107 protein-coding genes and 4 tRNA genes (1 of these 111 only partly in view) are annotated in these 113,774 nt (G+C 67.5%); 64 read left to right on the top strand and 47 right to left on the bottom strand.

Going from position 1 to position 113,774, the window contains the following annotated elements; genetic code table 11:
* Positions 1-1,623: the 3' portion of an RICIN domain-containing protein gene (locus AB0N89_RS06580; protein ID WP_364200855.1), read on the top strand. 153 nt of this gene lie to the left of the window's left edge; 1,623 of the gene's 1,776 nt are visible here — the last part of the coding sequence; its start codon lies off the left edge, out of view; its stop codon occupies positions 1,621-1,623.
* A gap of 57 nt (positions 1,624-1,680) precedes the next feature.
* Here AB0N89_RS06580 and AB0N89_RS06575 read toward each other — a convergent pair.
* The 3 genes from AB0N89_RS06575 to AB0N89_RS06565 form a co-directional block, all read right to left on the bottom strand.
* Positions 1,681-1,769 (bottom strand) — tRNA-Ser (locus tag AB0N89_RS06575).
* Positions 1,770-1,813: 44 nt separating this feature from the next.
* A complete protein-coding gene (locus tag AB0N89_RS06570; RefSeq protein ID WP_364200853.1) occupies positions 1,814-2,182 on the bottom strand; it encodes a DUF4190 domain-containing protein in 369 nt (122 codons plus the stop codon).
* A 27-nt stretch (positions 2,183-2,209) separates the two neighbouring features.
* Entirely contained in the window at positions 2,210-2,488 is a 279-nt protein-coding gene (locus AB0N89_RS06565; protein ID WP_020632931.1) for a DUF2277 domain-containing protein, read from the bottom strand.
* Positions 2,489-2,601: 113 nt separating this feature from the next.
* On the opposite strand from AB0N89_RS06565, the gene AB0N89_RS06560 reads away from it, so the two are divergent.
* Positions 2,602-3,546, top strand: a complete 945-nt coding sequence (locus tag AB0N89_RS06560) for an Ldh family oxidoreductase (protein WP_364200851.1) — start codon at positions 2,602-2,604, stop codon at positions 3,544-3,546.
* Here the strand turns inward: AB0N89_RS06560 and AB0N89_RS06555 are convergent.
* Together AB0N89_RS06555 and AB0N89_RS06550 are read right to left on the bottom strand one after the other, a co-directional pair.
* Positions 3,543-3,761, bottom strand: coding sequence for an RNA-binding S4 domain-containing protein (locus AB0N89_RS06555; protein ID WP_005149665.1), 219 nt, complete (start codon positions 3,759-3,761; stop codon positions 3,543-3,545). The two genes, AB0N89_RS06560 and AB0N89_RS06555, sit on opposite strands and share 4 nt — an antisense overlap.
* Before the next feature lie 7 nt (positions 3,762-3,768).
* On the bottom strand, positions 3,769-4,533 hold the full coding sequence (locus tag AB0N89_RS06550; RefSeq protein ID WP_364200849.1) for a trypsin-like serine protease: 765 nt from the start codon (positions 4,531-4,533) through the stop codon (positions 3,769-3,771).
* Positions 4,534-4,677: 144 nt separating this feature from the next.
* Here AB0N89_RS06550 and AB0N89_RS06545 point away from each other — a divergent pair, with 144 nt between their 5' ends.
* The 4 genes from AB0N89_RS06545 (at position 4,678) to AB0N89_RS06530 (ending at position 9,104) form a co-directional block, all read left to right on the top strand.
* On the top strand, positions 4,678-5,502 hold the full coding sequence (locus AB0N89_RS06545; protein WP_364200847.1) for an SDR family NAD(P)-dependent oxidoreductase: 825 nt from the start codon (positions 4,678-4,680) through the stop codon (positions 5,500-5,502).
* A gap of 139 nt (positions 5,503-5,641) precedes the next feature.
* Positions 5,642-6,304 carry a hypothetical protein gene (locus AB0N89_RS06540; protein WP_364200845.1) on the top strand — a complete coding sequence of 221 codons (663 nt, stop codon included), beginning with the start codon at positions 5,642-5,644 and terminating at the stop codon, positions 6,302-6,304.
* Positions 6,305-6,410: 106 nt separating this feature from the next.
* Positions 6,411-7,673, top strand: coding sequence for an MFS transporter (locus AB0N89_RS06535; protein WP_364200843.1), 1,263 nt, complete (start codon positions 6,411-6,413; stop codon positions 7,671-7,673).
* Between the two features lie 294 nt (positions 7,674-7,967).
* On the top strand, positions 7,968-9,104 hold the full coding sequence (locus AB0N89_RS06530) for a GGDEF domain-containing protein (protein WP_364200841.1): 1,137 nt from the start codon (positions 7,968-7,970) through the stop codon (positions 9,102-9,104).
* A 61-nt stretch (positions 9,105-9,165) separates the two neighbouring features.
* On the opposite strand, the gene AB0N89_RS06525 is transcribed toward AB0N89_RS06530, so the two are convergent.
* The 7 genes from AB0N89_RS06525 to AB0N89_RS06495 all read right to left on the bottom strand — a co-directional run bounded on the left by AB0N89_RS06525 (position 9,166) and on the right by AB0N89_RS06495 (position 21,553).
* Complete coding sequence (locus AB0N89_RS06525; protein WP_364200839.1) at positions 9,166-14,142, bottom strand: RHS repeat-associated core domain-containing protein; 4,977 nt, start codon at positions 14,140-14,142, stop codon at positions 9,166-9,168.
* A 33-nt stretch (positions 14,143-14,175) separates the two neighbouring features.
* On the bottom strand, positions 14,176-14,688 hold the full coding sequence (locus AB0N89_RS06520; protein WP_364200837.1) for a YbaB/EbfC family nucleoid-associated protein: 513 nt from the start codon (positions 14,686-14,688) through the stop codon (positions 14,176-14,178).
* Positions 14,685-15,014: a type VII secretion target gene (locus AB0N89_RS06515; protein ID WP_364200835.1), complete on the bottom strand. Its 330-nt coding sequence runs from the start codon at positions 15,012-15,014 to the stop codon at positions 14,685-14,687. Before AB0N89_RS06515 ends, AB0N89_RS06520 begins: the two co-directional genes overlap by 4 nt.
* Entirely contained in the window at positions 15,011-17,047 is a 2,037-nt protein-coding gene (locus AB0N89_RS06510) for a hypothetical protein (RefSeq protein ID WP_364200833.1), read from the bottom strand. Before AB0N89_RS06510 ends, AB0N89_RS06515 begins: the two co-directional genes overlap by 4 nt.
* Positions 17,048-17,057: 10 nt before the next feature.
* Complete coding sequence (locus AB0N89_RS06505; RefSeq protein ID WP_364200831.1) at positions 17,058-17,501, bottom strand: hypothetical protein; 444 nt, start codon at positions 17,499-17,501, stop codon at positions 17,058-17,060.
* Positions 17,502-17,531: 30 nt separating this feature from the next.
* Positions 17,532-18,383: an ESX secretion-associated protein EspG gene (locus AB0N89_RS06500; protein WP_093931770.1), complete on the bottom strand. Its 852-nt coding sequence runs from the start codon at positions 18,381-18,383 to the stop codon at positions 17,532-17,534.
* Between the two features lie 212 nt (positions 18,384-18,595).
* A complete protein-coding gene (locus AB0N89_RS06495) occupies positions 18,596-21,553 on the bottom strand; it encodes an AAA family ATPase (protein ID WP_364200886.1) in 2,958 nt (985 codons plus the stop codon).
* A gap of 474 nt (positions 21,554-22,027) precedes the next feature.
* On the opposite strand from AB0N89_RS06495, the gene AB0N89_RS06490 reads away from it, so the two are divergent.
* Positions 22,028-23,131 (top strand): S1 family peptidase, encoded by a 1,104-nt coding sequence (locus tag AB0N89_RS06490; protein ID WP_364200829.1) that lies wholly within the window; start codon positions 22,028-22,030, stop codon positions 23,129-23,131.
* A gap of 116 nt (positions 23,132-23,247) precedes the next feature.
* Here AB0N89_RS06490 and AB0N89_RS06485 read toward each other — a convergent pair whose 3' ends face one another.
* The gene (locus AB0N89_RS06485) at positions 23,248-23,652 is read right to left on the bottom strand and encodes an SsgA family sporulation/cell division regulator (protein ID WP_364200827.1); all 405 of its coding nucleotides are present in this window, start codon (positions 23,650-23,652) and stop codon (positions 23,248-23,250) included.
* Positions 23,653-23,860: 208 nt separating this feature from the next.
* Complete coding sequence (locus tag AB0N89_RS06480) at positions 23,861-24,334, bottom strand: Lrp/AsnC family transcriptional regulator (RefSeq protein WP_364200825.1); 474 nt, start codon at positions 24,332-24,334, stop codon at positions 23,861-23,863.
* Between the two features lie 192 nt (positions 24,335-24,526).
* Here AB0N89_RS06480 and AB0N89_RS06475 point away from each other — a divergent pair, with 192 nt between their 5' ends.
* Positions 24,527-25,525, top strand: a complete 999-nt coding sequence (locus AB0N89_RS06475) for a beta-ketoacyl-ACP synthase III (protein WP_364200823.1) — start codon at positions 24,527-24,529, stop codon at positions 25,523-25,525.
* Here AB0N89_RS06475 and AB0N89_RS06470 read toward each other — a convergent pair.
* Positions 25,512-26,996 (bottom strand): adenylate/guanylate cyclase domain-containing protein, encoded by a 1,485-nt coding sequence (locus AB0N89_RS06470; protein WP_364200884.1) that lies wholly within the window; start codon positions 26,994-26,996, stop codon positions 25,512-25,514. The two genes, AB0N89_RS06475 and AB0N89_RS06470, sit on opposite strands and share 14 nt — an antisense overlap.
* Before the next feature lie 84 nt (positions 26,997-27,080).
* On the opposite strand from AB0N89_RS06470, the gene AB0N89_RS06465 reads away from it, so the two are divergent.
* Positions 27,081-27,581: an FBP domain-containing protein gene (locus AB0N89_RS06465; protein WP_364200821.1), complete on the top strand. Its 501-nt coding sequence runs from the start codon at positions 27,081-27,083 to the stop codon at positions 27,579-27,581.
* Between the two features lie 242 nt (positions 27,582-27,823).
* Here AB0N89_RS06465 and AB0N89_RS06460 read toward each other — a convergent pair whose 3' ends face one another.
* Positions 27,824-28,639 (bottom strand): class I SAM-dependent methyltransferase, encoded by an 816-nt coding sequence (locus AB0N89_RS06460; RefSeq protein ID WP_364200819.1) that lies wholly within the window; start codon positions 28,637-28,639, stop codon positions 27,824-27,826.
* A 77-nt stretch (positions 28,640-28,716) separates the two neighbouring features.
* Positions 28,717-29,409, bottom strand: a complete 693-nt coding sequence (locus AB0N89_RS06455) for a FadR/GntR family transcriptional regulator (RefSeq protein WP_364200817.1) — start codon at positions 29,407-29,409, stop codon at positions 28,717-28,719.
* A 74-nt stretch (positions 29,410-29,483) separates the two neighbouring features.
* Here AB0N89_RS06455 and AB0N89_RS06450 point away from each other — a divergent pair, with 74 nt between their 5' ends.
* A complete protein-coding gene (locus tag AB0N89_RS06450; protein ID WP_364200882.1) occupies positions 29,484-30,113 on the top strand; it encodes a GNAT family N-acetyltransferase in 630 nt (209 codons plus the stop codon).
* A gap of 158 nt (positions 30,114-30,271) precedes the next feature.
* On the top strand, positions 30,272-31,033 hold the full coding sequence (locus AB0N89_RS06445) for a sulfite exporter TauE/SafE family protein (RefSeq protein ID WP_364200815.1): 762 nt from the start codon (positions 30,272-30,274) through the stop codon (positions 31,031-31,033).
* A 48-nt stretch (positions 31,034-31,081) separates the two neighbouring features.
* Here the strand turns inward: AB0N89_RS06445 and hisC are convergent, their stop codons facing one another.
* Positions 31,082-32,137 (bottom strand): histidinol-phosphate transaminase, encoded by a 1,056-nt coding sequence (hisC, locus tag AB0N89_RS06440; protein WP_364200814.1) that lies wholly within the window; start codon positions 32,135-32,137, stop codon positions 31,082-31,084.
* 97 nt (positions 32,138-32,234) lie between these two features.
* On the opposite strand from hisC, the gene AB0N89_RS06435 reads away from it, so the two are divergent.
* The 9 genes from AB0N89_RS06435 (at position 32,235) to AB0N89_RS06395 (ending at position 40,396) form a co-directional block, all read left to right on the top strand.
* Positions 32,235-32,867 (top strand): dienelactone hydrolase family protein, encoded by a 633-nt coding sequence (locus tag AB0N89_RS06435; RefSeq protein WP_364200812.1) that lies wholly within the window; start codon positions 32,235-32,237, stop codon positions 32,865-32,867.
* 47 nt (positions 32,868-32,914) lie between these two features.
* Entirely contained in the window at positions 32,915-33,394 is a 480-nt protein-coding gene (locus tag AB0N89_RS06430) for a hypothetical protein (protein WP_364200810.1), read from the top strand.
* Entirely contained in the window at positions 33,394-34,536 is a 1,143-nt protein-coding gene (locus tag AB0N89_RS06425; RefSeq protein ID WP_364200808.1) for a PPE domain-containing protein, read from the top strand. The genes AB0N89_RS06430 and AB0N89_RS06425 overlap by 1 nt, the downstream gene beginning before the upstream one ends.
* Positions 34,536-35,297, top strand: coding sequence for an ESX secretion-associated protein EspG (locus AB0N89_RS06420; protein WP_364200807.1), 762 nt, complete (start codon positions 34,536-34,538; stop codon positions 35,295-35,297). Before AB0N89_RS06425 ends, AB0N89_RS06420 begins: the two co-directional genes overlap by 1 nt.
* A 19-nt stretch (positions 35,298-35,316) precedes the next feature.
* Positions 35,317-37,293, top strand: a complete 1,977-nt coding sequence (locus AB0N89_RS06415) for an acetoacetate--CoA ligase (RefSeq protein WP_364200805.1) — start codon at positions 35,317-35,319, stop codon at positions 37,291-37,293.
* 31 nt (positions 37,294-37,324) lie between these two features.
* Positions 37,325-38,980: a phosphatidylglycerol lysyltransferase domain-containing protein gene (locus AB0N89_RS06410; RefSeq protein ID WP_364200880.1), complete on the top strand. Its 1,656-nt coding sequence runs from the start codon at positions 37,325-37,327 to the stop codon at positions 38,978-38,980.
* A 65-nt stretch (positions 38,981-39,045) separates the two neighbouring features.
* Positions 39,046-39,135, top strand: a tRNA-Ser gene (locus tag AB0N89_RS06405).
* 42 nt (positions 39,136-39,177) lie between these two features.
* Positions 39,178-39,251 (top strand) — tRNA-Arg (locus AB0N89_RS06400).
* A gap of 194 nt (positions 39,252-39,445) precedes the next feature.
* Complete coding sequence (locus tag AB0N89_RS06395; RefSeq protein WP_364200878.1) at positions 39,446-40,396, top strand: NaeI family type II restriction endonuclease; 951 nt, start codon at positions 39,446-39,448, stop codon at positions 40,394-40,396.
* Positions 40,397-41,007: 611 nt separating this feature from the next.
* On the opposite strand, the gene AB0N89_RS06390 is transcribed toward AB0N89_RS06395, so the two are convergent.
* Complete coding sequence (locus AB0N89_RS06390; protein WP_364200803.1) at positions 41,008-41,670, bottom strand: hypothetical protein; 663 nt, start codon at positions 41,668-41,670, stop codon at positions 41,008-41,010.
* A 1,159-nt stretch (positions 41,671-42,829) separates the two neighbouring features.
* Between AB0N89_RS06390 and AB0N89_RS06385 the strand changes: the two genes are divergently transcribed.
* Together AB0N89_RS06385 and AB0N89_RS06380 are read left to right on the top strand one after the other, a co-directional pair.
* Positions 42,830-44,248 (top strand): transcriptional regulator, encoded by a 1,419-nt coding sequence (locus AB0N89_RS06385; protein WP_364200801.1) that lies wholly within the window; start codon positions 42,830-42,832, stop codon positions 44,246-44,248.
* Positions 44,249-44,310: 62 nt separating this feature from the next.
* Complete coding sequence (locus AB0N89_RS06380) at positions 44,311-46,071, top strand: DEAD/DEAH box helicase (protein WP_364200799.1); 1,761 nt, start codon at positions 44,311-44,313, stop codon at positions 46,069-46,071.
* A gap of 8 nt (positions 46,072-46,079) precedes the next feature.
* Here AB0N89_RS06380 and dcm read toward each other — a convergent pair whose 3' ends face one another.
* On the bottom strand, positions 46,080-47,348 hold the full coding sequence (gene dcm / locus AB0N89_RS06375) for a DNA (cytosine-5-)-methyltransferase (RefSeq protein WP_364200797.1): 1,269 nt from the start codon (positions 47,346-47,348) through the stop codon (positions 46,080-46,082).
* A 94-nt stretch (positions 47,349-47,442) separates the two neighbouring features.
* Between dcm and AB0N89_RS06370 the strand changes: the two genes are divergently transcribed.
* The gene (locus AB0N89_RS06370) at positions 47,443-47,946 is read left to right on the top strand and encodes a very short patch repair endonuclease (RefSeq protein WP_364200795.1); all 504 of its coding nucleotides are present in this window, start codon (positions 47,443-47,445) and stop codon (positions 47,944-47,946) included.
* Between the two features lie 40 nt (positions 47,947-47,986).
* Here AB0N89_RS06370 and AB0N89_RS06365 read toward each other — a convergent pair whose 3' ends face one another.
* The gene (locus tag AB0N89_RS06365; RefSeq protein WP_364200793.1) at positions 47,987-48,550 is read right to left on the bottom strand and encodes a TetR family transcriptional regulator; all 564 of its coding nucleotides are present in this window, start codon (positions 48,548-48,550) and stop codon (positions 47,987-47,989) included.
* 51 nt (positions 48,551-48,601) lie between these two features.
* Between AB0N89_RS06365 and AB0N89_RS06360 the strand changes: the two genes are divergently transcribed.
* Entirely contained in the window at positions 48,602-49,255 is a 654-nt protein-coding gene (locus AB0N89_RS06360) for an SDR family oxidoreductase (RefSeq protein ID WP_364200791.1), read from the top strand.
* 4 nt (positions 49,256-49,259) lie between these two features.
* Entirely contained in the window at positions 49,260-50,153 is an 894-nt protein-coding gene (locus AB0N89_RS06355; protein ID WP_364200789.1) for an SWIM zinc finger family protein, read from the top strand.
* On the opposite strand, the gene AB0N89_RS06350 is transcribed toward AB0N89_RS06355, so the two are convergent.
* Positions 50,150-51,157 carry a tetratricopeptide repeat protein gene (locus tag AB0N89_RS06350; RefSeq protein ID WP_364200787.1) on the bottom strand — a complete coding sequence of 336 codons (1,008 nt, stop codon included), beginning with the start codon at positions 51,155-51,157 and terminating at the stop codon, positions 50,150-50,152. The genes AB0N89_RS06355 and AB0N89_RS06350 overlap by 4 nt on opposite strands.
* Before the next feature lie 157 nt (positions 51,158-51,314).
* Between AB0N89_RS06350 and AB0N89_RS06345 the strand changes: the two genes are divergently transcribed.
* Complete coding sequence (locus tag AB0N89_RS06345) at positions 51,315-51,992, top strand: HNH endonuclease family protein (protein WP_364200785.1); 678 nt, start codon at positions 51,315-51,317, stop codon at positions 51,990-51,992.
* Positions 51,993-52,020: 28 nt separating this feature from the next.
* On the top strand, positions 52,021-52,671 hold the full coding sequence (locus AB0N89_RS06340; RefSeq protein WP_364200783.1) for an alpha/beta hydrolase: 651 nt from the start codon (positions 52,021-52,023) through the stop codon (positions 52,669-52,671).
* A gap of 114 nt (positions 52,672-52,785) precedes the next feature.
* On the opposite strand, the gene AB0N89_RS06335 is transcribed toward AB0N89_RS06340, so the two are convergent.
* Positions 52,786-53,421: a nitroreductase family protein gene (locus AB0N89_RS06335; protein ID WP_364200781.1), complete on the bottom strand. Its 636-nt coding sequence runs from the start codon at positions 53,419-53,421 to the stop codon at positions 52,786-52,788.
* 55 nt (positions 53,422-53,476) lie between these two features.
* On the opposite strand from AB0N89_RS06335, the gene AB0N89_RS06330 reads away from it, so the two are divergent.
* Positions 53,477-53,953: a MarR family transcriptional regulator gene (locus tag AB0N89_RS06330; RefSeq protein ID WP_364200877.1), complete on the top strand. Its 477-nt coding sequence runs from the start codon at positions 53,477-53,479 to the stop codon at positions 53,951-53,953.
* Here the strand turns inward: AB0N89_RS06330 and AB0N89_RS06325 are convergent.
* The 3 genes from AB0N89_RS06325 to AB0N89_RS06315 form a co-directional block, all read right to left on the bottom strand.
* Entirely contained in the window at positions 53,922-54,347 is a 426-nt protein-coding gene (locus AB0N89_RS06325; protein ID WP_364200779.1) for an ATP-binding protein, read from the bottom strand. The genes AB0N89_RS06330 and AB0N89_RS06325 overlap by 32 nt on opposite strands.
* A gap of 79 nt (positions 54,348-54,426) precedes the next feature.
* The gene (locus AB0N89_RS06320) at positions 54,427-55,200 is read right to left on the bottom strand and encodes a SigB/SigF/SigG family RNA polymerase sigma factor (protein ID WP_364200777.1); all 774 of its coding nucleotides are present in this window, start codon (positions 55,198-55,200) and stop codon (positions 54,427-54,429) included.
* Positions 55,197-55,613: a Serine-protein kinase RsbW gene (locus tag AB0N89_RS06315; RefSeq protein WP_005149761.1), complete on the bottom strand. Its 417-nt coding sequence runs from the start codon at positions 55,611-55,613 to the stop codon at positions 55,197-55,199. Before AB0N89_RS06315 ends, AB0N89_RS06320 begins: the two co-directional genes overlap by 4 nt.
* 136 nt (positions 55,614-55,749) lie before the next feature.
* Between AB0N89_RS06315 and AB0N89_RS06310 the strand changes: the two genes are divergently transcribed.
* The 6 genes from AB0N89_RS06310 (at position 55,750) to AB0N89_RS06285 (ending at position 58,902) form a co-directional block, all read left to right on the top strand.
* Entirely contained in the window at positions 55,750-56,058 is a 309-nt protein-coding gene (locus tag AB0N89_RS06310; RefSeq protein ID WP_101611864.1) for a WhiB family transcriptional regulator, read from the top strand.
* A 214-nt stretch (positions 56,059-56,272) separates the two neighbouring features.
* Positions 56,273-56,626, top strand: a complete 354-nt coding sequence (locus AB0N89_RS06305) for an STAS domain-containing protein (RefSeq protein ID WP_005149764.1) — start codon at positions 56,273-56,275, stop codon at positions 56,624-56,626.
* Between the two features lie 57 nt (positions 56,627-56,683).
* Complete coding sequence (locus tag AB0N89_RS06300) at positions 56,684-57,469, top strand: metal-dependent hydrolase (RefSeq protein ID WP_364200774.1); 786 nt, start codon at positions 56,684-56,686, stop codon at positions 57,467-57,469.
* Between the two features lie 49 nt (positions 57,470-57,518).
* Entirely contained in the window at positions 57,519-58,094 is a 576-nt protein-coding gene (locus AB0N89_RS06295) for a TetR/AcrR family transcriptional regulator (protein ID WP_364200772.1), read from the top strand.
* A gap of 53 nt (positions 58,095-58,147) precedes the next feature.
* Positions 58,148-58,471, top strand: coding sequence for a hypothetical protein (locus AB0N89_RS06290; RefSeq protein WP_364200770.1), 324 nt, complete (start codon positions 58,148-58,150; stop codon positions 58,469-58,471).
* Positions 58,471-58,902, top strand: a complete 432-nt coding sequence (locus AB0N89_RS06285; protein WP_364200768.1) for a hypothetical protein — start codon at positions 58,471-58,473, stop codon at positions 58,900-58,902. Before AB0N89_RS06290 ends, AB0N89_RS06285 begins: the two co-directional genes overlap by 1 nt.
* Positions 58,903-58,946: 44 nt before the next feature.
* Here the strand turns inward: AB0N89_RS06285 and AB0N89_RS06280 are convergent, their stop codons facing one another.
* Both AB0N89_RS06280 and AB0N89_RS06275 read right to left on the bottom strand, forming a co-directional pair.
* Positions 58,947-60,584: an ABC transporter permease gene (locus AB0N89_RS06280; RefSeq protein WP_364200766.1), complete on the bottom strand. Its 1,638-nt coding sequence runs from the start codon at positions 60,582-60,584 to the stop codon at positions 58,947-58,949.
* Positions 60,581-61,477, bottom strand: a complete 897-nt coding sequence (locus tag AB0N89_RS06275; RefSeq protein WP_364200764.1) for an ABC transporter ATP-binding protein — start codon at positions 61,475-61,477, stop codon at positions 60,581-60,583. The genes AB0N89_RS06280 and AB0N89_RS06275 overlap by 4 nt, the downstream gene beginning before the upstream one ends.
* Positions 61,478-61,571: 94 nt before the next feature.
* Between AB0N89_RS06275 and AB0N89_RS06270 the strand changes: the two genes are divergently transcribed.
* The 7 genes from AB0N89_RS06270 to AB0N89_RS06240 all read left to right on the top strand — a co-directional run bounded on the left by AB0N89_RS06270 (position 61,572) and on the right by AB0N89_RS06240 (position 67,475).
* Positions 61,572-62,075 carry a MarR family transcriptional regulator gene (locus tag AB0N89_RS06270; protein ID WP_364200763.1) on the top strand — a complete coding sequence of 168 codons (504 nt, stop codon included), beginning with the start codon at positions 61,572-61,574 and terminating at the stop codon, positions 62,073-62,075.
* A gap of 25 nt (positions 62,076-62,100) precedes the next feature.
* Positions 62,101-62,319 carry a hypothetical protein gene (locus tag AB0N89_RS06265; RefSeq protein ID WP_364200761.1) on the top strand — a complete coding sequence of 73 codons (219 nt, stop codon included), beginning with the start codon at positions 62,101-62,103 and terminating at the stop codon, positions 62,317-62,319.
* A gap of 83 nt (positions 62,320-62,402) precedes the next feature.
* Positions 62,403-63,128 carry an SGNH/GDSL hydrolase family protein gene (locus tag AB0N89_RS06260; RefSeq protein ID WP_364200759.1) on the top strand — a complete coding sequence of 242 codons (726 nt, stop codon included), beginning with the start codon at positions 62,403-62,405 and terminating at the stop codon, positions 63,126-63,128.
* A 115-nt stretch (positions 63,129-63,243) separates the two neighbouring features.
* Positions 63,244-63,420, top strand: coding sequence for a hypothetical protein (locus AB0N89_RS06255; protein WP_364200757.1), 177 nt, complete (start codon positions 63,244-63,246; stop codon positions 63,418-63,420).
* A gap of 330 nt (positions 63,421-63,750) precedes the next feature.
* Positions 63,751-64,356: a sigma-70 family RNA polymerase sigma factor gene (locus AB0N89_RS06250; protein WP_101611873.1), complete on the top strand. Its 606-nt coding sequence runs from the start codon at positions 63,751-63,753 to the stop codon at positions 64,354-64,356.
* Entirely contained in the window at positions 64,353-64,832 is a 480-nt protein-coding gene (locus AB0N89_RS06245) for a carboxypeptidase regulatory-like domain-containing protein (RefSeq protein WP_125780735.1), read from the top strand. The genes AB0N89_RS06250 and AB0N89_RS06245 overlap by 4 nt, the downstream gene beginning before the upstream one ends.
* A gap of 114 nt (positions 64,833-64,946) precedes the next feature.
* Positions 64,947-67,475, top strand: coding sequence for a CHAT domain-containing protein (locus AB0N89_RS06240; protein ID WP_364200754.1), 2,529 nt, complete (start codon positions 64,947-64,949; stop codon positions 67,473-67,475).
* A gap of 168 nt (positions 67,476-67,643) precedes the next feature.
* Here the strand turns inward: AB0N89_RS06240 and AB0N89_RS06235 are convergent, their stop codons facing one another.
* Complete coding sequence (locus AB0N89_RS06235) at positions 67,644-68,084, bottom strand: SRPBCC family protein (RefSeq protein WP_364200752.1); 441 nt, start codon at positions 68,082-68,084, stop codon at positions 67,644-67,646.
* A gap of 49 nt (positions 68,085-68,133) precedes the next feature.
* Here AB0N89_RS06235 and AB0N89_RS06230 point away from each other — a divergent pair, with 49 nt between their 5' ends.
* The 4 genes from AB0N89_RS06230 to AB0N89_RS06215 are packed head-to-tail and all read left to right on the top strand — an operon-like array spanning position 68,134 to position 72,207.
* Complete coding sequence (locus AB0N89_RS06230) at positions 68,134-70,098, top strand: FUSC family protein (RefSeq protein ID WP_364200750.1); 1,965 nt, start codon at positions 68,134-68,136, stop codon at positions 70,096-70,098.
* 38 nt (positions 70,099-70,136) lie between these two features.
* Positions 70,137-70,823, top strand: a complete 687-nt coding sequence (locus AB0N89_RS06225; protein ID WP_364200748.1) for a HEAT repeat domain-containing protein — start codon at positions 70,137-70,139, stop codon at positions 70,821-70,823.
* A complete protein-coding gene (locus AB0N89_RS06220) occupies positions 70,810-71,823 on the top strand; it encodes a HEAT repeat domain-containing protein (protein WP_364200746.1) in 1,014 nt (337 codons plus the stop codon). The genes AB0N89_RS06225 and AB0N89_RS06220 overlap by 14 nt, the downstream gene beginning before the upstream one ends.
* A 45-nt stretch (positions 71,824-71,868) precedes the next feature.
* Positions 71,869-72,207, top strand: a complete 339-nt coding sequence (locus AB0N89_RS06215) for a hypothetical protein (RefSeq protein ID WP_364200744.1) — start codon at positions 71,869-71,871, stop codon at positions 72,205-72,207.
* On the opposite strand, the gene AB0N89_RS06210 is transcribed toward AB0N89_RS06215, so the two are convergent.
* The 4 genes from AB0N89_RS06210 to AB0N89_RS06195 all read right to left on the bottom strand — a co-directional run bounded on the left by AB0N89_RS06210 (position 72,204) and on the right by AB0N89_RS06195 (position 74,816).
* Positions 72,204-73,082 (bottom strand): SAM-dependent methyltransferase, encoded by an 879-nt coding sequence (locus tag AB0N89_RS06210; protein WP_364200742.1) that lies wholly within the window; start codon positions 73,080-73,082, stop codon positions 72,204-72,206. The two genes, AB0N89_RS06215 and AB0N89_RS06210, sit on opposite strands and share 4 nt — an antisense overlap.
* 90 nt (positions 73,083-73,172) lie before the next feature.
* Positions 73,173-74,042: a helix-turn-helix transcriptional regulator gene (locus AB0N89_RS06205; protein ID WP_364200740.1), complete on the bottom strand. Its 870-nt coding sequence runs from the start codon at positions 74,040-74,042 to the stop codon at positions 73,173-73,175.
* Between the two features lie 43 nt (positions 74,043-74,085).
* The gene (locus AB0N89_RS06200) at positions 74,086-74,313 is read right to left on the bottom strand and encodes a DUF397 domain-containing protein (RefSeq protein WP_364200738.1); all 228 of its coding nucleotides are present in this window, start codon (positions 74,311-74,313) and stop codon (positions 74,086-74,088) included.
* Positions 74,314-74,489: 176 nt separating this feature from the next.
* The gene (locus tag AB0N89_RS06195) at positions 74,490-74,816 is read right to left on the bottom strand and encodes a hypothetical protein (RefSeq protein ID WP_364200736.1); all 327 of its coding nucleotides are present in this window, start codon (positions 74,814-74,816) and stop codon (positions 74,490-74,492) included.
* A 705-nt stretch (positions 74,817-75,521) separates the two neighbouring features.
* Between AB0N89_RS06195 and AB0N89_RS06190 the strand changes: the two genes are divergently transcribed.
* Positions 75,522-76,454: a TauD/TfdA family dioxygenase gene (locus AB0N89_RS06190; protein ID WP_364200734.1), complete on the top strand. Its 933-nt coding sequence runs from the start codon at positions 75,522-75,524 to the stop codon at positions 76,452-76,454.
* A 61-nt stretch (positions 76,455-76,515) separates the two neighbouring features.
* Positions 76,516-76,734: an antitoxin gene (locus AB0N89_RS06185; protein WP_364200732.1), complete on the top strand. Its 219-nt coding sequence runs from the start codon at positions 76,516-76,518 to the stop codon at positions 76,732-76,734.
* A gap of 113 nt (positions 76,735-76,847) precedes the next feature.
* On the opposite strand, the gene AB0N89_RS06180 is transcribed toward AB0N89_RS06185, so the two are convergent.
* From AB0N89_RS06180 to AB0N89_RS06160, 5 genes are all read right to left on the bottom strand, one after another.
* Complete coding sequence (locus tag AB0N89_RS06180) at positions 76,848-77,801, bottom strand: prephenate dehydrogenase (RefSeq protein WP_364200730.1); 954 nt, start codon at positions 77,799-77,801, stop codon at positions 76,848-76,850.
* 48 nt (positions 77,802-77,849) lie between these two features.
* Positions 77,850-79,868 carry an NADPH-dependent 2,4-dienoyl-CoA reductase gene (locus tag AB0N89_RS06175; protein WP_364200728.1) on the bottom strand — a complete coding sequence of 673 codons (2,019 nt, stop codon included), beginning with the start codon at positions 79,866-79,868 and terminating at the stop codon, positions 77,850-77,852.
* Between the two features lie 9 nt (positions 79,869-79,877).
* Positions 79,878-80,414: a PadR family transcriptional regulator gene (locus AB0N89_RS06170; RefSeq protein WP_364200726.1), complete on the bottom strand. Its 537-nt coding sequence runs from the start codon at positions 80,412-80,414 to the stop codon at positions 79,878-79,880.
* 115 nt (positions 80,415-80,529) lie between these two features.
* Complete coding sequence (locus tag AB0N89_RS06165; RefSeq protein WP_364200724.1) at positions 80,530-81,378, bottom strand: SAM-dependent methyltransferase; 849 nt, start codon at positions 81,376-81,378, stop codon at positions 80,530-80,532.
* A 27-nt stretch (positions 81,379-81,405) separates the two neighbouring features.
* Positions 81,406-81,873, bottom strand: coding sequence for a MarR family transcriptional regulator (locus tag AB0N89_RS06160; RefSeq protein WP_364200722.1), 468 nt, complete (start codon positions 81,871-81,873; stop codon positions 81,406-81,408).
* 146 nt (positions 81,874-82,019) lie between these two features.
* Here AB0N89_RS06160 and AB0N89_RS06155 point away from each other — a divergent pair, with 146 nt between their 5' ends.
* Positions 82,020-82,967 (top strand): alpha/beta hydrolase, encoded by a 948-nt coding sequence (locus tag AB0N89_RS06155; RefSeq protein WP_364200720.1) that lies wholly within the window; start codon positions 82,020-82,022, stop codon positions 82,965-82,967.
* A gap of 136 nt (positions 82,968-83,103) precedes the next feature.
* Positions 83,104-84,321: an alpha/beta hydrolase-fold protein gene (locus AB0N89_RS06150; protein WP_364200718.1), complete on the top strand. Its 1,218-nt coding sequence runs from the start codon at positions 83,104-83,106 to the stop codon at positions 84,319-84,321.
* Here AB0N89_RS06150 and AB0N89_RS06145 read toward each other — a convergent pair whose 3' ends face one another.
* Positions 84,322-85,161, bottom strand: coding sequence for an oxygenase MpaB family protein (locus AB0N89_RS06145; RefSeq protein ID WP_364200716.1), 840 nt, complete (start codon positions 85,159-85,161; stop codon positions 84,322-84,324).
* A 67-nt stretch (positions 85,162-85,228) separates the two neighbouring features.
* On the bottom strand, positions 85,229-86,143 hold the full coding sequence (locus AB0N89_RS06140; RefSeq protein ID WP_364200714.1) for a serine hydrolase: 915 nt from the start codon (positions 86,141-86,143) through the stop codon (positions 85,229-85,231).
* A 206-nt stretch (positions 86,144-86,349) separates the two neighbouring features.
* On the opposite strand from AB0N89_RS06140, the gene AB0N89_RS06135 reads away from it, so the two are divergent.
* The gene (locus tag AB0N89_RS06135) at positions 86,350-86,946 is read left to right on the top strand and encodes a DUF4383 domain-containing protein (protein WP_364200712.1); all 597 of its coding nucleotides are present in this window, start codon (positions 86,350-86,352) and stop codon (positions 86,944-86,946) included.
* Between the two features lie 12 nt (positions 86,947-86,958).
* On the opposite strand, the gene AB0N89_RS06130 is transcribed toward AB0N89_RS06135, so the two are convergent.
* From AB0N89_RS06130 to AB0N89_RS06120, 3 genes are all read right to left on the bottom strand, one after another.
* Entirely contained in the window at positions 86,959-87,960 is a 1,002-nt protein-coding gene (locus AB0N89_RS06130) for a hypothetical protein (protein ID WP_364200710.1), read from the bottom strand.
* A gap of 91 nt (positions 87,961-88,051) precedes the next feature.
* A complete protein-coding gene (locus AB0N89_RS06125) occupies positions 88,052-89,416 on the bottom strand; it encodes a lyase family protein (RefSeq protein WP_364200708.1) in 1,365 nt (454 codons plus the stop codon).
* Between the two features lie 25 nt (positions 89,417-89,441).
* Positions 89,442-89,981, bottom strand: a complete 540-nt coding sequence (locus AB0N89_RS06120) for a DinB family protein (RefSeq protein ID WP_364200706.1) — start codon at positions 89,979-89,981, stop codon at positions 89,442-89,444.
* Positions 89,982-90,080: 99 nt separating this feature from the next.
* On the opposite strand from AB0N89_RS06120, the gene AB0N89_RS06115 reads away from it, so the two are divergent.
* Positions 90,081-90,153: transfer RNA gene (locus AB0N89_RS06115), tRNA-Lys, on the top strand.
* Between the two features lie 420 nt (positions 90,154-90,573).
* Here the strand turns inward: AB0N89_RS06115 and AB0N89_RS06110 are convergent.
* On the bottom strand, positions 90,574-91,917 hold the full coding sequence (locus AB0N89_RS06110; protein WP_364200705.1) for a tyrosine-type recombinase/integrase: 1,344 nt from the start codon (positions 91,915-91,917) through the stop codon (positions 90,574-90,576).
* Between the two features lie 676 nt (positions 91,918-92,593).
* Positions 92,594-93,673 carry a hypothetical protein gene (locus tag AB0N89_RS06105; protein ID WP_364200704.1) on the bottom strand — a complete coding sequence of 360 codons (1,080 nt, stop codon included), beginning with the start codon at positions 93,671-93,673 and terminating at the stop codon, positions 92,594-92,596.
* 970 nt (positions 93,674-94,643) lie between these two features.
* On the opposite strand from AB0N89_RS06105, the gene AB0N89_RS06100 reads away from it, so the two are divergent.
* Both AB0N89_RS06100 and AB0N89_RS06095 read left to right on the top strand, forming a co-directional pair.
* Positions 94,644-95,912 (top strand): DUF4041 domain-containing protein, encoded by a 1,269-nt coding sequence (locus AB0N89_RS06100; protein ID WP_364200702.1) that lies wholly within the window; start codon positions 94,644-94,646, stop codon positions 95,910-95,912.
* A gap of 157 nt (positions 95,913-96,069) precedes the next feature.
* A complete protein-coding gene (locus AB0N89_RS06095; RefSeq protein ID WP_364200700.1) occupies positions 96,070-97,053 on the top strand; it encodes an ATP-binding protein in 984 nt (327 codons plus the stop codon).
* Positions 97,054-97,130: 77 nt separating this feature from the next.
* Here AB0N89_RS06095 and AB0N89_RS06090 read toward each other — a convergent pair whose 3' ends face one another.
* A complete protein-coding gene (locus AB0N89_RS06090) occupies positions 97,131-97,460 on the bottom strand; it encodes a hypothetical protein (protein WP_364200698.1) in 330 nt (109 codons plus the stop codon).
* Here AB0N89_RS06090 and AB0N89_RS06085 point away from each other — a divergent pair.
* The 6 genes from AB0N89_RS06085 to AB0N89_RS06060 all read left to right on the top strand — a co-directional run bounded on the left by AB0N89_RS06085 (position 97,431) and on the right by AB0N89_RS06060 (position 109,079).
* Entirely contained in the window at positions 97,431-99,635 is a 2,205-nt protein-coding gene (locus AB0N89_RS06085; protein ID WP_364200696.1) for a S8 family peptidase, read from the top strand. The two genes, AB0N89_RS06090 and AB0N89_RS06085, sit on opposite strands and share 30 nt — an antisense overlap.
* A 355-nt stretch (positions 99,636-99,990) precedes the next feature.
* Positions 99,991-101,739 carry a class I SAM-dependent DNA methyltransferase gene (locus tag AB0N89_RS06080; RefSeq protein WP_364200694.1) on the top strand — a complete coding sequence of 583 codons (1,749 nt, stop codon included), beginning with the start codon at positions 99,991-99,993 and terminating at the stop codon, positions 101,737-101,739.
* A complete protein-coding gene (locus AB0N89_RS06075) occupies positions 101,736-103,022 on the top strand; it encodes a restriction endonuclease subunit S (RefSeq protein ID WP_364200692.1) in 1,287 nt (428 codons plus the stop codon). The genes AB0N89_RS06080 and AB0N89_RS06075 overlap by 4 nt, the downstream gene beginning before the upstream one ends.
* Positions 103,022-106,159, top strand: coding sequence for a DEAD/DEAH box helicase family protein (locus AB0N89_RS06070; protein ID WP_364200690.1), 3,138 nt, complete (start codon positions 103,022-103,024; stop codon positions 106,157-106,159). The genes AB0N89_RS06075 and AB0N89_RS06070 overlap by 1 nt, the downstream gene beginning before the upstream one ends.
* Before the next feature lie 643 nt (positions 106,160-106,802).
* The gene (locus AB0N89_RS06065; RefSeq protein WP_364200688.1) at positions 106,803-107,360 is read left to right on the top strand and encodes a hypothetical protein; all 558 of its coding nucleotides are present in this window, start codon (positions 106,803-106,805) and stop codon (positions 107,358-107,360) included.
* Between the two features lie 615 nt (positions 107,361-107,975).
* Positions 107,976-109,079, top strand: a complete 1,104-nt coding sequence (locus AB0N89_RS06060; RefSeq protein WP_364200686.1) for a hypothetical protein — start codon at positions 107,976-107,978, stop codon at positions 109,077-109,079.
* Here the strand turns inward: AB0N89_RS06060 and AB0N89_RS06055 are convergent.
* Positions 109,063-109,731, bottom strand: a complete 669-nt coding sequence (locus AB0N89_RS06055; protein ID WP_364200684.1) for a hypothetical protein — start codon at positions 109,729-109,731, stop codon at positions 109,063-109,065. The two genes, AB0N89_RS06060 and AB0N89_RS06055, sit on opposite strands and share 17 nt — an antisense overlap.
* Positions 109,732-109,804: 73 nt before the next feature.
* On the opposite strand from AB0N89_RS06055, the gene AB0N89_RS06050 reads away from it, so the two are divergent.
* From AB0N89_RS06050 to AB0N89_RS06030, 5 genes are all read left to right on the top strand, one after another.
* Complete coding sequence (locus AB0N89_RS06050; RefSeq protein ID WP_364200682.1) at positions 109,805-110,791, top strand: hypothetical protein; 987 nt, start codon at positions 109,805-109,807, stop codon at positions 110,789-110,791.
* Between the two features lie 282 nt (positions 110,792-111,073).
* Entirely contained in the window at positions 111,074-111,394 is a 321-nt protein-coding gene (locus tag AB0N89_RS06045; protein WP_364200680.1) for an SseB family protein, read from the top strand.
* Between the two features lie 95 nt (positions 111,395-111,489).
* Positions 111,490-111,777 (top strand): hypothetical protein, encoded by a 288-nt coding sequence (locus tag AB0N89_RS06040; RefSeq protein ID WP_364200678.1) that lies wholly within the window; start codon positions 111,490-111,492, stop codon positions 111,775-111,777.
* Complete coding sequence (locus AB0N89_RS06035; protein ID WP_364200676.1) at positions 111,774-113,009, top strand: putative T7SS-secreted protein; 1,236 nt, start codon at positions 111,774-111,776, stop codon at positions 113,007-113,009. The genes AB0N89_RS06040 and AB0N89_RS06035 overlap by 4 nt, the downstream gene beginning before the upstream one ends.
* Positions 113,006-113,548: a hypothetical protein gene (locus tag AB0N89_RS06030; RefSeq protein ID WP_364200674.1), complete on the top strand. Its 543-nt coding sequence runs from the start codon at positions 113,006-113,008 to the stop codon at positions 113,546-113,548. The genes AB0N89_RS06035 and AB0N89_RS06030 overlap by 4 nt, the downstream gene beginning before the upstream one ends.
* The last annotated feature ends 226 nt before the right edge of the window (positions 113,549-113,774 follow it).

Raw genomic sequence — 113,774 nt, 5'->3', positions numbered from 1 at the left:
CCGCTCGCTCCCGCCGTCGCCCAAGCGGAGATCGCCGCCAATCCGGTGGTCTGCGAAGGTGACGGGGTTTCCGGCAAACGCATCGAGCTCGTCTACGTCCGGGAAGCCGGTCAGCCGGACCGGTACACGACCGTCGCGCCGTCCCTGCGCGCCTACGCGTCCGGGATGGACGACGGGTTCAACGACAGTGCCGCGATCACGGGCGGCAGCAGGCACATCCGGTACGTGACGACGGCGGGCGCGGGCTGCCACGTCGCCGTCGCCACTCTCGTGGTGCCCGACGGCACGTACCAGACCGGCGCGATCCGCGACCGCGCCATCCAGGCGGGCTTCCACAACGCCGACCGCGACTACATCCTGTTCTCCGACAACCCGCTCACCTGCGCCGGTACCTGGGGTGACAACGACGACCAGCCCGGACCCGCGAACGCCTTCAACAACGGCAGGCACTACACGGAGATCGCCGTGCCCTGCTGGGGCGCCAACGCCGCCGGTCACGAACTCGGCCACATGCTCGGCGCGGTCCTGCCCGGGGCCCCGCACTACCAGGGCGGCGGGCACTGCTCCCAGGAATGGGACCTGATGTGTTACGGCGACACCCAGTCCTTCGACTGCACGCAGCGCGATTACGACCGGCTGCTGGACTGCGGCAACGACGACTACTTCAGCACCAACCCTGTCCCGGGAAGCTGGCTCGCCACGCACTGGAACGTCGCGAACAGCGCCTTCCTGATCAAGAAGGACACCCCGGACAACGGCGACGGCCACGCCCAGGGCGGGAAGACCTACGTCATCACCGGGGCGAACGGTGACGCCATCGACGTCATCGGGTCCTCGACCGGCGGGCTCGTCAACCTCAGCAAGCGGGCCCGGACCGACTCCACGAGCCAGAAGTGGGTCCTCGGCTACAACACCGGCCTGCAGCTCGTGAACGCCAACAGCCAGCTGTGCGCCGACAGCGCGCAGAGCGGGACGGCGCCCGGGACGCAGATCCTCCAGTACAACTGCAACGGCCAGAACGGCATGCGGTGGGTGTTCCAGCCGCTCGGCAACGGCAAGGTGGCGATCTTCAACTACCTGACGGGCTTCGCGATCACCGACGGCGGCGCGTACCCGGCGCCGCTGGTCCAGCAGCCTTACACCGGGGCGGCCAACCAGCAGTGGACCCTCAACACCATCGCCGACCCCGGCCCGCAGACGGGCAAGAAGTACTACCTGTCCGTCGCCACCAACGGCAACAGCGCGGCCGTGGTCGACGGTTCGTCGTCCGCCGGCGCCAAGATCACCCACGTGCCCAGGCAGAACGACAACGGCCAGAAGTGGAATCTCACCGACGCGGGCGGCGGGTACTGGAAGATCGTCAACGAGCGGAGCGGTCAGTGCCTGCGGCCGGTGTCCGGCAGCACCGCGGACGGCGCGCTCCTCGAACAGACGCACTGCGGCTCGGCCACGAACCAGCAGTGGAAGCTGGCCCGCAGCGCCGACACGCGCTACGGGCTGGTGAACCGGGCCAGCTCGCTGGCGGTCCGGCAGGTCAACAACGGCACTGCTTCGCTCCTGGAGCAGCGCCCCTTCGCGGGCGGCCGTAGCGACGAGACGGTCTGGGCACTCGTGCCCGCTTGATCCGGAAACGAAAGCGCCCCGGGTCCGCGGACCCGGGGCGCTTTCGCCGGTCAAGACTGGCGGTAGCGGTGGGATTCGAACCCACGGAGGACAGAGCCCTCGCATGTTTTCAAGACATGTTCCTTCGGCCGCTCGGACACGCTACCGCTGTCGAGGGTATCCGACGGGCCTTTGCCGGAACGCTTCGGATCTAGTCGAAGTCCCAGTCGGTCGCGATGCCGATGATGACGAACAGCAGCGCGAGACCGACGACGATCGCGATGCCGATGTAGCCGATGATGATCGCCGCGAGCGCCATGCCCTGGCCGCCGGCCTCGCCGCGTTTGGCCTTCGAATGCGCGATGTGTCCCATGATCACGCCGATGACCGACAGCAGCCCGGTGCACACGACCAGGCTGGCGATCGACACGACGAGCGCCGCGATCGCCAGGCCCTGCTCCTGCGGCGGCTGCGGCGGGCCGTAGCCGTATCCGTAACCCGGCTGCGGGTACGGCTGGCCGTACGGGGGTGGCTGGCCGTAGGGCTGCTGCTGACCGTAGGGGTCTTGCGGGTAAGTCACCGGCTCACCGTAACCGCCGGGCTTGGTTCAGGACGCCTGGCTCTTCGCGGCGATCCGCGCCTGGACCTCGGGACGGCGCAACGGTGGCACCGTCGTCGGCGGCTGACGGCGGGCGGGCAGTTCGGTCAGCAGCCGCCTGGTGATCTCGGTGATCTCGGCGACGGCGGCCTCGAACGGCTCGCGGGTGGCGTCGGAGAGGCTCTGCACCCCGGACACCTTGCGGACGTATTGGCGGGCGGCGGCCTCGATCTCGTCCGGCGTCGCCGCCGGTTCCAGGCCTCGAAGCGTGGTGATGTTCCGGCACATGCCCCGATGGTACGTCCGCCCACCGACGCTTCCGGGCGCTTCGATCACACTGTCGGTTAGAAGCTGCCCTGGCCCGTTGACGTCCGAAAACCCGCGAAGGCACCCTCGGCGGAGTGCCCCTCAGACCCCGCTCTCTTCGCCGTGCGCCCGTCGAGCCGATCCCCGAACCGGCCGAGCCTTCCCCGATCCCGGAACAGGTCTGGCAGCGCGTCCCGATCGACGCCCTGATCGACCTCGTCACCGAAGTCTTCACCGCGCACGACCTGTCGTGGTCCCGTGCCCGCATGGCCGCCGAGGCGCTGTGCCACGGCGACCTCACCGGAACCCCGGAATCGGGCGTCGCCGAACTGACCCGGCTGCATCTGCCGATGCTGGTCAACGGCCTGGTGCGGCCGCGGGCCGAACCGCTGATGATCGCCGACCGCGGCGCCGCCGCCCTGATCGACTACCGCCGCGCGCCGGGGCTCTGGGCCGTCGGTGACGCGATGGACCGGGCGGTGTCCCGGGCCGGCCGGTACGGCGTCGGGCTGATGTCGGTCCGCGGCGTCGGGCCGTTCGGCCGCGCCGGGCACCATGCCGCGAGGGCGCTGCCGCACACCATGATCGGGCTGGTCATGGCGGCGGGCGGGGAACGCGGGATCGCCGCGAACCCGCTCGGCATGGCCGCCCCCGCCGGCGCGTACCCCGAATTCGTCCTCGACATGGACACCCTCGCGGATGTCGACAGCGCCGCCGTCGCGGGCTTCGCGTTGCTGGTCGAGATCTTCGCCGGGGTGCTGTCGGGCGTCGGCGACCACGATCACGACACCGGGCTCATGGTGATGGCCATCGCGCCGACGACGCTGCGCAGCGCCGACGGGTTCTACAAGGCCGCGAGCGCGTTGTTCGGCAGCCTGCTCGGCTGGGAGGGCGGGACCCCGGTCCGCTACCCCGGCTGGCGCGAGGCGCAGTACCTCGAACAGTGCCAGGCACTGGGCGTCCCGCTGAGCGAGCCGGTGCACCGCGAACTCGAAGACCTCGCGAAGGCGCTTCGCCTGGCCCCGTTGCAGGGCCGCTAGGCGAGAACGACGCGGCCGCCTTCGCCGCCGACCTCCACGACGTCGCCGTTCGTCAGCTGACGTCCGCGCCGGACCTCCACCTCGCCGTTGACCGTGACCTCTTCGGCGTCGAGGAGGTCTTTGGCGTGCGAACCGTCTTCGGCCAGGTTGGCCAGTTTGAGGAACTGGCCGAGGCGGATCGGCTCGCCGGTGATCGGGACGTCGTGGATGCTCATGGGGAGATCATCCCCGGGCGTCCATCTTCCGGTACAAGGTGGCGACGTCGGTGTCGAAGTAGCTGCTGTAGGACGTGTCCGGATCGTCCCCGCCGTACAGGTAGCCGCCGATCACGCCGACGACGGTGCCGAGTTCGGTGTCCGGGTCGGGGTCGACCACCCACGGGCCGCCGCTGGTGCCGGTCGTGAAACCGGGACAGCCGACGCGCATCTGGTAGGTGTCGGCCTGGGCGCTGGTGCCGTGGCAGACGACCGGCGCCTCCCGCTCGTCGGGATACCCGGTCAGGGTGATCGGGTGCTCGAACCCGCCGCCGGTCAGCAGCGTGTTCGCGCCGGTGACACTTTCGAGGGTTTTCGTGTTGCCCGCCTGGCGGGCCGTCGCGAACCCGACGTCCAGGTCCGGGTCGGACGAACTGGCCCAGCCGTCGGGAACCTGCGGATCGGAGACGTCCCAGTAGCCGTAGGGCGCGACGCCGTCGTGATAGCCGGGGGCGAACGAGATGCCCGTCGCGTACTCGCCGCCTTCGCCGTCGTGAAGGCAGTGCGCCGCGGTGAGCAGCAGGTCTCCCGGGCCGCTGTGGACGACGCTGGCCGTGCAGAAATGCGTCCCGTCGAGGAAGAGCGCGCCGATCGCCGGGTTGGTCCGCGGCGCGGCGGGGGTGACCGCCACCGTCGCGGCGGTCTCTGCTCCGGGCTCGGTTTCGACAGGTTCGGACGCGGCGGAACAACCGGTCAGAACGACACAGACCACGAGCAACAGGGCGCGGCGCATCGCCATCCTTCCGGTCGTCCACGGCTGTCCTGGTTACAGATCACCATAAGCGGTCCATGAACACAGCCCGAATCGATCAACGCACAGCAAGCTCACAGCCGTAGTATGTGTTACCTCCGGTAACAGTCGAACTTGGGAGCGGGTATGAAGTCGTTCACGGACAAGGTCGCGGTGATCACGGGCGCGGGCTCGGGCATCGGCAGGGCGCTCGCGATCGAGCTCGCGGGACGCGGGGCGAGGCTGGCGCTTTCCGACGTCGACGCCGTCCGTGCGGCGGACACCGCCGCGTTGTGCGAGAAAGCGGGCGCGACCGCGAAAGCCTACGCGCTGGACGTCGCCGATCGTGACGCCGTTCTCGCGCACGCCGAGGAGGTCGCCGTCGATTTCGGGGGCGCCGCCCTCGTGGTGAACAACGCCGGGGTCGCGCTCGGCGCGACGGTCGAGGAAATGACCTGGGACGACTACGACTGGCTGATGGGGATCAATCTCGGCGGCGTGGTCAACGGCACGAAAGCCTTTCTGCCGCAGGTGATCGCGTCTGGCGACGGGCACATCGTCAACCTTTCGAGTGTGTTCGGCTTCATCGGCGTGCCCACGCAGAGCGCCTACAACGCGGCGAAGTTCGCGGTGCGCGGCTTCACCGAGGCGCTGCGGCAGGAAATGCTGATCGCCCGGTATCCGGTCGGGGTCAGCTGCGTGCATCCCGGCGGCATCAAGACGAATATCGCCCGCGACGCGCGGGGCGGCGTCGAGCGGGACATCGACAAAGCCGCGGAAGGATTCGAAAAGATCGCGAGGACCACGCCGGAGAAGGCCGCTCAGACCATCGTGCGTGGTATCGAACGGGGGACCGCGCGCATCCTGATCGGACCGGACGCGTATGCCATCGACGCGATTCCCCGGGTGCTCGGATCCTTTTACCAGCGGCCGCTCGCGCTGCTCGGGCGCCTGGGAATGAAGCGCCTCTGAGGGAATCGGAAGCCACTGAACGGAGTAACCCTCCGTGGTCCGGACGGCTCGGGATAACTCGATCGGGGTGCATTACTTACGGCGGCGTCGGAAATGCACCACAATGCTCAAGTTCGTGATTCCGCTTCCGGAGGTCCCCATGCCGCGCGCCGCCCAGCGCCGTACGCCGACCGATGCCGCGCTCAGTGCGAGCGCGCCCATCGAGACAGTCGAGTTGCTGGACCGGACGGGGATCATCGCGGCGAGCCTGCCGAAACGGCGGCGCAGCCCGGAGAACGAGATCGAGCCCGAGCCGATGCCGGTCCGGGCCCCGGTCTGCGAACCGGTCGTCGACAAGGACCTGCGGCCCAAGGCCGTCGTCATCCACCGCCGGGCCAGGTCCTGGCTGGTCGGTGGCGCCGGGGTGGCGCTGCTCGCGATCGGCTGGTTCGCCGGCACGTTCACCCTGCAGCCGGTCGACGACACGGCCCTGCCCGAGCGGCCGCTGCCCACCGTGGCGACCCAGCAGGTCACGCCGCCGGTGGTCCAGGCCACGCCGCCCCCGCAGGCCGCCCCGGTGACCGTCTACGTCCCGGTCACCGTGAAACAGCAAGTGCCCGCGACGACGAAGAAGAAGCCCGCCAAGGAGCAGGCCGTCGCGCTGCCGCCTCCCGAGACCCGGCCGACCGAGGAGCCGCGTTCGGACATCTCCGCGCAGAACAAGGCCACCCGGGATATCCGGAGCATGATGGACCCCGTCGTGGCGAGTTCGCTGGCGATGGAAATGGCGCAGGGGATGATGGGATACGGCACGGGCCGCTGACCCCCGCGGGCCGTCTCTCCACAATGGACAGTACCGGACGTCCTGGGCCGGATGGCCGCTGACAGTGCGGAAGTGATCCATTACCGTGAGCCAGCGGGAGGGGCTCATGGAAAAGGGGGATTCCGCACGGGGCACCGGGTTCAAGGCCGCCTTCGCGGTCGGTGAGTTCCGTGCGCTGTGGGCGGCCGAGGCGCTGTCGCAGGCCGGTGACCAGCTGGCCAGGATCGCGTTGTCGGTGCTGGTCTGGGAAAGAACGGCGTCGGCGGGGCTGACCGGCCTCACCTACGGGCTGACGTACCTGCCGACGCTGATCGGCGGCACCCTGTTCGCCGGGCTGGCCGACCGCTATCCAAGGCGGACGGTGATGATCGTCTGCGACCTGGTGCGCGCGGTGCTCGCGCTGCTGATGGCCGTGCCGGGGGCGCCGTTGCCGGTGCTGGCCGGACTGCTGGTGGTCCTGACGATGGCGGGCGGACCCTTCCGGGCGGCGCAACTCGCGTTGCTCCCGGACGTGCTCGAAGGCGAGCGGTACGTCGCCGGGCTCGCGGTCCGCACGATCACCATCCAAACGGCACAGCTGGCCGGATTCGGCGGCGGCGGACTGGTGATCGGGCTCGTGACGCCCTACTGGGGACTGGTGATCGACGCGGTGACCTTTGTCGTCTCCGCGCTGCTCGTGTCCACAGGGGTGCGTCGCCGGACGCCCGCCGTCACGGAATCATCGGTGAAAAGCCGGGTGGCACGGGCTTTCAGTGGTGAAGGTGCCAGAGAACTGTGGCGCGGCAAGGGAATCCGCGTGCTGTTCGGGTTGAAGATGCTCGCCGGGTTCGCCATCGCGCCGGAAGGGCTCGCGGCGCCGCTCGCCCATGGACTCGGGGCGGGGAGTTTCGCGGTCGGACTCATTCTCGCGGCGGATCCGGTGGGTTCGGTAATAGGATCGTGGATCTTCACGAAATGGGTTCCGGCACGACGGAAAACGCGAATGGTCGGCATTCTCGCCATCGCATCCGTCGTTCCTCTGCTTTTTGTCTTCTTTCGCCCCTCGTTGCCGGTCTGTCTCGCGCTGGTCGGGCTCAGCGGGGCCTTCGCGGCGCCGTACCACCTGCAGGCCGTCGCGTTGATGGCCCGCGCGGTGCCGGACGGCGTCCGGGCGCAGGTGATGGGCCTGACCTCGACGAGTTTGGTCACGGTGCAGGGAATCGGGATCATGCTCGCGGGCGGTCTCGCCCAGCTGACCGGTCCGTTCGTGGCCGTCGGGGTGGCCGCCGCGGTCGCCGTCGCCGCCGCGGGCCCGATGGTGATGGCGTGGAAACGCGCCGTCGCCACCGGGCCCGAGGTATGGCTCCCGGCCGGAAGCCCGGCCGGGTGAATTGAGTGGGATCAGTCCTCGCGACCGTTCATGATGGTCCTCCTCCCCACTGCTCCATCTGTGTGTTCCGGAAATGACTCGGACCACCCTCAGTACTACCTCGGATACATTGAATTGTGTACGGAAGGGGGACCGGTGACGATGATTATGGGGGAAGTGGAACTCGCCGGAGAAGGGGCCGGTACACGGCTGAGAGCCTGGGTCCGAAACTGGGAGTTGTGGTCCGGACCACGTGGCGTTCCTGCGATTTTTCTTGTGGTGGAAGGACTTGCGGCTACAGTCGCCGTAATCGCCTTGCTCCGATCGACCTACGACACTACGGAATTCGTCCGATTCGGATCACTGCTCGGCCTCGCTTTCCTGCAGGCCGAGCTTTCGCGTTCGGTGGAACGGTTGCGGCGCACGCTTTGTGACCGGCCCCACATCAACATGACTTCGGTGTGGACTTTCGCGGGGGTGCTCGTCCTGCCGCCGGGGCTCGCGTTGGCCCTCGGACTGCTCATCTACCTGCATCTTTGGCTCCGGGTGTGGCGGGGGATGAGCCACCGCCCGGCGTACCGCGTCGTGTACTGCGCGGCGGCCATCGTGATCTCGTGCCTGGCCTCGGGAGCGGTCGTGGCCGGCTGGAACGGACTGCCGGTCGGGTTCGCCGGTTCGCTGCGGATCGTCGAGGCGGCGGCCGTGTTCACCGCGGCCAACGCGTTCATCGTGGCCTTCTCGGTCTACCTGCACACCGGGGCCCGGTCGCCGCGTGCGCTGTTCGGCACCGGCGACGACAACCTGCTGGAGGTCACTACGCTGGTGCTGGGGACCTCGACCGCGCTCGGGCTCGTGTACGCGCCCGCGCTGGTCCCGTTCGTCCTGCTGCCCGTGCTGGTGCTGCACCGCAGCGTGCTGGTGCGGCAGCTGGAGATCGCGGCGAACATCGACGGCAAGACCGGCGTGCTGAACGCGCACGCGTGGCACGTGCTGAGCGAGCGGGAGCTTTCGTCGGCGGCCAGGGCGAAGAGCAAACTCGCGGTGCTGATGCTCGACCTCGACCACTTCAAGCAGGTCAACGACGTCTACGGGCATCTCGCGGGCGACGCCGTGCTCAAGGTCGTCGCGACGACGATCTCCGAGCACGTACGCGACTACGACTCCGTCGGGCGCTTCGGCGGCGAGGAGTTCGTCGTGCTGCTGCCCGGCGCGACGGAGACCGAGGTGATCCCCGTGGCCGAACGGGTCCGGCAGGCCGTGATGGGGATCGAGGTCGAGGTCGCGACGGCGTCGGGGACGCGGACCGTACGAGGGCTTTCGGTGTCGATCGGCGCCGCGGTCTATCCGTCCGGCGGGACCGTGCTGGAACGGCTGCTGCACGTCGCCGACTCCGCGCTCTACCAGGCGAAGAGGAGCGGGCGGAACCGCGTCGTCTCACTCGCCGCCGCCTGACCCGCCCCGCGTTTCGTCCTCTGGGCGCGATAAAGCGTCCAGAGGACGAAACGCGACGAGATCAGTCGGTGTCCATCGCGTTGGGGTCCTTCTTGCCGGTGTCGAGCGGCCCGAAGCCACCGGCCTCCAGCTTGTCCCAATCGGCCTTGGTCGGCGTCTTGTACGTCTCGTCGTGGATCCGCGAGACCTCGTCCTCGTAGCTCTCGCGGTTCTGCCGCTTCATCTCTTCGGGCCAGTCCCCGTCCCGGATGGTGTCCCGGGTCATGTGCAGTTCCTTGACGTCGTGGCTGGACAGCGGCGGGGTGGTCGCGGTCGTCCCGGGACCGGTCGAGTAGGTGAGGCCCTTGCCGCTGGCGTGCGCGTCGTCGATCATCTTGTGGTACGAGTCGTCCGCCATCTTGCCGTCGAGGCTGTTGTCGGTGTTCTTGAACCCGTCCCGGAACGCGTAGTCGAGCTGGTTGAGCTGGATCGCGGTGTTCGGGTCGCCGCCTTCCAGCGCGTTGCGCTCCGCGTCGCGGTACTCCTGGCTGTTCTTGAAGCCGCTCGGCTTCGCCGAACCCTCCGTCAGGTCCTGGTCGCCCTTGTTACCGGTACCGATATGCGACGAGTGCGCGGGTTTGGCCTCCTGGTAGGCCCAGGCGTGGTTCTCCAGGTCCTTCTGGTCGTGGCTCGAACCCCGCGAGCCGCCACTGCCGCGGCCGATCGCCTCGTAGGGGACCGGGTGCTCGGACTCGTGGGACTGCCCGGAGACCTTGTCCCGGCCGTCGGCCTTGAGCTCGTTGTCGTACTTCCCCGTGAGCCGGTTCTGCTCGCGCTTCTTCGCGCCGTGCGTGCCGTCGGCGTAGCTCTGCGGCGGACGCCGCGGTTTCTTCGGCCCTGGCGTCGGCTTCGGCTTGGAGACCCGGTTGCCCGACGACTTCGTCTTGCCGCCGCCCCCGCGGGAACCCTTGCCGCAGGTGCCCTTCGTCGGTTTCGTCGGGGCGAGACCGAGCGGGTCGATCATGTCCGTCGGGTTGCCGACGTAGGCCAGCGAGTCCGACGCCGGTTCGAGACCGAGCGGGTCGTGCGAGAGGTACCGTCCGGTGTCCGGGTCGTAGTAGCGCTTGAAGTTGTAGTGCAGCCCGGTTTCCGGGTCGTGGTACTGGCCGGGGAAACGCAACGGCGTGTACGCCTGCCCCGGCGGCGAAAGCACCTTGCCCCACAAGGACGTGTGCAGATGCCAGGCGACGTTGCCCGACTCGTCGAGCAGTTCGCTCGGCGAGCCGACGAGGTCGGTGACGATGGTGTGGAAGCGGGCGTCCTGCCCGGGGACGTGCTCGGTCTGGGTGATCGGCCGTTCCGTGCCCGGTTCCCAGTCCCAGACGATGGCGACGCCGCCCCGGATCTCTTCGGCGAGGTTCGCCCCGTCCCAGACGAAGTCGATCTGTTCGAGGATCCGGCCGTGGACGTCGAGATGCTGTTTGGCGATCCGCCGCCCGAGGGCGTCGTAGTGGTAGAGCCAGCGTTCGCCGTCGGGGGTGACGACGCCGGTCAGGCGGTCGTCGGAGTTCCACTGGTAGGTCCAGTCGCGGCCGAGTTTGCGCCGGGCGATCGTGCGGCCCTCGGTGTCGTGCAGGTACGACGTCGAACCGGCGCCGGTCAGCAGCGTGCCCTGGTAACGCCGCGGTCCGACGGCGGGATCCGCGCCGGGCCAGCCCGCCTGGGTGATCGCGCCGGCGAGGTTGTAGCCGTAGCTCTCCCGCCAGCCCTGGCCCTGGACGTCGACGACGCGGCCCGCGCGGTCCACCCGCAGCGAACGCGGCCCCGAGATCAGATCCGAGATCGACGTGACGAGTCCGTCCCGCAGGTAGCCGTACTCGCGGTGCTGAACGACGCCCCGGCCGCTGGAAACGGTCTGGGAGGTCAGCCTGTCCGCGGTGTCCCAGCCCTGGCGCAGCTCGACCGGCGTGCCTTCCAGCCGTCGCGACACTTCACGGCCGGAGGGGTCGTACTCGAAGCGCAAGGTGCGGCCGGCGGTGCGCAGTGCGACCGGACGGCTCGCGGCGTCGTAGGCGAAGAACGACTCGGCGCCCGACGGGGTACGGCGGGCGACGCGGCGGCCGGCGGCGTCGTACTCGGAGCGGACCGCCCTGCCGTTGAGGGATTCCGCGACGATCCGGCCCAGCGCGTCGTAGGCGATGGTGACTTCGGAATGCGCGTTGCGCGCCGAGGTCATCCGGTCGGCCGCGTCGTAGGTGAACGTGGCGACGTCGTCGCCGGCCCGGCGGCTGACGACCCGGCCGAGCGCGTCGCGTTCGATGGCGACCGTCTGGCCGAGACCGTTGGCGCGCGACACCAGCTGCCCCGCCGCGTCGTAGCCGTAGCGGGCGGTGCGGCCGTTGAAGTCGGTCTCGCTGATCAGGTTCCCGGCGGCGTCGTAGTCGTAGCGCCAGGAGAGACCGTGTTCGTTGGTGACCGAAACCAGCCGCAGCTCGGTGTCGTAGGTGTAGGACAGCCGATCGCCGTCCGGGCCGACCTCGGCGGTGGGCAGGTCGAACTGCGAGTACTCGGTGCGCACCGCGAGCCCGCGGGCGTCGACGGCTTCGTCCGCGGAGCCTTCGGTGGTGCGGTTCCAGCGCCACACCGCGCCGTCGGGGTCGATCTGTTCGGCGATTTCGCCGAAGGCGTCCCACTTCGTCCTGGTGACGCCGCCGAGCGGGTCGGTGACCGACGTGGTCTGCCCGAACTCGTCGTAGGTGTACCGCGTGACCCCGCCGAGCGGATCGGTGACCGAGACCGGCAGGCCCGCCGCGTTGGACTCGATCAGCGTGACCCCGCCGAGCTCGTCGGTCACCGTCGACACGTTGCCCGCGTCGTCGTAGCCGTAGGTGGTGGCGGCGCCGGTGGGATCCGTGGCGCGGACGAGCTTCCCGCGTCCGTCGTACTCGCGGCGCCAGCGGGCGCCGTCCGGTCCGGTCATGCTGGTCCACCGGTTCAGCGCGCTGTACTCGGCGAGCGCGCGGCCGCCGTCCGGCTGGATCACGGTGACGACGTTGCCCTCGTCGTCCATCTCCCACCGGGTCGTGCGGCCCAGCGCGTCGGTGCGGGCGAGCACCTTGCCGAAGCGGTCGAGTTCGTAGCGCGTGGTGTTGCCCAGCGGATCGGTCTCCGCGACGACCCGGTGCAGTTCGTCGAGCTGGTAGCGGGTGACGTGCCCGAGCGAGTTCGTGACCGACGTGACCAGGTTCTCCCGGTCGTAGTCGATGTCGACGTCGAGGAAGCCGCCGGTGCCCTGCGCGCGGACGACGCGGCCTTCGGAGTCGAAGCCGTACCCGTACCAGCGTCCGTTGACGTCCTCCCAGCGCACGATGCGGCCCGCGGCGTCATAGGTGAACCGCACGGGCGAGCCGCCGGCGTCGACGATCTCGACCAGGCGGCGCCGCTGGTCGTACCGGTAGCTCTGCAGCGCGGTTTCCGCGCCGGGCAGGCGAAGCGCGGTGACGAGGCCGTCCTTCGACTCGACGAGCAGGCGGTATCCCGCGGAGTGCAGCAGTTCGCGGGGGACGCCGTTCTCGTCGTGGCGCAGGAAGATCCGGTGCCCGTCGCCGACCGCGATGCCGCGCAGCGGAAGGGTGTCCCCGTGGCCGGAGAAGAGCAGCATCCCGTCCGGGGTGGACACGGTGTATCCGTCTTCCACTTTGGACAGTGGGAGCCGCTGGCCGAAGGCAGGGTAGACGGGGGCGTCGGAAACCGGGACCGGGTAGGTCAGCAGCGAACCGTCGGCGAGCGCGAGATGCAGGCCGTCTTCCTCGACCTCGATCCGCTGGTCCAAAGTGGACGCCCACGACGAGCCGAAGAACCGGCCGACCGTGTACGACGACAGATGCGTCCGCGAGACGGTCAGCGGCAGGACGCCGGCGAACACGACGTCGTCCTGCGTCAGCATCATCGAGCCGGTCGCGACGTCGACCGGGTCACCGCAGTCGTTGCGGTTCTTCGGCGGGACCCCGTTGCCCGGATCGTTGTTGTTGTTCTTGATCCGGTTGTCCGGCTCCGGTTTGGGGGCGCCGCGGTCCCTGGGCGGCGGCGGTGGCGGCGAGCCCGACGGCGTGGTCGATCCGTCCGGGGTCTCGTTCTTCGGCGGAGGTGGCGGGTCGTTCTTCGGCGGGGGCGGAGGCGGTGACGGGTCGTTCTTCGGCGGCGCGCCGGACGGCGTCGTGCCGCCGCCCTTGTCCCCGTCGGGGCTGCCCTTGGGTGTCGTGCCCTCGTCCAGCTTGTTCGGCTTGGGACCGGGCGCGCCCTTGCCGGGCTGCAGCTTCTTCAACGCCTTGGCCGCGTCGGCGAACAGGTCGTCCGCCCGCTTCAGCAGCGGCATCAGCGCCTTGAGCGCCTTGACGGTCTTCTTCGTCAGGTTCGCGATCTTGCTCGCGGTCTTCGCCACGGCGTTGACCACCTGCGGGACCACCCAGGTCAGCCCGATGCCCAGGGTGAACAGCACCTGCAGCGCCCAGCTGATCATGTGCCCGATCAGTTCGGCGATGATGTCGCGCACGAGCGCGCGCACGGCGGCGACGACCTCACCCGCCGTCTTCACCCCGCTGGAGGCGCCTTCGCAGCCGTTCTTCGCCGCGTCCAGCAAGGTGGCCGTGTCCTTGGCCCGCTCACGGTAGGTGTCGGCCGAGATCCCGGTCCAGCTCTGCAGATCGGCGGAGACCATCCCCGCCAGATCCTCGCCGACCGCGCCGAGTTCGCCCGCGATGTTCTTCCAGGTCTCGGCGTTCGCGCTGATCTCGTCGGCGTTGCCGGTGAGCGCGTCGAGCGCCTCCTTGAGCGGGCCGACGTGCTCCATCAGCCAGCCGACCCCGTTCGCGAGGATCGCCCCGAACGGGTCCATCGCCATCGAGAGGGCGTCGAGCGCGGTCCCGACCGCGCCCAGGGCCACCGAAGCCCAGTCGCCACTTTCGATGGCCGATTTCAGGTCGAACGCCGACTCCAGCAGAGAGGAGCCGGTGTACGCCTTCGTCGAGTCCTGTACGTCAGCGACCAGCGGGTTGCCCACAAAAACCTTCTTCGATGTTCAGGAACGACGAACTCACCAGGGTGAGTTGCCCTCGTCGTCCGGTGCTTCATGGCGCCTCTCGCGAGGCGCCTGCGGGGTGTCGGCGGAAGGCGCCGGGGGAGTGTCCTCCGCCGCGGGCTCTTCCTCTTCGACCTCGGGGAATCGGCTGCGCAGGGTGCCGATCATCAGCTCCCTGGTCTCTTGGTCCTCGTCGCCGAGCGACTCCTGCATGACTTCGGCGACCTGCGTGGCGATCCCGCTCTGTGCCTGGTGCATGGTCGCGAGGATCTGCCGGGACAGCTCTTCCAGCGGATACGTCCTGGCCTTGTTCCCGAAGTCGATGGCCGTCATGCCGCCGTCCGCTCCGACGGTCACCTTGACGGCGCCGTCGGAGCTGGTGGCGGTCAGCCGCAGCTGCTCGGTCCGCTCCTGGGCGGCCGCGTAGCGCTGGGCCTTCTGCTCCAGGCCCGCGGCCCACTGGTCCATTTTCCGCTCGGCCTCGTCAGGATCGAGCATGAGCTCGCCGAGCTCGTTCGGCCTGGTCACTTCTTCCCTCCGATGTCCAAGGCCTTGAAGTCGGCCTTGAACGGCTCCGCGTTGGTCGTGTCTCCGTCCACATAGGACTTGGCGGCGGTGCGGACGTTGTCCGCCGTCGCCTGGACCCCTTCGCCCGCCGCCTTGATCGCCTCCGCCGCGCGTTCGCCCGTCGGGTTGACGATCGGCGGCAGGAACGCGCACAGCAAGCCGTACGCGTCCGGCGACATCGCCGAATCCGTCGCGCCGTGCGCGGTGTTCAGCCGGTCCACGAGCCCGTCGAGATGGCTCGCGTGCGCTGTCAGGTCGTCCGGGTCGACCTCGAACGAAGCCGTCACTTCCAGTCCTTGTTCTTCCAGTCACCGATGACCGGGGGCGCCACGACCTCGTCGGCCGAGAAGAACGACGGGTCGTCGGATTCGAGGTATCCGGCGGCCTTGTGTTCCTTGTCGTCCTGGCCCTGCCCCTTGGACCCACCGGGTGCCATGCCGCCCATCGGGCCCATGCCGGTGCCGCCCGGCTTGCCACCGGTACCCCCGGCGCCCGCCGCACGGGCCGCGGCCGCCTCGGCCTCCATCGCGCCCGCGGCGCCGCCCATGCCGAGCGAACCCGTCGACCGCCCGGCACCGCCGAGACCGCCGGCGCCCGAGCCGCCGGCACCGCTACCACCGATGCCGCCACCACCACTGCCGCCGCCGAAGCCGCTGCCGCCGGTGCCCCCACCGGGGATACCGGGGATGTTCGGCATCTTGGGCGGGGTGTACGGCGTGGGCTTGTAGGGGGTGCCGCCGGGTTCCGGGAAGTTGGGGATGTTCGGCCTGCTGATCGGCGGGATCCGCGGCGGGACCGACGACGACGGCCCGCCGCTGCTGGGCCCCGGGATGTTCGGGATGCCGATGTTCGGCGGGTTGTACGGGAGACCGCCACCCGGGCGCGGTCCGCCGCTTTCGGGAAGCGGGATGTTGGGCGGAGTGAACGACGGCGGCGAGACGGACGGCGGGGTGTAGCCCGTGGTGTGCGTCCCGTCGTCGATGTTCGGCGGGTTGAAGCCCGGCCTCGACACCAAAGGAGTCGAGTCGTGCCCGAGCGGCCCGTTCGGGATGTTCGGCAGGGTCGGGTTCGTGACCGGACCGCCACCGGGACCGCCACCAGGGCCGCCGCCGCCGGGGAAACCACCGCCAGGGAAACCACCGCCGGGGAAACCGCCACCCGGGTTGCCGCCCGGGTTACCGCCGGGGTTGCTCCCGCCGGGGCCGCCGTTCGGCGAGCTGAAGGGGCTCATACCGCCGGGGCCGCCGCCCGTGCCACCGGGGCCACCCTGCGGGGACCCGTCGAGCGAAGCGGCGATGCCCTCCGGCCGCGTGCCGTCCGAGTTCACGTTGAACGGGCTGGGGTTCTGCGTGCCGTCACCGGACATGGGGGTGCCTTGCATGGCGGGCTTGAACCCGCCGGCGCCGGCGCCGCCACCGGACATCGGCGTGCCCTGCATCTGCGGGGTCGCCTGCGCCGACCGCAGCTTCGGCGGGGCCGGGAACGCCGGGGTGGCGATCGCCGAACCGACCGTCTTGTCGAAGTCGGTCATCACCTTCGCCGCCTGGTCGCGCGCGTCCTGCTGCTTCTTGAAGGTGCCGAGGTCCTTCCCGAGCTGCGCCATGTACACCTGCGGGTCCTTGATGGTCTGCAGGTTGGCGTTGGCCTCCTGGACGCTGAACGCCACCGGCGGGTTCGCCGCCATGAGCTTCTGCGTCTCGTTGAGGGTCTGCGAGTGGATCTGCTGCTGCCTGCCGGTCAGCGTCGCGCCGTTCGCCGTCGCGCCGAGCCACTTGCCGACACCGGCGAGGTGTTCGCGGGCCGCGTCGCCGCCCTCACCTTCCCAGTTGGCCGTGCTCGCGCTGATCGCCTTCGCCAGGTTGCGCTGGTGGCCCGCCAGGTCGTTGCCCGCCCGGACCCACTCCTCGGAGGTCTCGCCGACCGCGGCCGAGTCCGCGTTCTCCGCGATCGCGGACTGCATCTGCTCGTGGGTGGCGTTGCCCCAGACCGTGGACGGCGGTTCGCCGGGTTTGCGCATGTCGAGGTCCTTTGAGAGACCTTCGCGCGCCTTCTCCAGTTGCCCCTCGTACATCTTCTGAGTGAACTGGTCCTTCATGCCGACGAGCGGCGTCTTCCCCCAGCCGAGCAGGTTGAAGATGAGGTCCGTTCCGGCCGAGGCCCCGGCCCGGATCTCGTCGCCGGACGCTCCCTTGTCCGCCAGTGGCCCGACGTAGTAGTCGGACGACGAGTCGGCCGTCGGGTCGTAGTGCGCGTCGAGCTTGTCGTAGTCGGGCGAGTTCGGGTCGGAGACCTTCGCCGTCTTCTCCTCGGATTCGGTCACAGGTCTCTCCTCAGATCTCGGTGTCGATCTGCTTCAGGTTGCGCTGGTTCTCGTTGTCGCGTTCGCGGTAGTTCCGCTTGGCGAGTTCGATCGCCTCGACGTAGGTGGGGAACTCGGCGCGAGCGGTCTGGAGCTGGGTGAGCAGGCCCTGCGCGTCCGTCGCGGTGCCGAGCATGTGCTGGGAAACCCACTGCGCGGTCGCGGTGGAGCTCATCGGCGGCGACTTCTGCAGCTTGGTCAGCGCGCTCCAGCGCTCTTCGAGGCTGTCAATCACACCTTGGAGTGACCGGATCATCTCCTGACCGGTGTTCTCGTCGACGGCGAAGCCGCCCTGCACCGCCATACGCTTCAGCGCCATGCCTTGGAGGGTCGGCCTGAACGCGGCCGTGGGCCGCAGGTCCTGCGCCGCCTCGAACTTCGCTGTCGGCTGTAGTTCTTGTGCTTCCTCGGTCAACGGAGGGTCCTCTCGCCGGGTTCAGGAAGGTCAGTAGATGTCAGCGATGGCGTCCCGGATCGCGTTCGCCACGCCCGACTGACTGGCCGGGTCGTAGTGACCGATCACGGCGCCCGAGGCTTCGTCGGTCTCGGTCCAGACTAGGTACCGGCCGTCTTCGGTGTCGAGCCAGCTCAGCGGCGTCGACCGGAGCCGCTCGCCGCGGCGGCCGATCCCGCTCACGATGATGTACCCGCCGCCGAGGCGGGGCCCGGCCAGCACCTGCTCCAGGACTTCGAGGTCGCTCTCGTCGTTGCGCGGGGCCGGGGACTCCGGCCGGGCGCGGACGACGCCGGTGAACTGGAGGTTGCCGAACGCGTCGGTCTCCTCCTCGTCGAACTCGGCTTCGGCCTGACGGCGCGCGGTCATCGCGGAGACGGCACGCTCCTCCTGCTGCACGATCGTGCGGCGGCCGGTCGACGCGGGGCGCATCCGCGGCAGCACCCCGGAGAGGACCTCGACCAGCTCGTCGTCGGAGAAGAGCGCGAACTGGAGTTCGTCTTCGCCGTGGGCCTGCGTGATGCCGAGCGCCTGCCTGCCGTCGGTGAGGGTGAGGACGGCGATGTCCTGGCCGAGACCGTCGATGCCGTTGATCGAGACGGTGATCCGGTGATTCCCCAGCAGCGCGAACGCGGTGCGGACGGCCTGGTTCAGCTCGCCGTTGATCGACAGGCGGCGCTGCTCGAGATCGGTGTAGACCTTCCGGACGATCGCGGTGTACCGCTCCGGGACGATCGAGGTGTTCTGGACACGCAAGGGAAACAACCGGGCATCGACGCCAAGCGCCCGCCCGACCACCGTCGCCTCGATCGTCCCCAGCGCGAAATCGGCTCGCTCAGCCATGCTTCTGCGCTACTCCCTCGCGGGGGCCGTACCCCGTCACGATCGGCTGACCTGCATAGAGGGGGCCGACTTTGTTAATGGCCAAAACAAACTAGCACAGCGCATGACTGTACGGAACCACACGAACACCGCTGAACCCGATGGAATGGATCACAATGCCCGATCGGGCACTTTTATTGCCCCTAAAGGAATAACGGCCGCTCACCGGCATGTTACCGGTCGACGGCCGCGGGTGCGTAACTCGTCATCCGGCGGGCCACGTCCGTCCGCGAACGGGCGCCGAGTTTGCGCAAAACCTTCGCGACGTGTTGTTCCACCGTGCGCGGGGAAAGGAACAGTCCGTCGGCTATCTCCCGGTTTGTCCGGCCGTCCGAAAGCATCCGCGCGACCTCGAGTTCCCGGGGCGAGAGCTCCTGGCCGTAGCCGCGCCGTCCGCGCTGCGAGGGCGCCCACGCGCCGTGTTCCCGCAGCAGGTGGCGGCATCGGCCGGCGTCCCTGGTCGCGCCGAGTCGTTCGTAGGCCTCCGCGGCCGCCGCGAGCTCCTCGATCGCCTTGCGGTCGCCCGCGGTGATCCTGCCCGCGTCGAGGCGGCCCGCGGTGAGACGGCCGGCATTGAGACGACACAGCGCCGCCCGCTCCCGGGCGCCGATGGCCTGATACGGCATCGGCAACGCCTCGTAGCCCGCCGCCGCTTCGTCGAAAACCGTTGACGCGGCGGGATGTTTGCCGCGCGCGTCGAGCAGGATCGCCTGGCCGGCCAGCAGCGCGACCCGGGAGACCGGCGAGTCCTTGCCCTCGACGCCGCGGGCGAACTCCTCGACCACGGCGTCCGCCTCCGACCAGCGCCCGGCCCGCGTGTAGGCCTCGGCCGCGGCGGGGACCAGACCCGCCGCCCACACCCAGACGCCCTTGCGCCGGGCCGCCGCGACGGCGTTGTCGGCCGCCGCGCACGCGCCGTCGACGTCGTCCGTCGCGAGCAGCACCCGGATCAGGATCCCCGCCGCCGAAAGGACGACCGGGATGGGCCCGTGCTCCGGCGCGTGCACGCTCGCCGCGGTCAGGTGCCGTTGCGCGGCGGCGAATTCCCCGCGGACGGCGGCCAGCCCGCCGAGGACGAGCGAGGACTCCATGACGATCGGGCCGAGGTCGGGATAGGCGTCGCGGAGCTGTTCGGCGGTCTCCGCGAGCCCGGACCAGTCGCCGCGCACCCAGTCCAGCCGGGCCTGGGTCCCCTGCGCGAGCCCGGCGGCGTAGAGCGCGCCGGCGTCGGTCGCGCGGCGGATCCCTTCCGTGACCAGCTTTTCCGCCCGGCCCAGATGCCCGGCCCAGGACTGCGCGTCGGCGAGGTTGCACCACAGCCGCGCGAGCTGGACGCGTTCGGCGACGCCGGCGCCCTGGTCCGGCAGCTCGGTGAACTCGGTCCAGGCCGAGCCGTCGCCGATGTGCGCCTGCCCGGAGATCCGGTCGCCGAGCAGCGCGAGCCGCAGCTCCGGGTCTTCGAGCCGGTCGAAGACGTCGCGGGCCCGGTCCATCCAGACCTCGTGCCAGGACAACGGGGTCAGCCCGTCGATCGGCTGGGCGAGCAGGTTGATCCCGCGGGCGGCCAGCTCCGGCTCGTCGACCAGTTCGGTGATCGCCTTCTCCACCTCGACCCGGCCCCGGCCGAGCCGCCCGATCGTGCGGACCAGCAGCATCCCGAGGCTGAGCCGGATCGTCCCGCGCACGCTCGGGCGCAGGTCGGTGAGGTCTTCGAGGATCCGCTCCAGCGTCTCGATGACGTCCGGGCGGAAGCCGCGCAGCGCGACCTGGCTGAGTTTCGTGGCCAGCCGGGCGATGTCGTCCTCGCCGAGACCCGCCTCGGCCAGCACGGACTGGAGCAGGTCGATCGCGCGGGACGTGTCACCATGGGAGATGGCCTCGTCGGCGGCGGCTTCGGCGTAGTGACGCCACTGTTCGGTCCGGCCCGCCGCGCGCGAGTGGTTCGCCAGCAGGGTCAGCGGCGGGACCGGCAGGGCGGCGAGCACCTGGATGGCGCGCGAGTGCAGCAGAGTCCTTTCCGGACCGCTGATGGTGTCGTAGACGGCCTTGCGCGCCAAGGGATGCCGGAAGCCGTAGCGGTCGCCACCGAGTTCGCCGAGCACTCCGCCATCCAAAGTGGACAGAAGCGCGGAGCGGAGCGCGTCGCCGGTGAGACAGGCGAGTTCGCCGATCACCGACGGTTCGGACGGGACGGCGAGCACCGCCGCCGCGCGGGCCAGCCGGACCGCGGGTTCGGACAGCCCTTCGAGCCGTTCGGTGATGGCTTCGCGCAGGGAGATCGGGACTTCGAGACTCTCCAGGAGCCGATCGGAGAGCACTTCGCCGATCGGCAGCCGTCCGGCGGCGTCCCGCAGCGCCCGCAAGGTCTCCTCGACCACGAACGGGATCCCGGCGGTGCTCTCGTGCAGTTTCGCGGTGAACGGCGAGGAAACCCGCGGCAGGTCCAGCAGCTCTTCCGCCAGCTTCCCGACGGCTTCGACGTCGAGCGGGCCCAGCGTGACGCGGGCGGTCTGGACGTTCGGCGGGGTGCGGAACGGGATCCCGGCGCCGCCGTGCGCGGAGGGCGAACCGGTCCGGTAGGCCGCGACGACGGCCAGTTCGGCGGGCATGTCCGAGGCGAGGAACCGCATCAGGTCACGGGTGCCTTCGTCGGCCCACTGGAGGTCGTCGATCAGGACGAGCGCGGGGCCGCAGGCGATCAGGAGTTCGCGGACGGCGCGGAACTGGCGGTGTCGTTCGGCGCACGGGTCGGCGAGTGGTTCCGGTTGGGGTGGAAGGCTTTCCGCGAGTTCGGGCAGTAAGGGTCTCAGTACCCCGGCGACCGGGCTGAGCGGGCCGAGCTGCCGGTCGCCCGCCGAACGCAGCGCTTCGAGCACCGGCCCGAACGGGAACGGTTCGCGCATCGGCTGACAGGCGCCCGACAGCACCCGGCCCGCCGCGAACTCACGGCGTCCGGCCAGCTCTTCGAGCAGCCTGCTGCGGCCCATCCCGGGTTCGCCTTCGATCAGCACGGCGGCCGGACGGCGCAGCAGGATCTTCACGATCGCCGAGACCTCGACGTCGCGGCCCACGAGTGCCGTCGATCCGGCGCGGACCGAGACCGAGGTCGGGCGAGGGGTGGCAAGCCACATCATGCGCTCCTCGGTGAGGGAGTTCCCGGTGAGCCCGACACGATCTTGTGCGTTGTCCTGCGGAGCCTAAGCACTGCCTACCTGGTCGTAAACCACCCAACACGGACAGCACGGGCATCTCGCTAGGCCGTCTGCCGACGCACCGTCACCGGTTGGACGATGGATCTTCGGTTGGAAAATCACCGGACACCCGAAACATCGGCGAGAAACCCGATCCGGCGATTTATCCCACGTTCAGGGGGTGGCAACGACTACGCAAGGTATTCACTCCGAAACCCTACTTACGGACGTGCCCGTACGGGTGCCAGCCCTGAGTGATCGTCACCGGAGCAGCGGATTCGGCTCGCGAAGAATGGGTATACCTATCCCGCGCCGACCCGGATTGCGGGCTTCGCCGGAGTCCAGAACTCTCACCCGTCAGGGGAGGGCTATCGCATGGCGAACCGGAGCCGTGCGTGATGACGAGGGAGAAGCATGAAGATCACGAAGCTCCTCGGTGCGGCCGCCACGGCGGCACTGGCCACCGGCGCGCTCGTCACGGGCACCCCCGCGGCAGCGTCCTCAGCGTCCTCAGCCACCCTGCTCAACGCCGAGATGGTTCCCGCCCTGCAACGGGACCTCGGCCTGACCGCCGGCCAGGCACTCGCCAGGATCCAGAGCGAGACCGCCGCGGGCGCGCTCGAAGAGTCACTCGCCTCGGCTCTCGCCGGCAGCTTCGGCGGCGCGAGCTACGACGAGGCCACCGGCAAGCTCCGCGTCGGCGTCACGGACGCCGCGAAACTGGGACAGGTCCTCGCGAGCGGCGCGGAAGCGGAACTCGTCCGCTTCTCGGCCGCCCAGCTCGATTCCACTGTGGACAAACTGAACGCGGGCGAGCGCGCGGCGGACGGCGCGATCACCGGCTGGGGCGTCGACACCAAGACCAACCGCGTGACGCTGAACGTCCTGCCGGGCGGGAACGGCGTCGTCGACTCGTACCTGGAGAAGACCGGTGTGGACAAGGCCGCCGTCTCGGTGGTCGAGACCCCTTCGGCGCCGACGCTCAAGTACGACGTCCGCGGCGGTGACGCCTACTACATCAACAACTCTTCGCGCTGCTCGATCGGCTTCTCGGTCAACGGCGGCTTCCTCACCGCCGGACACTGCGGCCCCGGCACGGTGACCGGGTCCAACCGGGTCGCGATGGGCTCGTTCGCCCGCACCAGCTTCCCGACCAACGACTACGGCCACGTCCGGGTCAACGGCAACTGGACGCCGCGCGGCGTCATCAACAACGGCACCCGCGTCAGCGGGTCGACCGAGGCCGCGACCGGCGCCTCGATCTGCAAGTCGGGTTCGACCACCGGCTGGACCTGCGGCACCGTCGGCGCCAAGAACCAGACCGTCCGCTACGCCGAAGGCACGGTCTACGGCATGACCGCCACCAACGTGCGCTCGCAGGCGGGCGACTCCGGTGGCTCGTTCATCGCGGGCAACCAGGCCCAGGGCATGTTGTCCGGCGGTAACAGCTCGGTGACGTACTTCTTCCCGGTCCGGCCGGCGTTGTCCGCGACCGGGACCTCCCTGGTCCTCGGCTGACACCGTCCCCGGTCACCGAGAACCACCTGAAAAAGGCGAAGGGCGGACCGAGTGCCTCCAGCGCACTCGGGCCGCCCTTCGCCTTTCTTCGTACCGCGGGAGCGGTGGCTGTGGGATCAGACGTTGCTGATCTCCTCGATCAGCGCCTCGACGTCGAAGTGCTCGCTCTCGGCGCCGAACGGGACCAGCTCGTAGGTGGACTCCAGGAACGTCTCGACGTCCTCGCGTTCGAGCTCGAACGACGCGTAACCGTCGGGTGACTCGATCTCCAGCGTCAGCATGTCCTCGTCCTCGGAGAGGTCGGGGCGGACGCGGACGTCGCCGAGCCCGGCGGGGTCGGTGAGACCGGTGGCGAGCAGTTCACGCGCGAAGGTCCACTCGACCCACCGGCCGCGCTCGGTCCGGAACGACACGGTGATCGCGAACGGCTCACCGGCGTGGAAGGACAGGCGGGAGAGAACGGGCGTGCTGCTGTTGTTCAGCAGAACGAACTGGCTCTGGTGAATTGCGTCGGTGTGCACGGCCACTCCTCGGTGCTCTCGTGGTTCGCGCGGCGCGAACTTTTCGGTCTCGGGGAGGAGATGGCCGGGCCCGCGGCGGATGACGCGACTGTCGGCACGTTCACGCTATCGGCTGCATATGTCCATAGTGGTGTAACACCGGGCACAGACCCCTTGCGTTCGGGCCGATACCCGTGGTGACGGGCCCGGGGAGTCCTTTTTGGACCGCTCAGCGGTCCAGGGGCAGGGTCAGTCCCGTCTTGACCCGGTCCATCGCCACCGACGTCGTGAAGTGCCGGACGTTCGGGTTGTCGAAGAACATCCGCCGCGTGAACGCCTCGAAGTCCGCCATGTCCCGGCAGGTGACGACGAGCACGAAGTCCGCGTTGCCGGTGACGTAGTAACACTGCTGGACGTTGTCGTCCGCGAGCACCTGCCGCCGGAACCCGTCGAGGACCGCGAGGTTCTCCCGCTCCATCTCGACCATCACCACGAAGGTCATCGACAGCCCGAGCGCCCGCGGGGACAGCACCGCCACCTCGCGTTCGATGACCCCGGTCTCGCGCAGCCGCTTGATCCGCCGCTGGACGGCGGCCGCGGACAGGCCCACCTTGGCGCCGATGTTCTCGGCGATCGTGCGGGCGTCCGACTGCAGGCAGGCGAGGATGGCGACGTCCAGGCGGTCCAGGTCGGGTGTGTGCACCAGGCCAGGCTAACCGGACGACTCGTCCGGGCGCCTGCTCTTTGATCGCGCCGCCGAGCGGCGTGGATCACCCCATCGGGGATGACGAGATTCTTTGAATTGTGACCCGGAACACAACTGACGGGTCTACTGAATGGTAGCGCTTACAAGTGAATGGCAGACCCCGCATTTGCCCCGCGAAAGGATTTCTTGGTGCCCTCATCTCAGGCGGCCGTTCTCGCCGGTCTCGGCTCTTGGCTGCCTCCGCGCGTGGTGACCAACGAGGAGATCGCCCAGCGGCTGGACACCTCCGATGAGTGGATCCGCACGCGGACCGGCATCGCCGAACGCCGGGTCGTCGACCCCGGGACGTCCACTGTGGACCTCGCCGTGGAGGCGGGCCGCCGGGCGCTGGCGTCGGCGGGGGAGACCGGGGCGGACGCCGTCGTGCTCGCGACGTCGACGGCCGACCAGCTGTGCCCGGCGGGCGCGCCGCAGGTCGCGACCGAGCTGGGACTGAACGGCGTCGCCGCGTTCGACGTCAACGCCGTGTGCAGTGGCTTCATCTACGGGCTCGCCACCGGCGCCGGGCTGATCGCGGCCGGGATCGCGCGCCGCGTGCTGGTGATCGGGGCGGACGTCTTCACCTCGCTCGTCGACCCCGAGGACCGCGGCACGGTCCCGATCTTCGGCGACGGCGCGGGCGCGGTCCTGCTGCGCGCGGGGGACGCGGACGAGCTGGGCTCGCTCGGCTCGTTCGACCTGCACAGCGAGGGCGCGCTCGCCGAACTGCTCTGGGTCGAGGCGGGCGGCGCGAAGAACCGCCGCTCGGACGACCCGCGTGACCACTACCTGGTGATGCAGGGGCAGACCGTCTTCCGGCACGCCTGTGCCCGGATGGCCGAATCGGCGCGCGCGGTGCTGGATTCCGCGGGCTGGGCGGTCGGCGACATCGACCGGTTCATCGGGCATCAGGCCAACATCCGCATCCTGCAGACCTGCGCGAAGCAGCTCGGGCTCGCGGAAGACGTGATGTATTCGAACATCGAGAAGGTGGGCAACACGAGCGCGGCGTCGATCCCGATCGCGCTGGCCGACGCGGTCAAGGACGGCACGCTCCAGCCGGGTCACCGCGTCGTGATGGGCGCCTTCGGAGCCGGGCTGACCTGGGGTTCGACGCTGCTGCGCTGGCCGGACGTCATTCCGGGCTGAGCGCGCTCGCCTCCCACGCGGGCGTCGGTTCCCGGCGTCCGCGCAGCTCCAGTTCCGCGTACGGCTCCCAGTGCGCGCGCTCACCCTCCAACGCGGCTTTGAGCACCGCCTCGCTCGCGAGGATCCGGCCGTCGGCGGATTTCGCGTGCTCGGTCAGCCGCGCGGCCTCGTTCACGGCGTCGCCGATGACGGTGTACTCGAAGCGGCTGCTCGTCCCCAGCTGACCCGCGAAGACGCGGCCGCTCGCGACGCCGATGCCGAGGTCCAGCTCACCGGTCTCCTGGACGGCGTCCCGGATCGCCCGCGCGGCCGCGAGCGCCGCCGTCGGCGCGTCCGCGAGCCGGGTCGGGGCGCCGAAGACGCAGAGCGCGGCGTCACCCTGGAACTTGTTGACCAGCCCGCCGCGCGCGCCGACGGCGAGCACCACGCTGGTGAAGAACCGGTTGAGCATCTTCACCAGGTCTTCCGGCGGGGTGCGGCTCGCCAGGGCCGTCGAATCGACGACGTCGACGAACAAGGCCGTCACCTCGCGCACGTCACCCGACAGGGAGGCGCCGTACTCCAGCGCGTGCCGGGCGACCTCGTCCCCGACGTGCCTGCCGAACAGGTCCCGCATCCGTTCCTGTTCGCGGAGCCCGGCGGCGAGGTCGTTGACCGAGGTCTGCAGCAGGCCGATCTCGCTGGAGTCGTCGACGGCGACCAGAATCTCCTTGTTGCCGCGCGCGATCTCGTCGAGCGCGACCCGCAGCCGGTGCAACGGCGTCGCGACGGCTTTCGCGAGCAGGCCCGTCCCGATCGCGCCGACGCCGAGCCCGATCACCGAAAGCATGATCAGGCTCGCGACGTGGTCGCCCTGGCCGAGGTCCGGCGGCGTGGCCACCAGCAGCACGCCGAGGAACGGGACGCCGCTCGCCAGCGACCAGGTGACGATCACCCTGGTCCGCACGGTGACCCGCAGCGTCCCCTTCGGCGGCGTCACCTTGAGCGCGATCGTCATCACCGGGCGGGCGACCCATTCCGCGGCGAGGTAGGTGAGACCGACCGTGGTCAGCCCGCCGAGCCCGATCACCAGCGCCATCCCGAGCGCGTCCATCCAGGACCCGAGCACCCGCGCGAGCGCGCCGAGCACGATGGTGCCGATCAGCCAGAGCGTCCCGCTCACGATCCCCATGTCGACCGGGATCCGGAGCGCCCGCGCGGCCTCGTCCTTCGTCGGCGGGCGGCCGAAGACGAACCAGACCGCCGTGCGCCGCTGCAGCCACGCCGTCCACACGGTGCCGACCACCAGCGAAAGCGCCACGATCCCGGCCGCGGTGACGCCGAGGATCCAGCCCTGGTCGCCGACCTCGCTCGGCAGGCCCTGCAGGAGCAGCAGCAACGCCACCACGCCGGCACCGCACACACTGGACCCGAGCCCGAGCGCGGCGAACCCCAGGCTGGTCCTGAGCACCAGCCTGAACCGGCTCGACATCGTCTTCCCGCGCACCCGGTGATCGTATGACCTCCGCCGGAAAACGGTTCGCCAGTTCTCCCGGGCGATGGTTACCGTGCGGGTATGGAACCGCTGGGTCAGGACGAGATCAGGGCGTCCTTCGTGAACTGCACGCGCGGAGAGGCCAAAGGCGTCACGCTGCCCGCCCCGCCGAGCGAGATCCCTTGGGAGAAAAGGGAATTCCTCGGCTGGCGCGATCCGAAGGCGACCGCCAGGGCGTATCTCGTGCTGCCGTACCGCGGGGAAACCATCGGGCTGTCCCTTCGCGCCGCGCCCCGGCCGAAGGGCCGTGTCCTGCTGAGCAACATGTGCGGCCTGTGCACGACGACACATCCGCTGTCCGACATCGCGCTGTTCTCCGGCCGCCGCGCGGGAAAGCTCGGGCGGGAGGGGAACACGCTGGGGATCTACGCGTGCTCGAACCTCGCGTGCAGCCAGTACATCCGCGGCGAGCTGAAGTCGGACGTGCCACAGCCGACGGAGACGCTGTCGCTGGAGGATCGCGTCTTCCGGCTGGAGGACAAGCTGCACCGGTTCGTGGAGCGGGTGCTGGAGTCACGCTGAACCCGGCGGTGAGCGGTCGGCCGGCTTGTTCGTCAGGTTCGCGCACGGGCGAAGGCGGGACTCGCGGATCCGGGGCGTTCCGTGCTCAATCACGCGAGTGCGGTGCCGAAGCACGTGAGTTCCGTGCTCAATCACGCGAGTGCGGTCCCGAATCACAGACGCCACCAGTACGTGAAGGGGTCCTTCATGTACTTCTCGCGAGAATGCCCGGCGGCCATGTCGCGCCACCGCCACCGCCGCCCTCAGAACCGGAACCGCAGGATCCGCCCCATCTTCTTGAACGCCGGGAACAGCCCCGCGAACCACAGCTGCGCCCGCAGCGACGCCGAAAGCCGGTCTTTCACTTCAGGCGTCGCGTAATCCGTCGAGTCGAGTTTCGAGACCAGCGTCAGCCCGAGGCGCTCCAGTTCGGAGATCTCGTCGATGCCCCAATAGAGCGTCGCGTTGGCCTTGCGGACCACCGGATTCAGCTTCTGCAGTTTGATCCCCAGCCTGCTGAACGTGTCGAAGACCATTTCCCCGCCCTGCGGGAAATGCGCGATCAGCCGCCGCAGCAACTCTTCGCCCTCCGACGGTCGCAGGTACATCGTCAGACCCTCCGCGATCACCAGACCGGGTTTGTCCGACGGGATCTCGTCGATCCAGCCGAAGTCGGTCACGGACGAGCCGATGGTCCGGTAGCCGTCCCGCTCCGGGTAGATCCGGGAGCGCAGGTCGACGACTTCGGGGTAGTCGACGTCGAACCACCGCACCGTGGGCGGCGGGTCGAGGCGGTACACGCGGCTGTCCATGCCGCAGCCGAGCTGGACTCCGGTCGCGTCCGGACGCGACCGGAGGAACGACGCGGCCCAGTCGTCCATCGGCTTGGCCCGCAACGCGACCGTCAGCCCCAGCTGCCCGTCGACGCCGAGCGAACCGAAGTCGTAATCGATCCGCTTCACGGCCTCGTCGGCCGCGGTGTCCCCGAGGACCGGCCGGTCGCTGCGGGCGTCGAGCGCCCGGCCGTACAGCGTGGCCAGCATCGTCGCCTTCTCTTCGGTGAACTGGACCTTCTCCACCGCACACCCCCGTCAGAAGTTTCACAAACTTCTGAAAACAATACTCGCGCCAGGGCCGTCCGGCCATCAAGGAAGCGTTAATCCCGGGCCGTGTAGTCGTGGACCAGGGTCTTGGCGTCGAGCAGATGCCGGCGGGTGATGTCCCGTGCGGCCGCTGCGTCCGAACGTCGGATCGCTTCGAGGATCGCGCGATGCTCGTCGACGGCCTTGCGGATCTGGCCGGGGAGCCGCAGCGCCGCCCGCCGCTCCTCGCCGACCAGCGAGAGCACCGAACGCAGCAGATCGGTGACGTCGTCGTTCCCGGCGTTGCCCGCGATCACCCGGTGGAATTCCGCGTCGGCCGCGATCACGCGCAGCATGTCGCCGTCGGCCGCGGCCCGGTCCATCTCCTCGACGGTGCCTTCCAGTCGCTCCAGCACGCGCGGCGTGTGCTGGAGCGCGAGCCGCTCGGCCAGCGTCGGCTCGACGGTGGTCCGCAGGTCGAACAGTTTCTCGACCAGCTGCTCGTGCTCGGAGAACCAGCTCCGGAGCGGCCGCTCGTCGATGGTCTCGCGGACGTACGTACCCGAACCCGGCCGTACCTGCACGTAACCGATGGAATCCAGTACCCGCAACGCCTGCCGCAGCGAACCGCGGCTGATCCCGAGCTGTTCGCAGAGCGCCCGTTCGGCGGGCAGTCTCGACCCGGCGGGGAGCCTGCCCGAATCGATCATCGCGCGCAGATGATCGACGGTCGCACTCCACACCTGCTCGCGCTCGTCGTCGGCCACGGGCTCATCCTCGCAGGTTCGGCGGAACGCCCGGAAATGTCGGTGGAGGGTGTCATCATCTGACGATGACTGGGGTGGCAGGGCTGATCAAGGCATGGGTGCACGGCTGGGCGTTGTCCCGCGGCGTCGGGCTCCCGGTGGCCGAACCGGACGGCTACCGGCTCGATGTCGGGCGCCCGGGGCATCGCGTGAGATACGTGCTTTCGGACGCCGGATCGGTCGAGCGCCGGGCACGCGCGCTGACGGAGCCCGGCACTTGGCTGAAGGTGAGCGGTTCGCGTGAAGAGGTCCAGAAGACGGTTCCGCCGAGCTGGGAGGTCGGTCCACCGGAGTACCTGATGAGCGCTCCGCTCGCGTTGCGGCCCGTCATGGCCGCGCCCGAGCCGTACCGCGCGGAACTGGTCGGCGACGGCGTGGTCACCGACGTGGTGGTGCGCGCGCCCGACGGTTCGCGCGCGGCCACCGGCCGGGTCGCGATCGCCGGCGGCACGGCGGTGATCGACCAGGTCGTGACGGAGCCCGAGCATCAGCGGCGCGGCCTCGGCCGGTTCGTCATGCGCAGGCTCGACGAGGTGGCGGTCGCGGCCGGGGCGGAGCGTGCGGTCCTGGTCGCGACGGAGGAGGGACGGGCGCTGTATCTGACACTCGGCTGGACGGTGGACGCGGAGATCACCGCGGCCCATCTGCCCGAGTCGTCCGCCTGATCACGCGTGTCGTCCATCCAGTCACGCGTGATGTCCGGTGCGACACGAATCATCGCCCTCGGCTGAAAAAGACATAACGGACTCGCTGATTGTTCGACTAGACACATCCACAGCGCGAAAGGAGGTAACGGTGCTTAGGGTGCGCACGTGAGCGCTTTATGACGTGGTGGCACGCGGTAGTGATCTTCATCGCGGGGCTCTGGGCGGGCACCATCAACACGGTCGTCGGCTCGGGCACGCTGGTGACGTTCCCGGTCCTGGTTGCGCTCGGGTACTCGCCGCTGACGGCGACGACGTCCAATGCGATCGGCCTCGCGCCCGGCACGGTCAGCGGGGCGATCGGTTACCGCGACGAGCTCAAGGGCTACTGGCCCCAGGTCGCGAAACTCGCGGTGGCGTCGTTCTTCGGCGCGATCTGCGGGACGATCCTGCTGCTCTCGCTGCCGAAGGACGCCTTCGAAACCATCGTGCCCGCGCTGGTCGGGCTCGCGGTGGTGCTCGTGATCGTCCAGCCGCGAGTGGCCGCCTGGGTCGCGAAGCGCCGCGAGGAGAACGGAAAGGTCCACAAGATCGGGCCGCTCCTGCTGTTCCTGATCTTCCTGATCGGCATCTACGGCGGATACTTCACGGCCGCGCAGGGCGTGATGATGGTCGCCGTCATGGGGATGCTGATGTCGGAGTCGCTGCAACGGCTCAACGGCGTCAAGAACGCGCTCTCCGCCGTCGTGAACATCGTCGCCGGCGCGATCTACGCCTTCATCGCGCCGGTCAGCTGGCCCGTGGTCGCGCTGCTCGCGGTCGGGTCGACGATCGGCGGCCAGATCGGCGCGAAGATCGGCCGCAAGCTCCCGCCGAAGGTGCTGCGCGGTGTGATCGTAGTGGTCGGCCTCGCCGCGATGGTGCAACTGCTCCTCAAATAGGAACGGCCCGCACTCCGTCGACGAAATGCGGGCCGCTTCGAAGAGCCGTCAGCGCGGGAAGTCCCCGGCCGCTTCGAGGAAGAGGTCGTTCTCCTCGGGCGTCCCGATGGTCACTCGCGCGCCTTCACCGGCGAACGGGCGCACGATCAGCTTCCGCTCCAGCGCGTGCTCCGCGAACTCCGTCGTCCGCTCGCCCAGCGGCAGCCAGACGAAGTTCGCCTGCGTCTCCGGGACCTCGTAACCCTGGGCCACCAGCGCATCCCGCACGCGGGTCCGCTCCGAGATGATCTCCTTGCAGCGCTCCAGCAGTTCGTCGGCCGCGTCGAGGGAGGCGATGGCCGCCGCCTGGGCGATCATGTTCACCGAGAACGCGACGTAGACCTGCTTCAGCGCGACGGTGATCGCTTCCGGCGCCACCGCGTAACCCACGCGGAGACCGGCGAGGCCGTACGCCTTCGAGAACGTCCGCAGTACGGCGACGTTCTCGCGGCCACGCGCCAGTTCGACGCCGTCCGGCACCTCGGCGTCGGTCACGAACTCCTTGTACGCCTCGTCGAGCACGACGAGCACGCCCGAGGGGACGGCGTCGAGGAAGCGCTCCAGTTCCGCACGGCGCAGGACCGTCCCGGTCGGGTTGTTGGGGTTGCACACGAAGACCAGCCGCGTCTTCGGGGTGATCGCGGCGAGCATCGCGTCGAGGTCCAACCCGTGCCCTGCCGTGAGCGGGACCTTCACGCTGACGGCGTTCGCCACCTGCGTGACGATCGGGTACGCCTCGAACGAGCGCCACGGGAAGACGACCTCGTCACCGGGGCCGCACAGCGCCTGGATCATTTGCTGGCAAAGGGAAACCGAACCGCAGCCGATGGCGATCCGCTCGACCGGCTCGCCCAGTTCGCGCGACAGCCGTTCGACGAGCCCGGACGCCGTGATGTCCGGGTACCGGTTGATGCCCTGCACGGTCTCGGCTATGGCCTGCGCCACACTCGGCAGCGGCCCACCGGGGACCTCGTTGCTCGCCAGCTTGATCGCGCCCTGGATTGTCCGGCCAGGGACGTACTTCGGCAACGATTCGAGATCCGCACGCGGCGAAACAGGTGACATCTTCGGCGCTCCTACGTCTGGGGGACGGCTCCGACACCGTATCTTCCCGCGCGGGCGCAAGCTCCGAATATTTACCTAAGAGTGGTCTGATGGAGGAATGACCCTGACGACCACGGTGGAACACCGGCACGCCGACGGCCACACGCTGAGCCTGACCTTCGCCGAACCGGACGGCGTCGTCCGCGGCGGGCTCGTGGTGCTGCATGAAGAAGCTGAAGAGGTCGAAGAGGGTCTGGGGCTGCTCTTGGCCGGGCTCGCCGGCGAAGGCTGGCTCACCGTCACCCCGCACCTCGATCGCGACAACCTCACGCAGCAGGATCTGCTCGAAGCCACCGACGCGACGCTGTCCTGGCTCGGCGAACGCGGCGTCCAGGCGGATCTCGTCGGCGTCGTCGGTTTCGACCTCGGCGGGACGGCCGCGCTGGTCGTGGCGTCGAACCGCAGGCTGGGCGCGGCGGTCAGCGTCGGCGGGCAGGGCGTGACCGGGCTGCCGGTCCTCGTCGAGATCGCGGGACGGCTCACCAGCCCGTGGCTCGGCATGTACGGCGACGCGGGCGACGAGGCCGGAGGCGCCGAGGTCGAACAGCTGCGAGACGCGGCGGCGAAGGCGAAAGTCGCGACGAACGTCGTGCGCTATCCGGGTGCCAACCACCGCTTCGACGCCGACCCGGACGCCGCCGCGGAGGCCTGGCAGCGCACGCTGAATTGGTTCGACGCGCACCTGCGCTGACTCCATCCGCGCTAACATCTCCCTTGAATGTGACAGGGGAGGGTCGAATGGCACAGTCACCCAAGGTACCCGTGACGCCACAAGCCGCGTTCGGAGCTTCGGCTCCGGCGCTGGCTCCCGTGGCGGGTCAGATCCGGGACACCAAGACCGATGCCAAGAAGGGGACCGTCAAGGTCACCGAGGACGCGGCCAAGAAGCTCGTCGACGCGCTGCTCAAGGCGCGTCACGAGCTGAACGCGCTGATCAAGGACTCGACGGAGTTCAAGGCGCCCTTGAAACTGGGCGACAACTTCGTCGGGCACACGATGAGCGAGCGTTTCCAGGGCGCCGCGACCGACGGGACCGAAGCGGCCGTGCCCGTCCTCGAAGACTTCGCCGTGGTGCTCAAGGACTTCCAGCTGACCGTGATGGCGGCGCGCAAGATGTACGTCGCCGCGGATGAGGAAGGCCAGGAGCAGCTCGAACGGGTCGCCCGCCGGTTCGACATGCAGGACATCGTCGAACCCGAGCGGAAGGACGAGCGCTGATGCGCATCCTGCCCACGCCGTGGCCGCCGCCGGAACCCGAGCCCCGGCCCGGTCCCGATCACCTCGCCGCCGACATCGACTGGATGAGCTACTCGCACCGCGAGCTCTACGCGATGGTCCACGACGAGCTGGACCTGGCGAGCGCGGAAGCCGTCGCCGCGCAGTGGGCGAAGATCAGCGCGTTCCTCGACCGGGTCGGCACCGAACTCAGGGCGGCCATCGTCGCCACCGCCGACGGCTGGACCGGCGAGGGCGCGGACAGGGCCCGCGACGCCGCGATCAAACTCGTCGACTGGGCCGGGGAGACCGGCTGGCGCGCGGAAAACGTCGCGAACTGCGTGCGCCGTCAGGCGGACATCGCCGACACCGCGCGGCGCACGATGCCCGAGCCGCCGGGAGCCGCCCCTCGGCCGAAGCCGCCGGAGCGGCCCACACGTCGTCCGATCCCGGTTTCCGATTCGACGCAAGCCATGTCGGCCGCGCCGGCGCCGAATACCGGGTCGCAATCCGGTTTCGCCGACGCCGGGCGGATCGTCGCCGAACCCACCGACGAGAGCTCGCAGAACCTGCACCGCCAGGCCGCCGACGTGATGACGCGGATGCAGCGGAACTCCGGCGAGGTTTACGAGAACGTCCCCCGCTTCACCTCGTACGGCAAGCGGCCGCAGCTCCTCAAGACACCGGAAGAACCGAAGCCGGAACCGGAACCCAAGCCGGAACCCCCGGCGCCGCCGCCGGACGACTCGACCCACAGCAGCGCCACCGACGACGTCGCGCCGATCCAGGTGCGTGAGCCGGTCGAGGCACCGCGCTCACCCGGCGCGAGCAGCGGCGCCTACGTCCCACCGCCGCCCGGCGTCCCCGGCGGAACCCAGGAACAACTCGGGCAAGGCAACCGATCCGGCGTCGGCGGCTTCGGGCCCTCGGGGCAGCCCGGCCAGGTCGCCGGGACCCGGGCCGCGGCCGCCGGCATGGGCGGCTTCGGCGGGATGCCGATGGGAATGGCGGGGGCGCAAGGGCGGCAAGGCGAAGAAGACCGGCACAAGGCACCGGACTACCTCGTCGAGGACTCCGACGTCTGGGGCCTCAGCGGGAAAGTGACCCCGCCCGTCATCGGCGAAGACCCGAGGAGCGGGCGCTGATGGACTGGATCCGGCTGCACATCGGCGAGCTGTTCCTGCTCTGGTCGGCGCACGGACGCGACGAACTGCCGGCGGTGCTGGAGGTCCCGCACGTCGGACGGACGCCGGAGTTCCGCGCGGAACTGGTGGCCACGGCGAGCCGGACACTGTCGGAACGCGGCCTCGGCACGGTGGACGCCCCGGCGCCCGGGTTGATGGGCTTGCTGCACACGCTCGCGAACAGCGAACTGACGCTGGACCTGAGGCTCGACGGCGATCCGGCGTACCGGGCCGTCGGCTGCGTGTCCGATCGCGGCGCGGTCGCGATCGGCGTCTCGGGCACCGATGTCGAGCTGTCGGCACTGCGGGAACCGCTTGTCGCCGCGACCCTGCTGCAGGCGCTGCCGCCGTGCGAGCAGGGGCGGGGCCTCTCGGTGAACCTGCGCGTCGACGACTACACGGCCGCGTGCGAGGCGGGGGAGCGCGGCGGGCAGCCCGCGTTCTCCGACGTCCTGCGCGACGCCGGGCTGCGGGAACCCGAGATCATCGTGATGGTGCGGATCGCCACGCAGCGGATCGGCAGCGGGCGGCTCGGCGCGACCAGGAAGTCGTGGGAGGGCCGCTGGGAGCGCGGAGAGGGTACGTTGACCTGGGTGGACACCCCCGACGGCCGCTACGGGCTGCGCCGGGACCGGGGCTGGCTCACGATCACCCCGCTCGACGCCGCGCGGCTCAAGACGATGGCGTACGAGCTGTTCACGGGGGCTCGCCAGTTCGGTTAACGAGGGTTAACATCGCGGGGTGACGCACACCGCCGACGCCCCAGAAGTGCTCTGGCGCCCCGAGCCGAGCCGCCTGTCCGACACCAAGATCGACGCGTTCCGCCAGTGGCTGCGCACCGAACGCGGCGTGGAGGTCGACGACTACAACGCGTTGTGGGAGTTCTCCGTGCGACGCGGGCCGGAGTTCTGGTCCGCCGTCGGTGAATTCCTCGGCCTGCGCTGGCACGACCAGCCCGGCGAGGTCCTCACGGGCGAGATGCCGAACGCCCGCTGGTTCGAGGGCGGCACGCTGAACTACGCCGAGCACTCGCTCATGCCCGGCGTCGCGGGCGCCGCGAAGGCCGACGACGAGATCGCCGTGATCTTCCACCGCGAAGACGGCCTGTCGTCGCAGCTGACCTACGGCGCCCTGCGTTCCGCTGTCGCCTCCGCGCGGGAGGGACTGCGGAAACTCGGAGTGTCCAAAGGGGACAGAGTCGTCGCGCTGGCGCCGAACTGCCCGCAGACGCTGATCGCCTTCCTCGCCACCGCGAGCCTCGGCGCCGTCTGGTCGTCGTGCTCGCCGGACTTCGGCGTCCGCGCGATCACCGACCGCTTCGCGCAGATCGAGCCGAAGGTGCTGATCGCGGTCAACGGCTACGTCTACAATGGACGGTGGTTCGACAGTCGGTCGACGGTGAACTCGTTGCGGGACGAGATCTCCACGCTCGAAGCGACCGTGCTCGTCGACTACGCCGGTGGCCGCCTCGACGGCACGCTCGACTGGGACGCGTTGCTCGCCGAGAACGAGGGCGCGGAACTCGCGTTCGAACCGGTCGAATTCGGTCACCCGCTGTGGGTCCTGTACTCGTCGGGGACCACCGGCCTGCCGAAGGGCATCGTCCACGGCCACGGCGGCATCACCCTCGAACACCTCAAAGCTCTCGCGCTGCAAAGCGATCTCGGTCCGGGCGACCGGTTCTTCTGGTTCACCACCACCGGCTGGATGATGTGGAACTTCCTCGTCTCCGGCCTGCTGACCGGCACCACGATCGTGCTGTTCGACGGCAGCCCCGGCAGCCCGGACCTGAACGTGTTGTGGCACTTGGCCGAACAGCACCGCGTCACCTACTTCGGCACGTCGGCGCCGTACATCCAGAGCTGCCTGAAGGCCGGCATCAAACCGGCGGAACGGTTCGACCTGACAGCGTTGCGCGCCTTGGGATCCACCGGCGCGCCGTTGAGCGTCGAAGGTTTCCGCTGGATCGTCGACGAGGTCGGCAAACGCGTCCAGATCTGCTCGGTGTCCGGCGGCACGGACCTGTGCGCGGCGTTCGTCGCGTCGGCCCCGGACGTCCCGGTCTGGCTGGGCGAGCTCTCGGTGCGCGCGCTCGGCGCCGCCGTCGCCGCCTTCGACGAGGACGGGAAACCGGTGGTGGAGACCGTCGGCGAACTGGTGATCACCCAGCCGATGCCGTCGATGCCGGTGTTCTTCTGGAACGACCCGGACGGCTCGCGGCTGCGCGAGGCGTACTTCGAGATGTACCCGGGGATCTGGCGGCACGGCGACTGGATCCGGATCACCGGCCGCGGCTCCGCGGTCATCTACGGGCGCAGCGATTCGACGCTCAACCGTGGCGGCGTCCGGATGGGCACCGCCGAGTTCTACCGGGTCGTCGAGTCGTTCGACCAGGTCGCGGACTCGCTGGTGATCGACACGTCGGCGGCGGGGAACGAGGACGGGCAGCTGCTGTGCTTCCTCGTCCTGGCCGACGGCGCGTCGCTCGACGAGGTCGAACCCGCCCTGCGCAAGGAGCTGCGCGGCGCCCTCTCGCCGCGGCACGTGCCCGACCGGTTCGTCCAGGTGAGCGAGGTGCCCCGGACGCTCAACGGGAAGAAATGCGAGGTCCCGGTCAAGAAGATCCTTTCGGGGGTTTCACCTGACCGCGCCGTCAGCCGGGATGCGCTGCTGAACCCCGACGCCCTTGTACCGTTCGTGGAGCTGGCAAGGAGCTAAACGGGGGCGGAACTTGGCGGGCGCTTGGCGGGTGGCGGGTGCCACCTCGGTAGGGGTGATCACCTGGGTCACGCGGCTGGCCGGACTGCTGGCCCTGGTCTCGGTGCTGGTCCCGGCCGGGCGGCGCACCCTGCGCGGACGCGTCGCCGTATGGCTGGAACTGCCGCACGAGGCCACGGTCGGCGCGGCGACGGTCGCGCTGGTGACCGGGGTGCTGCTGATGCTGCTCGCCACCGGCCTCAAACGGCGCAAGCGCCGTGCCTGGCAACTGGCGGTCGCCGCCGCGGCGCTGCTGACGGTGTCGCACCTCGGGCTGCGGCACGTCCTCGGCCCGGGGCTCGTTTCGCTCGCGCTGCTGATCGCCCTGATCGCGACGCGGCGGTACTTCATCGCGCTCCCCGATCCGGTGACCGGCCGGTGGCGCGCGGTCCGGGTCTTCCTGCAACTGACGCTGGCCGGGGTCGCGATCAACTTCGTGCTGCTGTCGGTCGCGCGGGCGGTGGAACCCCTGGACGTCGGCGACCGGCTGGCGCACTCGGTGCTGGCCCTGGTCGGCGTCAGCGGTCCCGCGGTGTTCCGCGCGCTGTGGCTGGAGGACCTGTCGGCGGCGGTCGGCGTGCTGTTCGGCATCGCCGCGGTCCTCCTGGCGGCGTACTTCCTCCTCCGTTCGGCCGAACCCGCGCCGAGACTGACCGACGACGAGGTCGAACGGCTCAGGGCGCTGCTGGACGAGCGGGACTCGCTGGGGTACTTCGCCCTGCGGCGGGACAAGTTCGTGGTCTTCTCGAAGTCGGGGAAGGCCGCGGTGACCTATCGCGTGATCGCCGGTGTCGCGCTGTGCTCGGCGGACCCGCTCGGCGACCCGGAAGCGTGGCCGGGCGCGATCGAGGAGTACCTGGACGTCTGCCGCCGGTACGCCTGGACCCCAGCGACCATGGGCTGCTCGGAACTGGGCGCGACCGTCTTCGCCCGCTTCGGGCTGGAGGTGCTCGAGATCGGCGACGAGGCCGTCGTCGACACCGAGACCTTCACCCTCGAAGGCCGCGTCATGCGCGGAGTCCGCCAAGCCGTCTCACGCACGAAGCGCGCCGGCTACACCGTGCGCGTCCGGAAAGCCGAGGACCTGTCTTTGAGGGAGCTGGAAGAACTCCGCGCCCTCGCCGCCACCTGGCGCGGCACCGACACCGAACGCGGCTTCTCGATGGCCCTCGGCCGCATGGGCGACCCGGGCTCGGTCCTCGTCACCGCCGAACACGACGGCCGGGTGCGCGGCGTCCTCCAGTTCGTCCCCTGGGGCGAGAAGGACCTGTCCATGGACGTCATGCGCCGCGACCGGACCGCCGACAACGGCATCAACGAGCTGATGATCTCCGAACTCCTCCTGACCACCCCCGCGCGGCACGTCTCCCTGAACTTCGCCGCCTTCCGCGCGGTGCTGGAGCAAGGCCAACGCATCGGCGCCGGCCCCGTCGCCCGCCTGTCCGCCCGGACGCTGCGATTCTTCTCACGTTGGATCCAGATCGAGACCCTCTACCGCTTCAACGCCAAGTTCCAGCCCCGCTGGGTCCCGCGCTACCTGGCCTACCCCGCGGCCCGCGACCTCCCCCGCGTCGGCATCGCCGTCTTCGAAGCCGAAGGACTCGGCGGTCGCCCATACGGCCTGCTCAGAGCGTTGCGACGGGTCTAAGGGGGGTCCCTTTCGCGGGGGTTCGCGGGGTGTGTAACCTATTTGAGCAGTGGTCGTTGGGCCCAGGAGGCTTCGCCTAGTCTGGTCTATGGCGCCGCACTGCTAATGCGGTTGGGGGTAACCCCCCCTCCCGGGTTCAAATCCCGGAGCCTCCGCTGGTGCCTGTTCCGGCAGGTGCTAGATTAACAACTGAACAAGCGCCCGTAGCTCAGCTGGATAGAGCATCTGACTACGGATCAGAAGGTCAGGGGTTCGAATCCCTTCGGGCGCACGTCTGGTTGAGACAGCACTAAGGCCCTCCCGTTCGCGGGAGGGCCTTTTTGTCTGTCCTGTAACTCCTGGACCGAGCACGTGTCACTGGTGCAACATGTGCTCATGGTCGCCAGATGTGCTTCTGCCACTGGGCCGGCATCGGCGATGAGGTTGAGCACTTAAGTGCAACGAGGGGACATCGGCTTGTTCGACATGGTTCTAGAGGGTCCGCCTGGACGAGGAGACGACCCAGAACTTGACGCAGTAACCGATAGACTTTATGAACATGATCCATCCGGTGACCGTGTCGCCAAGGTCCTCAGAGAAACAATTGACCAGCTTCTTGACGGGCGTCGGAGCGGTCGATGGGACTACGTGCAGCTCCATAAGACCGAAAAGACCCACATGGGCACTCTGGTCGAGATCAACCTGCACCGTGAATTCGACTTCGCTGATGGAGTGGCTACCGACTATCGGATCGCTGGCCACGATGTGGACTGCAAATTCTCCCAGCGGATTGGCGGCTGGGAGATGGGTCCTGAGATGGTCGACCAGCTCTGCTTGGTGATCTGGGCAAGCGACCTGGAGAGCAAGTGGCGAGCCGGTCTTGTCCGGGCCAGGCAAGACCGGTTGCGCCTGAGCACAAATCGAGATGCGAAGCGCCGCCTGTCGGAGCGCGGTGTCACCGAGATCAGATGGCTGTGGTCATCGCATGGTGACCTCGCTCCGAACGTACTACTGCACCTTGATCCGGAGAAGCGGCGACGGATCATGGACGCGCAGGCAAGACGTGGCGATCGGCATGCGCAAGCACGGTTGTTCCAACTGTGCCGAGAGGTGCAAAATCAGATAATTACCCGGGCCACCGTTGAGACAGTGGGGTGGGGCCTGGATGATCCGTTGAAACGAATGCGCAGCAATGGCGGCGCCCGCGATGCGCTTCGTCCTGAAGGGTTGCTTGTACTCGGCCATCAGGACAACGATCCTGGAGTTGCGTCTGCGTTGGGACTTCCGGTTCCGCAAAAGGGACAGTTTGTAGTCACACGGGTTGTGCCCGCGGACAACGACGAGGGGCTGCCGGTGGCTTCGATACAAGGTCAGCTGTGGCGGAAGGCAGCACCCGGTGATCCGCTGCACCCGGCTCCAATTGTTCCCCGCAGCTAGGTCACATGGGTTAGATGGTCGCCTAATGTCCCTGCCGACCTGGGTAACAAACAATATTAGCCAGGCCGGCAGGGTAGTAATTAACCGCAATGCGAAGCAGTCTCGGCTAGCTCAGTAGCCAGATGATGAAGGCGACGAGCGCCGATCCGGCCCCGGAGGCAAGACCCTTGACGAAGTGCGTGCAAGCAAGTTGCCACCACCGGCGCCATCCGGTGGGCTCGGGACGCCCGCTCCCACCAGTAGCTTCGCTGGAAGTCAGCCTTCCCGACCGTGTGACTCGTGCCGGACGGCCACCCGAAGAAGGGCGGCGACGTTTACTATTCATGTAGGGACTCCTTGTCCACGGCAGTAGGCGGGGGTTCTGAAGGGGGAGGGCCCTGCCGGCCTTGGTTCCTAGGCCTGCCGGTCGGGCCTTCCTCTGGTATCTCGGTCTTCGTGAGTGCATATCGCTTTCCTCAATCACGTATTGTTGATCACCAGCACTGCGAGTTACTGACGGTCGTACGAGGGAGGACCTCGCGCGACAAGCGCCAGGTCAGGGCGGACACAGCGGCTTCAGGCCGTGTTCCGACTGTCACCTGATGTAGCAAGGACGACGCTCCGCGCAAAGATCACCTGCCTTCCAAAAGTAAGAGTGCGTTGTCGGTCAGCCCGACGCCGAGGAGTTCGCTGATGATGTCTAGCCGATCTTGCGGGCTGCGATTCCGTGCGCTCTGCAAGACCACATCAGCGGCGTCAGAGTGGCCAGCCTCTACGAAGTACGACACAGCCCCCGCTACTTCCTCAGCGGTCACTTCGGAACCGGTTGCCCAGAGAACACTGGAAACGTCGTGCAGGTGTCCGTTCTCGATGTAGGACAAGACCTCGTCGAGCCCTGGCGGCGGCGCAGGTGTGCTCATCGCGTTGCGCCGGTCCTTCTCTGTCGTCACGCCGTTGCGCCGGTCCTTTCCCTGCTGGTCCGTTGCCGATGGTGGCCGCACTTCCACCAGCGCACCATGGCAGTTAGGGCAAAGCCCCAGCTTGGCGGCGGCTCGGAGCTCGAGAAGATGCTCAAGAGTGAACGGCATTGTGGTGAGCACGCCATGTCTTGAAACATCCCGTTGCGCCTCCTCGTACATCAAGATCAAAGTGGCGATCGCTGGGAGCCGCCGAGCGTTGTAGTAGTGCGAGAGTGATGCGTCAGAGACTCCAAGCCGCTTGCTTACCGCAGCGATAGTGCTTGAGTGGAAGCATTTATGCAGGTCAGTGAGAGCCTCGGCGAAAGCCGCAGCCATGGGCGTAGTCCCGTTCGGGTATCTGCCTCCCACGCGTCCTATCGGTGGCATCCCCCTCGATCAACCCCTTCCCCGAAGAGTCGCGTACAGCCCTTCGCAGCGAAGGGCTGTACGCGACTGTAGGGCATCGACGTCATTAATGAGGCAGCGACTGGCTCAAAAATCTCGATTTTCTTGCGGCGGCGAAAATCTGCCCGTGATTCCGATCTGTCGCAATGGATCGCAATGGATCGCGATATATCGGAATTGCGCCGCCGGTCTCTACAATCGGTGTAGTCATTACAAAAGATGTAGGGACGCTTGAATGGGTGGGCTCGGTGAAGCTTCTGTGTTACAAAGGAAGTTCAGCTGTCATGGTCCACTGGCTTGCAGTGTGACCTGCCAGTGAAGTTGGCACAGAAGGGCTTTACACGTGCTCCCGTCGTGGAAAGATCATGAGCTTGGGACGATGAAGCGAGTCGCCCTATGGCTTCTCGCAGAAGTCGGCGAGGGAAATAAATTTACGAAAGAGAGGCTAAGGAGGGACTTTCCTGGCGTCTCTCAGATTGACAGAAGAATGCGGGATCTTCGAAAGTTTGAGTGGCAGATTGACACCAATCGTGAGGATCTGACCCTCGATCCTCACGAGCACTGCTTTGTCAAGGCTGGCCTTCCCGTCTGGGAGCGAGGCGTTGTGCTTAGTCAGCGAGCAAATTCTGCTATCGGTGCCGCAATGCGCAGAGAGGTACTTGCGGCCGATGGCAACATGTGCCGGTCGTGCGGTATTACACCTGGCCATGCCTATGTCGGCACTCATGAGATGGCTCAGCTCGATGTCGCTCGACGGCAAGTTGTCACGCCGGCGGGAGTCGAAGTGCAGCTAGTGACTGAGTGCAAGCGGTGCAGGGTAGGCGGGCGTGGCCTTGAAGCCAACCTGGATGACGTCCTGCGAAACCTGTCTTCCCTTGGGGCTATAGAACGCCGCCTGCTGGCCAGCTGGGTCAAGGCGGATCGCAGAGACTTTAGCCGGATTGAGGAGCTGTGGTGTGACTACCGGTCCTTGCCGGCCGAAGCTCGTTCTAAAGTCCAGGAGGCACTAGGCCTTGGCTAGGACGTACTAAGCTACGACTTCAGCAGGCTGCACTGCTGAACCAGAGCGACTTCGTATCGGGAGAGAGTAGTGACTAAAGACTACGGTCGGCCGCCACGAGCTGAAGAGAACCGCGCGCTGATCGAGAGTCGACTAGCAGAAGTAGCTGCCGGCGCTGGCGTGCACGAGACCGTAACTGTTGACTGGCGTAGCCGACCAACACATCTAGATGTTATCGAGATGCAGGTAGGCGATCTGTACTACAACCCAGCTACTCACAGGATTCGCGCCCAACGTAGTCATGACAGTTCGCGAAGTGACTTGCTCGAAGTAGACCCGTGGAGTCAGGGAAGTCAAGAGTACCTAGACTTCTTGCTTAAAGCCTTGCCGTCGGATCTATCAAAAATTGACCCAGTTTTTACTGGGTTGGCTACGAGTCTGAATGATTACAAACAAAGTGATCCTGGGCTGATCACCCGAGATGGTGTACTTGTAAACGGCAATACGAGGCGCGCGGCCCTACTCCAGATTGGCGGGCCAGGGCAGCGCATGCGTGTCGCGGTTCTGCCTGAGTCGTGCACTTGGGCCGATGTAAGCGACGTTGAGCTGTCACTGCAGCTCCGAAAGACTCATCATCGAGAGTACTCTTACATCAACCGGCTCCTGGCTATTGACGAACTGGCCAAACAGGGGATGCCAACTAGTGTGATCGCGACAACATTTCGCACTACAACGGCTGCTTGTGAGCAGGACCTGTGGGTACTCAGGTGTATTGAATCGTTGGTCGAACGCAGTGAGGCTCAGGGCGCTCGCCTGCCGATGTTTGCGTTCGAAGACAAAACTGAGAAGCTTAAAGAGTTATATCGCCGGTACTTAAAAGACCTCGCTATTGACCCAGAGATGGCGGAGCTAGTAAAAGAGTATCGCCTAGCTGCTATCACTCTAGATTTTTCGAAGACCGACGTTCGTCTGATTGAAGATGATTTCCAGCAGCGGTATCTGTCCAAGCATCTTCCTGAGGCGTTGAATGAGCAAGATGGCGGTCATGAATCTGTTTCTATCCCCGGGCTGAACCGAAAAGTTAAAGGTGCATCAAATGCCCTGGCCTCTGTCAGAAAGCTGACCGATACAGCTTTGCGGGCAAAGGCTGCCGAAGCATCTGATCCCGGTCTCCGGGACCCTGCTGCCGCTGAGGCAGCGCACGCTGGGCAAGAACTTCGTGTTGCAATGGAGAAAGCTCTGATGCCGGCGGGCAAGGATGCTCGGGTGCGAAAGCGGAAGCAGGCAGCTCCTACGAGGCTTCTGGATGCTTGCCAGGATATCGATCAATGTGTCACTGACCTGGTTATGTCTCGGGGGTCCAGAAGTCTGGACGAAGAATCGTTTGACGAAGCGGTCATCAAATTGAGGAGCAGTTTAGAACGGCTTGCCCTAGAAACTCGACGCACAGTTTCCGCTTCTGGCGATGGAGTGGACTGGCTTACCGCAGCCTTCTATTCGGGGTCTTAATGACTGTTAATCCGGAGACAAGCTTATTTATTGGATTTGATGTAACTCGGACTCAAGCCCTGTTGCGTGCACGGGATGACTTTATCCCCGCGTTGGGGCGACTGCTTGAACGTTTCCCGGCGGGACGGTTCTCGGACAAGACGGCTGTGGTTGTTCCTGTCGATGAATTTCTTGTTGGACTTGAGGCCTTAGCCGCTTGGCCTGAACCGGAAACAGTCGCCTGGGATGCGGCGTTTCAAGCAACCGTCGAGGAGATGCTTGACGATGCTGAAGACGCTGATAAGCAGCTGCATGGTGATGTGCAACTCGGAGTTGATCCGAGTGAAGTTGACGGGCTTCTCGGTCCAAACTGGTGCGGTGCGCTGACTGACTTTCAGCGTCGGGATGTGGCCCGGCTGATATCACTTGGGCATAGCGCAAATTTTAGTGTTCCTGGCGCAGGTAAGACCCGGGTGGCCTTGGCGGTCTTCGCGGCGATGCGCGAAAAGGGAAAAGTTGATCGTCTGTTAGTGGTGGGTCCAAAGGCTGCATACGAAGCGTGGATATACGAGGCCAGGATTTGTTTCAAACGACCGCTTGAAGTCAAGGTTGTAACCAATCGATTGCCAAGTTCGGCGGATCTGCTTTTAGTGAACTATGAGCGCTTGAATCCTTCCCTGGCTGGTTTCGCTAAGTGGTTGCAAGAGTCTCCGGGAATGATGATCCTGGACGAAGCGCACAGGATGAAATTGGGTGCTGCCGGGGTTTATGGAGGTGCCTGCATGGCACTCGGACCCTTGAGTCGAGTAAGGATGATTCTTAGCGGTACGCCAGCGCCTAATGGTGCAAAAGACCTTGAGAGCCTTTTGGCATTTGTCTGGCCAGGCCGCGGCCGCCGGGTAGTTCGGCAGGCAGTTGGCGGGGGAGACCTCGGCTATGCGAGTAGTAGATTGAGGCCGCTCTATACGCGAACGACAAAACAAGAACTGGGTCTACCTCCGGTTACGACGCGTGTTCGCAAGATTGAAATGTCGCCTTTGCATCGAGAGATATACGATGCGATGGTCGGCCAGTTCACTGCTCGTGCTGAGCGAAATCGCAACGACTTTGAATCCTTGGGAAGAGCGGTTCTTAGGCTATTGATGGCAGCGACAAGTCCTGCGCTTCTTGTGGAGGGTGCGACGAAGTACGAGCCGCTCTCTTTTCAAATTCCACCTTTAGAAGTGAATGAAGGCGAGCCGCTCTATTCCTTGCTTAGGGATTTGTCAAAGTATGAGATACCCCCCAAGTATCAGGAAGCTCTGACTATCGTTGCCAATAATGCGAAAAGAGGGTTAAAGACGCTGGTGTGGGCTAGTTTTGTGCGCAGCATAAAGTCTCTGGAGGTGCTCTTTAGAGATTTTAGTCCAGCTGTCGTGCATGGAGGCACGGTGGATCGATCCGAGCAACTTCGTTTATTTCGCGACGACCCAGCATGTGCGGTCCTTATTTCAAATCCGGCTACCCTGGGCGAAGGGGTTAGCCTGCATCAGGTGTGCCATGACGCAATCTATGTGGACCGAGATTTCCAGGCGGGTCGATTCCTGCAGAGCCTTGACCGTATTCACCGGCTAGGTCTTGCGCGCGATACAGAAACCAGGGTGACAATACTCGAGGCTCAAGGCAGTATTGATGAGATTGTGGCGATGCGCTTGAAGGAGAAGCTTGAGTTTATGGGTCAAATTCTGGACGATCCCTCAGTTCGGAAGCTGGGCGATCCTGAGGACGAGATTGCGCTCGCGGGTGGCCTGGATGCAGCGGACATACAGGCCATTATTGGCCGAGTCGGTGCGACCCGGCCGTAGCTGGATGACTAGCTGATCTTTGCCCGGCTCTTCAAGAACACGGCGTGCCGGTCATGGTCGTCCTGCCCCGTGAAAGCCTTGAAATCTCCGAGCTTGTGCTTGGTTACGCCGTTGTCGGAGATGGTTTCTACAACGAAATCTTTCTTCAGTCTGGCTATGCTGAGCTCAACTTCTGGGATGTCGATCAGTTTCTCGCCGGAATTTTGAAGATGTTCGACTTTGACGAAGTCTCCCACTTCTTTAAGGGCCTTGTAGATTGGGTCGTGTTCGACTGGTTCGCGTACGACCTTTTTCCCTTTTTTGCTGAGTGCGTTCTTGATGGACCGTCCGACAGCTTCTGCGACTGGCGGAGGGAAGGCGTTGCCGATTTGCCTGTACTTGGATGTCTTGGGTCCCTCGAAGGTCCATTCCCCTTCATCGGGGAAGCCTTGAAGTCGTGCGACCATTTCTGTGGTCAGCTTGGGGCCGCGGCCGTCGAGAGAATACTCATCTCTAGGGCCAGGAACGTCGTTGGCAACACCATGCGCGTCCACCCAGAGTTCATGCCATGCTCGCTTGGCTCGGGTAGGGCCAAGGTCGGCGCCGCCATGCTTCTTGGATCCACCCACGATTGTGGGAGCGATCTTATTGGCGCGTTCTACCCACTCGTCGATCTGTCCCCATCCTCGCGTTCCCATGAGGTCCTTGAGAGATTCACCGACTGTAGGTGCGTTGAGGAGCGGCTTCGGCCACCTGAAGTAGTCCGCGTACTCCTCTCGGAGCGCCACCAGGACAAAACGAGGACGCAGTTGTGGGACGTTAAAGTCGGAAGCATGGAGAAGGCGCCACTCGGCGACGTAGCCAAACGATGTTAGACGATCAAGTACATGCTGCCGGTATCCGGAGAAGCGCGGCATGCTCAGCCCACGGACGTTTTCGAGGAGCAAAGCGCGCGGTTCCACGGTCTCTACCTGCTCGATGGTCCAGGCGAAGAGGTCTCGCTCGTCATTGGCTCCAAGCTGCTTGCCCGCGATCGTGAACGGGGGGCAAGGTACGCCGCCGGCGAGCAGGTCGATCCCCTTGTAGTCGTGAGGCTTCCAGATCTCTGGGTCCGCCACGTCGCCCGTCTTGACCTCGTCCAGAGTGAAACCACTGTTCTTGAGGTCACTGTTGGTTTTAAGGGTCTTGGAAGCGTTCTGATCTAGCTCGACCGCGAGAGTGTGATGGAAGCCGGCGTTGTGCAGGCCGAGGGCCTGGCCGCCAGCGCCAGCACAGATCTCGACAGCGTTGAGCTTCATGTCACTTAACCTTCCAGGGTGATGCAGCTGGCGAGGGGCCCAGCGAGGTATCTTGCCTCATGTGTCCGTGATCGGATGAAGAGGTTCGGCAGGCGTGGTTCAAGGTGATCGCAGCGAGGCTCGTGCCCGAGCCCACGCGAAGGGGCTCTATCCAGCGCCGAAGGATGCTGGCAGGTCTCGAAACATGCAGGCTAACCGACGGGCTGACACTAAACCGGAAGTTGCACTCCGTAAGGCCCTGCATCGCCTTGGTTACCGGTACCGCAAGGATCTTCGCCTGACGTTGGACGACGGGGTGAAGGTCCGTCCGGATGTGGTCTTCACGGCTCGTAAGGTTGCGGTGTTCGTGGACGGGTGCTTTTGGCATGTGTGTCCCGACCATGGAAGACAGCCCACGTCGAATGAGTGGTACTGGACGCCGAAGCTTCGTCGCAACGTTGAGCGCGACCGTCTGGTTACTGTCGCGCTGGAGCATGCTGGTTGGCGTGTGGTGCGCATTTGGGAACACGTGCCCCTGGAGGCTGCCGTAGTCGCGGTGACGGATGTCCTCGAACACGGGTTCGACAGTACTAGCGGTAGCCGTCAAAACCCGGGATGACACGGCGGCTCGGTGCTGGCAAGTTAGCTTTCGTGGCCAGCTAGTCCCCGAAGACGCTGGTGAGGGCCTGTCGGATCAACCCCGGCAGGTCTCCCTCCCCATCCGTCTCAGCCCACCGGATCAGCGCGACGTGGGCGGCGCCGAGGCAGGCCATAGCCGTAGCCCGCACCCGAAACTCCTCCTCAGGCGAAGAGCGATCGAGAGCAGCCACGATCGCATCGGCGGTCGCGTACTGGCTGTCCAGATGCCGCGCCCGCAGCGCCGGAACCGAGATCATCAGCCGTAGCCGCGCCAGCAGGAACGCCTTCTCCGACGAAGACCCGTGAGCGGCCGTCTCCGAGAGCGCGTGCCCGATCCGCGCGGCCAGAGACAAAGAAGCGGGCTGGGCGGCGACAGCGGAAGCCGTCAAGGGGTCGTATTCGTCGTAGAGGACCAGGTCCTCCTTTGTGGGGAAGTGCCGGTAGACCGTCATCGCCGAGACGCCGGCGGCCGCGGCGACGTCGGCGACGGTGGTGGCGTCGTAGCCGACGTCGGTGAAGAGGCGGACGGCGTGCGTCTGCACCTGAAGCCGTGTCTCGGCGCGCTGGCGATCTCGCAGGCCCATGTGGTAGAGACTATCAAAGTGGTAGTAACTAACAGTTCGAAGACGGCATTGGTGACCGGGGCGTCCAAGGGGATCGGGGCGGCGATCGCGCGGCGGCTCGAAAGGGACGGCGTCAAGGTCCGAAGGCACGACAGCAGTCAGGGAGACCTCGCGCAGATGGAAGGCGTCGACAAAGCCCTTGAAGGCATCGACAGCCTCGACATCCTGGTCAACAACGCGGCCGCTCAGCCGGCGGGACCCATCGAGACGGACACGCCCGAGCGATTCGACCAGCTCTTCGCGGTCAACGTCAGGGCGCCGTACTTCCTCATCCAACGAGCACCGATGAACGACGGCGGCCGCATCATCAACGTCTCCTCGGTCGCCACCAGGATGGCCAACCCGGCGCAGACGTCCTTCGCGATGACCAAGGGCGCGCTCGAGACGATGAGCCGCACCCTCGCCCACCAGCTCGGACCCCGCGGGATCACGGTCAACGTCGTCGCGCCGGGCGCCACCAGGACCGAGGCCAACGGCGGGATCTTCACACCGGAGCTGGAAGCCGCCATCGAAAGCCTCACCGCGCACGGAAGGCTCGGGAACCAAGACGACATAGCGGACGTCGTCGCCTTCCTCGCCTCCGACGACGCCCGCTGGGTGACGGGGCAGGTCCTCGACGCGAGCGGCGGGTTGTTCCTCGGTCCTCCGGCCCAAGGGGTTCAATAGGGCGGTGACGTGGTTCAGCGAGGACGAACTCCGCAGGCAGGCCGGTGACGTCTCGTTCGCGCGCGGGGCCAAGTACCTGGAGTCGGTCGAGGCGCTGGACGACGTCGCGGGCGGGGTCGCGGCGGTGGTCAGCGGCACCGACCGCTACACCGTCCGGTTACGCAACGTCGGCGGCGAGCTCGTCGGCGAGTGCTCCTGCCCGCACGCGGCGGACGGCTTCTTCTGCAAGCACTGCGTGGCCGTCGGGCTGCTGGTCCTCGAAGGGGTGGCGGACGGCGGCGCCGCCGACATCCGCGGGTACGTCGAGACCCTCACGCGCGACGAGCTGGTCGAGTTGCTCGTCGGGCACGCGAACGAGGACCCGGTCCTGTTCCGCAAGCTCTCGCTCAAGGCCGGCCGCGAGGACCTCGACGCGCTGCGACGGCACGTCGAGGGAACGTTGCGGTTGCGCGGTTTCGTCGGCTTCCAGGGCACGCTCGCGTACACCGAGAAGGTACGCGAGGTACTCGCCACCGCCAAGGAACTCATGGACGCGCCGCTGCTGTGCCGCGTCGTCGAACTCGTCGTCGAGGCGCTGGACTTCGTCGAGGACTCGTTCGGCGCGCTCGGCGAAGAGGTCAGGACCGCGCTCGCGTTGTACGCGGAGGCGTGCGCGGACTCGCCGCCGGAGCCCAAGGAACTCGCGGAGTGGTTGCTACGCCTGGATCTCGACGGATCCGGACGCGTCGACGTGAGCATCGCGGACTTCACCGCCGGACTCGGTTTCGAGGGGCTCGCGGTGTTCCGCGCCGGCGTCGAGGAACGGTGGCGGCTCGACGACGGCGAGGACCCGTACCGCAGCCGCAAACTCCAGCGGCTGCGCGAGGGATTCGCGGTGATGCGGAACTGGAAAGCCTAGTACCCGCGCCGGTGCCGGACGCCCGAATTGCGGTACAGCTCCTCCAGATCCCGTCGCCCCGCTTGATCGCCGGTGTCGGCGGCCGCGCGGAACCAGTGCTCGGCCTCCTGGAAGTTGCCGTGGTCGGCGGCGAGCCTGCCGAGGTTCGTGTACGCGGGGACGCTGCCGAGCTCCGCGGCCTTCCGGTACCAGGCGGTGGCCTCGCCGGGATCGTTCCGGTCGTTGGCCAGCACGCCCAGGTTCGTCATCGCCGCGGCGTCGCCCCGCTTGGCGGCCTTGAGATACCAGCGTTCGGCGGCGTCGAGCTCACCACGCCGGTGCAGCACCAGGCCGAGCCGGACGGCGGCTTCGGGGGCACCCGCTGCCGCTGCCGCGTGGTAGCAGCTTTCCGCGCGCGTCAGGTCGTTCCGCCGCTCGGCCTCCAGGCCGAGTTTGACCAGGGACGGCGCGTCGGTCTCGGTGGCGGCCTCGCGCCACCAGGGTTCCGCTTCGTCCGACCGGTCGGTGTCGCACAGCAGGGCGCCGAGCGTGATCATCCCTTCGAGGTTGCCCGACTCCGCGGCTTCACCCGCCCAGCGCTCAGCCTCTTTGAGCTCTCCGCGCCGGTGCAGCGACCGCCCGAGCTCCGCCATCGCCTCGACCCGGCCCTCGACGGCGGCCCGCCGCCACCAGTCCTCGGCGGTCTCCGTGTCACCGCGCCGCGCGCAGAGATTTCCCAGATGCGCCATGGCATGCGAATCACCGGCCGTCGCCGCCTCGCGGTACCAGCGTTCGGCCTGTTCGGGTACGCCGCGTTCGCGCAGGAGGTGCGCCAGGTTGCCCATCGCGACCCTGTCCCCGCCCTCGGCGGCCTTCCGGAACCACACCTCGGCCTCGTCGAGATCGCCGCGCTCCAGCGCGGTGGATCCCATACGTGCCATGGCGATCACGTGCCCGCGTTCCGCGGCCTTCCGGTTCAGATAGTCGTCGACCCGGGTGTTCCACTTACGTTTTTCGGCGCCCACAAGCCCGCTCCTTCCGGCAGCGTCCCTGGGGTAGTCGCTGATCAGGGCACCGATGTGACAACAACTACCTGGTGTCATCGCCGTGTCGCTCCCGGTTTCCCCGCGCGGCGCGGCGATACTTGGGCACTCCCAATCCCCCGTCGAGAGGACCCGCGCGGTGGCCACGCGTACCCGGCAGATGACCACAGCCCAGCGCTTGCTCCTTTTGATCAGCCTCGCGGCCGTGGTGCTCGTCGGGATCTGGCTGGTCACCGGCAAGGGTTCCGCGTTGCAGCAGAGCCAGCCGACGTCGTCCAACACCGCCGGCGCCGCGGACGCGCGCAAACAGCTGGACGAACTGACCGTCGCGCCGCGCGGTTCGATGGACGGCTACGACCGCAAGAAGTACCCGCACTGGGACAACCAGGGGAACAACTGCAACACGCGCGAGTTCGTGCTCAAGCGCGACGGCAAGGACGTCAAGGCCGGCTCCGACTGCGCGCCGACGTCGGGCAGCTGGACGAGCATCTACGACGGCGAGACCTGGACCAAGCCGACCGACGTCGACATCGACCACATGGTCCCGCTCGCGCAGAGCTGGGTCAGCGGCGCGAAGTCCTGGACCGACGAGAAGCGGCGCCAGTTCGCGAACGACCTGACCCGCCCGCAGCTGTTCGCCGTCACCGACAACGTCAACCAGGAGAAGAGCGACAAGGCGCCGGACCAGTGGAAGCCGCCGCTCGTCTCGTTCTGGTGCACCTACGCCACCGACTGGATCACCGTGAAGCACTACTACGGCCTCACGATCACCACAGCGGAGAAGAGCGCGCTCGGCGACATGCTCGGTCGTTGCTGATCTCCCGGGCTTCGGCTTAGCTGGGGCGATGGCGACCTTCGTACTGATCCACGGCGGTGGCGGCAGCGCCTGGGACTTCCACCTCCTCGAGGCGGAACTGACCGGACGCGGCCACGACGTCGTCGCGGTGAACCTGCCGATCGAAGACGAGGAAGCGGGCTTCCCCGAGCACGTCGACGCCGTCGTGAACGCGATCGGCGACCGCGGCGATCTGGTGGTGCTGGGCCATTCCTACGGTGGCTTCACCGCGCCGATCGTCGCCGGGAAGCTCGGGGCGCGGCTGCTCGTGATGCTGACCGCGATGATCCCGAAACCGGGCGAGTCACCGGGGGACTGGTGGGGCAACACGGGCTTCAAGTCCGACGACAGCCTCAGCGAGGAAGAGCAGTTCTACAACGGCGTCCCCGCGGAAATCGTCGCGGAGGCGGGTTCGCACGCGCGGAACCAGGTCAGCGCCGAATGGGGACAGCCGTGGCCGCTGGAAAAGTGGCCGGACGTCCCGACGAAGGTGCTCATCGCGCGGCAAGACCAGTTCTTCCCGCCCGAGTTCCAACGCCGGGTCGTCCAGGACAGGCTCGGGTTCGCGCCCGACGAGATCGACGGTTCGCACTCCGTGCCCTTGAGTCACCCCAAGCCGCTTGCGGACCGGCTGGAGTCCTACCTCGGTGTCCAAAGGTGAATCCGCGTCCGCGATCGAAGGCGCCCTGTCACCGCGATAGCGGGGCCTTCGGCCGGGGCGGGTTCACGCGTACGGTCACTTTCCGCGCGAACCTCCAGCTCCGCCTCCCAACCCTCACCAGCGGTCCAGCCGCATGACCTCTTCGAGCGGCTGACGCGCGGCGGGCTTGAAGCTGTCGCCGGTGTAGAACGCCGTCGGGATCAGCGCGGCCTGGTGCACGTTGGCAGGCAGGCCGAGGATCTCCGCGGCCTCCTTCTCGTACGCGAGGTGCAGCGTCGTCCACGCCGTGCCGAGCGTGACCGCCCGCGCCGCGAGCATGTAGCTCCACACGGCGGGCAGCAGGTTCCCCCACAGCCCGGCCTGGTTGCCGGCGGGCAGTTCGGCGTCCGTCGTCTCCAGGCACGGGATGACGTGCACCGGCACCTCGCCCATCTTGTCTGCCAGGTACTCGACACTGGAGCCGACGCGCTTCTGCACCTTCGAACGCGCCGGATCGTCCGCGAACAGTTTCCCCGCCGCCCGTGGGGAATCCAGGTACTCGTGGCACGCCCGCCGATAGAGCTTCCCGAGTTCGGCCCGCTGGCCGGGATCGGTGATCACGAGCCAGTGCCAGCGCTGCGTGTTCGACCCGCTCGGCGCCTGCAACGCGACCTGCAGGGCGTGTTTCACCAGTTCGAGAGGTACCGGCCGGGTCAGGTCCAGTCGTTTGCGGACGGTTCGGGTGGTCGTCAGCAGCTCTTCGGGCGTCATCTGGAGAGTATGTCGTTATGATCCGCTGGTGGGGAGGCCGCCGCGCGAACGAGGGATGGGCACTTTGCTCCGGCATGTCCTCGAAACGACCGAAGCGGATGTCTCCGCGTTCTTCGAGGACATCGGGCTGGGGGAGTACCGGCCGCGCTTCACGCCGTTCGTCCGCGCGATCGTCGCGCACGGGCCGCTGGCCATCCGCGACCTCGCCGCCGAAGTCGGCGTGACGCATTCCGCGGCCAGTCAGACCATCGCGCAGATGGCGAAACAGGACCTCGTCTCGCTCCGACCCGGGCGCGACGCCCGGCAGAGGATCGTGTCGCTGACGGAGAAGACGCTCGCGCTGATGCCGACGCTCGAAGCGGAGTGGGCGGCGACCAGCGCCGCGGCCGAACAGCTGGAAGCCGAACTGCCGTACCCGCTCAGGGAGGTGCTGGTCGCCGCCGTCGAAGCGCTGGAGCGGAAATCGCTCCGGGACCGCATCGCCGAAACGGACGCCGCGCTCAGGCTCGCGCGTCGGCCTGATGAAGGCTGAAGACAGCCCAGACGTACTTGCCGCCTTCGCACAGCTCGTGACCCCAGTCGTCGGACAGAGCGTGCACCAGCTGAAGACCGCGGCTGCGCGCCGCCATCGGCGAAGGCTCCTTCAGCTTCGGGCGGCTCGAGCCGGAGTCGTAGACCCGCAGCGTGAGCCTGCCCCCGGCGTACTCGACGTCGAGCCTGTCCGGCTTCTCACCGTGTTCGAACGCGTTCGTGACCAGTTCGGAGGTCGCCAGCAGGACGTCGTCGACCTCCGGGCCGTCGAGGCCGAGGCTCGCCAAGGTCGACCGGACCGCTTGCCTCGCGACGGCGGGAGCCGTCACATCGACCGGCAGGGGCAGGGAGACCACCGGCAACGTGCCCTCCGATCGCGTCTTGGACATCGTCATGGTTCCGCACCTCCCCTCACACGAGAGACTCTCAGATCCGCTGTTCGTCTCCCAGATACCCACAAGGGTCAAGGTCGAATCAGGGTCCGTCGGTGAGTTCTGTCTCGGTCCATCCTTCCCGCAGTTTCTTGAGCGTGGAGGCCAGCAACCTCGACACCTGCATCTGCGAAACACCGACACGGCGCGCGATGTCCGACTGGCTCATCCCGGACCCGAACCGCAGCGCGACGATCTTGCGTTCGCGATCGGGCAGCCGTTCCAGCATCGGCCGCAGCGCCTCGCGCAGCTCCGCCTGGCTCAGGTTGGCGTCGGCCTCGCCGAAGCGGGTGTGCGCCGAGTTCTCCAGGAGGTTGTCCAGCGAAGCGCCGTACCGGCCCTGGCCGGCCCGGAGGCCTTCGTAGACCTCGTCGATCGGGATGCCGAGATGGGTGGCGATCTCACTGGGCTTCGGCGCGCGCGAAAGCCGGACCGTCAGCTCCTCGCGTACGGCCGAGATGTTCGCGTTCAGCTCCTTGAGCCGCCGCGGGACCCGCACCGACCAGCTGTTGTCGCGGAAGTGGTGCCGGAGCTCGCCGGAGATGGTCGGGACCGCGAACGCCAGGAAGTCACTGCCCTGACCGGGATCGAACCGGTCGACGGCGTGGATCAGCCCGATCGTCGCGATCTGGACCAGGTCCTCCATCGACTCGTCCCGGTTGCGGAACTTCCGCGCCAGGTTGCGCGCGAGCTCCAGATGCGCGCGCACCAGCTCGTCCCTCAGCCGTTCCCGTTCCGGGGCGTCCGGGGCCAGCGCGTGCATGCGCTCGAACAGAGCCGGGACGTCCGCGCCGTCTTGCTCGACGGGATCCGTCACGGCCGGGCCGCCTCGCTCTCCCGGATGAGCTCCACCCTGGACAGGTAGCCGCCGTCGGCCGGGGTGACACTCCGCCGCGCGGACGTCGCCAGCGCGGTGAGCAGCTGCCAGGACAGACCGGTCTCGTCGTCGGGTTCCGGCGAATCCGAAAGCACCGAGACGGTCACCTCGATCCGTCCGTCCTTCCACGAGAAAACGCAGGTCAGATGGCCGTCGGCGGCCGAGGGGAGCAGCATGGAGCAGGCCTCGTCCACCGCCATCCGGAGGTCCTCGACCGCGTCCAGGTCGAAGTCCTGGCGCATCGCGATGTCCGCGACGATCGTCCGGAGAGTCGGTACCACGTGCGGTACCGCGGCCGTGCGTACCTCGATGAGTTGAGCGCCCTCCCCGCTGGGCGGGGTGTTGTCCACCACGTGTGTTCCTCTCTCGAGCTGCGCTGCCGAGTCGTCGATTGCCCGGAGTGTGAGCAAACCAAACCCAGGTTTGAGTCGCGCAGGCGGCGGGCATGTAACCGGGGACAAACGATCTCCTGGAAAGGCGGGGACCGACGTGGCTGACGTGAGCCGGCTGCCCAACGTGGTGGCGGAAGAGTGGGATTGGCAGCTCCGTGGGTCGTGCCGGGGGGCCGACAGCAGCTTGTTCTTCCACACGGACAACGAGCGCGGTTCGGCCCGTGAGCGGCGCGAATCACGAGCGAAGGCGATCTGCCAGGCCTGCCCCGTGCTGGCGCAGTGCCGTAAGCACGCGCTGGCGGTCCAGGAGCCGTACGGCATCTGGGGCGGGCTCGGTGAGATCGAGCGCCGCGAGCTGTTCCTCCGGGAACGCCGCGCCGGGCGCAAAGCGCTGACGGCGCATTGAGCGCGTCCGGGACGCCGGTCGGCGACGCGCGTGACGGCGATCGTGGCGCCCCGTCCGGACTGGGTTAGGGTTGAGACTGTCGTTGCGGGGACAGCCAAGCCAACCCGCCGAAGAAGAGCGTGCGTCCGTGTCCGGACTGGGCGCGGCCGTCGCTTGAGACCACAGGCGCGTTCCGGCGCTGAGCGTCGGTTCTCACCTGATGAGGAGAATGTGCATGCCCGCAGCGGACCAGAACACCACGCCGCCCGGTTTCAGCATCACGCTGGACGCCGACGCGTCTGTACCGCGCGTGGTGGTCACCGGTGAGCTCGACCTGCTGACGAGCCCGCAGCTCCAGGAGACCCTCGGGGCCCTGATCACGGACAAGCCGTCCGGCCGGGTCGTCGCCGACCTCACCGGCGTGACCTTCTTCGACTCCTCGGCGCTGAACGTGGTGCTCCAGGCACAGCGCCAAGCCGCCGAGAAGGCCGTCGAGCTCGAACTGGTGCCCAGCCCGCAGGTGAGCCGAGTGATCGAGCTCACCGGCGTCGCCGAGCACCTCAGCGTGTCGGAAGAGCCCCCCGCCTGATCCCCCGCTACGGTCGTGGGCTCGTGATCCGCGACACCTGGGGGAAGCAGCACGATGATGGGGCGGACCCATGCCCTGACAGGCTGGTGCGCGGGTCTCGCGCTCGCGCCCGCCGTCGGGGCCGGCACGGTGCACCAAGCGGTCGTGTTCGCCGCGACCACGGCCGGTTTCGCCCTCCTCCCGGACCTCGACCATCCGGGTGCCAGCGCGTCGAGACTGCTCGGATGGTTCACCGGCGCGATCTCCTGGCTGCTCCGCCGCGTCTCGGCGGCTCTCTACGCGCTGACCAAGGGGCCCCGGGACGAGAAGGTCACCGGTAAGCACCGGCACCTCTCGCACACCGTGCTGTTCGCCGTCGGCCTCGGCTTCCTGACCTCCTGGGGCACCACCGAGGGCGGACCTTGGGCGGTGTTCGGCGTCGTCGTCCTCGGTCTGCTGCTCGCGGAGGGCGCGCTCGGCGACTGGCTCCTGCCGGTCAGCGGCGCCGCGGTCGGGTGGTGGGTGTGGACCGCCCCGCCGGACAAGGCGGCGCAGCTCGCGGAGATCTCCGGCTGGCTCGGCATCGCCGTCGCGGCCGGTTGCTTCGTGCACTGCCTCGGGGACGCGCTGACCGAGTCCGGCTGCCCGTTCCTGTTCCCGATCCCGATCGCGGGCGAGACCTGGTACGAGATCCGGCCGCCGAAGCCGCTGCGGTTCCGCACCGGCAAGAAGGTGGAGAACCGGCTGATCTTCCCGGTGTTCGCGGTCGCCGCCGTGCTGCTGATCCCGGGCGTATGGGAGTACCTGTTCACCACGGCCCAGACCCTGTTCACGCCGGAAGGCGCGCAGACCGCGGTCCAGTGAGGAATGTCCTCACCCTGAGCGACGTTGAACCGGGTCGAGGAGGGGAACAGTGGACAAGCCCGTGCTGCGCGCCGACGCGAGACGCAATCGCGCGAAGGTGCTCGCGGCGGCCGAAGAGGCCTTCGCCGTCAACGGCCTCGCCGTCCCCCTCGACGAGATCGCCCGCATCGCCGGTGTCGGCGCGGGCACGGTCTACCGCCATTTCCCCAGCAAGGAAGCGCTGTTCCAGGCCGTCGTCCTCGACCGCGTCGAGCAATTCGCCCAGGAGGCGCGGGAACTGCTGAACGCCGAAGACCCCGGCGAGGCGTTCTTCGACTTCTTCAAACGCGTCGTCCAGCAGGCTTCCCGCAACCGGGCCCTGTGCGACGCGCTCGCCGAGACGACGGGACTCGCCTTCAAAGCGAGCGCCGGCAACGATTTCCGGGCGGCGACGCAGGCGTTGCTGACCCGGGCGCAGGCCGCGGGCGCGGTACGCGAGGACATCGACGGCGACGACCTGCGCGCCCTGATCGCCGGGTGCCTCGCCGCCGAACGGTATTCGCTCGAAGAACGGCATCTCGTGCGGATCGTGGTCGACGGACTGCGCACCTTCCACTCGACTTGCACGCTGCGTAACAAAAAGTAAGATCAACGCGAGAAGTCCTCGTACCTGCGCTTCGCATGTCGAGGGGGTGCCGGATGTCAGTCCAGGGTCCCACCACCGGTTCCGTCATGGTCGCGGCCATCGCCGGTCTCGCGACCGGACTGCTCGTCGCCGCCCTCCTGGTGGCAGGGCGCGAGCCACAGCCCCGCGTCCAGGAAGTCCGCACGACCCCGTCACCGACCACGACGTCCCAGTCGGTCGGGGAGATCACGGTGACCGTGCCGGGAAGCGTCCCGGAACCCCTCGTCGTCACGCGCACCAGCACGCCCGCGCCCCGCACGGTGACCAGGACCGTGACGCCGTCCACCACCCCGACGGAACTCCCGCCCAGCACGACCTCGGGCTTCCGGCGCGACTGATGCAACCCGGGCGGCCTTCGCGACGTCTGCCCGGTATGCGGCGGCTACCCGTTTTCGTGCTCCTGCTCGCGACTCTGACCGCCTGCGGCCAGCCCGCCGAGAAAGCCTGCCCGGCCATCGCGTTGGAGGAGGGGATCTCCCTCGACGTCCCGCCGGAAGTGGCCGCCGGCCTCGGCCGCGTGTCGCTGGAGCTGTGCTGGGCCGGTGACTGCGTGACCGGGTCCGCGCCCGGCGGCGAGCACGTCTTCATCCCGATCCGGGGCCTGCCGGCCACGCCGATCAAAACAACGGTGACCCTCGGTGACCGGAAACCCCACGCGCTCGTCGTGACACCGGCGATCGTCTACCCGGCGGGTAAAGCCTGTGGTGGCGGCGTACCGGTCGCGAAACTGGTCGTCACGCCCGGCGGCGCGATACGGCAAGAACCGTGAAGGCCGCCCACCCCGTCGGGCGGCCTTCACGGTTTCCCCTGTGGCTAGCCGACGTCGCGACGCCGCCAGCCCATGAGCCCGGCCGCGAGCGCGACCACGGCGACCCCGGTCAGCCAGATCAGCGGTGTCGCGGTGAACTCCGCGGCGGGCAGTTTCGGAACGTGCGAGAACGGCGAGGCGTCCAGCAGCACCCGCGGCAGGTTCAGCACGGCGCCGAACAGGCTGAGCAGCAACGCCACCCCGGCGATCGCCCAGGCGGCCGTCGAGAACTTCGGCGCCAGGCCGAAAAGCGCCACGGCGAGGCCGGTGATCACCCAGATCGCCGGGAGCTGGGCCAGCGAAGCGCCCACCATGTCCCCGACGGAGTCCCCGACGGTGCCCGCGCGCATCCCGTTCGACAGTCCTAAGAGGACACCGCTGACGACCATCATCAGCGCCGTGCCGCCGAACGCGAACACGAGGTGACTCCCCAGCAAGCGCATCCTGCCGACGCCGGTCGCGAGCAGCGGCTCGACGCGGATCGCGGTCTCCTCGGCGCGGATCCGCAGCGCGGCCTGCACCCCGTAGAGCGCGATGACCATGGCGAACAGGCCGGTCATCGCCGCCATGAAGGCGTCGATCAGCCCGTTCGTGCCGCCGAGGCGCTGGAAGATCTCCCTCGCCTGCTCGCTCTGCCCGACGACGTCGCCGATCCCGCTCGCGACCGAGCCGAACACCGCGGCGCAGACCGCCGTGCCGATCACCCAGCCGATCAACGGACCCCGGTGCAGCCGCCACGCCAGCGCGAACGGGCTGCGCAGCGACGTCGCCGCTTCGGCGGGCCCGGGACGCGGCGGGAGGATGCCGGTGCCGACGTCGCGCCGCGGGAGCAGCGCGTAGCCGGCGGCGCCGACGACCACGATCGCGGCGAGTGGCAGCAGGAACACCCACCAGCGCTCCTCGGAGAACGGCCGGATCTGCTGCGCCCAGCCGATCGGGGACAGCCACGAGACCCAGGTCGCGTCCGAGGTCGAGTCGCCGACCGCGCGCAGCAGGAACGCGACACCGACGGCGGTGGCGCCGATCCCGTTGGCCGTCCTCGCGTACTCGGCCACCTGGACGGCGACCGCGGCGATCGCGGTGAAGACCAGCCCGGTCACCGCGGTGGCGGCGCCGAGCGCCCAAGAGCCGTCGGCGGGCAGCTTCGCGCCGACCATCAGCCCGACCTCGACGAGTCCGATGAGGACGCTCGCCCCGGCGGACACCAGCACGCCCGAGGTCAGCAGGGCGTACCGGCCGACCACCGCGGAGGCCAGCAGTTCCGCGCGGCCGGTGTCCTCCTCGGCGCGGGTGTGCCGGGTGACGGTGAAGACGGCCATCAGCCCGATGATCAGGGCGAGGAAACCGCCGAGCCGCCACGCGGTGAACCCGCCCGCGGTCGAGAGGTCGAACGCCGGGCCGTAGATCAGCGAAAGCGACGGGTTCGCGCCCATGCTCGCGGTGAGCCCCGCCCGTTCGGCGGCCGTCGGGTACAGCGTTTCGAACGTCCCCGAGGACGTCGACGGCATGATCCCGAGCAGGACGATCCAGATCGGCAGGACGATCCGGTCACGCCGCAGCGCGAGCCTGGTCAGCTGCCAGGTGCCGACCAGTCCGTGCGCCGGGCCGGTGGCCGCCGCCGGGCGGTCCAGTGTCGCGGTCATTTCGCGCTCGCCTCGGTGGTGTAGTGCCGGAGGAACAGCTCCTCCAGCGTCGGCGGCTGGCTGGTCAGGCTGCGGACGCCGACTTCGGTGAGTTGACGCAGCGCCTCGTCGAGCGAGCGGGTTTCGACGTCGAACCGGACCCGGTTGCCCTCGACCTTGAGGTCGTGGATGTTCCGGAGTTTCGTCAGCCCGTTCGGCGGGCCCGCCAGTTCGGCCGAGATCGACGTCCTGGTGAGGTGGCGGAGCTCGGCCAGCGTGCCGGTCTCGACGGTGCGCCCGTTGCGGATGATGCTGACCTTGTCGCAGAGCGCCTCGACCTCGGCCAGGATGTGGCTCGACAGCAGCACCGTGCGGCCCTGCTCGCGCTCCTCCTGGATCGCGTACTGGAAGGTGGCCTCCATCAGCGGGTCCAGCCCGGAGGTCGGCTCGTCGAGGATCAGCAGGTCCACGTGCGAGGCCAGCGCAGCCACGATCGCGACCTTCTGCCGGTTGCCCTTGGAGTAGGTGCGCCCCTTCTTCTTGGGGTCGAGGTCGAAGCGTTCGACGAGGTCCTTGCGGCGGCGCTGATCGAGGCCGCCCCTCAGCCGTCCCAGCAGATCGATCACCTCGCCGCCGGAGAGGTTGGGCCAGAGGTTCACGTCGCCGGGGACGTAGGCGAGGCGCCGGTGCAGGCCCGCCGCGTCCTTCCAGGGGTCGCCGCCGAGCAGGCGGACGTCGCCCGAGTCTGCGTGGAGCAGGCCGAGCAGGACCCGGACGGTGGTCGACTTCCCCGCGCCGTTCGGGCCGAGGAAGCCGTGCACCTCCCCAGCGGGTACCTGCAGGTCAAGGCCGTCCAAAGCCTTGGTCCGGCCGAAGGATTTGTGGAGGCCGGAGATGGAGATGGCGTTTTCCATGAAGCTGAAGGTACAGTGATTTCACGAAGTTGTGAAGTTAAGAAAACGTATGGATGATGTGATCACTCTGGGGGCGGTAAGAGAGGATGTGCTCATGACGACGACGCCTGAGAGTGCTTCGAGCACCGAGAGAGACGAGGACGCCGTCCGCCGTTACGTGGAGCACCTGGGCCTCACGCTTTCCCAGATCGGGATGCAGCGGATGCCCGCCAGGGTGTTCGCGGCGCTGATGACCACCGACGCCGGTCGGCTCACCGCGGCCGAACTGGCCGACCAGCTCTCGGTGAGTCCCGCCGCGATCTCGGGGGCCGTGCGCTGGCTGGAGCAGATCGGACTGGTCGCCAAGGAACGCGAGCCGGGCTCACGCCGCGACCACTACCGCCTCTTCGACGACCTCTGGTACGCCACCTTCATGAAACGCGACCGCATGATCACCCTGTGGCGTGACGCCGCCGACGAGGGCGTTTCGGCCCTCGGCGCGGACACGCCGGCGGGTGAACGGGTCGCCGAGATGCGGGACTTCCTGAGCTTCATGATCAAGGAGCTCAACGACATGTACGCGAAGTGGCACGCGATGCTGGACGCCAAGGGCAAGTGAGCAGAGAGTTCGCGCCAGCGTCGTCGTGAGCCGCTCCGCCCACTCGTCGAGTTCCGCTTCCGCCGGTTCCCGGTCCTCGAAGGAAGCCAGGAACGGGCCGCACACCGGCGTCATCGCCGCCAGCACCGAAGGCAATGTCCCGGGGAGCTACAGCCTCAACCGCGCCGACGTCGCCGACTACCTGCTTCGCGCGGCGTCGGACGACACGCTCATCCACCAGACGGTCGCGATCGCCCAGGGCTGACTTCGCGTTTCGTCCTCTGAACGCGGTTGTCGCGTGCGCAACGATCGCGTTCAGAGGACGAAACGCGGAAGTAGAGTCGCCGGGTGATCAGCCGTGCGGTAGTGCTCGCCCCGATCCTGCTCGCGCAAGCCGTCCGGGTGCGCCGTACGACGCCCAGGCTGCCCGCCGCGGCGGGACCGGTCAGCGGTCTCGTGGCGGGCGACGGCCGTCCGGTGCGGCTGGCGGTGCTCGGCGAGTCCACTGTGGACGGCGTCGGCGCCGCGACGCACGCCGAGGCACTGACCGGGCGGCTCGCGGACGAACTCGCCCGTGACGGCCGCGCGGTCGCCTGGCAGGCCGTCGGCAAGACCGGGGCCAACGCGCGGGTCGTGCGCGAAGACCTGCTCCCGCTGCTCGAACCGGCCGACCTCGTGGTGATCGCGCTGGGCGTCAACGACACGATCGAACTGCATTCGGCCACGCGCTACCGGCGCGACCTGCTTGACCTGATCGTCTCCCTGCGGCGTCGCATCGGGCGGATCCCGGTGGTGCTGGCGGGGGTACCGCCGATGGGCCGTTTCCCCGCGCTGCCGCGACCGCTGCGGGACGTCCTCGGCGCGCGATCGTCCGCTCTCGACGCTTCGGCGGCCCGGCTGTCGTCACTCCCCGGAGTCGTCCACGTACCGATGCCCGCCGCGATGCTGGATCCCGCGACCTTCGCCGAAGACCGTTTCCACCCCGGTCCGGAGGGCTATCGGCGCTGGGCCGAACAACTCGCGGACGTGAGCCGTCAACTACTCAGCGACACAAATCAGTGGCAAAAGCACTGATCAGGTCACCCGCCTGCCACAGATTAAGAAATTTCCGCGAAAAAGCTGGCTCTGCGTGTATCTGGTGGCAGCCTCGTTGCGTCCTATGGAGCAGTCGAGGAAATGAGGGAACCCGATGACGACCGAGACCAACACCGCACCCGTCGAGGACGACGAGGCCAAGGCGACCGAGGACCTCGAAGAGACCCCGAAGCCGGGCCCGATCAAGGCTCCGGTCCCGCCCCGTCCCGGCGGTGGAGTGAGCCCGGACGGCAACTGGGAGCCGAACGGCACCAAACCGCCGGTGAACTGAACGAACACAGACAGGTGATGTCCGGAGGCCGAGGGGGCCTCCGGACATCACCTCCGGGTGCTCCCTCGGGGGAGGGGGACGCCCGGACGCGGGCCCGTTGGGGAGCGGGCCCGGGGGGAGGGAAAAAAGGACCGGCCGGTGCGCAGTCCACACCTACTCGCGCCGGCCGGTGCCTTTGTCCTCTTCCCGCATCGTGGGGGATTACCGAAACTCGACGAAAAAGTTAGTGACTTGATGTATCCCAGAGCCTCTTGCACGCTCCTTCTCCCCGAAGGGCCCGCGATACTGCCAGCGCCGACACGAAGACACGTCCGAAGTGGGGCAGATACGGTGACCGACGTGCAAACGACCGAGGTAGACCCGCCGTGGGAAGGACTGACCGGTGCCGACCTGCATGCCGCCTGCATGCGCGCGGCGCGGGCCGGTGACCGCCAGGCGATGGACAGACTTGTGCACGAGCTGACCCCGCTCGTGTGGCATGTCGCGCGTGCGAACGGGCTCGATCGCCTGACCGCCGAGGACGTGGTCCAGACGGTGTGGCTCGCCCTGTTCAGCCAGCTCGACAAACTGCGTGACCCCAAGGCGCTCGCCGCCTGGTTGATCACGACCACCAGACGTGAAGCCCAACATCCTTTCGGCCGCCGCGCCCAGCCCGTGCCGCTGACCGACGAGCTGGCCGAAAGCATGGAGAGCACCCATCCGGCCCCCGAAGAGGAAGCCGTCCGCGCCGACCGGGATCGCCGGGTCTGGCGCGCCTTCCTCCGTCTGCCGCACCGCTGTCAGCAGCTCCTTCGGCTGACCGTGCTCGCCGGGCGGGCCGAGTACCAACTGGTCGCCGAAGCACTCCGCATGCCGCGCGGAAGTGTCGGCCCGACCAGGGGCCGTTGCCTCGAATCGATGCGCGACCTACTGGCCCACGAAGGGGGAAGCCGATGAACGACCTCGGGACGCCGGGGGAGATGACCTCCCCGGGCGATGAGGACCTGCTCGCCGACATCGGGCGCTTCATGGACGAATTGGACCCGCCGCCGGGAGATCTGGTGCAGCGGGTTCAGTTCGCGCTCGCGCTCGAAAACCTCGACGTCGAAGTCGCGCGCTGGGAACGGATGGACGCCACGGCAGGCGTCCGCGGCAGCGACACCGGCACGATCACCTTCACCGTCAGCGATCTGACCGTGATGATCAACCTCACCAAGATCGGCAAGAAGCACCGGATCGACGGCTGGCTCGTGCCCGCCGGCGAATACGGGGTGGAGGTCCGCGTCGCCGAGCACGGCACGAGTTCCACCACCGCCGACGAGGGAGGGCGATTCGTGCTGGACAACGTTCCCCAGGGCACCACCCAGATCGTGATCCATCTCGGCGACGTGACCTGTCGCCGGACCGTCGTGACCCCGACAGTGGTGCTCTAACCGGACGGCTGTTCCGTTATGCGGCGTGGGTGTGCTCCCATAGTGCGTGTGCCCGCGCCGTCTCCTCCTGTCGCTGATCCCGTAGCCGAGGCCGCGGACCTCCATCGTCAGGCGATGGCCGCCGCCGCCGATCACGGTCCGGGCGCCGCGATCAAGTTGCTGCAGCGCGCTTTGACCCGCCTCGGGCCGGTGGAGGGCGCCGGGCCGGAACGGCTGGAGATCCGGGTCAGGGTGCTGATCAGCCTCGCCGCCGCCGAGGCCGAGGTCTTGTCCCAAGAGGACGGATTCGCCCGGCTGGACGAAGCGGAGGAAGTGCGGCTTTCGCTGCCGGAAGGCGAGATCCGGCGGCTGCTCCGGTTCACCGTGGTCCTGCAGCGCGCCGTCGTCCTGATGCGGATCTGGCGGCTGGAGGAAGCGCTCGCCCTCTACGACGCGGTGCTTCCCAGCCTGGTCGACGAGGTGGAAGACCACAGCCTGCTCCTCACCCGGAACATGATGAACCGGGCATGGCTGCACCTTCAGATGACCAATCCCGACGGCGCCTACAAGGACCTGATCGGCGCGCTGGAGATCGCGGTCAAGTACGGCCATCGCCGCCTCGAAGGGAAGATCCGGCACAACCTGGGCGATCACGCCAAGCTGCTCGGCGACATCCCCGAAGCGCTCCGGCACTACGAGCAAGCGGCGTCGATCTTCGTCACCGACGGACCCGGCTCACTGCCGCTCGTCCGGCTCGACCAGGCGAAAGCCCTGCTCACCGCCGGGCTCGCCGAGGAGGCGGCCCGACATCTCGACGAAGCGATCCCCGAACTCCGCGGCAACGGCGCGCACCACGTCGTCGCGGAAGCGGAGGTCGCGCGAGCCGGGGCCGCCATCCTGGAGGGTGACCACGCGCTGGCGAAGAAGCTCGCGACGTCCGCGCGGCGGAGTTTCTTGCGGCGTGGCAACGGCCGGTGGGCGGAGATCGCCGAGTTGACCCGGCTGCGGGCCGACGCGGTGAAGGTGCTGGCCAATCGAGACAAGAGACCTTCCGCGAAGCTGCCCGAGAGACTGGCCGATCTCGCCATCCGGCTGGCCGGACTCGGTCTGCGCGACGAAGCGGGCGCGGCCCGGATGTTCGCGGTGCGGCTGTTGATCCGTCGCGAAGAGACGGTCGTCGCGCAGGAACTCCTCGCCCAGGTACCGAAACCGCGGCAGACCACGCCGATCGACCACCGGATGCTGCTCCGGTTGTGCCGGGCCGAGCTCGCGGTGGCGTCCCACCGGCCGCGTTCGGCGCTCGCGCAGGCACGGGCCGGGTTGGCTGAACTCGGCCAGATCCGCGACCGCATGGGCGGGCTCGACCTCGTCTGCGGGACGGCGGCGCACGGCGAGGAGCTGGGCAAACTCGCGCTGACGTTGGTGCTCAAGAAGGCGAGGCGCAGCGGCGCCGGGGCGAAGAGCCTGTTCGCGTGGCTGGAACGCACGCGCGCGCAGGTGTACCGCTACGAACCGCTCCCGGTCATCGAAGACCCCGCGCTCGCCCGGCACATCAACGAAATGCGGCACGTGCAGGGGACGATCCAGGCCCGGCGGCTGTCCGGCGAACCGGTCGGGAAACTCGAGGAACGCTACGACCGGCTGCAGCGGGAGGCGACCCGGCTCGGCTGGTACACCAGCCAATGGGGGCGGCCACGACCCGTCTCGGCGCCCGAAGAGGTCGTCGAGCAGCTCGGGGATCGCGTGCTGGTCAGCCTGATGGGGTATCGCGACACCCTGTACGCGGTGGTCGTCGACCGCGGCCGGTTCCGGCTCCTGAAACTGGGGCCGCTCGCGGAGATCGTCGAAACCGCGCGGCAGCTGCACGCGGACCTCGACGCGCTGGCGCCGGACAACCTGCCCGCGCCGCTGGTCGAGGTCGTCACCGGTTCCGCGCGGCGCCGGGCGGACAAGCTGGACAAGCTGATCTCCGCGTCGCTGGCGAAGACGCTGGAGAACCGCGAGCTGATCATCGTGCCGATCGGTTCGCTGTACGCGTTGCCGTGGGGCGCTTTGCCCTCGCTGCACGGACATCCGGTGTCGATCGCGCCGTCGGCGACCGCCTGGGTGACCGCGTCCGGGCGGCGGAGCGAGGGGCCGGTCCTGCTCGCCGGCGGTCCCGGGGTGCCGGGTTCGGTCGGTGAGGTGCGGAACCTGCGGGCGGTGTACCCGCAGGCGCGGCTCGTCGACGGGAAGGACGCGACCAGCGAAACCGTACTGTCCGCTTTGGACGGTTCCGGGATGGCGCACCTGGTCGCGCACGGCGCGCATGAACCGGCGAACGCGCTGTTCTCGCGGCTGGAACTCGTCGGCGGCCCGCTGTTCGCGCACGAAACCGCCCGGATCGCGAAGCCGCCGGAACGGGTGGTGCTGGCCGCGTGCGAACTCGCGATGAGTCACATCCGGCCGGGTGAGGAGGCGCTCGGGTTCGCCGGGACGCTGCTCGCCAGCGGCTCGCGGACGGTCATCGGCGCGATCGCGCGGGTCGGGGACAAGGCCGCCGCCGACGCGATGGCCGAACTGCACCGGCGGCTGGCTTCGGGGACCGCGCCCGCTCTGGCGCTCGCCAAGGCGACCGCCGCCGATCCGCTGCGGCGCCCCTTCCTGTGCCTGGGCGCGGGCTGAAGGGAACTTTCCCCGCGTGCGATGCGACCATGGCGTCCTTCATCTACCCACAGGAGTTGTCCACAACCATCGCCACCTGTGGACAACTCCGCCGATCGGCCCCGACCGTCGCCCACCCCCGATAGACTGGACTCGGGGTCGCCCCCCTGGGACGGGCGGGGGGTGGGGTTACGGGCGTTCCGCGTGTTTCACCAGGCGGGTGGCCAGAAGTGAGACCACGGTGCGCAGGGCCGCGCAGGCGGCGGCGCCGGTGCCGGGCACCGATTCGGTGAACCGGCCGGCCCAGCGCAGATCCGTACCGCCGGAATCGTTCGGCGTGAAAGAGACTTCGGCGCGATAGTCCTTCAGCGGCGCGAGACCCGCGAAGCCGTAGACGTGCTTCCGGTCCTTTTCGTACTCCAGCGTCTCTTCGTGGATGTACACCGGCCACAGACCGACGGCCCGGACGGCGCCCACCTCGTCCGCGTCCGGCTTCCGCGCCCAGCGCGAGTGGAACACCACCGGCTTCGCCCATTCCGACCACCGGGAACCGTCGGCCTCCAGCGCGAACAGGGAAGCGGGCGAGGCGGTGCTCGTCCGGTTGATCTCGAAGGAGTACGTCTTGCCCATGTGGCGACGATAACCGCTCCCGCCGCGACGGATAAGTCAAGATAGAGGCGTGAGCACGACGCGCCGCGAGATCGCCGCACCGCATTGGCTGGTGCAGCTGCTGCGCAGCACACCGGTTCCCATCCCGTGGAACATGGTCGCCCGCGCCGTCCTCGCGCTCGCCGTGCCGCTCGCCGTCGGCTACGCGCTCGGCGACATCGGCGTCGGCGCGCTCATCTCCACCGGCGCCCTGCCCACCGTCCTGTCCGAATCCGCCGGCCCGTACCGCTACCGCGCCCGCCGTCTCGGCGGCGCCACCGCGGCCGCCGCCGTCGGCTACTTCGCCGGGCTGATCACCGGCGGTGTCCCCGCCGCCTCCATCCCGGTCGTCGTCGCGGTCGCCGCGATCTCCGCGCTGATCAGCGCGGCGGGCAGCAACGCCTCCGTCGCCGGGCTCCAGATGTTCGTCTTCTGCGTGCTCGGCACCGGCCAGCACGTCACCGGCCTGCGCGTCGAGATCCTCCTCGGCTACTTCTGCGTCGGCGCAGCCTGGAGCCTGCTCATCGCGCTCGCCACCTGGACCTTCCGCGCCACCAGCCCCGAACGCGGCGCCGTCGCCCACGTCTACGTCGAACTCGCCGCGATGCTGTCCGCGACCGACGAAGCCACCTCCCGCGTCGCGCGGCACCAGCTCACGACCGCGATGAACACCGCGTACGACCGGCTGCTCACCGCCCGGTCCTGGCTGTCCGGCCGCGACGCCACCTACCGCCAGCTGCTCAACCTGCTGTCCGCCAGCACCCCCGCCGTCGAGGCGTCCGTCGCGATGGTCAACGCCGGCCGCCACGCCCCGCGCGACGTGATCGACCACTTCATCGCGACCTCGGCCGCCGTCCTCGCGAACCAGGAACCGCCGAAGCCTCCCGAAGCGCCCGAAGACGCCGACCCGGTCCTCGCAGCGCTTTACGCCGGACTCGCCCGCATAGCCAAGGGCGACAACCGGAAACGGCGCGAGGTCCAGCCGTGGCACAAACGCCTCCGCGGCTGGGCGGGTTCGCTGATCTCCGGTCCGCTCACCTGGTTCGCCGCGCTCCGCCTCACGCTGTGCGTCGCGATCGCCGAAATCGTCGCGCTGCTCGTCCCGTTCGAACGCTCCTACTGGATCACGCTCACCGTAGGCATCGTCCTCAAACCGGACTTCGGCTCGGTCTTCGGCCGCGCCGTCCTGCGCGGCATCGGCACGGTGATCGGCGTGGGCATCGGCGCGGCCGTGCTCGCCGCAGGCGGCGAAGGATGGCTGCTGGTCCTGCTGATCGCCGTGTTCGCGGGCGGCGTCGCGGTCGGCAAGGTCCGCAACTACGGCATCCTCAGCGCCTTCGTGACACCGCTGATCATCCTGCAGATGGACCTCGCCAGCACCGGAAGCTGGAACGTCGTGCTCGCCCGGCTCGTCGACACCGTGCTCGGCTGCGCGATCGTCCTGCTCTTCGGCTACCTGCTCTGGCCGGGCAGCCGACGACCGCAGGTCGGCGGACGGCTCGCCGACAGCCTCGACAGCCTGGTGGAATACGTCGACAAGGGCCTCGTGCTCGCCCCGTCCGGCGAAGCCCGGCTGGAACGCTCACGTGCCCGTCGCCGCGCCTACCGCGCACTGGCCGACCTGCGGACCGCGTTCCAGCAGGTCGTCGTCGAACCCTCCGCCGCCGGACGGCAGGCCGTCGCCTGGTGGCCGGTGATCGCCGGACTCGAACGCGTCGCCGACGCCGTCACCGAGGTCGGCGTCACCCTCGGCCGCGGCGCCCCCGCCCCCGGCGAGGAAGACATCGCCCTGCTGACGGCGGCGCTCGCCGAACTCGCGGCCGCCGTCCGCGAGGAACGCGAACCGGCGGAGATGCCGATGCCCGACAACGAACAGCTCTCCGGCGTCGTCGACCAGGTCGGCGCCGCCTTCGACGCCGTCCGCGGCCCCGACCTCGTCGAGCGCGCGCCGCTGCGGCTGGTCCGCCGGTTCCTGCCCTATCACCGTCGGGCTTGACCTTGACATCGTGACAAGGTCTTCACTGATGGCAGGAGGTGATCCCCATCAACACGACACCGAGGACGGACACGCGCCTGCTGGACGCGTTGAGCTCCGAAAGCTCGTCGACGCGGCTCCAGGCGGCGCTGGCGGCCGGGACACACCCGGAAGCCGGATTCGCCGGCACGCTCGTGGCGCGGTGCGCGATCGAGCCGGACTTCTTCGTCCGGGACATGCTGACCTGGGCGTTGACGCGCCTGCCGTCGGAGAACACGGTGCCCGCGCTGCTGACGGAGCTCGGTTCGGAGGTCGCCCAGGCCCGGAGCCAGGCGTTGCACACGCTGTCCAAGATCGGGGACCCCGCCACGTGGCCCGCGATCACCCGGGAGCTGCTGCACGACGCCGACGACGAGGTCGCTCGAAGCGCGTGGCGTGCCGCCGTCGTCCTCGTCCCCGACGGGGAACGGAAAGAGCTGGCCGGGGACCTGGCCACCCAGCTCGGTCGCGGCGACCGGAAGGTGCGGCTGAGTCTCAGCAGGGCGCTCGTCGCGCTCGGAGACGAGATCGAGCCCGCGCTGCGCGAGGGAACGGCGAGTGCCGACCCCGAGGTCCGCGCGCACGCCCGCGCCACGGAGCGGCTCCTGCGCGACCCGGACGCCGATTTCGACCCGGCCGTCGACGAGGCGAAACGGGTTGCCGCGCTCGGCCCGGAACGCACGAGGGAACACGATGCTGATCGGTGAGGTGGCGCGCCGCTCGGGGGTGAGCAGCCGGATGCTCCGGCACTACGACACCCTCGGGCTGGTGCGGCCGACGGGCCGCACCGTCGGCGGCTACCGCGAGTACTCCGACGAGGACATCCGCCGGATCTTCCACGTGGAGAGCCTGCGCTCCCTCGGGTTGTCGCTGCGCCAGATCGGCCGCGCCCTGGCGGATCCCGCCTTCGAGCCGTCCGATCTGGTCGGCGACCTCATCCGGCGGACCGAGGAACGCCTGAAACGGGAGCAGGAACTGCTCGACAGGCTGCGCGCGGTCGACGCGTCGGCGCCCTTCGGCTGGGAGGGCGTCCTGCGCATCGTCGAACTCCTGCGCGGCCTCAACTCACCCCACGCCGCGCGACGGCAGCAGGCCGTCCTGGCCCCGGCCGAGGACGCACCGATGCCCACCGAGCTGCTGGCAGGCGCCGTCCTCGCCGAAGCCGACCCGAACGTCGCCGGGGCCTTGCGATGGGCCCTCGCGCGGGCGGGCGGTGAGGGGGTGGCGAGCCTGGCGGCCGGCGCGCGTTCGGAGGACGTCGAGGTCCGGCGGCGCGCGGTCCACGCGCTCGCCGGGATGCCCGGCGACGAGGCGACCGCGGCACTGGCGGAAGCGCTCGGCGACCCGGACCCGGAGGTCCGCGCCCGCGCCGCGCTGGCCGTCGGTTCGCGTGGCCGGACCGAGGCCGTGCCCGCCCTCGTCCGGATGGTGGTCGAGGGCACCACCGACGTCGAGGCCGCCGAGGTCCTCGGCGCGCTGGCGCGGGACGCCGGATGCGCGGACCGGATCATGGACGAGCTGACCGGCGAGCTCGCCACCGCGGACCCGGCGGCGCGGATCCGCCTGACCCAGGCCCTCGCCGAGATGCCGCCCGGCCTCGCGCGGGGCGTCCTGCGGAGCCTGGCCGATGACGACGATCACGCCGTCGCCCGTCTCGCCGCAGCCCTCGCCGGAGTACTGACGACCCACCCGAATGGGGGAGGGTGAGCATCGTCTCGAACTCATGTTCGAGTTTTCACGCATAATCGACGCATGCTCGACACTGGTGACACGCTGCCGCCGGGGCCGCGTCACCTGCACATGGTCCGGCCCCATCAACCCGTTTGGGTCGACCTCAAGCTGGTTTACCCCGTCGCCGCCTCGAAGACCCGCCTCCCCGACGGCCTGGACCTGACCGGCGTCGTCCCCGGACTGCTGGGGATGTGGCGGGCGACGACGACGGCGCACTGGGTCGGCTGGGTGACCTTCCAGCTCGGCCCGGTCGGCCGGGGCGGCACGACGCATTCGCAGTGGGTGCTCGCCGAGGCGTTGCGGCCGCGCGAAGAGCGGAACACCTGGTCGGGCAGCTTCCCCTACGAGCGGCGCCGTTAAGGTTTGCGGCCGACGCCGCCGAGGATGAGCGACTCGTTGGGCTCGGTGAAGGGGGTCTCCGGTTCGGTGCCGCTGGCGTCCTCCGGATGCCACTCGGTCGTCCAGGCCAGACCGGGTGGGACGAGCTCGAAGTCGCCGAACAGCGCCTCGATCTCGGCGCGCTTGCGCCAGATCACCGGGCTGCTGTTGCTGTCGTACATCTCCTTGAGCTTGACCAGCTGCTTGTCGTAATGGCTCGGCACGCCTTCGTCGGTGATGTGGGAGATGGCCAGGTACGACCCGCTCTGCGCGAGTTCGCGATACCGCGCGACCGAGGCGGGGCCGACGTCACCGCTGTCACCACTGCGCGCCGACGCGGGCTGCTGGACGTGCAGCACCGCGATCAGCAGGATCGCCACCGGCTTCTTCAAATCGATGATGCCGGTGTCCGCCACCTGTTTCCAGAGCCGGTCCGGGGCGCGGAGATCCCCGTGCACCGCGGCGTGGCGCCGAGGATCGCCGTGTTCTTCCAGTAGGCCTCGCGAATGCGAGACGGCGACCGGTTCGTAGTCGACGTACACCACGCTGGTCTTCCCCGGCAGGAGATCGTCGGCCACCTGGTGCGCGTGCTGCATCGTGGGCAGCCCGGCGCCGATGTCGATGAACTGGGTGACCCCGGCCTTGATGAGGTGACGCACCACCCGGTGCAGGAACACCCGATTGGCCTTGGCGATCGGCCGGAGCATCGGGAACTCGGCGAGGACCTTGTCCCCGAACTTGCGGTCGATCTGCCAGGACGCCGAGCCTTCGAGGTAGTAGTCGTAGACCCTCGCGACGCTGGGGCGCCGCATGTCGATGCCCGGCGGCGGATACGCGTCGACATCCTCGTCCGCCATTGCCGTCCCCTCCCGCGTCTGGACCATGACATCCCTCACTGAACGTAGTTGCTGAGTGGCTCGGAGCGATAGACGGCACTTGGAGGACTCTCACCCACCATCAGGGTCACCCTGGTCGGAGAGCGTGCACCGTCTGCGAAGGGCCTTGAGGGTCTCCTCGGGGCTCAACGAGATCGACAGCATCGCGTCCCACGCCTCGTGATAGGTCGTCAGCTCGCGCGCGTTCGCCCAGCGGACGTTGGTGAGGTACTCGCTGTAGGCGTCATCGCCGTCCGCGCCCCGCAGGATGATGAAGTCCGGATCGACGTAGGCGACGGCGTCGTACGGCACGACGCGGATCGTGATGTTGTCCTTACCGGCGAGCTCGGCCATGTGCCTGAGCTGCTCCGTCACGACGTGGCGATGGGCGGTCTGGGCGCACAACCGGTCGAGCGCGGACTCGCTGAGCAGGAAGACGAACCTCTTGTGCCCGTCCTCGAACACGCGCTGCCGTTTCTGGCGTTGGAGCAGGCGTGGAGAGATCTCGGGTCCCCGCCCCTCCCCGTCGAACTGGTCGATCATGTAGGGCTCGCACTGGAGCAGTCCGTGGATGCGTTCGCCGGTCCATGACCAGAGCTCTTCGGCCAGCTGCTCCTTGTCCAGTACCTCCCCGAACCACACCGGCGTGCCGATGCGCTTGCCATGGCGGAGCCGTGCCGGGGAATTCGTTTTCTTCCACAGCGCCCACAAGGCCGGCGCGTCGTCCGACGCCGTCTCGTACACGGCGATCAGCTTCTGCAGGGACTCGCGCGAGATCGAGGTCGTCCCGGCCTCGATCTTCGCCATCGTGCTCTGCGACTTGCCGATCAGGTTCCGGGCTTCGACCTGTGTCATCCCCGCTCGCTTCCGTGCGGCCCGCAGCAGTTTGCCGAGCTGAACCCGGTCGGTCTCGTCCGTATGGGTCGGTTGTTCCGGTGCCATCAGCCGTCCCGCCCCGAGATGTCCGGCAGGTGGCGGAGACGGCCTAGGTACCGATGGAGTCCTGACGGACGAGGTCGAGGAAGGCCCGCCAACCCGGCGGGGAGAAGGTCAGAATCGGTGAAAAGGTGAGTTTGCTGTCGCGCACCCCGACCAGTGGACCGGTCGAGTGGACCTCCACACAGGTGCCCCCGTTGGGACCGCTGTAGGTCGAGCGGTGCCAGCCGCTCCCGTCGAATCCGGTCGTGGTCGGCGTCGAATCCTGGAACCGCATCGCTCCCCCTCAGAGCCCGCGAGTCGAATATTCGATTCCAGAGTGGGCGTCGAATATTCGATACGCAAGTCGAGGGCGAATCGATCCGGGGCATGTTCACTCCAATGTGGTCGGGCAAGACTACTGAAGGCCGGAGCGGGTGTGGCCCGGAGTGGAGCCGGGCCACCACCGTGAGGTCAGGGAAGGTCTTCGTCGCGCTTCGGGTCACCGCCGGCGCGAGGACCGCGGGTGACCGCCAGGCCGAACACGCCGGCGAGCACCGTGCCCGCGATCCCCGCGCCCGCCGCCGGGTTGACCACGGCGACGACCGCGATCAGCACGAGCAGTGCCACCTGCAGGGCGACCGGCCGGGAGTCCGCCAGGCGCGAGCGTCGGTGCCTGCGTCGGCCGGACGGCCGTGCGGGAAAAGTCACCTCCGCGACCTCGATGCGCCGCAGCGAGGGCCCGGACTCGGCGAACTCGATCACCACCACGCGCGACCCGGCGGGAGTCACCGGAGGCACGGGTGGGTGATCATGGGCATGTTCCGGTGGCACCGCGAAACAGGCGGGGTCTAGGGTGCTCATATTGTCCTCCGAAATGGCTGAGTCGGACGATGATGGCGCGGCCCCTTCCTAGCCGGAGGGCCGCGCCGCTTTCGTTATCGCGTAGTCGAATATTCGAATTCGAGTTCCACTGTCGCAAGTCTTTCACACGGGGAATTGAACGCGCGACTCCGGGGTGGGAATCGCCCGCTGTTTCGGGGCGGATTCTTTTCGAATATTCGACGGTGACACGTTCGGGTGAAATCACTGGTCAGGCGAGCACTTCGGCATCGAATCCTGTACTCGGCGGCACTTCTCGAATATTCGCGGGAATCTCGAATGCGGGCCCCGTGCGGACCATTCCCGCCGAATCGGAAAACTCTATTTCTGGAGTGTATTCGACGGCGGGATCAAAAGAGGTGGAGACCGTCCCCGTGGATACGTGATCCCGCCACCGGCGACCCGATCGTGTCGCCACCCGGCGTCCCGCTCCGTGGACGACGTTGACCCCGCTCCGGCCTCGGGCTCACCATGAAGACGTGTCCGCCATCCCGCAGTCCTCGCCGATCCGCTCGGTGAGCGAAGGTGTCGTCGCACTGCTCCTGCGCCGTGGACGTCTGGGTTCGCCGCCCGCGTAGCTCCTCGACTCGCCAAGCCATCCGTCGGTGAAATCCAGGGAGCACCATGTCCATCGAACTGCCCGACCGTGTCCGCCTCCGCCCCGCGACCGTCCCCGACGGCGGGATCCTCGAAGGCCCGCGTGTGCTGCGGCGCCTGCCGGAGGGCGTCGAAGAACGCCCGTACGAGCTCTTCGCGCTGCGCCCGCTGGGCCGGGTGATCGGAGCCGAGATCGACGGCGTCGACCTCGCCGAACCCTTGACGCCCGCCCTCCACGCGGAGCTGAACCGCGCGTTGCTGGAGTGGAAGGTGCTGTTCTTCCGCGACCAGGACATCACCTCGGCGCACCAGCGCGCCTTCGCCGCCAACTGGGGCGAACTGGAGACGAACCCCTTCATCCCCCAGGGCGAGACCGAGGACACCACCCGGTTCACCAGGTCGGCTGCCATGCCCGGATTCGAGAACATCTGGCACGTGGACGTCACGTTCCGGCCCGCACCGGCGCTCGGTTCGGTCCTGCGGCTGATCGAGGTCCCGCCGGTCGGCGGCGACACGATGTGGGCCGACATGGCCGCCGCCTACGACAACCTGCCGGCGGACGTCCGCGAGCGCGTCGACGGGCTGACCGCGGCACACGACTTCATCCCCGGCTTCGCCCGCTTCTCCGATCCGGAACTGCTGCTGCGCCACCAGGACGCCTTCCCGCCGGTCGAGCATCCGGTCGTCCGCACGCATCCGGAGACCGGGCGGCGCACGCTCTTCGTGAACCAGGCCTTCACGACCCACCTCGTCGGCGTCGACCGCGACGAGAGCGACAGGCTCCTGCGGTACCTGTTCAGCCGGGCGCACGTCCCGGAGTTCCAGGTGCGCTTCGCCTGGCGGCCCGGTTCGGTGGCCTTCTGGGACAACCGCGCCACCCAGCACTACGCGGTCAACGACTACCACCCGTACGCGCGGGTGGCCGAGCGTGTCGCCATCGTCGGCGACCGGCCGTTCTGAGCGTCCCCACGACGGGTGATCGTCGAGGCGGCTTCACCGGTACCTGTGTGACGATTGAGGCATGGGCATCAACTTCGATGAATTGAAGAACAAGGCCACCGACGCTCTTCGCGAGCACAACGACAAGATCGAAGGCGGCCTGGACAAGGCGGCGGACTTCGCCAAGTCGAAGTTCTCCGGCCACGACTCCCAGATCGACTCCGGGGTCGGCAAGGCGAAGGACTTCCTCAACAAGTTCGACGACACCCCGGACACCCCGCAGCCGCCCCAGGCCCAGTAACCCCCCCGCGCCGGATGTCATGAAAGGGTCGTTCAGGACGAAAAACGTCTTGAACGACCCTTTCATGACACTCGCGAAGGTTCGCGACCACCGCATCCAGAGGACGAAACGCGCTAAGAGACCTCGCCGATCGCGGTGTCGCCCTCGATCGCCGTGATCCGGCCACCGCGCTCGCCGAGGGCGATCAGACCGTCCCGCGCGTCCGGGGCCGTCAAGCTGACCCGCACCCCCGCCCGCTCCGCGTCCTTGCTGGTCGCAAACGCTTGCGCGCCCTCGTGACCGGCGTTGACCGTCACCGCCAGACCGCCCGTCGAGGCCAGTGAACCCCGCGCGGCACCCAGCCGCCCGAGCGCCTCGTCGACGATCGGAAGCAGCGCGTCCCGGTTGCCCTCGGTCATCGCCCGCACCAGCGCCGGGCTCGACGCCGCCACCCGCGTGCCGTCCGTGTACGACCCGGCGGCCAGCGACATCGCCAGCGGCCCGCCCTGCGCGCCGATCGTGGCCAGGATGGCCGCGAAGATGTGCGGCAGATGCGAGATCCGCGCGACCGTCTCGTCGTGCGAGTCCGCGGGCAGCGGGACGACGTGCGCGCCGACGTCCAGCACCAGCCGCGCGACCTCGGCCCACGCCGTCAGATCCGTGTCGTGCTCGACGCCCAGCACCCACGGGGCGCCGCCGAACAGCGCCGGGTTGCTCGCCTTCCAGCCGGACTCCGCGGTCCCGGCCATCGGATGCCCGCCGACGAACTTCGCGTACGGCGCGCGCCGCCGGACGGAGTCGAGCACCGGGCCCTTCACGCTGGTGACGTCGGTGAGCACGCAGTGCCCGGCGACCCGCGAAACGGTGCGGAGCACCTCTTCGACCGCGGGCAGCGGCACCGCGAGCACGATCATCGCGTCCCGCTCGGCCGCCTTGCTCAGCGCCGCTTCGACCTGAGTGGTCACGTCGAAACCCGCTCTGCTGGCGGCGTCCGCGTCAGCTTCGGAGGTCGTCGCCCCGAACGTGGTGCGGCCGATCGAATGCGCCGCGCGCAGCAGCGAACCACCGATCAACCCGAGCCCGATCACGCATACGTCCCGCACAAGGGTTCATCCTGCCATCTACGAGGCCACTCGTCAGAGAACGGCGGCCAGGCGGGTTCCCTGATCGATGGCCCGTTTGGCGTCCAGTTCGGCCGCTACGTCGGCGCCGCCGATCAGGTGCACCGGCAGTCCGGCCGCCCTCAGCCCGTCGGCGAGGTCGCGCACCGGCTCCTGGCCCGCGCAGACGACGACGGTGTCCACATCGAGCACGCGCGGCTTGTCACCGACGGTGATGTGCAGGCCGTCGTCGTCGATCCGGTCGTAGGTGACCCCGGTGAGCTGCTCGACGCGCTTCGCCTTCAGCGCGGCCCGGTGCACCCAGCCGCTGGTCTTGCCCAGCCCCGCGCCGATGCCGGACTTCTTGCGTTGCAGCAGGAACACCTGCCGCGGCGACGGCTCGACCTTCCGCTCGGTCAGCCCGCCCGCCGCCCGCTCGGGATCGGTGACACCCCATTCGGCCATCCAGGCGTCGAGGTCGAGCGCGGGGGAGGTGGTGTGCGTCAGGAACTCGCTGACGTCCACGCCGATCCCGCCCGCGCCGATCACGGCGACCTTGCCGCCCACCGGTTTCCCGTGCCGGACGACGTCCACATAGGACAGAACCTTGGGGTGGTCGATACCCGGCAGCGACGGCACCCGCGGCGTGACGCCGGTGGCCAGCACGACCTCGTCGAACCCGGCCTCGGCGAGGCTCTCCGCGGTCGCGCGGGTGCCGAGGTGGACCTTGACGCCGGTGACCTCCAGCCGTCGCGTGTAGTACCGGATGGTCTCCGCGAACTCCTCCTTGCCCGGGATCTTCCGCGCGATCCCGAACTGGCCGCCGATCTCGCTGTCCGCCTCGAACAGTTCGACGGCGTGCCCGCGCTCGGCGAGGGCGGTCGCGGCCGCGAGCCCGGCGGGACCCGCGCCGACGACGGCGACGCGGTTGGTCTTCCGCGTGGGCGACAGGATCAGCGTGGTCTCGTGGCCCGCCCGCGGGTTCACCATGCAGGACACCGGTTTCCGCTTGAACGCGTGATCGAGGCAGGCCTGGTTGCAGGCGATGCAGGTGTTGATCTCGTCCTCGCGCCCGGTCTCGGCCTTCCGGATCCACTCCGGGTCGGCGAGGAACGGCCGCGCCATCGACACCAGATCCGCGTCGCCGCCGGCCAGCGCCTGCTCGGCGACCTCGGGCATGTTGATCCGGTTCGACGTGACCACCGGGATCCCGACGTGCGGTTTGAGCTTCCCGGTCACCCAGGTGAAGGCCGCGCGCGGCACCGACGTCACGATCGTCGGCACCCTCGCCTCGTGCCAGCCGATGCCGGTGTTGATGATCGTCGCGCCCGCTTCTTCGACCTCCTTGGCCAGCGTGACGACGTCTTCCCAGCTCTGGCCGCCCTCGACGAGGTCCAGCATGGACAGCCGATAGACGATGATGAAGTCCTCGCCGACGGCTTCCCGCGTGCGGCGCACGATCTCGACGGCGATCCGCCGCCGGTTCTCCGCGCTGCCGCCCCACTTGTCGGTGCGCTTGTTGGTCCGCTCGGCGAGGAACTGGTTGATGAAGTAGCCCTCGGAGCCCATGATCTCGACGCCGTCGTAGCCCGCTTCCTTGGCCAGGAAGGCACAATCGGCGAACGCGCGGATCTGCCGCAGCACGCCGTACCCGGACAGCGCCCGCGGTTTGAAGGGGTTGATCGGCGCCTTGATCCCCGACGCCGAGACGCTCAGCGGATGGTAGGAGTACCGGCCCGCGTGCAGGATCTGCAGCGCGATCTTGCCGCCCGCCTCGTGCACCGGATCGGTGAGTTGCTTGTGCGCCTTGGCTTCCGCGCGCGTCGAGAGCTTCGACGCCAGCGGCAGGAGCCAGCCGGTCCGGTTGGGCGCGAACCCGCCGGTGACGATCAGCCCGACGCCACCTCGGGCACGTTCCGCGTAGTACTCGGCCAGTCGCGGGAAATGCGCTTCCTTGTCTTCGAGGCCGGTGTGCATCGAGCCCATGATCACCCGGTTGCGCAGGGTGGTAAAGCCGAGGTCGAGCGGGGAAAGCAGGTTCGGGTACTGGCTCATCGCAGGTCCTTACGCATCGTGGTGGAATGCCTGGAGGACTTCCTCGAGCCACTCGACGTGGCCCTGTTCGGTTCGGATTCCTCCGCGCAGCACGAGGAACTGATGCAACGACTGTCCACTGAGGACGCCGGGATCGGGGAAGTCGCGCTTCTCGATCAGCAGGTAGGCGTCGAGCCGGGCCGCGTGCGCGTCGCGATGCCGGGTGATCTCGGCGGCGACGGCACCGGGTTCGCCGAGCGTCGCGCCGCGGATCTTCACGGCGAGTTCCCGGGCCGTGGCCGCGGGATCGGGTTCGGCGAGCCAGCGGGCGAGTTCCGCCCGGCCCGCGTCGCCGACGGTGTAGACCTTCTTGTCGGGTTTCCCGGACTGCGCGACGTGGTCGACGGCGACCCAGCCCGCGTCCTCCATCCGCTTGAGCACGCGGTAGATCTGCTGGTGGGTGGCGCTCCACCACAGCCCGATGGACTTCTCGAAGCGGCGCGTCAGCTCGTAGCCCGAGCCGGACCGCTCGGACAGGGAGACCAGGATCGCGTGCTCCAGTGCCATGCACCCAGTTTCATATGCACCTAGTTGCACTGCAAGGCGACACGCGTCACAGGTACAGGAAGGCCCCCTTCCTGTACCTGGGCGCAAGGAAGGGGGCCTTCATGTACTTCGGAAGTTACGGCTTGCGGGCGATGCCTCCGATGACGCGGGACTCCGAGGGCGCGGTCGCGAAGACCGTCCTCTCGTCCGGGTGCCACGCCGGCGCGTAGACCAGACCCGGCTCCAGCAGCGGCCAGCCGCCGAAGAACCGGCGGAACTCGGCCATCGTGCGCAGGAAACCGGGGTTCGTCGTGGTCTCGTAGTACTCGAGGATGTCGAGCAGCGCCTGCCGCTCCTCGTCGTTGGCCGGGTTCTCGTTGGTCATCTGCGAGAGCACCAGCAGCGATCCCGGCGCGAGCCGTTCGCGGTAGTAGGCCAGCAGCCCGTCCGGGTCCTGCTCGTCCTTGATGAAGTGCATGACCGCGTTGACCACCAGCGCGATGGGCTCTTCGACGTCGATGATGCCGGAGTCGATCACCCGCTCCCAGAGGTCCTCGGGGTCGAACAGGTCCGCGGCGACCGCGTGGTGCCGGTCCGGGTCGGCGGTGTCGGCGAGCAGCAGCGTCGAATGCGCGAGCGCGATCGGCTCGTTGTCGATGTAGAGGACGTGCGTGTCCTCCTGCGGCCGCGCCTCGTCGGCGACCTCGTGCACGTTGCCCGCCGTCGGCAGGCCGGAGCCGATGTCGACGAACTGCCGGATGCCCAGTTCGGCGCAGTGCCGCACGGCCCGGCCGAGGAACTGCCTGCTGGTCTTGCAGTAGTCGCCCATGAGCGGCAGGCGCTGGCGCACCTTCTCGGCGAAGAGGCGGTCGATGGCGTAGTGGGTGTCCCCGCCGATGAAGTAGTCGTAGACCCGGGCCGCGGACGGCCGGTCCAAGCTGTTCTCGACGGCCTTGAGCGCCGCGTCGTGATCGATCATCGTCATCCCTTTGTCCGCGCCGGAAATCCCATGCTAACCGGCCGGGACGTAGGCCTGACGGTAGGCGTTCACGGATTCGGTCAAGCGATCGAGCTCGGCGCGGGTGCGGGCGAGCCCGGCCGCGTCGAGGCCCATCGCGTCGCCGATGATCTTCGGGATCCCGCTCGCGCGCTCCCGGAGCCGGGCGCCGTCCTCGGTCAGGCTGACGCGCACGGAACGCTCGTCGTCGGCCTGCCGGTCACGCCGGATCAGCCCGGACTTCTCCAGGCGCTTGAGCAGCGGCGACAGCGTGCCGGAGTCGAGGTTCAGCACGGTGCCGAGTTCCTTGACCAGCCGCTCGTCCTTCTCCCAGAGCGCGAGCATCACCAGGTACTGCGGATAGGTCAGGTCCAGATCGTCGAGCACGACCCGGTAAAGCGCGGTCACGGCCCGCGATGCCGCGTAGAGCCCGAAGCACAGCTGATCGTCCAGGCACAGCGACGCGGTGTTGTCTGTCGGCATCGGTCCTCCTCGTCGCCCCATGGTGCGTCGATCATGCCCGAGTCCGCCACTTGAGTGGGGTAAATCTCCTTGAGGGCATTTTAGTTGTGCACAACTAAGTTGCGAGCTATCTTCGGTTCATCGACTTCGGCAACCAGGAGGCAGCAATGACCGCCAACCCGCACAACCTGGCCCTCGAACCGGCCGCCCAGGCCTTCGTCGAGGCCACCGCCACGCCGCCGTTCCTCTTCCAGCTGCCGCCGGACGAAGGACGCAAGGCCGTCGACGAGGTCCAGGGCGGCGACGTCGAGCTGCCCGCCGCGGACGTCGAGACCACGCATGTCGACGGCGTCGAGGTGCGCATCGTCCGGCCGCGGGGCGTCACCGGTCCGCTGCCCGTGATCGTCTACATCCACGGCGCCGGCTGGGTCTTCGGGAACTTCCACACCCACGAGCGCCTGGTCCGCGAGCTCGCCGTCGGCGCGGGCGCGGCCGTCGTCTTCCCCGAGTACGACCGTTCCCCGGAGGCGCGCTACCCGGTCGCCATCGAGCAGAACTACGCGGTGGCGAAGTGGGTCGCCGAACACGGCGCCGAGAACGGGCTCGACAGCACGAGGATCGCCATCGCCGGTGACTCCGTCGGCGGGAACATGACCGCCGCGCTCATCCTGCTCGCGAAGCGGCGCGGCGACGTCACCTTCCGTCAGCAGGTGCTCTTCTACCCGGTCACCGACGCGAACTTCGACACCGAGTCCTATCGGCGGTTCGCCGAGGGCTACTTCCTCGCCCTCGACGGCATGAAGTGGTTCTGGGACCAGTACACGACCGACCCGGCGCAGCGCGCGGAGATCACCGCGTCGCCGCTGCGGGCGAGCCTCGACGAGCTGGCGGGCCTGCCGCCCGCGCTGGTCATCACCGCGGAGGCCGACGTCCTGCGCGACGAGGGCGAGGCGTACGCCGCCAAGCTGCGTCAGGCCGGGGTCCCGGTGACGGCGGTGCGGTACCAGGGCATCGTCCACGACTTCGTCATGCTCAACACGCTGCGCGAAACGCACGCCGCGGACGCGGCGATAAAGCAGGCGATCGGGGTGTTGCGCGCCGCCCTCGAGGGCTGAGTAACCAGGAACACGTTTTGTCCAGGGTGACCCGCGTCACCCTGGACAACACTTCCCGGTGGTCGCACGTCTCTTGGTCCAGATGTGGGAAGTGCGGTGCGGGGGCGCGCCGCGGCCGGGGAGGAAGACGAACGCCATGGGACTGGGACTGAGTGCCATCCGGCTCGATTCCACGCTGAACCTCGTCATCGTCGTGGTGCTGGCGTTGCTCGCGATCATCGCCGTGCCGTTCTTCTGGGAGCGCTGGCGTCGCAAGGTGATCGGCCGCACCGGCACGATCCTGGTCGCCGTGGTGCTGATCGTGGTCAGCACGGGCATGGGCGGGAACATGATCGGCGGGTTCTTCCCGACGGTCGGCGCCCTGTTCGGCACCGGGGTCTACTCCGGGGACGATGTCAACGCTGTCGCCGGCGAGAACGGCTCCGACCTCGACAAGCTGCGTGACGCCGGGGCGGTGCGGGCGAAGGAAGGCAAAGGCTCCGTCGTGCGCATGACGGTGGCGGGCAAGCGCACCGGCCTCACGCGCGACGTCTCCGTGTACTTCCCGCCGCAGTACTACGACCAGGCGTACCGGTCGCTCAAATTCCCGGTGATCGAATGGATCCCGAACTACCCGTCCGGCCCGGAAGTGGTCACCGGCCCGTACGAACTGCCCGCCAAACTCGACGCGGCCATCGCGAAGCACGTGCTCCCGCCGACCCTGGTGATCATCCCGGACCCGACGGGCAAGCCGAAGATCGGTCACGACACCGAGTGCATCGACGAGGTCAACGGGACCGCCAACGACACCTACCTGACCGCCGACATCCGCGACTGGGCGATCGAGAAGCTCGGTGCCAACCCGCAGCGCAAGGCCTGGACGATGGCGGGCTGGTCCTCGGGCGGCTACTGCGCGATGAACCTGGTGACCCGGCATCCGCAGTGGTACGGCCAGGCGGCGAGCGTCAGTGGTTACTACAAGGCTTCGGTGGACGCGGAGACGGAGAACCTGTTCAAGGGCAGGCAGGACATCATCGACGCGAACACGGTCTCGCTGAACCTGCAGAAGCACCCGGCGCCGGTCGACATCCTCGCGATCGCCGGGGAGAAGGAGAACTTCGAAAGCTTCTCGATCGACCAGATCCAGTCGGCCGTCCGCGCGCCCGCGACGCTCTCGTCGTGGCGGATCCCGGACGCCGGGCACAACATGAACACCTTCAAGGCGCAGGTCCCCGACGTGCTGGCGTGGATCGGCGCGCGGACCGTGGCGCCGTGCGCGCCACAGGACAAGAAGATCGTCTCCAACGGCGGGGTCACGCCGTGGCCCCTGCCGAACACGGGTGCCAAGGGCGCGCTGGTCGACGTCGTCGAGTAGTCAACCGCGCTTGGCGCGATAAGCCTTGGGGTACAAGCGAAGCCGGTCGGGAACCCGTTTCCCGGCCGTTTTCGTGACCGCGCCCAGCCGCCGGAGGCGACGCTCGTCCGCGTCCGTCCATTCGAGACTCAACCGGTCGCGGAGCGCCGTGGGCAGCAGGCCGATCGCGCACAGGGTCAGCACGTTCCCGCCCGCCGGCCTCACCGGACGCCACAAGGCTTCCGGCAGGAACCACCACGGTGGCGGCGGGGTGTCCCGCATGGTGATCGAGTCGAGCAGTTCCCGCACCGTGTGGTTGTCTTCGAGCCGGTTCGCGACGACGTCGTCGAAGTAAGCCTCGAATCCTTCGAGGTCTTCCGGCATGTGGTGCTCGCGGAGCCCGAGGATCAGGCCGAGGCGTCGCCATTCCGCGTAGAAGCGGCGTTTTTCCTCGTGCGGCAGGGGTTTGATGAAGACTTCCTGCAGGCGGAGGGTCGCCCAGAACGTCGATCCGTGCACCCACCAATAGGCTTCGGGATTCAGCGCGTGATAGCGCTCGCCATGATGGTCGACGCCCTTGATCGCCTTGTGCAGCTCGCGGAGCCGCTCGGCCTCCGCGACCGCTTCCCGGCCGCCGAAAACCTGCGACAGCAACGAATCGATGGTCCGGTCGAGGCGGCCCCACGGGTCTTCGGTGTAGTCGGAGTGGTCGTGGACGCCGGCGCCGACCACCGGATGCGCGACCTGCAGCAGCAACGCCGTCCCGGCGCCGAGCAGCAGCCTCCGGTCGCCGACCACTTGCCAGGCAACGGAATCCGGGCCCAGCGGGGTCGCGGTGGGCAGGCGGGCTTCGGTGCTCATGACGACCTCCCGGAAGAGCGGCGTCAGGCCACTGTCCCACCTTGTTTACAGGTCGTCAATAGCGGCATCAATCCGGGTCCAACGCGGGGAGCAGCGCTTTCGCCACCGCGGTCACCCGTTTCCCGGCGCCGGTATAGGTGGTCGAAGACGGCTGCGACGTCAGGACCACGACGATGTAGCGGTCGTCCTTCCCGACCACGCCGGAACTGTGCAGGATCCGGGAGCCGCGGCAGCACGCCCAGCCCTGTTTGATCGACCAGGGAAGGTCGCCGACGCCGTCCGGGATGCCGAAGTACTGGCGGATCCCGTCGGAGCCGTTCTCCGTCGCGCCGCTCAGCGCGCGCAGGATCGTCGCCCGGGTGCCCGCGCCCGCCTGTTCCAGCAGATAGCGATAGATCTTCGCGATGTCCGCGGCGGTGATCCGGGTGTCGCCCCAGCGACCGGGGTCCTCGGGCGGACGCGTGCCGCCGAGGCCGATCTTGGCCGCCCAGCGGGTGACGATGGCGGGTCCGCCGTGCGCGGTCCACAGACTGCTGGCGATGTCGTCGTCGCTGACCGAAAGCATCCGCTGCACGGTGGCCGACGGCGTGCCCGCTTGCAGCGCCTCCAGCGCGATGAGGAGTTTCACGAGCGACGCAGAGGTGTAGGAACGTTCTGCCTTGAGGGAAACCGTGTTCTTCTTGGCAGTCCGGTCGTAGACGACGACGCTGACCTGGCCGTCGGGGACGAGTTCCGCGAGAGCCGGTACATCGACGGTCGACGGTGGTTTGCCGGGATCGGCGGACTTCGAGGACGCCGGCGACCCTGGCGCCGCCGAGGCGGACGGCTTCGGGGAATCGACAGGCTCTTCTTCGACGGTCATCGCCGTGGCCCCCGACGCCGCGACCGCGACCGAGGCCGGCTCGGGTCGTGACGACGGAAACAGCAGCATCGCCGCGATGGCCCCCAGGCACAGCCCCACCAGAAGAAAGACTCCGCTCACCTTGCCCACACGACTTGTTGGCCGGATCACCCGTTCGTGTTCGCGGCTGGGCCATTCGTGTGACGCAGGTCTCGTTTGAGCTCGGGCTCCGTGACGCCCCGGACGCGCGGTGTCGTCAGTGGCCGACTTTCCGGTTTGTCCGGGAGATCACCGGGGTATGTGACCCCCAGCGTGAATTTAGGTGGCCAACTCTGGAAGGCGGAGCAATGGCACGTGCACAACGCGCTCGTATCCGGACGGCGGGACTCCAGCCCGCGCAGGTCCTCGCCGGGCTCGCGAGCCTGGCATATCTGGTGTTCGGGATCGTGGGCTTCACCCGGACCGGGTTCGCCGATTTCATCGGCCGCAGCGACGCGACCGTTCTCGGGATCTCGGTGAATCCGCTCTACAACCTCGGATTCGTCCTGCTGGGCGCGATCGGTCTTCTGCTGACCTTCGGCTCGGGCCGGTCCCGGGTCTTCGGTTTCCTGACGTTCATCGCCTTCGGGGCGCTGTTCGTCTGGGGGCTCATGATCACCGGGACCGTTTCGACGAACCCCGTCTCACAGGCGGGTAACCCGTTCAACCTCAACGGTCCGGACAACTGGCTGCACCTCGGCCTCGCCGCGCTCGGGCTGGTGATCGCGTTCCTGCCCGCGCGGCACAAGGTGCTGCTGCCGGAGGAGGAAGAAGAAACCGTGGTCGCGGACCGCGCCGACAGCACCACGGTCGTCCAGCCCGTCCCCGACACTTCAGGGCGGCCGAAGCATGAGAAAAGCCCGGCCGTCGCTCGGGAAGAGCGACCGCCGGGCCTCGCCCACTAGGTCTCTACCGACTCAGTAGCCATACTCCGAACCACCGGTCTGGGCGGGAGCGCCTTCTTCCTTCTTGGGAGCGGCGTTCCCGCTCTGGGCCGCCTTGTTCTTCGCCGGCGCGGAGCTCTTGCAGCCGGCGGGCTCGATCACGAACCAGGTCCCGCCGACGCCGTGCCCGTTCGCCTCACCGGCGTTCGCGTCCTTGGCGTAGCGGTAGACCGGCCAGCCGCCGACGGTGACCTGCATGGTGCCGTCCGCACGCTTCACCTGGCCGAGCAGCTTCTGCTCGATGCCTTCGAGCTGGACGTCGCCCTCGGCGAGCACCGGCGGCCAGGCCTTCGCGCAGTCGCCGTTACAGGTCGGCTGCTTGTTCTTCTTGTCCTTGGTGAACATGTAGAGGGTGAAGCCGTCTTTGTCCACAATGGCCGGTCCGATGCCGCTGACGTTGCTCGCGACCAGCTTCGTGACGGCGTCTTTCTGTTCGGCCGGAGCCGCTTCGGTCTCCTTGGCCGCCTGGCCCGCCTTGCCTCCCTTGGCGTTCGCGGCGTACCAGGTGCTGCCGACACCCTGCCCCTTCGTCTCGCCCGCCTTGGCGTCCTTGGCGTAGCGGTAAAGCGCCCAACCGCCGACGGTGACCTGTTTGCGGCCGTCGGCACGGGTCAGCTCGCCGACCATGGACTGGTCCACACCTTCGATCCGGACCTCACCCTCGGCGAGCACCGGCGGCCAGGCCTTCGCGCAGTCACCGTCGCAATTGGACTTCGGCGGCTTCGCGCTGTCCTTGTCGAAGCGGTACAGGGTGAACCCGTCCTTGTCGACGAGTATCTGGCCCAGATTCCCGGCTTCGGCCACGGCCACCTTGGTCTCACCCTTGGCCGCGGGGGCGTTCCCGCCCGCCCCGGCCACCGCGGCGGCGGGGGCGACGGCGGGCGCCGCCGTCTCGGTGCCGCCGGAGCAGGCCGACAGCGCCACCAGGCCCGCGGCCGCGGACGCCGCTGCGACGACGAAACGCTTGCGAAGCATGGGATTTCTCCTTGTCCGTAGGGGTTCCGCGGCTCGGCGCGGTGAGCTTGCACCCCCTACACGGGGCCGGTGCGGGACCGGTTCAAGGAGTTCACGGATTTTCTTCGCGGGCCTCCAGCGCGGCGTCCGTGAGCACCCCGGCCGAACCGGTGTAGCTCGCGGGATCCAGCAGGTCGGCCAGGGATTCCGCAGGGAGGACTCCGGTTATCTCCGGCAGGCCGGAAAGGACCTCGACGAGGGGCTTGTCCTGCTCCAGAGCGAGCTTGGACGCGTGCCCGAGGACCTCCTTGGCGCGCGTCTTGCCGAGCAGCGGGGCGAGCACGGTCGAGAGCCGCTCGGACACGATCTGGCCGTGCGTGAGGCCGAGGTTCCCGCGCATGCGCCCGTCGTCGACGGCCAGACCGCGCGCGAGTTCGGCCGCCGTGTGCGCGGCGCCGCCGGTCAGCCGCAGGCATTCCCGCAGTAACTGCCACTCGGCGTGCCACGCGCCCGCGGACCGTTCGTCCTCGGAGACCAGGGCCTGGGTGACGCCGGTGGCCAGCACCGGGACCTGCAGCGCGGCCGAGCGGATCAGCGTCGCCAGCACCGGGTTGCGTTTGTGCGGCATCGCCGAAGAACCGCCATGGCCCTCGCCCGCGGGTTCGGCGACCTCGCCGACCTCGTTGCGGGTCAGGAACTGGACGTCGACCGCGATCTTCCCGAGCGCGGCGGCGGTGAACGCCAGGGCCGCCGCGAGGTCGGCCGTCGGGGTGCGGAGCGTGTGCCAGGGGAGCGTGGTCTCGGCGAGACCGGTCTCTTCGGCGAAGGCCGTCTGCAGCCGCTGAGGATAGCCGTCGGGCAGCTCCGCGAGACGGGCGTACTCGGCGTACGCGGCCCGCGTACCCGCCGCGCCACCGAGCGAGACCGGCAGGACGACGCGGTTCAGCCTGTCGAGCGAGTCGAGCGTCAGCTGACGCCACCCCGCCGCCTTGAGCCCGAACGTGGTCGGGACCGCGTGGGCGGTGAGGGTGCGCCCGGCCATGATCGTGTCGCGATGCGCGCGGGCGAGCTCCGCCAACGCGCTCGCCGTCGCTTCGAGGTCGGCCGTGATGAGCGCCCGTGTCCGCGCGGCGACCAGCATCATCGCGGTGTCGAAGATGTCCTGGCTGGTCGAGCCGCGATGGACGTACTCCGTCCCGGCCGCCTCGGTCAGCTCCTTGATCAACCCCACGACCGGGTTCGCCGTCGCGCGCGCCGCCCTCGCCAGCGCGACCACGTCGATCTCGACTGTCGCGGCCGCGTCAGTGATCGCGGCCGCGGCCTCCCGAGGGATGAGCCCGGTGGCAGCCTGCGCCCTGGCGAGCGCCGCCTCCGTGTCGAGCAAGGCCCGCAGCCAGGCGAGATCACCCGTCGCCGCCTCGGCGGGCGTGCCGGCGCGGACCGGGGAGAGGAGGCCGGAATCGGGATCGGCGTTCATCGGCCCAGCATCGCACCCTGAGGTTTCAGTGGCCTGTCCTCCCGTCGATGCGCTCGCGCAGGAGGTCGGCGTGGCCGTCATGGCGCGCGTACTCGGCGATGTGACGCGTCAGCAGCCACCGCAGCGAGAACGGCTCCCCGTCGCGGCGGCTCGTGCCCGTGTCGTCGAGCGAAGCGGCCGCGACGATCTCCCTGGACCGCGCGCACTCCTCGCGCCACGCCGCCCACGCGGCCTCGACGTCGCCGTCCGTGTCGTCGAAGTCCTGCTCGGGCCGATCGTCGGAGTAGTAGAGCAGCGGAACGTCCTCGCCCGCGAACTGCACGCGGAACCACCAGCGCTCGGTGCCGGTGAGGTGCCTGAGCAGCCCGTGCAGCGACATGCTCGACGGCTCCACCGACCGCAGCGCCATCTGCTCCGGCGTCAGCCCCTCGCACTTCAGCTCGAAGGTGCGACGATGCCAGTCCAGCGAGGACGTCAGGATCTCGCGCTCGCTCGCCACGCGCGGAGACTCCAGGCGGTCACCCTCCCAACTGGGCGAGTAGTTCTCGTCAGGGATCGTGTCCATGCCCTCGACCCTGGCAGACACCCCCGACAATTCCGTGGCGCTCGGGCGGCGGCCCCGCCATCCTGGTGGTCGGCGGCGGTCTACTAGACTCGCCCGCACGGGCCGTTAGCTCAATTGGTAGAGCTGCGGACTTTTAATCCGTAGGTTCTGGGTTCGAGCCCCAGGCGGCCCACTCCAACACCCCGTTTGACCTGCGAAAACGGTGGGTTTGATGATCTTTGCTCAGGTTTGAGAAATCCGTGTGGTCCGCTGTGTGTCCGAGGCCACCAGTTTGCGTGCCAGGTCCGGCTCCTAGCTTAGGTCAACAGTCGCCAGGCCTGGTCGGATGCTACAGGGAAAGCGCTGGTCAGCAGCGGATGGTCGTGCCCGCTCAGCGTCCACTCCCGCATCTGTCTTCGCCGAACGTGGTGTGTCCGCGAGTGTGGCCGGACGCTGCCGGAACGGGGCCTGGCTGAGCACGGCGTGAGCAATGGAGCCCAATCGGAGACCTGCAGCGCCGCGTCGCAGCAGCCACACGTCCTGTTTCCCCAGCTCACGGTTGATACTTGATCGTCAGCGAAGGGACGAACCCGCGGATTTGCCGTCCGCGGGTTCAGATTTTCGCGGCAGCTGCTGGCCTACGTGGGCATCGGACGGCACTGCCCGCCACTCGTCGGCAACGGAGCGGGATCCGGGCCCGGTGCATGCGACCGGCCGGCGCCGCGAACAGGGACGCCCCGATCCTCTCGGCCGCCTCGTGGCGGGTGCTCGGGTAGAGCGAGACGTAGTAATCAGCGGTGAAGGACATGGAAGCATGTCCGAGCATCTCCTGGACATGCTTGAGATCGTTACCCGCTGCCAGTGACAACGAGGCCGCGCCATGACGGAGGTCGTGCAACCGGATCGGCGGGAGGCTCGTGCGCTCGGCCAGTAGGTCTTCGAACTCGTGGGTGAACAGGTCGAGTCGGCATGGCATCCCCGCCGGGGTGGTGAACAGGTAGCCCTCTCCGCCTGGCCCTGCCGGGGCCGCGGCTCGAGCTGCGAGGTAGCGCCGCACCAAGCCGGCGGTGACATGGTCAAGCGCGATGGTCCGGGTGCTGTGCTGGCTTTTCAGCTTTCCGTCACCGTCCACCTGCTCGCCGGGATCCGGCCTGGTGATCACGAACAGCTCGTTGTGGCGCAGATCGACATCGACCTCGCGCAACGCGGCGGCTTCGCTGCGACGCAGGCCGGTCACGGCCACGAGGTGGTAGTACAGGTAGCGCTTGTGTCCGGTGATGGCCTTAAGGAACTCAATCGTCTGCTCTCGCGTCCACACGCACACCGGCCCCGGGCGCCATCCCGTCGCCCGCCAGCGCGCCACCCGCGTCTCAGTCCACACAAACGGCCGCGGCCTCACCACTTCCGGGAGCTCGATCTCCCGACCTCGTGCAGGGTTGTGCGTCAGAAGCCCCTGCCCCACCGCGGCAGTCAACGCCGAACTCAACGTCGCCCGGACCCGCGCCACCGTCGACGGGGCCAGCCGTCCGTACCGGGAGCCGTTCCCTGCCGCGATCGCGGTGAATGCCTTCTGCACGTCGCTCACGCTGAGCGTCGCCAAAGGTAGATCACCCAGCTGCGGGATCAGATAAGTGACGACATGCTGCCGGTAGTTCCGGCGCGTACTGGGACGTAGCCGGACGTTGCGGATCCAGCACTCCAGCCAGTGGCCAGTCGTCAGCCCGATCCCCTTCGCGGTCGCCGCGACCTGCTCTCGGGCGGTCTTCGCGGCCTCCTCCGAAGCGTAGCCACCGCGACGCACCCGTGAACGAGATCCGTCCGCAGCCCGCAAGCCCTCGAGCGCGAACCACCACGATCCATGCTCCGGCTCATCCAGCCGACCACAACGTGCACCCAACTGCTTCCCCGTCACCGGGCACCGGCAGCCGCACCGTTTGAACACGCCCTTTGTCGACATGCCGCACCTCGCTTTCGATCAGTTCGGACACAATCGACTGTGAACCCGTCCGAACCGGACGGCACGCTGGAGGGCGTCGTCCGTTGCCAGATGACCAGAGACAGCGCGATTCGGATTCGGTGCGCGCCGCCGTCTCGGCGGCGAACGTCAGGGTTCCGACATGGTGCCGAGATCGCGACGCGCTTGTACGTCATCGGTGGCACCAAGCCTGCGGCTGCCGCGATATCGCCGAGCACGCCGTACTGCGCGGACGGGCGCATGGCACCGAGGAACGCGTCTGGGCTTGCGGAGGTTTGCGAGCGGCGCATCAGCGGTCGACGCGACCCTGGAACGGCTCAGGCTTGACGACTGTGGACGATGGCGTCGGCTCTTGCTGGTTCGAGTCGCGAGGCGCAGTCGGCGGGATTGGCTGTCCAGAGCTGGGATCGACGTTAGTACCGGCGCTTCGGATGTCGTCTTCGCAGGTTCCGTGGGTGCAGGCGTCCCTGGGGCCGGTGCTGGTGAGAGGGATGGGGCTTCGGCTCTGGCCAGCCCCTGCCGAGAATGCCGACGCTAAACCCGAAACGGCCAGGATCCGGCTCGACGTAGCCATGTGCGTCAACTGCCGCAGTACCTCGGTCGCTGTGCACAGCCTCTGCTGATCTAGCTATGAGCAGGTCGCGCACTGCAAGACCATTTAAGCTATATCGTTCTCGGTCGGTACGGCCATAAAGAACGATAGGCCCGAACTGAGCACCGAGAGGCGCTCCCCAGTGTATGCGAGATCCGTAAACCGATGGGGGTACGCGGGTTCGCTCACCACCTCCCAGACCGAGCGAGTGAGACGTTCTCGTTGACGGCTGTCTCTTAGCGGGGCGTCGACTTGAGCGAGCATCTCATACAACTCCACAGGAATCCCGACCGAAGCGCCCTCAAGCGGCAGTCGCGCAGTCATCAGTCCGTCTCGCTCCGTGACAGCAAATTGATCTGATAACTCGCCAATTCCGGACATGGCCCGGTAGACGGGGAAAAGCTGGCTGACCACGACCAACCCACAGTACTCTTCATCGCCAGGATGATTTGAAGCAGCCCTGCGGGGCGGAGGCGGGTCCTCCAAGTAGCTCTGCCAGATCTCAGCACCACCTCGGACCGCGGGCTCGAAGTACGCGAGAGACGCTGCGAATACTGCCTTTGGCGATACTAGCCGGAGTACTTCTTTCGGCGTTTTCCCAAGCTGTTTAATGGCTGATTCTACAACCCTCCTGGAGAACCCACGTGTTCGGCCTTTAGCTTCGAAAAGGAAACCTCCAGGGGTGCCGACACCACTCGGGGGATTGGAATATCCGACAAGATCAGGCCGAGACTTATTCGGTAGTTTTACCCCGAGCATGCGAAGGAACGAGTCGACGTGAACTGTCACTTTCGCACCAAGAACCCGATCCGCCATCGCAGCACATTGAGTCATGCCGAGAAAGTAGCTCACCGCGGACTTTTCGCTAGGGTCCAGGCGGTCATACGAGCCACTTTTTACGAAGTGATCGTTGCGTTCATCGACGCTGCTCAGCGCCATCGACGCACGCCAGACGAGCTCAATCCAAGGCCTGCTCGAGCTCGTGCCGAAGACTGCCGGATCGCCGACACCTATTGCATAGGCCGCGAGGTCGGTGCTGGACACGGTAACCTGGCCGGTCTTGTCCATGCCCTTCGCGCCGCGGATGAGCTTTTTCGTGGGCGGGTAGGCATCGAAACGAACGGCTTTGTATGGGATCTGCGCCATCCGCTCCCCCTCGTCGTCGACTGTCGCGACAGCCTCCCACGAGAGACTACCCGGACAGGTGCGGTGGGGTGTTCCAGTTGCCCTAAGTCGCGATCTTGGTCGTGGCAGGCGAATACGGTCTGGCTCGGCCCAAATTCGACCGACCCGCGGACGCGTTCGCCCGCACTAAGGGGCGAGCTGCGGCGACGCGGTGGCGTGACTGCGGCAGTCCGCTGAGCTGGCCCAGTTCAACAAGGCGCTGCTCCGATTCGATGTCTTGGACAGGATCAACAGTCAGCACGGCGACGGGAACCGACACCACCTTCGCGAAGTACGCTGCAACTTCGCGAGTTGCAAGCCGTCCGGAATGACGTCAACGGGGCCGAGCTGACGTCGCGTACCCGTTGTGATGACCTCGTGCTTGTCAAAGGCCGCCATCAGGGGGACACGCGCTACGTGGCGAAGCTTCTTGAGCGACTTCAGCTAATGGGCCTGGGGCCAGCGGCGAACTGGACGCAGACGACTATCAGGAGCCGTATGGCGGCCTTCAGGTCGGGCTCATCGCGTGAAGCCTGCTGGTTTGCGGCCGTAGGAGTATTCAGCCGTGGAAGTTGTTGACCTGTTGCCAGATGTTTCGTTTGGCGCTCAGCTGTGTCGGGCCAGTATCCGAGCGTCCGAACGACGATGAACTGAAGTGCTTCGCGGATGAGCTGCGGATCGCCGCTGCGAGTGTGTTAAGGCTGGGGAGCCCGAGGTTGAGCAGTCGAAGCAGCAGTGACGTGCCCCTCCCTTCCTCCTCTAGCCTCGAACGTGCCAGGGCTGCCGTCGGGCGCCCCGTGCGGCGGTACCTCGGTCAGCCCGCGTCGGGCACACTTCAACATCCGGGCGGACAAGATCAACACCTTCGGGGCACCTGATAGCGCTGAGGGTGTCACGCGGCGACGGCGCGAACCGTCTCCGCCGGGTCCGGAACCGACGAGGGGAGACGCGGGTGTTTGGTGGTCGCAAGCGGCAGGAAGAACTCGACGCGGCGCTGCGGGAGAACGCTGCACTGCGCCAGGAACTGCAGCGTCTGGGTGCGCTCGACGCAGTCCAGCGGCAGCAGGAAATCGCCGCGCTAGCCCAGCGGCTGCAGACCGGGCAGGACCGCTACCGGCAGGAAACCGCGGCCATGACCAGCGACCTCGCCCGGTTCCAGGCACAGCTGGCCGAGCTGCGCGCCGAGGTGGTCGAGACCGACGACGTCCGGCTGCTCCAGCAGGTCGGCATCTACCAATACCGGCACGTGCTCGCCGACGCCGAGGCATACAAAGCCGAACTCGATCGGCTCAAGACGGCGGTGAAGGACATGACCAAGGCGAAGACCGCCGTCGAGTCTTCCGACACGTTCCAGTACAACAACTCCGTGGCCAAGGGCCGCAAGTTCGTCGGCGATCTGTCGAAGCTGATGCTGCGCGCCTACAACGCCGAAGCCGAGAATTGTGTCCGCGTGCTCAGGGCCGGCAACCTCCCGTCGGCGATCAAACGCCTGGAGACCGCGGTCCGCACCATCGAGAAACTCGGTGCCATGGCTTCGATCCGGATCAGTCCCGCCTACCACCAGACCCGGGTCAGGGAGCTGGAACTGACCGCCGACTATCTGGCTAAGAAGCAACAAGAGAAGGAAGAAGAGCGCGAGCACCGCGCCGCCCTGCGCGAGGAGGCGAAAGCGCTGGCAGAGTACCGCCGTGAGCACGAGCGGCTGCTCAAGGAGCGAACCCACTACCTCAACGCCATCGCCGCCCTCCGCGACAGCGGCGATCTGCAGGGCATCGCCGAGCTCGAGGCCAAGCTGGCCGACATCACAGCCGCGCTGGACGGCATCGAGCAGCGCGAGGCGAACATCCGCGCGGGCTACGTCTACGTGATCAGCAACATCGGCTCCTTCGGGCCCGGCGTCGTGAAGATCGGTATGACCCGACGCCTCGAACCGATGGAGCGGGTACGCGAGCTCGGCTCCGCGTCTGTGCCGTTCCGCTTCGACGTGCATGCCTTGTTCTTCTCTTCCGACGCCGTCGGCATCGAGCACCAGCTGCACACCCAACTCGAGGACCGACGCCTCAACCGGGTCAATCGGCGCCGGGAGTACTTCCACGCCACTCCGGCAGAAGTCAAAACCCTGCTGACCAACCTCACCGGCAACCTCCTGGACTACCGCGACGACCCCGAGGCCTTCGAATACCGCCAAAGTCTCGGAGCAAGCGCCACCCCCGCCGCGTGACACAGGCCTTCATTCCTGCACCGCCCGGATCGCAGCTGACTGCCTCTGCTGAGCTGGTGATGGGCCAGTCACACATTGGAACAATTACTGGGCTGCACCGTCTGCCGGGAGCGCTATGGTCGAATACAGTGCTTACTCGCGGGAGGGAGGTGAGGTCGTGGCGACGGCTGACCAGGTAAAGGCCATGGTTAAGAGCCATGCGGAAGGGGACGACACCCGCTTCTACTCTGTGGCCCTGCAGGTGGCTGCCGGTGCGGCGCGGCAAGGACAGAACCGGTTCGCCCAGGATCTGCGGGACCTTGTCGACACGCTGCGGGCACAGCAAGGCCGTAACTCGACGGCGACGCGCCCTGTCCCAGTGGTGCAGCCGCGCGGCGAGCTGGCGCAGCTGCTGTCGGTCACCTACCCACAGAACCTCCTCGCTGACCTGGCGCTTGACGAGAGCGTTCGGGAACGCCTCGCACGCGTACTGCTGGAGCAACGGCAAAGTGACCGCCTCCGGTCGCACGGCTTCCAACCTCTGCGCCGGTTGCTGCTCACAGGCCCACCGGGAACCGGTAAGACCATGTCGGCACATGTACTGGCCGGCGAGCTACGGCTTCCCCTTTTCATGATCCGGCTCGACGGACTCATCACCAAGTTCATGGGGGAGACAGCCGCGAAGTTACGGCTGATCTTCGACGCGTTGTCGGAGACCCGCGGTGTCTACCTGTTCGACGAGGTCGACGCCCTCGCGGGTGACCGCGCCGCTGGCAACGACGTGGGCGAGATCCGACGGGTGCTGAACTCGTTCCTGCAGTTCCTCGAAGTCGATACTTCGGACAGCCTGCTGGTGGCCACAACCAACCACCCGCAGTTGCTGGACCGGGCGATGTTCCGCCGGTTCGACGCGGTGATCGACTATCCGCTGCCTGCTGGCGAGGTCGTGCGTGACGTGATCCGGACCCGCTTGGCCAACGTCCCCACCGACCGGCTGAGCTGGTCGAAGGTCGACGCGGCTGCCGACGGTCTCAGCCACGGCGAGATCACCATCGCCGCGGATCTGGCGGCCAAGGAAGCGATCCTGGCCGGCGACGGCCGGGTCACCACGACGAGCCTTTGTGCAGCGCTGCAGGAGCGGCGCCAGCACCTGCTCGGTTGACCCGCGGAACCGTCATGCCAGAACCTCGCGATCGCCCCCATCTGTTCATCCCGTCCCCAGCGCAGGCTACTGACTACTCACCGCCGCCGCGCGCGATCAAGGGGCAAGCAGTTCCCGTGCCGGCGAACCGGCGCCAACACGGCCAGCAGTTGCACGACGCCCTCCGTCAGGTCGACGCCGACGCCGAGGTACGACGGCGTCAGCGCGATGTGCAGGTCGAAGGTGCGGTCGACGGCGTCTACGTCAGCTTCGAGAGCTTTCCCGGGGTGCACCTCGCCCTTGAGAAGCTCGACCCCCAGCAAGGTGCCGTCCACCCGGAGCTGTGCGCGGTGCAGGAGGTCGACCTCGGCGACGGCGTCACCGTGGAACGAGCCACCGTGTTCGTCCCGCAGGGCAAGCTCAACCACTTCCTGGACCGGATCACGCAATACCTCGAAACTGTGCATGACGTGAAGCCCCGCAATCGGGATCTCGTGGATCGTGTTCAGGCAGTGCGGACGGCGTCGATTGCGGCGTTGTGGACTGACCCACCAGCCGAGTTCCCGGAGCCGGGCCAGCTGTTCTGGTGGGAGGCGTGGCTGCGGCGGCGCGACGGGAACGAGGTGAGCCGATTTCGTGAGTTCGCTTCGGCCACCGGACTGCGTACCGGTTCTCGCAGCCTTGGATTCGGGGACCGGACGGTAATGCTGGTTGAAGCGACCGTCGACCAGCTCGCCACCGCTGTCGACGTTCTCGACGATCTGGCCGAGCTGCGCCGGCCGCACGACCCGATACAGTTCCTGGCGGAAACGGACGCGACCGACCAGACCGCCTGGATCGGCGACCTCGTGGAGAGGCTAGAATCCGCCGGTCCAGAGGCACCTGCGGTCTGTGTCATCGACAGCGGCGTTTACCAGGAACATCCCCTGCTGCAGGCCTCGTTACCTCGAGAGGACTGCCACGCCGCAGACCCGTCGTGGCCGGTCTACGACGACCGGGGGCACGGCACCGAGATGGCCGGCCTCGCCCTGTATGGCGACCTTGGCCAAGCCCTGGGGTCACCACAGCCGCTGCGGCTACGCCATCGGCTGGAGTCGGTCAAGTTGCTCCCGCCGCCGCCACAGCAGAACGCCCCCGACCTCTACGGCGCGGTCACCGCGGCCGGAACGAGCCAAGCCGAGATCCAGGCACCGAACCGCCGCCGGGTCTACTCACTTGCCGTCACTGCACCTGTGGCGACATCGACGAACGGTGCGGCAACCCAGCCTGCGTCCGGGCAGCCATCATCCTGGTCGGCCAGTCTCGACGCACTCGCCGCCGGTCGCAGCGTCCTCGCTGACGAGGATGGATTGGTGTTCCTCGACGACGCCGACCACGCCGCGAAGCGCCTGTTCGTCGTGTCGGCGGGCAACGTGCGGTCCTGGCATCCCGGTGACGAGCACCTCGACCGTAGTGACCTTGAACCGGTGGAAGACCCTGCCCAGGCGTGGAACGTCCTGACCGTCGGTGCGTTCACCGAACTAGACACCATGACCGGTGCCGCCGTCGACTTCGCTGGATGGACGCCCTGGGCACCACGAGGCGAACTGTCGCCGTTCAGCCGCACCTCGGTGGCGTTCAGCCGCGCCTGGCCAGTTAAACCCGATGTCGTGCTTGAAGGCGGCAACGTGGCCCGCTCACCGGACGGCACCATGTTCGACACACCGCCAAACCTGCAGATCCTGACCACCAACGCGCCCATCGGAACCACACGCCTGCTGACCACTACCCACGCCACCAGTGCCGCCACCGCCCAGGCCGCAGCGCTGTCAGCGTCGGTGATGGCCGAGTACCCGGCGCTGTGGCCGGAGACCGTGCGGGCGCTGATCGTGCACTCCGCCGAGTGGACACCCGTGATGAAGGCCCGATTCCCGGCTAGCAAGACGAAGGGACCCCGCATCGCTTTTCACCGCCGCTACGGCATGGGGGTCCCGGACCTCGCGCGGGCCACCCGCAGCGCCACCGACGCGTTGACTCTCATCGCGCAGGACACCATCCATCCCTTCGCCGCCGGCGCCATGCGCGAAATCCACTTTCACGACCTGCCGTGGCCCACCGAAGTCCTCGCTGATCTCGGCGAAGCGCAGGTCCGCCTGCGGGTCACTCTGTCGTATTTCATCGAACCCAACCCCGGTCGGCGCGGCTGGCAGCGTCGCTATAGCTACGCCTCCCACGGTCTTCGCTTCGACCTTCGCCGGGCGACCGAATCGAACACCGAGTTTCAGAAGCGGATCAACGAGAAGGCGCTGGCTGAAGACGAGAAACGAGCCAGCTCCAGCAAAGACACCGGCGAGTGGTTCTTCGGCCCTGATCACCAGCGCGCACCAGGGTCCTTGCACACAGACATTTGGACCGGCAACGCCGCCGACCTCGCCCAGCGCGGCGCTCTAGCCGTATTCCCGGTGACCGGCTGGTGGAAGGAGAACAAGGCACGCGACCGCAGCGAGGATGGTGCCCGCTACGCCCTGATCCTCTCGATCGAGACGCCCGCTCTCGATGTCGACGTCTGGACGCCTGTCGCCCAGCAAATCAACGTTCCTGTCAGCATCACCACAGCAACGTGACTGCCGACGTGGCTTCGCACAGATCGGCGTTAATGACTGGTGTATCGAGGAGGTCCGCGTGATCGTGCTGCCGGCTCCCCTCGCGAGCTCTAAGCAGACCGGCCAGGATGCCGGCGCAGGGAACCTGCGGAACTGGGAGGCCTCCCGAGGCCAACCGCAGCAACGCGGTGAGCGAGCCGTTCTCGATGATCCGGTCACCGCTGCCGCCTTCGTGCCACGTCGGGTGCCGTGATTTGCAAAGATGTTCTCGTGAAACGTTGGCAGCTGCAGACTGTGCGCGCCTGTTCGGGCGGCGTGCACTAGCTCGCACTGGGCGTCCACCATTCATCGTCGAGTGAGCCTCGTTAGGAGTTTTGTGAGCAACCTCGGTAGTTTCATCTGGAAGATCGCCGACCAGCTTCGGGGTCCCTACCGGCCCAACCAGTACGGCAACGTGATCCTTCCGCTCACGATCCTGCGCCGCCTCGACTGCATCCTCGAGCCCGACCGCGAAAAGGTGCGCGCCCTGGCGGTGAGACACGACAACCCGAACAGGCTCAGGATCGAGGTCAAGAAGGCCACTGGCCGACGGTTTTACAACACGTCGAACTACTCTTTCGTCAACCTGCTGGCTGACGCCGACGGGCTCGCGGACAACCTGGCCGACTACATCGACCGGTTCTCGCCCGATGTCGACGTGTTCGAATACTTCGACTTCAAGAAAGAGATCCTCGCCCTGGAGAAGGCAGAGCTCCTGCGCGAAGTCGTCACGTCCTTCAAGAACATCGACCTGCATCCCGACGTCGTCTCCAACGCCGACATGGGCGATGCGTTCGAGTACATCATCCGCAAGTTCAACGAGGCCGCGAACGAAACCTCCGGCGACCACTACACCCCGCGCGACGCCATCCGACTGCTGGTCGACCTGCTCTTCGCTGAGAAGAACGCCGACCTGTCCGAGGCCGACATCGTCCGCACGCTCTACGACCCCACCGCGGGCACCGGCGGCATGCTCGCGCTGGCCGAGGAACACCTGCTCGATCAGAACCCCGACGCGAAGCTGAGCTTGTACGGCCAGGAGTACAACCCGCAGTCTTATGCGATCTGCAAGTCCGACCTGCTGGCCAAGGGCCACGACGCGTCCAACATCGCCTTCGGCAACACTCTGACCGATGACGCGTTCCAGGGCCGCCAATTCGACTTCTGCATGTCCAACCCACCCTACGGCGTCGACTGGAAGCAGTACGCCAAGGTGGTCGCAAAAGAGCGTGACGAAGCGGGCCCCTACGGTCGGTTCGCCCCCGGCCTACCGTCGACCTCCGACGGGCAGATGCTCTTTCTGCTCCACTTGGCCCACAAGATGCGTGCTCCGGAGGACGGCGGCGGCCGGGTCGGCATCGTCATGAACGGCTCGCCACTCTTCAACGGTGCCGCCGCCTCTGGTCCCTCCAACATTCGTAGGTGGCTGTTGGAGAACGATCTGGTCGATGCGATCGTCGCGCTGCCGACCAACATGTTTTTCAACACCGGAATCGCCACCTACATCTGGATTCTTGACAACACCAAGCACCCTCACCGCAAGGGCCTGGTCCAGCTCATCGACGGTTCGTCGTTCTGGACAAAGATGCGCAAGAACCTCGGCGCCAAGAACCGTGAGCTCAGTGAAGAGGACCGTGCCAAGGTAGTGAAGTTGTACGACGACTTCACCAACGCCGACCCCGACTACTCCAAGGTGCTGTGCAACGACGAGTTCGGCTACTGGACCATAACCGTCGAGCGCCCTCTCCTCGACGAGTCTGGCCAGCCAGTACTCGACCGGAAGGGCAAACCCAAACCGGACACCAAGAAACGCGATACCGAGAACGTCCCATTCGCCTACGGCGGCTCAACGGCTGGCCCAGCAGGCAAGACCGAGGTCATCCAGGCGTACTTCGAGGCCGAGGTGCAGCCGCACGTCCCCGACGCCTGGATCGACTGGGTCAAGATCAAGATCGGATACGAGATCCCCTTCACCCGTCACTTCTATAAGTACGTTCCGCCCCGCCCGCTCGCCGAGATCGACGCTGACCTGGAGAAGCAGGTCGCCAAGATTCTCGACCTCCTCCAGGAAGTCGAGGACCGATGAAGCCCTACGACGAGATGACGTCAGCAAACTCCCCGTGGCTGGGCGAAATACCAGCACATTGGGAGCTCAGCCGTTTCCGCTATGAGGCAGTTATCAACGGTGGACAGGTAGATCCTCGAGAAGAGCCCTGGTGCGGTATGACCCTGATCGCTCCCAATCACATCGATAGCAACACAGGGCGGATTATTGGCATCGAAACGGCAGAATCACAGGGCGCCGACAGTGGTAAATATCTTGTCGAGCAGGGTCAGCTTGTGTATTCAAAGATCCGACCAGTGCTCAACAAGGCGGCGATTGCTGAGACTCAAGCGCTATGCAGTGCGGATATGTACGCAATGTCATTCTTTGACAGGGTCGAGCCGCGATTCGCGCTCTACTATTTCTTGGCGCGGCCGTTTCACACGTTTGTGACGATCATTTCGATGCGCGTGAAGATGCCGAAGGTCAATCGCGAGGAGTTGGCCGATGCGCCGTGGCTAGTTCCCCCGCTGGACGAGCAGCGGGCCATCGCCACCTACCTCGACCGCGAGACCGCCCGGATCGACACGCTCATCGAGGAGCAGCAGCGCCTGATCACGATGCTCCGCGAGCGACGCTCAGTCGTGCTCACGCAGGCTGCGACACGCGGACTTGACGGCGCTGCGCTCGCTGACAGTGGCAATGTGTACCTCGGGGCGGTTCCCGCTCACTGGACTATCAGCCGCTTCAGTCGAGAGATGGACGTGAACGGCGGTCAGGTTGACCCACGTGATGACCCGTGGGCTGACATGGTTCTGGTCGCGCCGAACCACATCGAGTCTGGGACCGGGCGAATTGTCGGTCGGGAAACCGCGCGGGAGCAAGGGGCCGACAGCGGCAAGTACCTCGCCAATGCTGGCCAAATCCTTTACTCGAAGATCAGGCCGGCGCTGAACAAAGTCGCTGTGGCCACGGAGGACTGCCTGACAAGTGCAGACATGTATGCGATGTCGAGTCGGCGCGGCGACGACCACCGGTACCTCATGTACTTCATGCTCGCCCGTCCATTCCATGCGTTCGCGACGCTCGCATCTCTGCGAGTGAAGATGCCCAAGGTCAATCGCGACGAGTTGGGAGAGGCGCCCTTCCTGCGTCCGCCGGTCGAAGAGCAGCGAAAGATTGTGGCGTATCTCGACGAGCAGACTGCGAAGATCGATGCGCTGATCGCAGAGTCGGAGCGGTTCGTCGAACTATCGCGTGAGCGGCGGTCGGCGTTGATCACGGCGGCGGTGACGGGGCAGATCGACGTGCGGGAGAGGGTGTGATGGCGGACCACCACGAGGGCGTCTTCGAGACCGAGATCTGCGAGTACCTGGCCGACCACGGGTGGCTCTGCTCAGCCAATGACACCGGGTACGACCGGGAGCGGGCGCTGTTCCCTGAGGACGTGTTCGCCTGGCTGGAGGAGACTCAGAAGTCGGCCTACGAGAAGGCTTTGAAGGCCGCGGGGTCGGAGGCGAAGTTCCTCGACGTGCTGACCACGACGCTCGACAAACCCCTCGAACATGGTGGCGGGACGTTGAACATCCTGCGCAACGGGGTGCAATACATCGGCGGTGGCCGGTTGAAGATGGCGCAGTTCCGTCCCGAGACCAGCCTGAACGCGACCACCAACGAGCAGTACGCGGCGATGCGGGTGCGAGTGATGCGGCAGGTGCACTTCTCCACCGCTGACCAGCGAAGTGTCGACCTGGTCTTCTTCGTCAACGGACTCCCGGTCGCCACCGTGGAGCTGAAGACCGACTTCACCCAGTCCCTCGGTGAGGCGATCAACCAGTACCGCAAGAACCGGAACCCGCTGACCAACGGGCGAGCGGAGCCGCTGCTGTCGTTCGGCCATCGAGCGCTGGTGCACTTCGCGGTCTCCAACGACCTGGCCGCGATGACCACCCGGCTCGAGGGCGAGAAGACGCACTTTCTTCCGTTCAACATGGGTCACGACAACGGTGCGGGGAACCCGCCGGGCCAGAGCGGGCAATCGGCGACGGCGTACCTGTGGGAGCGGGTCTGGGAGAAGGACGCCTGGCTCAACATCATCGGCAAGCTGATGATCGTGGAGACCAAGGAGGAGTGGGACGTCGCGACCGGGACCTCAGTGCGGCGCACGAGCATGCTCTTCCCCCGGTTCCACCAGTGGGAGGCCGTGACGAACATCGTGGCCGCGGTGCGCGAGGAGGGGGTGGGCCACCGCTACCTGATCGAGCACTCGGCAGGGTCGGGGAAGACGAACACCATCGCCTGGACCGCACACCGACTGGCGCGGCTGCACGTGAACGACGAGAAGGTCTTCGACTCGGTGATCGTGGTCGTGGACCGCACCGTGCTCGACGGGCAGCTCCAGGAGGCGATCCGGCAGATCGACGGGTCAGGGAAGATCGTGGCCACGATCAGCCCGGAGGACGTCCGCAAGGCGGGGGCGAAGTCGAAGTCCGGACTGCTGGCGACCGCGTTGAAGAACGGGGAGCTGATCATCGCGGTGACGGTGCAGACTTTCCCGTTCGCCCTTGAAGAGATCCAGGCCCACTCGTCGTTGAAGGGGCGGCGGTTCGCGGTGATCGCGGACGAGGCGCACTCCTCGCAGTCCGGGCAGATCTCCTCCAAGCTCAAGGCGGTGCTGACCGCGGAGGAGGTCAAGGAGATCGAGGAAGGCGGCTCCGTCGACGTCGAGGCGATCCTGGCCTCGGAGATGACTGAGCGGGCTGAGTCGGAGAACATCTCCTTCCTCGCGTTCACCGCGACGCCGAAGAACAAGACCCTGGAGCTCTTCGGCCGCAAGGGTCCTGACAGGAAGCCAGTCGAGTTCCACCTCTACTCGATGCGGCAAGCGATCGAGGAGGGCTACATCCTCGACGTACTCAGGGGCTACCAGTCCTACGACACCGCACTGAAGATCGCCGGCCAGGCCGAAAGCGGCGACGGCGACGTGGTGGTGGACGAGGCCGCGGCGCGCAAGGGGCTGATGCGATGGGTGAAGCTGCACCCGACCAACATCAGCCAGAAGGTGCAGATCATCGTCGAGCACTTCCACGTCAACGTTGCCCACCTGCTGGAAGGCAAGGCGAAGGCGATGGTCGTGACCGACTCGCGTAAGGCAGTGGTGAAGTACAAGAAGGCGATCGACGCCTACATCGCCAAGCGAGCCGCTTTGGACCCCTCGTACAACTACCGCACCTTGGTCGCCTTCTCCAACTCGGTGACCATGGCCGAGGACGATGAGTGGGATTCGGACTGGGGACCGCAGCCGAGCAAGGACGACGAGTTCACCGAGGCCAACCTGAACCCCGGTGCCGGCTCGGACCTGGCCGCAGCCTTCAAGGGCGAGACGTACAAGATCATGCTGGTCGCCAACAAGTTCCAGACAGGTTTCGACCAGCCGCTGCTCTCGGCGATGTACGTCGACAAGAAGCTCCCCGGGCTCACGGCCGTGCAAACGCTGTCCCGCCTCAACCGCACCCACCGCGCTGCCGGCGGGGAACAGAAGCGCAAAACTTTCGTCATCGACTTCGTGAACAAGCCCGAGGACATCCGGGCCGCGTTCGAGCCGTACTTCACCAACGCCACGCTGGAGACCGAGACCGACCCGTACATCGTTTTCCACCTCGCCAGCAAGCTCGCCCAAGCCGGGATCTACACGCCAGAGCAGGTACGCGAGGTCGCCGGACTGTGGGTCACCCGAAAGGGCAACAACGCGCTCTCGGCTGCGATCAGCCCGGCCAAGAACGACTTCGCCCGCCGCTATGCGGCTGCGATTGAGGCCGACGACAAAGTCACTCTCAACGCCCTCGACCTGTTCCGCAAGGACATCTCCACATACGTCCGGCTCTACGACTTCATGAGCCAGATCATCGACTACGGCGATGCGTACCTGGAGATGCTGTCGATCTTCCTGCGGCTTCTCGAGAAGGTTATCGCGGATTCATCGTGGGCCGCGGAGGTCGACCTCTCCGATGTCGTCCTGGTCGGCGTCAAGCACAGCAAAGGGACCGTGGTTGACATCTCGCTGACTGGCGACGGTGAGCTGAAGGGGATCAGCGCCGCGGGTTCCGGGGCGCGGAAGGAACCAAAATACGTCGCGCTCCAGATCGTCATCGACAAGATGAACGACCTCTTCGGCGCAGAGTCGTTCTCCGGGTCTCAGGTCCGCGAGTTCGTGCAGGGACTGGTGCAGCAGCTGCTCGCCTACCCGAACCTGGTCAACCAGACCAAAGTGAACTCGAAGAAGCAGTTCATGGAGTCACAGGACTTCCAGGCGGCGGTCACTGAGGCGGTCGTCGATAACCAGGAGGCCCACAACACCATGGCCGACTACTTCTTCAGCGATGGACCTGGAATCAGTGCTGTCATCGTGGCGCTCGCAGACGCCTTCTACGAAGCCGCGATCGATCAGCATGGGGATGTGTGAGCAGCTTCCTGGTCACCGGCGCAAAACGTGCGCACGTTTATCGTCGTGTGCCAACTTAAGCAGGACCTCGACAACCGCCATGGCGTGCTGGGTGCGATCCCAGCTCAGGAATAACCCGTCTGATGTCGTCTCCCAGAACCGGAAGTCCTTGGCACACTCGGTCCCGGCGACAGACAACGAGACCTGCGCCAGACCCTGGGCGCATCGTCCCCTCAGGTGCCCTCGATGTGACTGTCCTTCCCACGGGGACCTCAACGCACGGCGGGTGCGGAACTCGTCAGCACGACCGAGGCACACGGTGCCGCGTGACCCGGGGGTGCGGGCGGGTTGTCACGTTAGGTGGCAACCCGCCCGCATCAGCCAAGCCGACTTCGGCGCATCACTCCGGTAGGACAGTGCGTGACGGCCAAGACATGGCGCAGCTCGACCGGCTGTGGACGCCGCACCTCCGAGAGCTCCGCCCTCTCACCGCTCGGGCCGTTGTTTACCAGCAGCTGCCTGCAAGTTGGCCAACAGTCCGCAGCCAACTGCCACGTTTGTCTCCAGAGTGCCGCAGCGACCGGTAGGGTACCGCGCGAGGCATATATTGATTAAGAAGTGAACCGATAACGCACAGATGTGTTCTAGATATTGGAGGAGCGACATGTCGATTGGTGAAATGGACGACGAGCTTGAGGATCTCGACACCCTCTTCGTTGCATGGCAGGAGCGAAGCGTTCAGCTCAGGAATGTTTCAGATCAGGTTAGGTGGCTCGCTGCCCGGTTCAGTAGTTATCACGGCTCCCATTCGACTGGCGATATACGGATTATTGTCGAGAGTTTTCGTAAGCTATCAAAGACCGCTGACCGACGTGATTTCGAGAGCTTGAATCTCCGCACCTCGGGACTGCACAATCGCGGCGTCGACATCATGCATCCGGATCTATCCGCCAAGCCAGTACCATCGCCGTTTGTGCGGCGCATGCCCCCTCTGCAGGAGGATATCGAAGCAAAGCGGAGCGACCTACTCGGGCGACACGCCACTATGTATGAAGTTCACATTCGCCATTCGATTGAGCACTTCTACGATGCCTGGATGGCACTGATAGAAGGATCCTTGATCTGCGACTGGGAGATGATTGACGATGAGTTCCCGAAGCTGGCCGAACTGGCGGACGAGATCGACCGAGCGTTCGCGATCTGGTCGTCTTTGCATCGTTGACGAAGGCTCAAGGCAAGACGTCGAAAGCGGTGCCTGACATGCGCGAGGGTAAGGCCTCGCGCATGCCTCAGGCTGAGTCGAATGAGACGTTGAGTCAGGCTGAGACAATGGTCAAACGTTGCGGTTACGGATCTCGCGAACCGAACGCTGGACCGGTAACTCGAAAATCATGTTGGATAACGAATCAGATTTATCGTGGGGTAGCCTTAACTGCTTCTCGAACCGAATCTACGCGTCGCGGCCAGCATGAATGTGTCAACCTTCTCGCCAGCCGTGTAAGACGCGACGGCCGTACTTGATCGTCCCGGCGTCCCGGCGTCCCGGTCCAGCTCCGCGCCGGTCGGCGACAGCCTATGGATCCCGAGGCGTGAGAAACATGCGCACGTCACTCCCTTCGAACTGTCGCCGTCCTCTGGGAGACTTCCGGTCATATAGTCTCTTTCTGCGGCCTGGGCCGGCCCCGGGGCGAACGCAGCCGTCCTCTGGTCGCGTCATCAATGCGGTAGTTGCGGTGTGAAGTTCGAGGGATCGGTGCTAGTCGGCCCGCGTGTCGCACCGGGATCTGTCGGAGTTGTCGGTCACTATGGAAGACCGGCGATTGCGGCGGAGGTGCTGGTGGCGGCGACGGTAGCTCGAGCAAGTTCGTTGTTGACGCGGTCGCTGCTGCAGGATCGCGTCTTGGTGGCTACGTCCGCGGCGTCGGTGTCAGACGCGGTGGGTGAGGTCCTCTGCCACGGGTTCAGCGGGATCGTGATCGTGGATGAGCAGTGCGCTCGAGTGACCCGGACAGTGAAGGGCGTTTACGGCTCGCGGTTGCTGGTCGGCAAGGACACGGCCGCCTACATGAGGTATACCGCGATGCCGTCTGAGTCGATGTATCTGCCGTCGATTCTCGGTGCTGGGTCGTTGTCGCTGGCACAGTGCATGCAGTATCAGCTGGTCGACGGTGCGGATTTCGCGTTGACCCCCACTGGGCGGGTCCGTGATCTCGCTACCTTGGATGCAGTGGTCACGGAGGCCAACACGCTTGCCATGCCGGGAGTCGTGGTCGCAGTCCCGGTACCGGCCCGCATGCTTACCGGCGCCGAGCGAGCCGGCATGGTCGCCATTTTGGAGCGTTCCCGTCACCCGGTCGCGTTAATTGTGACGGGACAGTTCGACCCGTTCGCTGCGCAAGCCGTCGCAGATGGTTTGCGGGTGGTGACCGCGTCCGCGGCAGATGTGTTCCTGCACCGGAGCGATTTCGCAGTGTTCGAGGCGCTTGCGCACGGCGGGCTGGGCGGTGCGATCGGGTACCTCGCCAGCCTGCGGCACACGGTGACCGGGCGTCGCCCGGCCAAGACGCGGAAAGAGCCGCCGGACCGCAGTCCCATCGTTTTGCTTCCCGAGATCGACAGCTTTCGCCACCAGGCCGTGTACGAACCGTGGTTCCGTAACGTCCGTCCGCCGATCTGTGCCCTGCCTGGGTGCTGTGGACGCGACCTGTCGACGCTGACGAACACCCGCGCGGACCACGCGGTCGCGAATCTGCACAACCTGCGAGCGTGGCTCCCGCTTGGCGCGCAGCTGACGACCACCCCGGTTGCGGGGCGCCGGGGGTGGCTGCACGCCTACCGGCAGACCGTCGAGGCCGCTTACGTCGACCTTCGCCGGAGGACACGGATCAGGACTATCTCGATGGACGACAGCCAACGGACGTGGCTCACACTCGGGTTGTGACGTCCGCCCCGGCGCGTGTGGTCTGACTGGCGAACGCCTGGTATGCCTGTTCGCGGAACAGCCATCCACCCGGGGTGAAGTAGCTTTCCCGCCACCGCTCCGGCGGCACCACCATCCGCACGGTCGTGCCCGCCGTAACGGCCAGGCCGATGCCGTACTCCGCCGCCTCCGCGGCAGCGAGCGCCAGATCCGTCGGCTCGTGGTCCAGGAGCAGCACGCGTGTGGCGACCGGGGCGAACTGGCTTGCCGTGTTGAGACCGCGATCCCAGTCGTCGTCATGGACGACGGCGAGTACTGCGGACAGTGGGGGACCAGACAGCCGAGTCACTGTGCCGGCGTCGAGGTCGAGGCAGCCTCGTGGCGCCCGCCGCACGGCGCGTTGTTCCCGGGTTGACAGCGAGTGTAGCGACACGGGCTCCCAGCGGGGCAGGTTCGCCAGGACTCTCACGACCTCGAACTCGTCCAGGCACTCCGCGTGCACCGCGCTACGCCGGACGTGTTCTTGCTCGTCGATGACCACCAGAACATCGACCTCGGTGCCGAGGAGACGCATGTCGGTGACCGGCGTGCCGTCGTGCCCCACGATGCGGCCGATTTCGAGCAGCAGGCCTCGCCGGTCCGCATCGTGACTGGTTCCAGTGTGGTCCGTCACCCGACCAGCGTACGACCTCTAAGCGTCGATTCTCGACGTTGACACGTCAGTAATCGACGCTGATCCTTGAAAGGTGGCTGAGCCGGAGGACAGCCCTCTGCCGGAGGGGTTCGGACGGTCCACGGTGAACTGGCGGCCCTCTGCTCGTCACGACCCCGTGGAAGTCGCCACCCTGCACCTCCAGCACTTGCTGCTCCTTGCGGCGCGTGAGGCGTGGCAGCGCCAATTGCCGGGCAGAAATTTCGCCGGCTCCGTACTGGCCGAGTTGCTGGGAACACCGGGCTCGCTCCGGCCGGCGGAGAAACGCCTTGCCGGCGCTCAGCGGCTGCAGCTCGACGACATTGTCCGGCTCGGTCTCCAGCTTGGCGACGACTTTCTTGGCGCGGTGCCCGCAGCCGCGACGGACCTGCTGCCTGAGCCCTACCGCAGGTTGCTTCAAGGGTGGCGGGCTGGAGCGGGAACGTTGCCGCGATTCCGGCAGTCTGGCCCCGCCGGGCACGACTGGACAAGCGTCGCCATGGAGCTGGCCGCGTACCTCGAGGCGGAAGCCGATGCCGGCCGCGACCACCTGCTCACCCCCGACGCGGCCGCATATGCCTTGGCACGGTGTCTCACTGAGTGCGGCACCGATCCCAGCCATATCGAGCTCAGCGGCGAACCCATGGCTGATCCCTCGGTTCGAGCGCTGGAATTGGCTTCGCCGACTACAACGGTCTTGGCTGCTCTCGCGTACCTGCCAGATCGCGTCGACCGGCCGCCTGCTTTGTGGCGCCGAATCGCGGACGTCCTCCACGACGTGGCCGAACGCGAGGTCGACGAGCGCCTTCTTGTCATCGCAGCCGGACCGGCAGCCACCCGTCAGCTACGTACCCGACTGCCCGATGGATTCACGGCGTCACCCGGGACAGAGTTCACCCTCAGGATCCAGGCGGCGATGGGAAACCGGCTGATCACCCAGGAACACGGCGTCAGCCCGGACTTGGACATTCTCCTGGTGGACAGACGTGAACAGGGCTCCCGTGGAAGCGTGCTCACGTTGGGGCTCACGAAGCGACGCTGACCTCGGCTGAGTCAGCGCCACCTTCACAGTCGCGGTCGTTCGCGCACCGGTAATGGTCTGTCTCGAAGGACGGAATTCGAAGAGCGACTGGCCGCGCGAAGTGGTTATCTCGCCGCCTGCGAGCCATGGCCGAGGAGCTCTTAAGCATCAGCTGGACGGTTGAAGCCGAATATCACTCCGAGTACGGTTCCGAGTGTGCATCGTGACCAGGGGGAGGCTGTGTCGCGCTTGGTGACAGTGGCGCGGCAGGTATGGGCTGGGAGTCGCGGCCCTGGTGACTTCATGGACACGTTCGCCGGAACGGTGGTGTTCGCGCGGCGTCCTGAGCGGCCCGCGTTGCTGGTGGCCGACCTCGGTGACCAGGGGCGCTGGATGGTCGCGTTCTCGACTGTCGAACGTTTGGCTGCCTATGCGGGTGAGTGTGACTACTTCTCCACGTCGGGCGCGGATTTGCTGGAGCTGATCCCGCCGGGTGTCGGTCTCATGGTTGATCCCGGGGATGAGCACCGGTTTCCGGTCCTTGCTCGGATGGCGCCGCCGGATGTGGTCGCGCGGGCCTGGTCACGGATGTTCGCAGCACGGCAGGGCGGTGCGACCGCCTGATCGGCACAAGGTAAGCGCTGGTGGAGGGGGAATGAAAGGTGGATGGTCCAGGGTTCCATGTCGAGATCGAGGTGCTGGAGGGCGCTTCGAAGAGTATGGGCGAGATCGTGCACGACCAGGACAGCTTCGAGTTGCGGGGGTTGTGCGGCGACACCCAGATGTATGGCCACAGTGGTGTCCATGACGCGCTGGCGGAATTCTGCGGGCGGTGGAGCGTCGGGCTCGACGCGTTGTCCGACCGTGCCCGCAATCTGGGCGATCTGCTGGGTAAAGCAGCGAAGGCATACCGCGAGGTTGAGCACACCAACCTCGACGCGTTGAAGGTCGACCCGGGTTTGGATCCGATCACTCCGGATCGGGCGTCGGCCGGGCCGATCCGATGACCGCCGAGCTGGGGCAGACGACCGATCCGAAGGCGCTGGTGCCCGGCAATCCGGACGCGGTGTTCGAGAACGCTCGGGTGCTGCACGAGCGGGCACGGGATGCGCTGGCCGTGGGCGATGCGCTGCGGCGGATCGACACTGGGGCATGGCAAGGTCCCGCGTCTAACCAGTTCCATGAGGATCACCAGACCGAGGTCCCGCGCTGGGGCAACGCCGGCGATTCCCTGGATAATGCGGCGTCGGCGTTGACCGACTTCGCGCAGTGTCTTGCCTGGGCGCAAGGCCAGGCTGCGGAGGCGATCGCCCAGTGGCAGCAGGGCGACGCCGAGACTCAACAAGCCAAGGAAGCTCACGGCAGGGCGGTGGCCGAGGCTGAAGCGCAGACGAGAGCGAACGCTCAACGGGGCGATCCGACGGTGGTGCAGGCCTCGCCGTTCATCGATCCGGGCGAAGCGAAGCGCCAGGCGGCCAGGGACTTCCTCGGTCGTGCCCGCCGCCAGCTGGCCAATGTGGGCAATCTGACTGCTGACGCACTGCGCTATGAGGCTGCCGTAGCGCCCCAGGACTCCCGGAAACAATCAGATGCGAACTTCTATGGCGGCATGCTGGACAGCCTCCAGGGCCTGGCTGAAGGCGTATGGGGTGCGATCAGCGACCCGGGTGGCACTGTTGCGGCGATGGCGCACAACATCGCGCATCCGGTGGACACTCTGAAGTCCATGGTCGCGTGGGATGACTGGGCAAACGGTCGTGGGGACCGTGCACTGGGAAAGATCACTGCCGATTTTATGATCGCCGCCACCACGCTGGGCGTCGGAAAGCTGGTCAAGGACGGTCTCCGAAAACATGACGGCGACGAACCCGGCACCGGGTCGCACGCGGACGGCGGATCGCCTGACGTACCGACGAGTTTCGCGCCGACCGATGTATCACGGGTCAGGCAGCATCTGTCGCGACCTGAGCTCGATCCGTTCGAGGCGAACAACGTGATGCTGGACCGGATCGACAAGGCGCTGGCGGAGGGGAGACCGCTGTCCGAGGCGCAGGCGAACTTCATGCGCCACGAAACGGTTGAAGCGAAACTGATGGACGGCGGAATGGGGTACGACAAGGCGCACGCGGAGGCGTTGAAGTCTCATCCGCCGGGTAAGAACTATGATCCCGATGTGATCGATCAGTCGCCGGAGTTCGGTCCGTGGTGGCGGAAGATGAACGGGTTGGGGCCACGATGAGCGTTGTCGACGTCGAGCGACACGGCATCGTCGCGATCAGCGAAGGTGACCATGAAGCGGCGTACCAGGCTGCGGAATGGCTGAAGTCTTCCCGATCGGCATCAGCCATATCTCGCTCGATGACGCCCATCCGACTGCATGTCGAAGCGCTGCGCAGGTTCGGAGGACTCACACCGCGCGCCGTCATCGGCGGGCAGTTCGTTCCCGGCTCAGGCGACCGGACGCAGATCAGCGTCGGCGTGGCAGGTTTCGGACTATTCGACGCTGAAGATGAACCAACCTGCCCAAGTAGGCTCTGGAACCAGCCGTTCACCATCGGTCTGCCCAGCGAATTCGCTCGACCGGTGGTGAGGGTCCTGGGCGAGGGACCTCGGCTTCCACCAGGAATGCTGACGATCGACCGGGCGGGTTTTGATCTGATGAACTCGTCGGAAATGATTTTCGCGCAGACCGCATCCGTTCTCCAGGCCGTGTTGGTCGCTCGAGTCGGTGGCGAAGATGCTGACGAGGCGGCCCGCGCGGTAGTGCGCACCTGGTGATCTCGCTGCGCCGTCGGGGCCGGAGCTGGCTAAAGACCGACGGTCCGAGACTGTCCTCCACGTCACCACGTTTCTACTGATGGCCATTGAGCACAGCAGGAAGAACGGAGACATAACGGAGCCCAGATCGGCCGTTGGCTAACGCGAACATGATCTTGAGCGTCAAGAAAACCGCAGGTAGAACCCCTGTGGTCGAAGATCGTTTCAAGATCATCGCGGTCGAACC

The organism is Amycolatopsis sp. NPDC089917 (assembly GCF_040684635.1).
Classification (GTDB): domain Bacteria; phylum Actinomycetota; class Actinomycetes; order Mycobacteriales; family Pseudonocardiaceae; genus Amycolatopsis.
The sequence above is the reverse complement of the archived record's forward strand: the minus strand, read 5'-3'. Positions and strand labels throughout refer to the sequence as shown.

Excerpts from the sequence above, each read along its gene's own strand:
- AB0N89_RS06565 (WP_020632931.1), bottom strand. The coding sequence starts at position 2,488 with ATGTGCCGGAACATCACCACGCTTCGAGGCCTGGAACCGGCGGCGACG.
- AB0N89_RS06555 (WP_005149665.1), bottom strand. The coding sequence starts at position 3,761 with ATGAGCATCCACGACGTCCCGATCACCGGCGAGCCGATCCGCCTCGGC.
- AB0N89_RS06550 (WP_364200849.1), bottom strand. The coding sequence starts at position 4,533 with ATGCGCCGCGCCCTGTTGCTCGTGGTCTGTGTCGTTCTGACCGGTTGT.
- AB0N89_RS06545 (WP_364200847.1), top strand. The coding sequence starts at position 4,678 with ATGAAGTCGTTCACGGACAAGGTCGCGGTGATCACGGGCGCGGGCTCG.
- AB0N89_RS06540 (WP_364200845.1), top strand. The coding sequence starts at position 5,642 with ATGCCGCGCGCCGCCCAGCGCCGTACGCCGACCGATGCCGCGCTCAGT.
- AB0N89_RS06535 (WP_364200843.1), top strand. The coding sequence starts at position 6,411 with ATGGAAAAGGGGGATTCCGCACGGGGCACCGGGTTCAAGGCCGCCTTC.
- AB0N89_RS06500 (WP_093931770.1), bottom strand. The coding sequence starts at position 18,383 with ATGGCTGAGCGAGCCGATTTCGCGCTGGGGACGATCGAGGCGACGGTG.
- AB0N89_RS06495 (WP_364200886.1), bottom strand. The coding sequence starts at position 21,553 with ATGTGGCTTGCCACCCCTCGCCCGACCTCGGTCTCGGTCCGCGCCGGA.
- AB0N89_RS06490 (WP_364200829.1), top strand. The coding sequence starts at position 22,028 with ATGAAGATCACGAAGCTCCTCGGTGCGGCCGCCACGGCGGCACTGGCC.
- AB0N89_RS06470 (WP_364200884.1), bottom strand. The coding sequence starts at position 26,996 with ATGTCGAGCCGGTTCAGGCTGGTGCTCAGGACCAGCCTGGGGTTCGCC.
- AB0N89_RS06465 (WP_364200821.1), top strand. The coding sequence starts at position 27,081 with ATGGAACCGCTGGGTCAGGACGAGATCAGGGCGTCCTTCGTGAACTGC.
- AB0N89_RS06445 (WP_364200815.1), top strand. The coding sequence starts at position 30,272 with ATGACGTGGTGGCACGCGGTAGTGATCTTCATCGCGGGGCTCTGGGCG.
- hisC (WP_364200814.1), bottom strand. The coding sequence starts at position 32,137 with ATGTCACCTGTTTCGCCGCGTGCGGATCTCGAATCGTTGCCGAAGTAC.
- AB0N89_RS06435 (WP_364200812.1), top strand. The coding sequence starts at position 32,235 with ATGACCCTGACGACCACGGTGGAACACCGGCACGCCGACGGCCACACG.
- AB0N89_RS06430 (WP_364200810.1), top strand. The coding sequence starts at position 32,915 with ATGGCACAGTCACCCAAGGTACCCGTGACGCCACAAGCCGCGTTCGGA.
- AB0N89_RS06425 (WP_364200808.1), top strand. The coding sequence starts at position 33,394 with ATGCGCATCCTGCCCACGCCGTGGCCGCCGCCGGAACCCGAGCCCCGG.
- AB0N89_RS06420 (WP_364200807.1), top strand. The coding sequence starts at position 34,536 with ATGGACTGGATCCGGCTGCACATCGGCGAGCTGTTCCTGCTCTGGTCG.
- AB0N89_RS06395 (WP_364200878.1), top strand. The coding sequence starts at position 39,446 with ATGGTTCTAGAGGGTCCGCCTGGACGAGGAGACGACCCAGAACTTGAC.
- AB0N89_RS06390 (WP_364200803.1), bottom strand. The coding sequence starts at position 41,670 with ATGGCTGCGGCTTTCGCCGAGGCTCTCACTGACCTGCATAAATGCTTC.
- dcm (WP_364200797.1), bottom strand. The coding sequence starts at position 47,348 with ATGAAGCTCAACGCTGTCGAGATCTGTGCTGGCGCTGGCGGCCAGGCC.
- AB0N89_RS06365 (WP_364200793.1), bottom strand. The coding sequence starts at position 48,550 with ATGGGCCTGCGAGATCGCCAGCGCGCCGAGACACGGCTTCAGGTGCAG.
- AB0N89_RS06340 (WP_364200783.1), top strand. The coding sequence starts at position 52,021 with ATGGCGACCTTCGTACTGATCCACGGCGGTGGCGGCAGCGCCTGGGAC.
- AB0N89_RS06335 (WP_364200781.1), bottom strand. The coding sequence starts at position 53,421 with ATGACGCCCGAAGAGCTGCTGACGACCACCCGAACCGTCCGCAAACGA.
- AB0N89_RS06330 (WP_364200877.1), top strand. The coding sequence starts at position 53,477 with ATGGGCACTTTGCTCCGGCATGTCCTCGAAACGACCGAAGCGGATGTC.
- AB0N89_RS06325 (WP_364200779.1), bottom strand. The coding sequence starts at position 54,347 with ATGACGATGTCCAAGACGCGATCGGAGGGCACGTTGCCGGTGGTCTCC.
- AB0N89_RS06305 (WP_005149764.1), top strand. The coding sequence starts at position 56,273 with ATGCCCGCAGCGGACCAGAACACCACGCCGCCCGGTTTCAGCATCACG.
- AB0N89_RS06300 (WP_364200774.1), top strand. The coding sequence starts at position 56,684 with ATGGGGCGGACCCATGCCCTGACAGGCTGGTGCGCGGGTCTCGCGCTC.
- AB0N89_RS06290 (WP_364200770.1), top strand. The coding sequence starts at position 58,148 with ATGTCAGTCCAGGGTCCCACCACCGGTTCCGTCATGGTCGCGGCCATC.
- AB0N89_RS06285 (WP_364200768.1), top strand. The coding sequence starts at position 58,471 with ATGCAACCCGGGCGGCCTTCGCGACGTCTGCCCGGTATGCGGCGGCTA.
- AB0N89_RS06280 (WP_364200766.1), bottom strand. The coding sequence starts at position 60,584 with ATGACCGCGACACTGGACCGCCCGGCGGCGGCCACCGGCCCGGCGCAC.
- AB0N89_RS06275 (WP_364200764.1), bottom strand. The coding sequence starts at position 61,477 with ATGGAAAACGCCATCTCCATCTCCGGCCTCCACAAATCCTTCGGCCGG.
- AB0N89_RS06270 (WP_364200763.1), top strand. The coding sequence starts at position 61,572 with ATGACGACGACGCCTGAGAGTGCTTCGAGCACCGAGAGAGACGAGGAC.
- AB0N89_RS06255 (WP_364200757.1), top strand. The coding sequence starts at position 63,244 with ATGACGACCGAGACCAACACCGCACCCGTCGAGGACGACGAGGCCAAG.
- AB0N89_RS06245 (WP_125780735.1), top strand. The coding sequence starts at position 64,353 with ATGAACGACCTCGGGACGCCGGGGGAGATGACCTCCCCGGGCGATGAG.
- AB0N89_RS06240 (WP_364200754.1), top strand. The coding sequence starts at position 64,947 with ATGGCCGCCGCCGCCGATCACGGTCCGGGCGCCGCGATCAAGTTGCTG.
- AB0N89_RS06235 (WP_364200752.1), bottom strand. The coding sequence starts at position 68,084 with ATGGGCAAGACGTACTCCTTCGAGATCAACCGGACGAGCACCGCCTCG.
- AB0N89_RS06220 (WP_364200746.1), top strand. The coding sequence starts at position 70,810 with ATGCTGATCGGTGAGGTGGCGCGCCGCTCGGGGGTGAGCAGCCGGATG.
- AB0N89_RS06215 (WP_364200744.1), top strand. The coding sequence starts at position 71,869 with ATGCTCGACACTGGTGACACGCTGCCGCCGGGGCCGCGTCACCTGCAC.
- AB0N89_RS06210 (WP_364200742.1), bottom strand. The coding sequence starts at position 73,082 with ATGGCGGACGAGGATGTCGACGCGTATCCGCCGCCGGGCATCGACATG.
- AB0N89_RS06205 (WP_364200740.1), bottom strand. The coding sequence starts at position 74,042 with ATGGCACCGGAACAACCGACCCATACGGACGAGACCGACCGGGTTCAG.
- AB0N89_RS06200 (WP_364200738.1), bottom strand. The coding sequence starts at position 74,313 with ATGCGGTTCCAGGATTCGACGCCGACCACGACCGGATTCGACGGGAGC.
- AB0N89_RS06190 (WP_364200734.1), top strand. The coding sequence starts at position 75,522 with ATGTCCATCGAACTGCCCGACCGTGTCCGCCTCCGCCCCGCGACCGTC.
- AB0N89_RS06185 (WP_364200732.1), top strand. The coding sequence starts at position 76,516 with ATGGGCATCAACTTCGATGAATTGAAGAACAAGGCCACCGACGCTCTT.
- AB0N89_RS06175 (WP_364200728.1), bottom strand. The coding sequence starts at position 79,868 with ATGAGCCAGTACCCGAACCTGCTTTCCCCGCTCGACCTCGGCTTTACC.
- AB0N89_RS06170 (WP_364200726.1), bottom strand. The coding sequence starts at position 80,414 with ATGGCACTGGAGCACGCGATCCTGGTCTCCCTGTCCGAGCGGTCCGGC.
- AB0N89_RS06165 (WP_364200724.1), bottom strand. The coding sequence starts at position 81,378 with ATGACGATGATCGATCACGACGCGGCGCTCAAGGCCGTCGAGAACAGC.
- AB0N89_RS06160 (WP_364200722.1), bottom strand. The coding sequence starts at position 81,873 with ATGCCGACAGACAACACCGCGTCGCTGTGCCTGGACGATCAGCTGTGC.
- AB0N89_RS06155 (WP_364200720.1), top strand. The coding sequence starts at position 82,020 with ATGACCGCCAACCCGCACAACCTGGCCCTCGAACCGGCCGCCCAGGCC.
- AB0N89_RS06150 (WP_364200718.1), top strand. The coding sequence starts at position 83,104 with ATGGGACTGGGACTGAGTGCCATCCGGCTCGATTCCACGCTGAACCTC.
- AB0N89_RS06145 (WP_364200716.1), bottom strand. The coding sequence starts at position 85,161 with ATGAGCACCGAAGCCCGCCTGCCCACCGCGACCCCGCTGGGCCCGGAT.
- AB0N89_RS06135 (WP_364200712.1), top strand. The coding sequence starts at position 86,350 with ATGGCACGTGCACAACGCGCTCGTATCCGGACGGCGGGACTCCAGCCC.
- AB0N89_RS06130 (WP_364200710.1), bottom strand. The coding sequence starts at position 87,960 with ATGCTTCGCAAGCGTTTCGTCGTCGCAGCGGCGTCCGCGGCCGCGGGC.
- AB0N89_RS06125 (WP_364200708.1), bottom strand. The coding sequence starts at position 89,416 with ATGAACGCCGATCCCGATTCCGGCCTCCTCTCCCCGGTCCGCGCCGGC.
- AB0N89_RS06120 (WP_364200706.1), bottom strand. The coding sequence starts at position 89,981 with ATGGACACGATCCCTGACGAGAACTACTCGCCCAGTTGGGAGGGTGAC.
- AB0N89_RS06110 (WP_364200705.1), bottom strand. The coding sequence starts at position 91,917 with ATGTCGACAAAGGGCGTGTTCAAACGGTGCGGCTGCCGGTGCCCGGTG.
- AB0N89_RS06105 (WP_364200704.1), bottom strand. The coding sequence starts at position 93,673 with ATGGCGCAGATCCCATACAAAGCCGTTCGTTTCGATGCCTACCCGCCC.
- AB0N89_RS06075 (WP_364200692.1), top strand. The coding sequence starts at position 101,736 with ATGAAGCCCTACGACGAGATGACGTCAGCAAACTCCCCGTGGCTGGGC.
- AB0N89_RS06070 (WP_364200690.1), top strand. The coding sequence starts at position 103,022 with ATGGCGGACCACCACGAGGGCGTCTTCGAGACCGAGATCTGCGAGTAC.
- AB0N89_RS06065 (WP_364200688.1), top strand. The coding sequence starts at position 106,803 with ATGTCGATTGGTGAAATGGACGACGAGCTTGAGGATCTCGACACCCTC.
- AB0N89_RS06045 (WP_364200680.1), top strand. The coding sequence starts at position 111,074 with ATGGACACGTTCGCCGGAACGGTGGTGTTCGCGCGGCGTCCTGAGCGG.
- AB0N89_RS06040 (WP_364200678.1), top strand. The coding sequence starts at position 111,490 with ATGGGCGAGATCGTGCACGACCAGGACAGCTTCGAGTTGCGGGGGTTG.
- AB0N89_RS06035 (WP_364200676.1), top strand. The coding sequence starts at position 111,774 with ATGACCGCCGAGCTGGGGCAGACGACCGATCCGAAGGCGCTGGTGCCC.
- AB0N89_RS06030 (WP_364200674.1), top strand. The coding sequence starts at position 113,006 with ATGAGCGTTGTCGACGTCGAGCGACACGGCATCGTCGCGATCAGCGAA.